Below are 115343 nucleotides of genomic sequence, written 5' to 3'. Positions count from 1 at the left end.
GATGGGATCGACAACATGGAAGCGTTAGAGCAACTCTTATCGGAACACCAGCAAGACGAAATGTACGAAAAAGCACTCACCGATAGTGAATTTTCTAATTTTTGTGAAGCCATACGGCTTTTACCTGTGCAGTGCCGTAAAGTGTTTGTATTAAAAAAAGTGTATGGTTATTCGCAGCGAGAAATTGCTGCTCAATTAAACCTTAGTGAAAGTACCGTGGAAAAACATATAGCAACAGGCATGAAACGTTGTACGCAATTTATGCGTCAATCTACAAAAAGTGTTTATGGGCAACCAAATACTTCTTCGCAGCTAAATGCAGGAGGGAGGAATGAGTAATGTTCATCATATAAACGAACGAAACACTAGCGACGATGCGCGCCTTGATAAAGCAAGTGAGTGGCTGGCTAAACTTGATCGTGGACTGTCTAAGCTCGAAGAACAAGCGTTAAAGCAATGGTTGTCACAATCTTATAAAAATGTAGAGGTGTTACTTGAAGTAGCACAGCTGTGGGACAAAATGGACGACCTCAGCCGCTTGTCAGATCTGTTTCCACAAACACCAGTAAAACAAAAACGCCTCCCTGTGTGGTTAGGTGCAACAGCTGCATCTATTTTATTAGCTGTTGCACTTAGCTTTTTTCAAGAAGCGTTTAACTTTTCATTTTTTTACCCGGTTAATCAATCAGCTGTGGTTGCTAAACAGCTTAATTTTCAAACCGACGTAGGTGAAAGTAAGGACATACTGCTTTCTGATAAAAGTAAAATCACCTTAAACACAAATAGCTTTGTTCAAGTGAGGTATACCCAACACGCTCGCGTAATAAATTTACTGCGTGGCGAAATTCATATAGACGTAGCTCACGATAAAATGCGCCCTTTAAGTGTTATCGCTGGTGATAAAGTTATTCAGGCTGTTGGTACTGCATTTAATGTAGAAGTAGGTCAAAAGCAAATAGAACTGATTGTGACAGATGGCAAAGTCCTTGTTGCAGAGCAAAGTACCAAACCGTTACCAAATCTTTCCCAAGGGACTAATAAACAAGGTCAGTATTTATCAAATAGTTCAACTTCGGTGTCAAAGGGAGAAAAACTTGATTTAAGCTTCAAAGGCAAAATTGCTAAAGCGGCCGAAAAAGTTGATCCTATGGATGTAGCCGCTAGATTATCGTGGCGTAAAGGTAGCTTAATATTTAGAGGTGAATCACTTGCTGAAGCCATGGCTGAAATCAGCCGCTATACAAATATAGATTTCGAGCTTTCAGAGGATGACCGTCTCAAAAAAGTACAAGTAGCTGGCATGTTCAAAACGGGCGATATTAAAGGACTGCTAGAAGTATTAAACAATAATTTTAATATTGATTATGAAAGAGTTAGCCCAGATAAAATTCGTTTAAAATACGCAGCACCACACGTCTCAATATAGTAAAGTACACAATAATAAAAACCAGGACACACAATTATGACATCACCTCTCTCGCCGAGCAGTAATAGCTCGGCGCACACATTGGGCACATGCTCTCTTTTTTACGTAATTTTTATCTCTGCAGTGGCTGCTATTGGTGGCTTTTTATTTGGTTTTGACTCGGGTGTTATTAACGGCACAGTGTCGGCACTCGGTAATGCGTTTAACTCAAGCAGTGTGGCTACGGGCTTTAACGTAGCGTCTGTGTTACTTGGCTGTGCCCTAGGTGCACTTGCTGCGGGGCCGCTGGCTGATAAGTTTGGCCGGCGTGCAATTATGATCATCACCGCGATTATTTTTGCTATTAGCGCGTTTGGCTCAGGCATTAGCGAAAGCTCGGCCGAGTTTATTTTTTACCGCTTATTTGGTGGCTTAGGTATTGGTGCTGCATCGGTATTGGCGCCGGCTTATATTGCAGAAGTTGCACCACCTGCCCTTCGTGGTCGTTTAGCTACATTACAGCAACTCGCTATTGTATTGGGTTTATTTGCTGCGTTTTTAAGTAACTATTTAATTGCTGATGCAGCTGGTAGTGCGCAAAATATTTTAATGCTTGATATAGCCGCTTGGCGCTGGATGTTTTGGGCTGAGCTTGTGCCTGCAATACTGTTTTTAGTGGGGGTGTTGTTTATTCCAGAGTCGCCTCGTTATTTAGTGGCGCAAGGTAAAGTAGACGATGCAAAAACAGTATTTAGTAAAATTTCGAACGACAACGTTGCGGCGCAAATAAGCGATGTTAAAAGCTCCTTACGTAGCGATAAAAAGCCAAGTATTCGCGATTTATTTATTGATGGCAGTAAAAAAGTACACCCGATTGTATGGGCGGGTGTTGCGCTGAGTGTGTTTCAGCAATTTGTAGGTATTAACGTGGTATTTTATTACGGCTCTGAGCTTTGGCAAGCTGCTGGGTTTGATGAGTCGCAATCGTTATTTATAAATGTATTAGCGGGTACGACTAATATTGTATCGACCTTTATTGCTATTGCCCTTGTTGACAAAATTGGCCGTAAACCGCTGCTATTAGTAGGCAGTATTGGTATGTTTATCAGCTTAAGCGCGCTTACTTATATATTTGGCAGTGCAGGCCTTGATGAAGCAGGCAAGCTTGCACTTAGCGATAACATGGGTACGTTTGCGCTTATAATGGCTAACTTATTTGTGGTGTTTTTTGGATTAAGTTGGGGCCCCGTTGTGTGGGTGTTATTAGGCGAAATGTTTAATAACCGTATTCGTGGTGCAGCGCTTGCTGTTGCTGCAAGCGCACAGTGGATTGCTAACTTTGCCATTACCATGACCTTCCCTATTATGCTGGCTAATATTGGCCTTGCCGGAGCGTACGGCTTTTATGCTTTATCGGCACTTATTAGCATATTTTTTGTGGCTAAATACATTACAGAAACCCGTGGTAAAACACTTGAGTCTATGTAATTAGCCCTGAAAGCGGTGAACCCTTTTCACCGCTTTGTGTTTTTTAGGTAAGTGATTGATTTAACAGCAGCATTAAACCATCTAATAATTACTGCACTAAACATTGGCTTACCAATCGCGTTCAGTATTCCTTTTTACTATAAGGAATCGATTTAAATTCCTTTTTTGAATATAGAAAATTAGCTATTGTCCGCGTTTTCCCACTACGTATGTCTATCAAAATGAAAAATAAGTTAGTATCTGGTTTGGCCCTAACCCTCACTTTAGGTTCGTTTAACGCATTTGCTACCAATGGGTATTTTACTCATGGTTATGGCATGACCCACAAAGGCATGGCGGGTGCGGGTGTTGCGCTATCTGAAGAGTTAATGTCTGGCGCTAATAACCCTGCTACCTTTTTAGCTAATGGCACGCAATTATCTGTGGGCTTGGAGCTTTTTTCGCCTGATCGAAAATACTCAGCATCCGATGTAGATACCTTTTACCCTGACGCATTTTACCTGCAAGCAAAAACCCAAAAAAGTGATAACACTTTATTTGCTATTCCTGAGTTTGCTATTGGCCACCAGCTTAATGACAAAGTAAGTATTGGCTTATTAGTTTATGGTAATGGCGGTATGAACACCGACTACAGCGCCGATTCAGAGCCTGAAGGCACATTTTATGCTGGCACTACTGGTGTTGATTTAAAGCAAATGTTTATTAGCCCAACAATAAGCTACAAACTTAACGAGCAAATACGCCTTGGTGTATCGCCAATTTATGCAGTGCAGCAGTTTAAAGCTACAGGCCTTGGAAACTTTGCGCCTTTTTCTCAATCGCCCCAAGCCCTTACCAATAATGGCACCGACACCAGCACAGGCTTAGGTATTCAATTAGGTATTAGCCAAGATATAAACTCGTCATTAAGCTGGGGAGCAAGTTACCGCTCATCAGTATCTATGCAAGAGTTTGATAGCTATAAAGGTTTGTTTGCAGAGCAAGGTGGATTTGATTTACCTAGTTCGCTTCAAATTGGCGCAGCTTATAAAATTACGCCAAACAACCAGCTTGTATTTGATTGGCAAAAAATAAATTACAGTGAAGTAAACAGCATTGCTAACCCGATTGATAATTTAATGTCGGCTCCATTAGGTGCCGATGCGGGCGCAGGTTTTGGTTGGGACGATATGACCATTTATAAACTTGGCTATCAGTGGCAGCGTACAGCAAAACAAAAAATTCGCTTTGGTATTTCGTATACAGAGCAACCTATTCCTTCATCAAACGTTTTACTTAATATTTTAGCGCCAGGTGTGCAAGAATGGCATTTTACTACGGGGTTTAGCCATTCTATTAGTAACACGGTACAATTAAATGCAATGGCTTTTTACTCGCCAGCTAAAAAAGTATCGGGTGCTAACTACTTAGCGCCAAACCAACAAGTATCAATTGAAATGGAGCAATCAGGCCTAGGTGTGTCGGTTGTTTGGGGAATATAAAATGGTTACAGAGTTTACGCCAATAGCGGCAGCTATAGGGGGTGCTTTAATAGGAATAGCGTGCGCACTATTACTGGTTTTATACGGAAAAATAGCCGGTATATCTGGCATTGTTAAATCTGTTTTTAATAAGCAAACGGCTGAGTCGCGTTGGAAATTATACTTTATTGTAGGGCTATTATTAGCCGGTATTGCGGTGCGTATATTTGCGCCGTCTTTATTAGAAGGTGAGCTGAGCTTATCGCCTGTGCTTATAGTTGTAGCTGGGCTACTTGTCGGTATGGGCACCTCATTAGCTAATGGCTGTACAAGTGGCCATGGCGTATGTGGCATGTCGCGTTTTTCTACCCGTTCGTGGGTTTCAACATGTACATTTATGGCCGTGGCTATAATTACAGCAAACCTAGTAGGGTAAAAAAATGACAGCAGTAATTCATGTTATTTTAGGATTTATATTTGGTTTAGGGCTTATCATTAGTGGTATGACAAACCCCGACAAAGTACTTAACTTTTTAAATTTTCAAAATCAATGGGATGGCAGTTTAATTATTGTAATGGCTGTGGCTATGGGAATAATGATGCTGGCATGGTTTTGGGTTGCCAAAAAAGATAAACCACTGCTTGGTGAAACGTTTACTTTAAGTGATGTTAAAAACATTAGCCCTCGGCTAATCACTGGCTCTGTACTGTTTGGTTTGGGCTGGGGATTAAGCGGCATATGCCCAGGCCCGGGCCTTGTGCAACTTACTTCACTTAAAATGGAATTTTGGTTATTTTTTGCAGCCGTACTTGGCGGTATGTGGATAGCTAAAAAAGTATAAATTTAACTACGAAAGATATACGGCCTTAGTCCTTTATTAAAACTGGCAGGTATTAGCTTGCCAGTTTAACGCTATTTAAATAGCCTCAACTTACTTGCCTTGGCTAACTATTCATATAGGTACATAACTTGCTGCTTACTCTTTTAAGTTTATAAAAGAGAGGTAAGTAATGTCTGCTACTACTTTTTACAACCTAACAGAGCAACCTTGGGTTGTTATTGCTATTTGTTTAGTTTCTATAACTATAGCTTTGTTTTGTATCCGTTTTTTTATAATGTACTGGCTTAAAAAGTGGACCTCTCATACTAAATTTATATTCGATAGCTTACTTATCGCCTCTATCTCTAAACCGCTCACCCTTTGCACAATTATTGTGCTACTCACCATTATAGAGCAAGGGTTGTTAATACAAGGCGAGCCGGTTGCGAGCTATATTTCGTTTTCGACCATTAATATTATTTTGGGCTTAGTGGCTATTATTTTATTTTTTGACCGCTTTTTTGTGGGCACCATTAATTACTACAGCAAAGAGTCGGCGGTGATTTTTAATTCGCAAAGTATTATTAAAGGCATTATTAGGGTAAGCGTTTTATCGGTCGGGGCTTTAGTGCTGTTAGGCACCTTGGGTATTTCTATTACGCCTATAATTGCCTCGTTAGGTATTACGTCATTAGCGGTGGCACTTGCCCTGCAACCCACCCTTGAAAACTTTTTTTCGGGCGTGCAGCTTGTTATAGATAAACCCATACGGGTGGGGGATTTTATTGAGCTTGAGTCTAAGGAGCAAGGCTTTGTAGAGAAAATTGGTTGGCGCTCTACATGGGTTAAAATGCTGCCAAATAATATGATTATTATTCCTAATAGTCAGCTTTCTAAATCGCGTATTATTAATTACTTTTACCCCGAAAAAGAACTGAGTGTACCTGTTGATGTAAGCGTTCACTACAGCTCAGACCTAGAATTTGTAGAGCAAGTAACGCTAGAAGTTGCGCGCCAAGTACTAATTGACCATGAATGGGGGGTTGATGATTACAATACCTTTGTGGTGTATCACACCTTTGATAACTCAAGCATTAATTTTACCGTAATGCTGCGCGCAAAAGAGTACTTTAATCGGTTTTGGGTTAAATCTGCTTTTATTAAAGCGCTACATAAACGCTATAACCAAGAAGGTATTGTGATCCCCTTCCCTATTACAGCTATTAACACAACGCAAGAAGCCGCTAATTTTAATAGCGATAAAAAATAAGCGCGAGATAAGCTCGCGCTTAAATTGCTTTAAAATTTATAGGTTACTTGGCCTACTATTTCTCGTGGGCTGCCCGGGAAATGACCGTTACGCTCACTAAAGCCACTTACTGCGTATTCTTTATCAAATATATTATTAATATTTACGCTTAATAACACATCGTCAAAGCGAGTAGTCCAGCTCATATCAAATACAGTAAAGGGTTTAACTTTTTGGCCATCTTGGCTTATTTGCTCGCTTACGTAATTTGCGCCAAATGCTATAGACGAGTCGATGCTATCAAGCGCAAAACGCGACCATAAACCTGCTTGGTGGCGCGGCGCATTAGCAAAGCGAGAGCCATCACCGTAGGTGCTTGAAATAGTATCGCCGGTTACACCTTCAACAACTAGTGTATCGTTGTAGGCGTAGTTAGCGGTTAGCGTCCAGTGCTCGGTTAAATCGCCCACCAGCGTTGTTTCAAATCCGCGGCTTTCTACCTCACCAATATTTAAAAGTGCTGCAATGCCGTCACCCGCGCCCGTGTCGTCTGGGTTACTCATTACTACGTTTTCTTTATTAATTTGGTAAATAGCAAAGGTGCTCATAATTTTGCCATCTAGCCATTGGTTTTTAATACCAATTTCGGTTTGTTTACCGGTTTCTGGGGTTAAGTTGCCCTCGCCCTCTACATCTTCTTGATCGCCCGATGATGCTGGGTTAAAGCTTTCTGAGTAGTTTATGTATAACGAGGTATTTTCAACAGGTTGGTATGTAACGGCCACGCGCGGTGTTACATCGTTATCTGAGTAACTGTAACCGGTTTCTTTATTTAGCTCTTTAAAATAGTCGTAACGCAGGCCGGCAATCACGGTCCATTGCTCGTTAATGCTTACAACATCTTGTACGTAAACGCCAAAACGGTCGGTTTCAACACCATCGCGGTTCATGTCGGTAAGGTTATAAGTACTTGGGTCGGTTTCGCCGTAATTTAAGTCAAATATGTTTAAGTTAGCCACGCCGTCCGCTTCATAACGGGCGCGTAAGTAATCGTACTCGGTATCGACTATGTGGTAGTCGCCACCAAATAATACTTGGTGTGCTAATTGGCCTTGCTCAAAGCTATAAACAAAGTCGGTGGTCAAGCTTGTTTCTTCGTTGGCGCGGTATTGCTTTCGGTATTCGCGTTTAATGGTTTCGTCATCAATGTTTGCTTCACCATCGCCGTTTACATCTACCCAGCTTTGCGACTCATGGTAGGCTTGGTCGCGTTCGTTATCCATGTAACGCAGTGTGCTACTTACAGAAAAATCATCATTAAAGTAATGCTTGAGCTCGGCTTGCAGCACTAACGCTTCCATGTCTTGATAGTCAAATGCTTCATTTGCGTTGTAACTAGGGTCAACTAAAAAGTTGCCGTTGTCATCTACCGGTACACCACGTAAACGGTTACCGCCTAAGTCTTGCTTAATGTAATCAACAGTGGTGGTTAGTGTGGTTGAATCGGTTAAATCAAATAATAAACCAGCGGTAAACTCACTGTTTTTTGAATCTGCATTATTACGAAAGCTGTCTTGCTCTTCGTAATAACCACCTACTCTGTATGCCATGGTGTCGGTTAAACCGCCGGTCATATCAAGTGAGGCGCCATGTGTGTTGTAATTGCCAAGCGTTAGTTTTAGCTCTTTAGTTTGCGTATAACTTGGCTTTTTAGTCACGTAGTTGATCATACCGCCTGGCTCACCGCCACCATATAACGCAGAGGCTGGGCCTTTTAATACTTCTACACGCGCTACATTAAATAATTGCGGTACACCAAAGCCCGAGTACGGGTCGCCGCGTACGCCATCGTAAAATACATTGGCATCATCTCTAAATCCACGAAAAGTAACGCCCGAATAACTGTACTCACTTACCCCGGCTATTGAGCGGTATAAATCGGTGATATCGCGCGCGGCTTGGTCAATAATAAGCTGCTCGGTTAATACCTGCGCAGATTGCGGTAATTTAATAAGATCTAAATCCGTTTTAGTCCCAATTTTACTTTCGGTTTCTAGGTAAAACTGCTGAGCACGGCCTGTTACTTCTATTGTTTCAATTTCGTTATTTTGCTCGGCAAATGCCACATTAGAAAAAGCAGAAAAAGACGCAGCAATACTAAGCGCCAAGTATTTTTGGTTAAACATGTTGATCCTGAAAAGATGTGTATAAAACGCCGCGAATGATAACGACTATCATTACTATATGCAATGCAATTAATTTCATATTCATCCTTATTTTTCGAATTAATCGCAACTAAAATAGGTACTTAAAGACTTTTATGCTCACGTTTTATACATATTCCCTTTGCGCAGTGTTGAACCAAATAAGGAACTCAGATAGTGTGTGTTTTTCGTACGCTTTATAATAGCAATTCGCATTAATACTTAATCATTTTGTGGGGCTAAACGTGTTGCTACTTGCGTTAAAAAATGCTTATTTACGACTGCATGGATGCAAAAGGTAGAGCAATGCAAGAGCAATTGCCGAGAACGACTAAATAGCGAATTTTTTACCTAGCTATCAACACGTTTTTCTAGCATCAAAATAAACCACTTAATTAAGCGAATTGGTATCAGCCTTTTTAAGAGGAGCAAACCATGTTAAACCGACTATTTTTAGGGGTTATTTTACTCTCGGCCACGGCCGTGGCGAGTGCGAATGACAGCTTAGTACGTTTTCAAAGTAATTATTCTGTTCAAGAAACGGCTAACCGTTTTGAAAAAATAGCCAGTAACAAAGGGATAACCATTTTTGCGCGGGTAGATCATCAAAAAAACGCTCAAAATGTTGATATGGAATTGGCCCCAAGTGAAGTGATTATTTTTGGTAATCCAAAGGTAGGCACACCGTTAATGCAGTGCCAGCAAAGTATGGCGATAGACTTACCGCAAAAAGTACATATATCTCAAGACAACAATGGCCAGGTTTGGCTAACCTATAACAGCCCCACTTATTTGCAAGAACGCCACAATATAAAAGGCTGCGAAGAAGTACTTAATAAAATAGCTGTGGTACTTAATAAGCTTTCTATGGCAACAGTGGCCAAATAATTAAAGTTATACCAAACCGCAATAATACTTAATTAAGCGAATTGGTATTAATATTAAATAACTGAAAGACAAGCAATAAAAACCCGTTAGCGAACGGGTTTTTTATAAAGTAAATAACACTTTTTATCGCGTGTATTAAGACTCAATAGCCAAAAGCTCTACTTCAAAAATAAGCAGTGATGCAGGTGGAATACTGCCCACTCGCTTTTCGCCGTAGGCTAATTGGTGCGGTACATAAAATATGTATTTATCGCCTGGGCTCATAAGTTGTAAGCCTTCGGTCCAGCCTTTAATAACTTGATTTAAACCAAAGCTTATTGGCGTTTTACGCTCTACTGAGCTGTCAAATACGGTGCCATCTATTAACGTGCCGTGGTAATGCACGTTTACTTTACTAGTAGGGTTAGGTGTATTTTCGCTTTCACCTTTGTGCAGCACTTTATACTGTAAGCCTGAGGCGGTTTCTATTACGCCTTCTACTTTTGCGTTAGCGACAAGGTAGTCGGCTTCAATTTGCGCGTTAATGCCAGCTTGTTGCTTTGCTTTTTTACTATTTTGAAAAATTAAAAAACAAAATATAGCGATGATTACCGCTAAAATTATATTGATCATTTAGTGTTTTTCCTCATCTTCATCGGCTTCTTTATCTTCTTCGCTATCGCCATTAACTATGTCGGCTATATCTTTTAAGCGTGCTAAAGCAATACCGTTAACAGAATCCTCTGGGTATTCGCCGTCAATAATATCGCCGGCATCAATATCCATTAATAAGTTAAGTGCTTGGTCTACAGTTTCTACTGCGTAAATATTAAATTTACCGCGCTCAACCGCTTCAAGTATTTCATCATCAAGTACTAAGTTAACTTGGTTAGATTTAGGAATAATAACGCCTTGCTCGCCTGTTAAGCCGCGCATTTTACACAGCTTAAAAAAGCCTTCTATTTTTTCGTTTACACCGCCAATGGCTTGCACATCACCGTGTTGGTTAATAGAGCCAGTAAGGGCAATAGACTGGCTAATAGGCAAACTGGTAATAGCCGATATAAGCGCACATAACTCAGCAAGTGAGGCGCTATCGCCATCTATATACCCGTAACTTTGCTCTATAGCTATGTTAGCACTTAGCGTTAAGCTAAAGTGCTGGGCATATTTGTTGCCTAAATAACCGGTAAGTAGCATTACACCTTTTGAGTGAATTGCTTTACCTAGCTCGGCTTCACGCTCAACATCTATTACACCATCGGCGCCGGCGTATACGGTGGCGGTAATACGCGCGGGTGTACCAAACGACGTATCTCCAATGTGCAGCACTGTTAAGCCGTTTACTTTACCAATGGCTTGACCTTGTGTGGCTATAAGCGTGTGGCCTTCTTTTATATCGCTTAGCATGTTTTCGCTTATTTGGCCGGTGCGGTACTGCTTACCTTCAATGGCTTCATCAATATGATGCGCATCAATCAGTGTTTGCTTATCTTGCTTGGCGTAAAAGCTGGCCTCAGCCACCAGTTCAAGCACATCGGCAAAGCGCGCCGATAATTTATTATGGTGCTCTGCTTGGCGGTAGCTAAATTTAAGTAACCGCACCATGGCGGCCTCTGTGGTAGTGCACTTTAACGTTTGCTGGCAGTACTCACTCACTTTAGTAATAAATTGGTACTGAAGCTTATCGCTACTTGGTAAATAGTAATCAAAGTCCGCAAGTACTCTAAACAGCTCTGCAAACTCTTCATCGTACTCACCTATGGTGTAATACAAATCGCGCGAGCCTAATAAAATAATTTTTACATCAAGAGGAATTAATTGCGGGCGCAGCGTAAAACTGCTGCCTACAGAGCTGTCTTGATACGGTAGGTCGTTTTTAATTTGGTGCGTTTTAAGCGAAAGCTTTAAACCATCCCACACTTGCGGGTTGGCCATTACTTTTTCGGCATCCATAATTAAGTAACCGCCATTTGCACGGTGCAATGCACCAGGCTGTATAGAGCGATAACTAGTTATAAGTGAGCCTTGCGATGTTGAATACTCAATTTTGCCAAATATATTGCCAAAGGTTGGGTTTGGCTCATACACCACAGGTGCGGCATCGTCTTCTTTAAATTCAACTAAAATATTAGGCGCAAAAAAGTCTGTAAGCATGCCTTTACGGTCAAAGTCTTCTTTGCTTTCTTCGCTTTCATCTTCATCGTCTAGCCACTCAAGTACTGCATCAATTATTTCTACGCGAATATCTTTTAAGTAGCGCAGCACTCCAATATGGGCAGCGTATTTATGCTCTAAGTCTTTTAATAATGGCTTTGTAGCTTGCTCGGCTGTGGCCTTTTTTAGATTACGCTGTTTTTCTTTTGATTCGCGTTTCCAGCGAGGCAGCTCAATCAGCGCTTCAATTAAGGCATCTTCTAGTTTTTCTATTTTTTCAAAAAACTCATCACGAAGCTCTTCATCTAGGGCGGCAAATTCGTTATCGCTTAACTGTCTGCCTTCAACTAAAGGCGCAAAACCTACGGCGTTTTTCTCTTCTATTAGCGCTACGCTTTGCTCAAGCGCCATTTCTTCTACTGCGGTAATAGCGCTGTCGTAAGCGTCGTTAAATTCGCTCTCGATTGTCTTTTTTTTGCGTTGATAAGCAGGATTATCAAACGCTGCCGGAAAGGTGTCGAGTACTTCATCTAAAAATGAGTCTATGTCGTCACTTAATTGCTTGCTTTGCCCTGCTTGCATAAATAGCGCAATTGGCTCGCGGTGGTCGTCGTAATTATTAACATACAACCACTCATTAGGTGTGGGGCGATCTTTTGCGTGCTGTTTAAGTTTGTCTTTTACGAGTGTAAATCGGCCATGCGCGGCCTCACCCATTACATAAACATTGTAGCCAGGCAGCTCCATCCCAAGTGAAAAGTCGAGCGCACTTTGGGCGCGTTGTTGGCCTATAAAGGTAAGTTGCTCTGGGTATGGATTGCTCATACACGTGCTAACGTGATTAGTAGAAATGCTCGGTGCGAGCTGTGAAACAGATAATGGCAGCAGTTTTTTCGTCATTCTAACTTCTTTTTGTACCAACATACTCGCTGGCTTTGGGCGTATTAAGTGGCCTACAAGCCACTTAATACATATATTTAGGGTTGTAATGCCTTACGGCTAAAATAAATACCATCACATTCAATGCACGGTGTAATTTGTGTAGCGTGATAAATATCAAAACTATGGGTGCAATTCTTACATACTAATGTGCCCATGGCTATCCATTCGCCTGCGTGATACATCCCATTGTGCTTAAAATCTTGGCTAAGGGACTGCCATTCAAGCTGGGTTTTGTCCTCTATGTGTGAAAGCTCATACCATAACGACTCTTTAAGCTCTTGCCATGCAAGCGAATTATAGTGCGATTCGTTTTCTTGAACGTGTTCTATGTCGCGCTGCAAATAACTCTTATAGAGTCCGTATTTTTCTTTGCCTAGGTCTTTAAGTGCTTGCTCAGATTCAACAAATCGGGTCATTGCATCTTTTACTTCGTGATCTTTTACATCTTTTAACCAATTAGTTAAATCGCTAAGCCATGTTTTATAATCTGCCATTTTATACTCCATCAAAATCAAGGGCGTGTTGGCCTTTAACATAGATAAGTATAGGTTAACCTGCACTGAAAGTGAGATTTTAACAAAACCGTGCTTATACGCTGTGATTAGGCTTTTATTTGGGGTATCCTATCGGCAATTTTTTATTAGTTTGCAAGAAGTCTGGAATCATAGATGCAAGAGCAATATAACCCGCAAGACATAGAGTCAAAAGTCCAAAGTTACTGGGAAGAAAACCAGGTATTTAAAGTCACCGAAGATGAGAGCAAAGAAAAGTATTACTGCCTTTCTATGTTCCCGTATCCAAGTGGCCGACTGCATATGGGTCATGTGCGTAATTACACCATTGGTGATGTTGTTTCTCGTTTCCAGCGCCTGCAAGGCAAAAACGTAATGCAACCAATGGGTTGGGATGCGTTTGGTTTACCTGCAGAAAACGCTGCTATCAAAAACAAAACAGCGCCAGCTAAGTGGACATACGAAAACATTGATTACATGCGTAACCAACTTAAGCAATTAGGCTTTGGTTACGACTGGGATCGTGAAATAGCCACGTGTCACCCAGAATACTACAAATGGGAACAATGGTTTTTCACTAAGCTGTACGAAAAAGGCTTAGTGTACAAAAAAATGTCAACGGTTAACTGGGATCCAGTTGATCAAACTGTACTTGCCAACGAACAAGTTATAGATGGCCGCGGATGGCGCTCTGGTGCAGTGGTTGAGCAAAAAGAAATTCCACAGTGGTTTATTAAAATTACTGACTACGCACAAGAGCTTTTAGATGACTTAGACAAGTTAGAAGACTGGCCTGAGCAAGTTAAAACCATGCAGCGTAACTGGATTGGTCGCTCTGAAGGGTTAGACATTGAGTTTACGCGTACCGACAACAACGAAAAATTTAGCGTATACACTACACGTCCAGATACATTTATGGGTGTAACTTACCTAGCCGTTGCCGGTGGCCACCCTATTGCGCAAGAAGCCGCTAAAAACAGCGATGCAATTGCAATGTTTGTTGAAGAATGCAAAAACACCAAAGTTGCCGAAGCAGACATGGCCACGATGGAGAAAAAAGGCATTGCAACAGGCTTTTACGCGACTCACCCATTAACGGGCGAGCAAGTTCCAATTTGGGTTGCTAACTTTGTATTAATGCATTACGGCTCAGGCGCGGTGATGGCAGTACCTGCTCACGACCAACGTGACTATGAATTTGCCACAGCATACGGCCTAGACATAAAACAAGTAATTGCACCAGTTGAAGGCTCAGAGCTTAAAGTAAATTTAAAAGAAGAAGCATTCACTGAAAAAGGCGTGTTAGTTAATTCTGGCGAATTTGATGGCCTTGATTTTGAAGGCGCATTTAACGCTATTGCCGACAAACTAGAAGCACTGGGTGTGGGTGAGCGTAAAGTTAACTTCCGCTTACGTGATTGGGGTGTTAGCCGCCAGCGTTACTGGGGTTCACCAATCCCAATGCTGAGCGACGAAAACGGTAACGAATTAGCCGCCACCGAAGAAATGCTGCCAGTACGTTTACCAGAAGATGTAGTTATGAATGGCGTTACTTCGCCAATCAAAGCAGACCCAGAATGGGCAAAAGCAACGGTAAACGGCGTACCAGCAACACACGAAACAGATACCTTTGACACCTTTATGGAGTCGTCTTGGTACTACGCACGTTACTGTAGCCCGCGTCACGACGAAGGCATGCTAGACCCAGCAGCAGCTAACTATTGGTTACCAGTAAACCAATACATAGGTGGTATTGAGCACGCTATTTTACACTTATTGTATTCGCGTTTTTTCCATAAGTTATTACGTGATTTTGGCTTAGTAAATTCAGACGAGCCATTCGATCGCTTACTTTGTCAGGGCATGGTACTTGCCGAAACGTTCTACCGTAAAGATGAAAAAGGCGGTGACGTATGGATTTCGCCAAGCGATGTAAATACCGAAACTGACGAAAAAGGCCGCGTAACTAAAGCATGGCACAAAGAAGATGGTCAACCTGTGTTCTCATCGGGCATGAGTAAAATGTCTAAGTCTAAAAACAACGGTATAGACCCACAAGAAGTAATTGCCCAATACGGTGCAGATACTGTGCGTTTATTTATGATGTTTACCGCACCACCAGAGCAAACGCTTGAATGGTCAGACTCAGGCGTAGAAGGCGCGCACCGCTTCTTAAAACGTATTTGGAAATACGCAGTAGATGTAAAAACAGTTGGCTACCAAGCACTTGATAAATCAGCGCTTAGTAACCCACAAAAAGTACTGCGTCGTGAGCTACACAAAGCCATTGCAAAAGTGAGCGATGATATTGAACGTCGTCAAACGTTTAACACTGCAATTGCTGCCATTATGGAGCTCTCTAATAAGTTATTAAAAGCACCATTAAACGATACACAAGATGTTGCTATTGCTAACGAAGCATTAGAAGCCCTACTTATTATGCTTGCGCCAATTACACCGCATTTATCGCACCAGTTATGGCAAGAGCTTGGTAAAGAGGGTGACATTTTAGATGCAGCATGGCCTAAAGTTGACGAGTCTGCCCTTGTTGAAGATGAAAAATTAATCATCGTACAAGTAAACGGCAAACTACGCGCTAAGCTAACCGTAGCCGCCGATGCAACACAAGAGCAGGTAGAAGCACTTGCGTTTGCAGAGTCTAACGTAACTAAATTTACTGATGGCGCAACCATTCGTAAAATTATTTACGTACCGGGTAAACTACTTAACGTGGTAGCTAACTAAATGGTTAGCTTTAACACCCTTAAAAACACATTAGCCTTAGTGCTAATGTGTTTTGTGTTATCTGGCTGTGGCTTTCATTTAAAGAAAGCCTCTAGCCTGCCTGATAACCTTAAAACGCTTACGCTTAAAGGTGATGATGAAAAATCATCGTTATTTTTAAACCTTAAAAAAGAGCTTAAAGCCAGTAACGTAGAACTGACGCCTTCGGCTAAAAATGTTGCCCAGCTTTACTTACGCAAAGAAAGCATTGAGCGCCAAACCTTATCGTTGTTTCAAAATGGTCAGGTGGCTGAATACGAGCTTGCCTACGGGGTTAGCTATGTTGTTAAACGCCCAGGCGAAAAAGCCATAGAAAAACGCTTTGAGCTTTATCGTAACTATCAAGACGACCCCGATCACGCACTTGCAAAAGCAAAAGAGCTTGAGCTGCTTATTAGCGAAATTCGTAAGCAAGCCAGTAGTCGTATTGTTAGAGAGCTGTCGCAACTATAATGCGCTGTTATGCTAATCAGTTACCGAGTGAATTAAATAAAGGTTTAAAACCCTTTTATTTAGTGTTTGGTGAAGAACCGTTTCAAGAAGCGCAATGTGTGCAGCAAATACGCGACACGGCAAAAGCCCAAGGCTTTGATGAGGTAATTAAATTTACCCTAATGCAAGGGTTTGATTGGCAAGAAATTATAGCTCAATATCAAAGCATGTCTTTGTTTAGTGCGCGCACTATAATTGAGCTTGATTTAAACCAACAAAAACCTGGCACCCCAGGTAGTAATACCTTTAAAAAAATAGTCGAGTTAATCAACCCTGATACCATTTTAATTGTAAAAGGGGCTAAAGCCAGCCAAGACGTACAACGTGGCGCCTGGTTTAAAGCGCTCGATAAACACGGTGTATTTGTACCGTGCTACCCGCTTGCAGGGAATCATTTAAAACGCTGGTTAGATGAACAAGTAGCGCGCCTTTCTCTAAATATGCAAAACGAAGCAAAACTGAGCTTAATTAACGCTACCGAAGGCAATTTGTTAGCGTGTTTTCAGGAGCTCGAAAAGCTCTCGCTACTGCATGGTAATGCCTTAATAACCCAGCAACTTGTGATGCAAGGGCTATTAAATCAAGCCAAGTTTGATATTTTTGATTTAAGTGATGCCCTATTAAATGGCCACGCCAAGCAAGCAATTAAGGTACTTAATAAACTGGCCAGCGATAACACCGAAGTGGTGAGTATTTTATGGGCTATAAATAAAGAACTCACCAGTTTGCTCACTATTCAGCAAGGGCTTTTAAATGGCGAGCCTATCGCACAGTTATTTAAAAAAAATGGTATTTGGAAAAACCAGCAAGGCCCAGTGCAAAATGCAATTAACCGCTTAAATATTAATACCCTTGAGCAAATAAGCAGTGAGCTTGCACTGTTTGATTCAAGCTACAAACAAGGTAATTTAATTGCGCCTTACCAAGCGCTTGCCCATATTTGCATTAAGTTTTGCCAGCCGCTTGATATTCCAATGCCTTGCCACGCACTTAACTAAAGATTTTTAACATGATTGCAATTTTTGGCGGCACCTTCGACCCCGTGCATTTAGGCCACCTAAATATGGCCTCACAGTGTGTAAATACATTTAACTTATCCACGTTGTACTTTATGCCCTGTGCACTTCCCGCGCACAAAGCTGCGCCAGGTATAAGTACAGCGCACCGTATTAATATGCTCAATGCCGCTATTGCCCCTTACCCTCATTTTGCACTTGATTTAAGAGAGCTTAATCGTACTGGGCCTTCTTACTCATTGTTGAGTTTACAAGAGCTAAGAGCTGAGCACCCAGATACGCCAATTCTTTTTTTAATGGGCATGGACTCGTTTAATAACCTCAACAAATGGTATGAATGGCAAGCAATTACACAGCTATGCCATATAGTGGTTTATCATCGCCCGGGGCAAACATGTAACCCAAATAAGGCGCTTAACAGCTATATTAGTAATGCCCACACTGAAGCGCTACAGCAACTTGCCACACACAACTTTGGTAAGCTTTATTTTTTACCTGGTGAAACCCTTGATGCTGCCTCAAGCACTATTCGAGAGCAATTAAAAAAAACCAATAAAAATAATGAACTATTACCCGAACCTGTCAGTCACTACATTAAGCAACACCAGCTTTATCAAAGTGATGATTAAAACCCCCTAGCATGTTAAAATGCACGCTATTAAAATTAAAATTGAGACAATACCTTGGATTCGAAACAACTACTTGCCTTTGCACTAGACAAAATTGACGATATGAAAGCACGCGACGTGGTACAACTAGACGTACGTGACAGCTCAGACATTACCGATTACATGGTTGTGTGTTCGGGTACTTCTAAGCGTCATGTGCAATCAATTGCCGATAACGTAGCAAAAGAAGCTCGCCACGCTGGCGAAGAACCTTTAGGTTACGAAGGTCAAGACGAAGGCGAATGGGTACTGGTAGATTTAGGTGATGTAGTTGTACACGTGATGCAAGATCACGCACGTAGCTATTACGATCTAGAAAAACTGTGGGGCTAAGCGCCACTATTTTTTAATTGAGCTTGGAAGTATTACGTGAAAATACAAATGATTGCCGTTGGCACAAAAATGCCAGCGTGGGTAGAAACCGGATTTGCAGAGTACCAACGCCGTTTTCCTAAAGATATGGCGCTTGAGTTAATAGAAATTCCGGCCGGTAAACGCGGTAAAAATGCCGATATTAAACGCATTTTACACACCGAAGGTGAAAAAACCTTAGCCGCTATTCCAAAAGGCAATCGCATTGTTACCCTTGAAGTAACAGGTAAACCACTTGATACTCACCAGCTTGCTAAAAATATGGAAAAGTGGCAGCTCGATGGCCGAGACGTTAGTTTGCTTATTGGCGGCCCTGAAGGGTTAGCCCCTGAGTGCATTGCCGCCTCTGAGCAAAAATGGTCGTTATCTAACTTAACGTTACCGCACCCTTTGGTGCGTATTATTGTTGCCGAAAGCCTATACAGAGGCTGGAGCTTAAATAACAACCATCCTTATCATCGCGAGTAACGCCTTGTTATGATTAAGCAAAGACCCACAATACGCGACCATTCCGCTGAGGCAAACTTATTTGCACGGCGCGCATTTGTGGGTTTTATTTTTGTTTTGGGCTTAGTGGCAATTTTGCTTTCTAATCTTTATACCATTCAGGTAGAAGAACACACCGACTATCAAACCCGCTCTAACGATAACCGTATTAAAGTCATTCCTATTGCGCCAAACCGTGGCCTCATTTACGACCGCAACGGTGTACTGCTTGCTGAAAACAAACCCGTTTATAACCTCGAGGTTATTCCTGAAGAGGTCGATGATTTAGCTAAATCGCTTGAGCAAGTTAGCAAAATAATTACGATTACCGAGCAGCAAAAAAAAGACTTTATTGATGACATAAAGCATACGCGTCGTTTTAAGTCGCAAGTACTAAAAGCCCGCTTAGATGAAACCGAAGTGGCCAAATTTGCGGTTAATCAGCATAAATTTCCGGGCTTTAGCATTGAGGCGCGCCTAGCACGCTTTTACCCATATGGCGATACGCTAACCCATGCACTAGGCTACGTTGCCAAACTAAACCGTAAAGAACTTAATAAGTTAGAACAAGAAGACCAAGCCACAAATTACCGCGCTACGCACGATATTGGTAAGCTTGGCATAGAAAAATATTACGAGCAGCTTTTGCATGGCCAAGTCGGCTCTCAACGCGTTGAAGTAAATAACCGCGGCCGTGTTATTCGCACATTAAGTATGACCCCCCCGCAGCCGGGCAGTGATTTAGTGCTTACCTTAGATATCGGTTTACAACAAATAGCCCAACATGCGCTTAAAGATATGCGCGGCGCGGTTGTAGTAATGGATGCCAAAGATGGCGGCGTATTAGCACTTTATTCAAACCCAAGTTACGACCCTAATTTATTTGTCCATGGTATTAGCAGTAAAGATTATAAAGCACTGCTAAACCCCGACCGCCCTCTAATTAACCGTGCCACTCAAGGGCGCTATGCGCCAGCTTCCACAGTAAAACCGCATATGGCTATACTGGCACTTGAAGAAAACATTGTCAGTGAAAGCACCTCGGTGTGGGACCCTGGTTTTTTTCAAATACCGAATGTTGAACATAAATGGCGCGATTGGAAACGTTGGGGCCACGGCCACGTAGATGTTTACAAAGCGATTGAAGAGTCGTGCGATACTTACTTTTACGATGCGGCATACCGCTTAGGCATAACAAAAATTAGTAATTTTATGGCCCGCTTTGGCTTTGGTGACTTATCGGGAATAGACATACACGAAGAAACCACAGCCATACTGCCCTCAAAAGAGTGGAAAGAAGGCCGCTTTAAAGAGTCGTGGTGGCGTGGCGATACTATTTCAGTGGGGATTGGCCAAGGGTATTGGACTGCCACCCCTATTCAAATTGCTAACGCGACTAACATATTGGTTAATAAAGGCATAAACCACCCGCCGCATTTAGCACAAGTGGCTAAAAAAGAAGACCAAGTGACGCAAATTAATAACGAAGAAAAACCGCCAGTGGTACTTAATAACCCTGATAACTGGCGTATCGCGCTCGATGCCATGCACAATACCGTAAAAAAAGTAACAGGAACGGCACACCGTGCTTTTAAAGGCGCTAATTATGACCCTGCGGGTAAAACAGGCACAGCGCAAGTAGTGAGTATTGCCCAAGGTGAGCGTTACGATGCAAAATCACTTAAGGAGCGCCAACGCGATAACGCGATTTATATTGGTTTTGCTCCGTATGACGACCCTAAAATTGTGGTTTCAATTGTGGTAGAAAACACCGGTGGTGGCAGCTCTGTGGGTGCCCCTATTGCACGTGAGCTAATGGATTACTATTTTGCAGCAAACCCAATAGAAGTTGCTAGGAATACAGCGCAATGACCGTATTAAACACCCAGCGCTCGATATGGATGCGCATGCATTTAGACTTACCGTTACTAATTGCCTTATTACTTATGATGGCAGGCAGTATCACCATAGTATATAGCGCAAGCGGCCAAGACTCGGCCATGATGATCCGCCATATCACCCGTATGGGCGGCGCTATTATAGGCATGATAGTGCTTGCACAGTTCTCCCCCGCGACTCTTAAACGCTTAGTGATCCCCCTTTACTGTGTTGGGTTACTCATGTTGGTGGGCGTATTGCTATTTGGCGTGAGCTCAAAAGGCGCTCAGCGCTGGTTAAATTTAGGCATTACTCGCTTTCAGCCCTCAGAACTTATGAAGCTAGCGGTCCCTATGATGGTGGCTTGGTATATTGGCCGTAACCAACTTCCGCCACGTCCATTACACCTAATTATTGGCTTTGTCATCGTGATGCTGCCTACCTTATTAATTAAAGAACAGCCCGATTTAGGCACCTCAATTTTGATTGCCAGCTCAGGAATATTTGTGTTGTTTTTATCCGGTTTAAGCTGGCGTTTAATTGGCTTTTTAAGCTCGGTTGTCGCACTGGCTGCATGGCCATTTTGGCACTACGGTATGCACGACTACCAAAAGCAGCGCGTATTAACGTTTTTAGACCCAGAGAGCGATCCGCTTGGCTCGGGGTATCATATTATTCAATCCAAAATAGCCATCGGTTCTGGTGGTATAGAAGGTAAAGGCTGGTTGCAAGGCACGCAATCACAACTCGAATTTTTACCAGAGCGCCATACCGACTTTATATTTTCGGTATTAAGTGAGGAGTTTGGCTTATTTGGTGTGTGTGTTTTATTAAGCCTGTACTTATTTATTATCGGCCGTGGTTTATACATTGCGGTAAACGCGCAAGATGCGTTTGGTAAATTATTGGCCGGCGCCCTTACCCTCACCTTTTTTGTTTATATTTTTGTAAATATAGGCATGGTATCGGGCTTGTTGCCTGTTGTAGGTGTACCTTTACCCCTTATTAGTTATGGCGGCACCTCTATGGTGACGTTAATGGCCGGATTTGGCATTATTATGTCAATTGCAACAGATAAAAGGATGCTTTTAAAATAATGAATAAGCCTACCCAGCTGTTATTTATTTCAGCCTTAATATTTATGTTAAGCGCATGTAGTAGCGGCTCTAATAGTCGTTATCATATGGAGCACGATGCCGCACCTTTACGCGCGCCAACCGCACTTGAAATGCAAGATGCCGTTGTGGTGGATGTTAAAAAAAGTGCCAGTGCAAGTCGTCCCTACGAGGTATTAGGCAAGCGTTATACGCCAATGCTTGATGAAAAAGGGTATACAGAAGAAGGGATCGCTTCGTGGTACGGCCGTAAGTTTCATGGCTACCATACCTCAAACGGTGAAATTTACGATATGTTTGCCATGAGCGCGGCCCATAAAACCTTACCCCTGCCAAGCTTTGTACGCGTTACTAATACTGCCAACAATAAATCGGTAATTGTACGTGTAAACGACCGTGGGCCGTTTCATGATGACAGAATAATAGATCTTTCGTATGCTGCTGCTTATAAATTAGGCTATTACACTCACGGTACAGCCAAGGTTAAGCTAGAGGCGATTACGCTCGACAGCATTCCTGCACGTAAAACATATATACAGGTAGCTGCGGGTAGTACGCTTAGCAATATTGAAGCATTAGCTTCTACATTACGCCTGCAGTATCAAGTACCTACTAATATAGTAAAAGCAGACAACATATATCGTTTGCATTTGGGCCCGATTAAAGATGCCCAGCATGCACAAGACGTATTAAAAAAATTAAAACAAAACCAATTTCAAAACGCGTTCTTGCTTTACACTCAGTAAGACAAATACCTAAACCACGCCAAAATGTAGGATTCAGCGTTGTATTGGGGCTTAAAATCTAGGTGTTATTTTTTAAATGGCGATCCCTTTTAAAAAATAACAACACAGAAAATCAGCCTCAGTGAAACGCCCTGATGCGTGGTTTAAAAACGATTTATACTGCGTTATTGATTTGAACAATAGAGTGACTATTATTGACAATCAATGCCTTGTCTAAGTTGTTTTTAATTCCAACGACGCTCGCATCTCGGGGTAGTTTGGGTATAAGATGGACTAACGCGAATTTTTAACTTTAACCATTAATGAGTATGATGAAATCAATTAAACATAAAATCCTCAAAGGTGTATGCGGCTTAGTTTGCACAGCCGCCGTATTTTCAGCCAGCGCCCAAATTATTCCGGCTCCACCTCAAATTAATGCAAAAGGTTATTTTTTAGTAGACTTTACAACAGGTAAAGTTATTGCTGAAGGTGAAGCTGATACAAAGCTAGCCCCTGCAAGCTTAACTAAAATGATGACCAGTTATGTAATTGGTACAGAAATAAACGCCGGTAACATTGCACCAACCGATATGGTTACAGTGAGCGAAAAAGCCTGGGCTAAAAACTTCCCTGAATCGTCAAAAATGTTTATTGAAGTAGGCAAGCAAATAAGTGTTGATGAGCTTAATCACGGTATTATTATTCAATCTGGTAATGATGCGTGTGTAGCCATGGCTGAGCACATTGCAGGTAGTGAAAGCGCATTTGCTGATTTAATGAATGCCCATGCCGCAAAATTAGGCATGAGCAACAGCCACTTTATTAATAGCCACGGTTTAGATACAGACGAGCATTACACTACCCCACGTGATATGGCGACCCTAGGCGCTGCACTTATTCGTGATGTACCTGATGAGTACGCACTTTATAAGCAAAAATCGTTTACTTACAACGGCATTAAACAATATAACCGTAACTCTTTGTTATGGGATGAAAGCCTAGATGTTGATGGCATTAAAACGGGTCACACATCAGAGGCAGGTTATAGTTTAGTAACGTCTGCAACTAAAAACGACATGCGTTTAATTGCGGTTGTTATGGGCACATCAAGCGAGCGCGCACGTAAAGTAGAAAGCAAAAAACTACTTAACTACGGATTTCGCTTTTTTGAAACAATTACACCTTACAAAGCAGGCGACAGCTTTGCAGAACAACGTATTTGGATGGGTAATAAAGAAAATGTATCGTTAGGCATTTTAGAAGATACCCCAATTACCATTCCACGTGGTCAACATAAAAACCTTAAAGCTAACTTTGAGCTAGACAACACGCTTGAAGCACCATTAGCGAAAGGCACTAAAGTAGGTACGTTATTCTTACAACTAGAGGGCGAAGACATTGCACAATACCCACTAGTAACACTTGAAGAAGTGGAAGAAGGCAGCTTCTTTAGCAAAATTTACGACTACTTACGTTTACAAATTATGTAAACGTAAAAATAACCCGACAGTCGTTGGGTTGTTAAACGAAGCGCCTCAGTTATGAGGCGTTTTTTTTTGCTTGAAAAATGCTAGAATGCGCCCCATATAAGCAGGATCACCCTAAACCTGCCAGTCACGCTTAGCGTTATACCAATTCGGTTAATTAAGTAATCTATTTTGAGGCTGGAAAAACGTGTTGATAACTTGGCTAATAAATCGCTATTTAGTTGTTCTAAATGAGCATTTTTTAACGCAGGTAGCAACATGTTTAGCCCCGCAAAATGATTAAGTCTTATTGCGGATTGATATTATCTCACGTAGCCAACATTTTTTGTTTGAGGAGTCACCGTCGTGGTTCAACCTGTTAAAAATACTAAATTTGATGAGTACCTTGAGTACCCATGTCCGTTCACATTTAAAGTTATGGGTTTAGCAAACGTTAACCTTACGGAACAAATTTTAGCTAAATTACAACCTATTGCACCTGGTGACTACGCACCAAAAGTAAAGCCAAGCAGTAAAGGCAATTATGAGTCGGTAACGTTTGTTGCCACAGTGACAAGCGGTAAACACATAGAAGAAATTTACAACGTGATCAGCAACATTGATGACGTACGCCATATGCTTTAAGCCATAGTTGAGACTTGTTGTGAACGAAAACACTTTAATCGTACGCCAACTAGGCCGTCAGCGTTACATGCCAATTTGGCAAAAAATGCAAGCCTATACCGACACCCGTGACGACAGCTCGCCAGATGAAATTTGGCTTGTAGAGCACGAGAGTGTATTTACACAAGGCCAAGCTGGGAAAGATGAGCATTTACTCGCCCCTGGTGACATAGAAGTCATTAAGGTAGACCGTGGCGGGCAAGTTACTTACCATGGCCCCGGCCAACAAATGATGTATGTATTATTTAACTTGCGCCGCTTAAAAATTGGTGTGCGCGAGCTTGTTACATGGCTTGAAGAGTGCATTATTGATACCCTTAATGAGTATGATATTAAAGCCTACGCAAAAGCCGATGCACCCGGTGTGTACGTAAACGACAGTAAAATTGCATCATTAGGATTACGTGTTCGTCGTGGTTGCTCGTTTCATGGATTAGCATTAAATGTTAACATGGACTTAAGCCCGTTTTTACGCATCAACCCGTGTGGTTATGCCGGCATGAACATGGTGCAAACGAAAGAATTAAACGGCCCTCAAAACTTAGCACAAGCAGGTGCAGGGCTGGTAAAACACATGATAAAGAAGCTTAATGCAACACAGGTTAAGCATACTGAAGGGTTTGAAAACGAATGAATAAACCAGTCAAAATGGAACCAGGTGTAAAACTACGCGACGCAGAAAAAATGGCGTTGATCCCCGTTAAAGTTTTACCTACAGAAAAAACTGAAATGTTGCGCAAGCCAGAGTGGCTTAAAATTCGCTTACCAAAATCTACCGAGCGTATCGACGGTATAAAACAAGCTATGCGCAAGCACGGCTTACACTCAGTATGTGAAGAGGCCTCGTGCCCTAACCTTTCTGAGTGTTTTAACCACGGTACTGCTACCTTTATGATTTTAGGTGCTATTTGTACTCGTCGTTGCCCATTTTGTGATGTTGCCCATGGTCGCCCATTAAAACCTGATGCAGCAGAGCCTGAAAAGCTTGCACTGACAATTAAAGACATGAAGCTTAGCTACGTGGTTATTACCTCGGTTGACCGTGATGATTTACGTGATGGCGGCGCACAGCATTTTGCCGATTGTATTCGCGAAATCCGTAAGCACAACCCAACTATTACTATTGAGATTTTAGTGCCAGATTTTCGTGGTCGTATGGACCGCGCACTGGAGATTTTAATTGAAACGCCACCTGATGTGTTTAATCACAATCTAGAAACTGCCCCGCGTTTGTACAAGCTTGCGCGCCCAGGTGCCGATTACAAATGGTCGTTAGAATTACTTCGTCGCTTTAAAGAAGCGCACCCAGAGGTAAAAACTAAGTCAGGCTTAATGGTTGGCCTAGGTGAAGAAATTAGTGAAATAGAAGAAGTATTACGTGACCTACGTGCGCATAACGTTGACATGCTTACCGTTGGCCAATACTTACAGCCTTCTAAGCATCACTTGCCGGTTAAACGTTACGTGCCACCAGCGGAATTTGACGCACTGAAAGAATACGCTGATGAAATTGGCTTTACGCATGCTGCCTCTGGCCCATTTGTTCGTTCAAGCTATCACGCTGACCAACAAGCTGCAGGTAAAGAAGTAAAATAATTACTTTTTAAAACGCATTAAAAAAGCCCTTAGCAATTAAATTGCTAAGGGCTTTTTTGTCGGTTTAATTTTTACCACTGCGTTTAAGTATATAATAAAACACAGGTGTAAGTATTAAGCCAAATACCGTTACGCCTATCATGCCAGAAAATACCGCAACGCCCATAGCTTGGCGCATTTCAGAGCCTGCTCCCGATGAGAACACCATAGGTACAACCCCCATAATAAATGCTATTGAGGTCATTAATATTGGGCGTAATCGTAACCGGCTCGCCTCTTTAATAGCATTAAATGCATCCATACCGGTATCTTGCAGCTCTTTTGCAAACTCAACAATTAAAATAGCGTTTTTAGTGGCAAGTCCAAACAACACGATTAGGCCAATTTGGGTGAAAATATTATTATCACCACCATAAATAGCCACACCAATCAGCGCACTTAGCAATGTCATAGGCACAATTAAAATAATAGCGACAGGCAAACGTAAGCTTTCGTACTGCGCTGCTAAAACCAAAAATACAAGCAACACAATAAGTGGAAATACATACATTGAAGTATCGCCCGCTAAAATTTGCTGATAGGTTATGTCTGTCCACTCATACGCAATACCCATTGGCAGTGTTTCATCGAGTATTTTTTCTATTGCGGCTTTAGCTTGGTCAGAGCTATACCCTGGTGCGGGTACGCCGTTAACCTCAGCCGTAACATAGCCGTTATAATGCATTACTCTATCTGGCCCTAAACTATGCTCAATACTAAGCACTGCGCCAAGGGGGATCATATCGCCATTTTTATTGCGCACTTTTAATTGCTTAATTTGCTCTACATCTTCCCTGTAGGGTGCATCTGCCTGCACATTTACCTGATACGTGCGACCAAATAAATTAAAGTCGTTCACATAAACTGTGCCCAAATAGCCTTGCATCGCTTCAAATAAGGTGTTTATTTCAAGCCCTAAGCTTAGCGCCTTTTTACGGTCTACCTTTACATCTAGCTGCGGTACGTCGGTTGTAAAACTGGTAAACGCATTAGCAAGGGCGGGATCGGCTTTAGCCTTAGCAATGACTTCATTTGTTACTTGCTGCAAGGTGTCAAACCCTAATGAGCCTCTATCTTCAAGCTGCAGCCTAAAGCCACCAATGGTGCCCATTCCCCTTACTGGAGGAGGCGGAAATATAGCAACATTAGCGCCTTTTATTTGACTAAGTTGTTTATTTAAATCTTCCGCTATTTCAGCTGCCGACATGCGCGGGCCCTGCCGCTTTGAAAACGGCTCTAACGGTGTAAACATCATCCCCGAACTTGGGTTTATAGATAAACCATTAATGCTTAAACCTGCAAAGGCTACAGCGTCACTAACGCCTGGGTGCGCCCTGATTATCTCTGACATTTGGCGAACCACTGCTTCAGAGCGATCTAGCGATGCTGCATTAGGTAATTGCGCAAAAGCGACGAGATACATTTTATCCTGCGGCGGAACATACCCTGTTGGCGTATTTTCAAACTGCTGCCACGTTAAGGCCAGTAAACCAACGTATAGCACACCAATTATGCCGCCCTTATGCAATATTCGGCCAACGGCTCCTGTGTATTTACCCGAGGCTTTATCGAACATTTTGTTAAAAGGCGCAAATAACCAGCGGCCAAATAATTTATTAATGGCACGACTTAACCAATCGTTGTCTTGCCCATGAGGTTTGAGTAATAACGCAGCCAGCGCGGGGCTTAGCGTAAGCGAGTTAATGGCAGAAAGCACTGTTGAAATAGTAATTGTAAGAGCAAATTGACGATAAAATTGCCCTGTTAAACCGCTCATAAACGCAGTAGGAATAAACACCGCAGCAAGCACTAAAGTAGTGGCAATAATAGGCCCTGTTACTTCTTTCATTGCTTGAGTGGTTGCATCAATAGGACTTAATCCCTCACTGATATTTCTTTCAACGTTTTCGACCACAACAATGGCATCATCAACAACAATACCGATTGCTAACACCAAGCCAAATAACGACAACGCATTAAGTGAAAATCCCATTAAATGCATAAAAGCAAAGGTGCCCACTAATGAAATTGGCACTGCCACCAGCGGAATAATAGATGCTCGCCATGTTTGTAAAAACAGCACGATGACCAACACAACTAATAAAACCGCTTCAAATAATGTATCGACTACGGCTTCAATAGAGCCCCTTACAAATACGGTAGGGTCATACACTATTTCATAGCTCATACCCTCTGGAAATAGCGCCGATAGTTCAGCCATTTTAGCGCGCACATCGTCAGAAATTTGTAATGCATTAGAGCCTGGCGCTTGAAAAACAGGCACAGCGGCAATGGATTCATTATTAAGAAGTGGCCTAAGGGTATAACTATCTGCACCTAGCTCTACTCTAGCAACATCTTTTAGCAGTGTAATTTCGCCGTTATCGCCCGTTTTTACGATTATTTCTTCAAATTCATCTTGCTCTATTAAGCGCCCTTCTACATTGATAAGCCATTGAAACTCACTGGTGCCTATGGGTTGTGCGCCTAGGCTTCCTGCCGCAGCTTGCTGATTTTGCGAGCGAATAGCATTGACTACATCACTTGGATTTAAATTGAGCGCCGCTAATTTGTTAGGCTCTAGCCACACACGCATACTGTAATCGCCTGCGCCAAATACACGTACTTGGCCCACGCCATTAATACGCTTTAGCTCATCTTTTATAAATTGATCGCTATAATTAGACAGGTACAAACTGTCGTATCGCCCTGAAGGCGAAGTTATATGTACCGCGAGGGTAAGGTTAGGTGATGACTTTTCGGTGACCACACCTAGCCTTTGTACTTCCTCTGGTAGGCGAGGTATTGCTCTATTTACCCTATTTTGTACCAAGGTAGTTGCTTCGTCAGGATCGCTCCCTATCGCAAAGGTGACTGTTAATGTCATGGTGCCTGCAGAGTTTGCAAGCGATGACTGGTACAGCATGTTTTCTACGCCGTTTATCTCTTGTTCAAGCACTGTGGCCACGGTTTCGGCTATTACCTTAGGATTTGCACCTGGGTAGTTAGCTGTAACAACAACCGTTGGGGGTACTACATCTGGGTATTCTGTAATAGGTAACTGCCATATGGCTATGGCACCCCCTATAAAAATAAGAATAGATAAAACCGCTGCAAAAATAGGTCGATGAATAAAAAACTGAGAAAAATTCATTATTACATGCCTATTTCAAGTGTTGGCTCGGCATTGGCTAAGCGGTTTTGATTATCAACCTTTTGCTGCCAAGCTTGTAACTCGTTTAAAGTACTTTGCTTTGCCATATTAATTAATTCTGGCGTAATGAGTACGCCAGAGCGCACGCGCTGCAAGCCATTAACCACTATGCGTTCGCCGCTTTTTAAACCTTGTTTAATAACTCGTAGCTCACCCACTTTGTCGCCTAAAGTAATGGCGCGGTATTGCACTTTATTTTGCTCATCAACCGTTAAAACGTATTTATTATTTAAATCGGTACCAATGGCTTTCTCAGCAATTAAAATACCTTGCTCAGTATTGCCCCCGGCTAACTTTAAATGGGCGAATAACCCAGGTAAAAGCGCGCCGTCTTGATTATTAAATACAGCCCGCACGCGTAATGTACCGGTTTGGGTATTTACTTGGTTATCAACAAAATCAAGCTTGCCCCAGTGTTGGTAATCTTGCTCATTCGCTAAACGCATCGCCACAGGTAACGCGGTAGATTGATTGTTATCAAGGTGCGCTTGTTGATAGTTAAGCCATGTTGCTTCATCAATATCAAAATAGGCATAAACCTGCTCTGTAGAGACAATAGAGGTCATTACAGTTTGCCCTGCACTGACATAGTTGCCCTCGGTAATTAACGCACGAGACACTCGCCCAGAAATAGGCGCTTCTACGCGTGTAAAGGTTTTGTTTAGCTGTGCAAGCTCAAGGGATGCATTACTTTGTGCTACGTAAGCATTTGCCTGGTCAACCTCTGCACCTCGGGTCTCTAATAACTCTTTAGATATTGATTTACTTTTAAATAGCTCTTTAGCTCGATTAAAATCTTGCTTTGCTAGTTTTAAGCGGCTTTTTGCTTCATCCAGTTGCGCTGTTAGGCGGTTTACTTGTGCATTAAATTCGCGGCTATCAATTAAAAATAAGGTGTCGCCTTTATTTACCAGCTCACCCTCTTCAAATACCGCCGCTTCAATATAACCAGATACGCGAGGACGCAAAGACACTATTTGCGGCGACTCTAGCCGCCCTGTAAAGCTGTCCCACTCGGTTATTCGCTGACTTATTACTTCGGCCACTTCTACGGCCACCCCTTGCGTAGAATCATCATTACTTTGAATAGAACTTGGCTTATCGCTGCATGCACCCAGTATTATCGCCAATAGCGCAATAATAAACGTGTATGTAAATTTATATATAGCTGACATGGTTAACTCTCTTGCTGTACGAGTTGTGTTAAAATCTGCTTATATTATGAACGCGGCAAAAGCATAAAAATAATTATATTATTGTATAAAACACATCACTAAAAATGATGTAAAATAATCTTACATTTAAAATTTATAACGGTGCTATATGCGTCCTCAAGAGCTTAATTTACTAATGATTTTTGATGCCATCATGACTGAAGGCAGTATCACTCGTGCAGCAGAGCAATTATCGCTGACACAACCTGCGGTATCTAATGCACTTGCACGTATGCGCGCAGCGTGGGGAGAAGAGTTATTTATAAAAGATGGCCGAAATATTCAACCTACAGCATTTGCTAACAATTTATGGGGACAAATACAGGGGCCACTTGGATCATTAGAGCATGCTATAAACCAAAGTGAATTTAACCCAGCGACAGCGCAGCGCACTTTTCGGATTTCTGCCGCTGATATATTTGTAGAAATGATATGGGGGCCTCTTCGTAAAATTATTGAGCAGCAGGCCCCAGGCATCAATATCCATGCAATCCCTAATCGGGCGGTAGAGGCTGCCAATGTACTTAAAGACGCCGAAGCCGAACTGGCAATTAATCGCTACACCCTGTCTGAAAACGTTATTAGAGCCGAGCATTTATTAAAGCCTAAATATGTTGTACTTATGCGCCCTGACCACCCGCTTGCTAATGCCCCTTTAAGTATTACTGACTTTGCTAATACAGATCATTTATTAGTATCAATTACGGGCGATATTTTAGGGCCATCTGATCAAGCACTAAGAGTATTAGGGTTAAAACGCCGAGTAGCGATGACGGTAAATAACGCGGCAAATGTACCTAATATTCTTAAAAATACCGATCTTATTTGTGTCATTCCCTCAATAGCGCTTGAGCAGGAAATATTTACCAATAAGCTCGTGGTTTTAAAAAGCCCTATTGATACGCCACCAACGCCTGTCTCTGTTATTTGGCATAAGCGCCAAGACAACGATGCCGGTTTGCAGTGGATACGCCGTCACATAGTGGCTATTATTCAACAACGTGTAAGTAGCCACGATAAAAAACTAGGCAAATATTTACTGCGCTAAAACGCCTTTTTTAATCACAAAATCAGCAAATCTTACTTGCTCTTCTTCAGCGCGAAGGCTATCGGTTTCGACTATTGAACGATAGATCCCCCATTTAGGACGGGCAAAGTCATCATCGCTAAAGCCACGCCACATATCTATGTTTTGCTCGCTAATGCTAAATAGCACCTCGTTGTCACTTAAGCGGGTTAGGGTCATTTCAAATTGCCCCGCTTCACTAAAAGTGGCTTGTACAAATACCGCTATCCATTCATCAGTAATGAGTGACCAGTCGGTTTCGATAAGGTTTTTATCAAGCCCTGTGCTGTTACCGTTTTCATCAAAGCCTGCGCTATAACGTACTTGCAGCTGATTACCTGTACTGTTTTTTTGTGCACCAGAGAGCGTAATAATAGGTTGGTCGTCGTTGCCATTGGTATTGTCGTTGCTGTCGTTACGGGCTTTTATTTGGAAAAAGTGACTGAATTTACTACTCAGCTCAAGCTCGCTAGAGACTTTAAACTTCCAACTGTATTGTACGGTTTCGTCTTTAAAGGCAAGTGTTGCGGCGGGCGATTTATCAAAGGCTTTTATTTCGTTGCGCTGGCGGTCGGTTGCGCCCTTATCTTTATCTTGGTCTTCATCACGATGTGCTAAAAACACAAAGTGATTACCTACAGTTGAGTCAGTATCTTCAATAATATGCACAACATTTTGATGATTACCGCTATACATATCAGGCGATTCAATTGCACCTTCACTAAACGCATTTTCTATTAATGTATAAGCACTTAGCCCTGTGTTTTCGCCATCGGCATTGAGGGTTGTTTCTTGCGTTACTATAAAATCATCACGGCCTGCAGTGCCTATAATGGTTATAGACACTGTCGCTTCGGTGCCATCTGCCGATGTGACGGTTATTTCATCAAGTAAGGTTTCACCTTCGTTTAATGCACTCACAGTGGCATGCTCGCCGTTAAGTGTATATGACCAATTACCATCCTCAGTTAAGCTAAATAAACCATAAGTTGTGATGTTATTGCTTTGCGTTTTAAATACTGCCTCATTGGCTTGTGCATCCGATATAGATAGCTCACCTGTAATTGCTATATCGCGGGTATTTTCAATACTCACAGCTGTTTGACCGCTAATTACTGCGGCGTTTTGCGCTACAACCGATGCATTTACAGGCTCACTTTTTGACCCTGAGCTGCCGCACCCTACAGCTAAAATACCCAAAGAACAAACAGAAGAAATAGTTAAAACACGCAAGCCAAACTTTGACATAAACAACCAGCCCAGGTTAATGGTAAGTAAATAAAGTAAAATATAACTTACCAATTATTTGTTTTAATAACTAGATCTTTATTACCAGTATGGCTTTATAATTGTTAGCTGAGCTATTTGTGAAAAACAACTTTAAATAAAAGGGTAAAAATAAAATTAGGTTAAAGCCAAGTTACTTGAGATAATCCTCAGCGAACCCCTTATTTAGGTTATATATGAAATTATTAGTTCGTAATTTGTCTCGCGCTACCACAGAGCAAGACCTTCGCACGTTGTTTGCAGCACACGGTAAAGTAACTACCTGTAACTTGGTGCTAGATAAAGACACTGGTTTATCAAAAGGTTTTGCCTTTGTAGAAATGCCAAACGACATAGAAAGTAGAAGCGCTATTAAAGCACTTAATCAATTGAGCGTTGATAAAAGCAAAATTCGCGTAAAATACGCAGATGAGTAATTAGTTACTTGCTATATGATTAAAACCAGCTATTTGCTGGTTTTTTACGTTTTAAGGTACGCTTAGAACAGATTAATATTAGCGCGACGCTTTAAAATATTAAGCGCCTAGGGTGCCGCTTTTTTTATACTAATTGTACCTAACACTACAAAGGATGCAGCTAAAGCAAAAAACATCGCTTGGTGTGCGAGCAAAGCTGCTGCAAAAAATGCTACGCCGCTGCCTATAAACAGGTATCCGCTTTTTTTAGATTGGCTCATTGTGTGTGCTCCATTTATTGTTGTCGATTATTTATACACCCTACACCGGCAATTTTCAATTTTTGAAAAATAGAACTGGCAAGATGATAAATATTCGACTCACATCAGTGCTTCCTTTATATTAAAAGCCAATTTTTAAAACTATCCAGAAAACTATGGCCTCTACTCTTTTTAAAAGCGCTAGCCTAAGCCTGCTAGTCGCTCTCTTTGGTTGTTCTGAACCTGCAAGCGAGCATTCTTCTTTAGAAAATACGCCCGGCGTAAGCCTAAATAACGTTAAACAGCATATAAAAACGCTAGCCTCTGATGACTTTCAAGGTCGCGGCCCACTTACTCATGGTGAAGTAAAAACAGTGGGTTACTTGAGCGAGCAATACGAAGCTATGGGTTTAACTGGGGCGTATAATGGCAAGTTTTTACAGCCGGTAAAAATGGCAATGGTCACGGCCAATCAAAATATGCAATTGCAGGTGGGCGACTTAAAGTTTAAAGCAGGTAACGATTTTACCGCCCGTACAGAGCAATTACAGCCAGTAATAGATGTACGAAACTCTGACATTGTATTTGTGGGTTACGGTATTAATGCCCCCGAATACAACTGGAACGATTACGAAAACATTAATGTTGAAGGTAAAACCGTTATTGTATTGGTAAACGACCCTGGCTTTGCTACACAAAACGATGCGTTATTTACAGGTAATGCTATGACCTACTACGGCCGCTGGACTTACAAATACGAAGAAGCCGCACGCCAAGGTGCCAAAGCAGTATTTATTGTGCACGAAACTGCCCCTGCGGCTTACCCTTGGGGCGTGGTTGAAAGCTCAAACACAGGGACTAAATACACCCTGATGGACAATAACCTAAACGCTTCTAAGCTCCCAGTTATGGGCTGGCTAACACTTAATACTACTGAGCAAATTTTTAATGCCGCACAGCTTAACTATCAAAATTTAAAACAAAAGGCTTTAAGTGATGACTTTAAAGCCACAGCGCTTAATTTAACAGCCAACCTTTCATTTAAAAACGAAGTATCGCATGCCAAATCACATAACGTAGTTGCGCAAATTACAGGAAGCGACGCCCCTAATGAGTACGTGGTAATAGGTGCTCATTGGGATCATTTTGGTACCAAGCAAACCGACAGCGGCCCTAAAATTTATAACGGCGCAGTGGATAATGCCTCTGGCACAGCGGCCACACTTGAAATTGCCCGCATTATGAATCAAATCCACCAGCAAACACCGTTTAAACGCTCTATTTTATTTGCTAATTTTACCGCAGAAGAAACTGGCCTCATTGGCTCGCAAGAGTTTGCAACCGGTGGCGTTGTGCCCACTAAACAAATGGTCGGGCTATTAAATATTGACGGAATGAACGTGCTAGATGGCACCGATTACATTTTGCAATACGGTAACGATTTATCCACCCTAGAAAACTACCTAGCAAACGCGGCAAAAGCGCAAGGTCGCGTTGTTAAAATGGACCCTCGCCCGCAAAACGGTTTGTTTTTTAGATCAGATCATTTTTCTTTAGCTAAGCAAGGTGTGCCTAGTTTATTATTTATGAGCCTTGGCGATACCGACCCTGATTACATTGCGCATAAATACCATAAAGAAGCCGACGATTACTCGCCGCAGTGGTCATTAGGTGGCGTAAAGCAAGACATAGAGCTTATTGTTGATATAGCCACACAGCTTGCTAACAATGGCGATTGGCCTACATGGACGAGTGACTCAGACTTTAAAGCAAAGCGCGAGCAAGATAAGCCGCATTAGCAGGTAAAGTTTAAAGCTAAATAATAATCATACCAATCGCATTAAAATCCTCCTACTTGGAGGATTTTAATTTTGAGCGCGCCCGCATTAGTAAGGTTTCGGCTTTGGCCCCTAAATACACATAAATAGCCAAGGCTATTAAAAGCCCTACCACCGCAAGCATCATCGCAATGGCCGGTAATAAGTATTCAGCCTGCCCCAACGCTGCCTTAAACATGGTTAATAGCGCCTCAATAGATATTGCAATTAGCACGGTAGATATAAACCGGGTAATTGTGCGACGTGTAGAAGAGTGCCTAAATATATCCTTATGCATTAAAATCTCTTCTTCGAGAATGGTCTTTCCCAAATCAAACACGGCCAACGCTAATGTAATATATATAATAATGCTAAAGGGCTCGAGGGGATCAGACGCTGAGTCAAAGTGGGTTAATAATGCATATATATCGTTAAATACTATGCTCAGTAAAAAGAGTACCAAAGTAAATAAACACGCCACAATCACCCCATAACCCGCTTTAAAATAAGGCGAAATACCGGCACGCGCGCTGTCTCCCATTACAAACTCAATTAACTGGGTTAAACATACGTCTAACACTAAATAATGCTGCTGGTTAATAGGCTTTTTTAGCTCTTTAATAGCCGAAATACATAAATGATTAGTTGCGATAGAAATATACGGATCGGTAAAGCACACCGAGTCGGTTTGTTTAGATTGTAAAAAGTAAGGGCGTTCACTTAAATCTTGCTGATTGCCTTGCTCGGCTAATTTGTTATAGGCACGCTTAAAGCAAACATTATTGCCTTGCTGAAGCCCAGATTCGTTTAAACAGTATTGCAGCTCTAAAAAGGGATATTGCTTTACTAAAAAACGCGTATCTCGATTTTTGTTAAGCCCATCTTCAATACTCATTAAAATAGAGTCAAGCAAGCTATGTATTACTTGCTCATATTCATGGTAGCGCTCAACACTACTTATATAACTCATTCGCGCCATAATTATGTACTCACTCAGTTGCTATAGCGTTAACTAAGCAAGTTTAAAACCAAGTGTAAAAAGTGTTTTTATTCATAAGGTTAAGGTTTTAACTTGCGCTCATTTGCACCTATTTGGTGAAAAAGCCGTTATGCTTGCGCCATGCACAAAAAAAGCAGCTAAGTAAATGTTACTTAACTGCTTTGTGAGTATGACCTGATAAATTTTAAGCGCGTAAAACTACGCCATAAAATTATTGTACTTTAGAAAACTCTTGCTGTGAAAGCTCACCATTTTTATCTGTATCGAGCTTATCAAACAACCGTGCTAACTGTGCGTTGGCTTGTGCTTCTGTTTTGCTAATTATGCCATCACCATTGGCATCAAAACTGTTAAAGTCGACCGCGGCAAACGCCGCTGATGAAGAGGCAAGGGCGAGAAGTGCGATAAATTTTTTCATAATCATTTCCTTAGGCTAAGTGCTTGGCAAAGGGGAAGAAATCCTTTTCTGAGATCCATAAAGGGAGAATCGGTTATTTGTATTCAAAAAAATCGTTTTCGGTTAGACCATTTTGCGAACTTACTGGTAGATGCTGCTTAGCGGCTTGTTCGTCACTTGGTTGATTAAACTCAGAGCTATTATTTTTAGATGGCTCTAGTTCGGCGTTTGCTAATACCATTGAAGATGAAACCACAGTGGCGACGACTAAAAGTGTTTTTAGCTTTTTCATAATATAATCCTTCAATAATATGCATTACCTGTATAAATTTGCACTGAGGTGGTTACAATTCACTTCCTTGTTATTCTTTTTAATAGGCTCCCTTGCCTATTTAGGTTGTCTTTGGCAACTCAGAATCATGCTTACACCACAGCGCATTAATCGTCTACGCTTGTAAAACCTCTGCTTTAAAAAGTTTACCGTTTGTGTTGGTATCAAACTTTGCAAATGTGCCAGAAAATACCAGCGCTATTGCAAGCAAAGTTGGGTATCGCTTTTACATAACGATTCCTTCGCTATGCATTTATAATAAAATGCCCTGTGTATTACACTGTCCTTGTTATTCTTTATGGTAAGCTCCCTTGCCTACTTAGGTTGTCTTTGGCAACTCAGAATTAACGTGCCACTGGGCGTGAACTACTCAAAGCACTCACTTATGCTTTGTCGAACTCACTCTTAGATAGCTCGTTGTTTTTGTCAGTATCAAGTTTTGTAAACTGACTCATTAATTCAGCATCAGCAGATGCTTCTAACGGGCTTAATGTGCCACTGCCATCTTTATCGAGCGTGTCAAAATCTGTTACTGCAAAAGCCGCTGATGAAGAGGCTAAAGCCATTAATACCAATGTTGATTGTGCCTTTTTCATAATGAAATCCTTCATAGGGTTAGGGGAGTAGCCAATTGGCGTTACCCACGTTTTGCTTAATACAGCTTAACTATTACAACTTCAGTGCCATTTTTTATTTTTACTTAATAAACAATTAGTTATACGATAAGTATAAGAAAAAGTTAAGTTTCGAGGGATATTTTTGTTGCTTTTTAGCAACAGTCAGATTAGCCACTTAAAATAAACCATTAGAATCAACAGCTTATGATTTATAAAAAAGCCACACATGAGCTAAAAGCTAACTAAAAACATAATGTGGGGAGGTTTAAGAATAAACTAAAGCTGAACAACTTAATTAAAACAATTAAACGTCATAAAACCTAAAACATAACCAATTGAAATATATTGATATTTAAAAAATACTTAGCGTTTATTTTTTAAAAGCATGGCAAGCCTGTAAAAACAGGCATTTGTTGCCAAATGGCGAATTTAGTAAAAGGCAGGGATTAAAAAGGGAGCGCATTGCATTTAGTTGGGCATAACAAATTGGCGTTTTTAAAGTATAAAAACAATTTAACTACTTCCAGCCTTGACGCCATTTTTGTGTGTCTTTTAAATCTCGCCAGCTTATTGAGTACTGATTTTTAGAAAATACCGACTCGGTAATGCATTCAATTACATTACCCTCTTCATCGTATTCTACTTCTACAATGATAAAGTGTTTTTCTTTGTTGATAGCTGGAGTGGCAGTCCACTTACTGTTTAGTAATTTTTTAGGGTTTAAGTTATTCATTAAATAATCTAGTGTGCTTAATTAACACTAATACGACATAACCCGTTGTTTAGCTCAACATAAAGTTAGGCCGTATTAATGTTACTTAATCAACTTACTGGTTACTCAGCGATTAACTTACCTTTATACATTTTCATTTGGCAATGAAAGTCGTACTCACCTGCTTTAAGTGCAGGCAAAGTGATTTTATTATCTCCCATTGCAAGGCTTTCACTTACATCAAGCTGCGGGAACACCATAGTTTCGGCGCACGGTGCACTGTCTTTTCTATCAAATGTAAGCGTTACTTTTTTATTGGCCGCCACCTTTATATGACTTGGTTGATAAACGCCGTTATCTACCACTATGGTTTGCGTATTATCATTACTGTGTATTTGCTTTGGCTTATAAAGCCAAAACCAGTAAATAATGGCCGCTATTAATACTGCACCAAGTAAATTTATCATTAACATTATCGACTCCTTAGCGCTTATTGGGTTTATAAAAACGTAAGCGATTAGCATTGGTGACTACTGTCAGTGATGAAAGCGCCATAGCTGCGCCCGCCACTACTGGGTTTAGTAGTACACCAATAAACGGATACAACACACCGGCTGCAATAGGAATGCCCGCAACATTATAAATAAAGGCACCAAACAAGTTTTGTTTAATGTTTTTAATTGTTGCGCTGCTAATGGCAATAGCATCGGCAAGGCCATGCAGTGAGCCACGCATTAAGGTAATATCGGCGCTTTCTATGGCTACATCTGTACCTGTGCCAATTGCAAAACCGACATCTGCTTTAGCAAGCGCGGGGGCATCATTGATCCCATCACCCGTCATGCCTACAATCTCGCCTTGCTGTTGACGTTTAGTAACTTCGTTTACTTTATCCTCTGGCAACACTTCTGCGATAAAATCATCAATACCGACTTTTTTAGCCACAGCGTGTGCGGTCGCTTTATTATCGCCAGTGAGCATTACTAGATGAATACCTTCATTTTGCAGGCGCTTAATTGCCTGTACTGAGTCTTCTTTTAGCGGGTCCGCTACCGCAATTATGGCCATAAATTGATTATTACAGGCAAAGTACATCGGGGTTTTTGCATCATTTGCAAAGGTGTCTGCTTGCTCTGTGGCGTCATCAACTGCAATCGCGTATTTATCCATAAGCGCTTTATTACCAAATAACAGTGTTTGTTCATTCACCGTTCCACTCACACCTTTACCGGTAATGGCATCAAAGTCGGTAACTTTACTCAAGGTTACGTTTTGCTTTTTAGCGTACTGTGTAATCGCCTCCGCAAGTGGGTGCTCAGAGCTACTCTCTAGGCTTGCAACTAATTGCATTACGTTATTTTCATCTGCGTTATTAAACGTTACAACATCTGTTACCTGTGGTGCACCTTGGGTGATGGTGCCGGTTTTATCTAAAATCATGGTAGTAATTTTAGAGGTAGTTTGCAGTGACTCGCCATTGCGAATTAATATGCCAAACTCGGCGGCTTTACCTATCCCCACCATTACCGACATAGGCGTTGCTAAACCCAGCGCACACGGGCATGCAATAATCAGCACGGTGGTTAACGCTACCACTGCATAAGCAATTGAAGGGGCTGGGCCAAAATTCAACCATGCAAGGGCTGCTAGTATCGCAATTATCATTACTGTGGGCACAAAAATGCCCGATATAACATCGGCTAATCGCCCTATTGAAGGCTTAGAGTTTTGCGCGCGTTTCACCATATTAATGATATTGGCAAGGGTTGTTTCTTGGCCTATATGTGTGGCTTCAAATAATAATGTACCACTTTTATTAATGCTACCAGCAACCACTTTATCGCCAGCTTGTTTACTCACTGGCATAGGCTCACCCGTGAGCATAGATTCATCTAATCTGCTGCTACCTTCGAGCACATCACCATCTACCGGGATTTTTTCGCCTGGGCGTACCCTTACATGGTCGCCCTTTTGCACATCACTAATGTCTATATCTTGCTCTGCGCCATCACGTATTACACGGGCTGTTTTTGCTTGTAAGCCAATTAAACGCTTAATAGCCTGCGAAGTACGTCCACGCGCTTTCACTTCAAAAGCCAAGCCTAAACTAATTAAACCAATTATCATTGAAGAAGCTTCAAAATAAACGTGCCTTGCAACCTCAGGTAGTAAGCTAGGCGCAAGTACAACAAACATTGAATATAACCACGCAGTGCCCGTTCCCAAAGCAATAAGCGTATCCATGTTAGCACCATGATTTTTAAATGACTGCCAAGCACCTTTATAAAATTGCTTACCTGCTACAGCCATAACGACAAACGTGATAATACTGACCACACCCCATGCAATTCGCTGGTTAGTGGTTGTCACGCTCATATCAAAAATAAGCCCATAAATCATAAGCGGTACGCCCACACCTAAAGCCAGCATCATGTTGCGCATTAGCTTTTTGTAATGTGCCTCGTCTGACTTGGCTTTTTCATCAAGCGCATCTTGCTCTGATGTGTTATCCATAGGTTTTGCGCCATAACCTATATTTTCAACGGCGCTAATTAATGTGCTTTGCTGCGCGCTGCCCTCTACTCGTACAGTGCGATCTGCAAAGTTCATTTCGACATTGTTTGCGCCTTGCACACTATTGAGGGCTTTTTCTATTTTGGCTACACAACTGCCACAATTAGCACCTTCAATAATAAAGTTTTGCTCTGTTGTTTTACTGCTACTCATTGCACATCTCCGCTTTCGTTTGGCTCAACAAGTGGGTCAACAAACGTCTCTATTAAGCTACACACATCACTTGCAACAGCGCCGTCTGCCGATGTTTCCCACTGTTTTAACGCCGCTTGCATACGCACTCTTAATTTAAGGGTTTCTTGAAACAAGGCTTCGGTTTCTGCTAAACGTTTTGCAATAATTTGCCGTGTAAGTGGGCATGGGCAATGCCCTTGTTCTGACTCGCCAATGATATGCTGTACATCTTTTAGGGAAAACCCAAGCTTTCGGGCGCTTATAATAAACTGTAAACGTTGGCGGTCTGCTTTTGTATATTGTTGATAACCATTACTTTGGCTACGTATGGGCGTTAAAAGGCCTATTCGTGTGTAATGACGAACTGTATCAGGCGTTACACCCATTAACGTCGCTAATTGCTTAACATACATAATTTAGCCCCCTTAGATTTTAGAGCTCAATTGTAAACCTATGTGTAACACACAGGTCAATAGAGGGGAGCATTAAAGCATAATTTAAATTTACTGGAGCTGATAAAATAAAAGCGCGCTAATGAGCGCGCTTAAAAAGAAGCAGAGAGATTAATTTTCTTGTTGGCGAGAGGCTTTTAGCTCTTCACTTAGCTCACCGGCTATTTGCTGAATTTTTGGCATTGCATCTTGCACTAAGCTTTGCGACATTTGCATAGACTCTTGCATTACTACAGGCATTTTTTGAAGAATTTTTTGCCCTGTTTCAGTTTTATAAAACGCCAACATGTCGGCAATTTCTTGCTCGTTAAAATGTTTATCGTAAACGTTAACCATCATCGGCTGCATTTTTTTCCAGCTCATTTCGGTTTTAAGTACGTTGGTCATATCTGCGTAGTATTTATCAAAAATAGCTTGCTCAGAGGGCTTAACACCCATTTGTGCAGACATGTTTTTCATCATGCCTTCAACTTGCCCGTACATAGAGTCAACCATAGCATCCATGTTCATCACGTTTATCAGCTCATCTATTTTTTGCTGCTTAGTTGCCTCGTCAGCCAATACGCTGCCAGAAAATATAAGTAACGAAAGTAATAGTGCCTTAGCCATTGTCATATCCTTAAATATAAAAAGTAAGACCATACTCACATGATTAATATCAATCCGCAATAATACTTACTCATTTTGCGGGGCTAAACGGGTCGCTACTTACGTTAAAAAATGCTCATTCAGAACAACTAAATAGCTACTTTTTTACTAAATTATCAACACGTTTTACCAGCCTCAGAATAAATCACTTAATTATGTGAACGGGTATAAAATAGTTTGTAAATGTGTAAACCCATACTAAAAAGGCCAAATAAAACATGTTTATTTGGCCTTTTTATCAGTGCACTGGGGCTAATCGTCTTCTACGTTATCGAGCCCTTTTGTGCCTTCTTTTGCTTTAAGCTTATGATGAATCGCTGATTTTATTAACATATACCCACTAATAGGGGCAGTGATTAATAAAAACACGGTAATTAAAATCTCTTTTACGCTTATGGTGTGCACCGACGTTGCAAAAAACACCATTGCAGCAATTAATATGCTGGCCATACCCAGTGTTGTTGCTTTAGTAGGGCCGTGTAAGCGCATGTAAAAATCAGGTAATTTAATTAAGCCCAGCGACCCTATTAAAATAAATAGCCCACCAAAAAGTAGTAATATTGATACAACCCACTCGCTTATCATTTTAATATCCTATTCAATTAAGTCGCCGCGTAGTAAATACTTACAAACTGCAACAGTACTTATAAAGCCAAGCATCGCGATTAATAACGCTGCTTCAAAGTACAAACCAGTGCCCATACTAATACTGTATAAAATAATTAACGCGATAACATTAATGTACATAGTATCTAGGGCTAAAACTCTATCAGGCACTGAGGGGCCAATAATTAATCGCCATAGGTTTAACAGTAACGATAAACCAATCATGGCAAATACAATAAGTAATACAGTATCTAACATTGAAATATCTCCTTTAGTGGAGCTTCGTAGCGCTGTTTAATTTGTTTAATAAGTGCCTCTTCATCTTTTAAATCAAGCACATGTATAAGTAAATAACGCTGTTTAGGCTTTTCGCCTTCGTCTAGTGACTCAGGAATAGGATATACCTCGGCACTTACTGTACCAGGTGTAAGAGATACACAACTGGCAAGAATAGTAATGGGCATATCGTGTATTAAATCTATAGGCACTTTAACAAAAGCAGGACGTAACTTTTTAGCTGGACCAATGATTAATAAGGCTACCTGTAAATTAGCAACCACTATATCGTAAAGTACAATGAGTAATTGTTTTAGTGCCAAACCTGGTTTTAGTATTAAAGGTTGCGGATCACGTAATGAAACACTTAATAGCGGAATAAATATCGCAAAAAACGTAGCTAATACTATATGCCCTGCGGATACACTATTATTAAGCAACAACCAAATTAAAAATAAAAACAAACTACGAAACGGCGTTGGCAACCAACGATAACGGGCTTGTAACCTCATTACTCACCTCCCTTCATAACTGCATTAATGCCACCACTTATGTCATGCAATTGCGTAGCAGCACTAACCATGTATTCACTTATAGGTCCGCCAAAAACAACTAACAAAGGTGAGCACGCAAGTAGCCCTACAATTATCATCACCTGTAATGGGTGAGCATTTTCGCCCTCGGCGCTTTCTGTTTTATTGCCTTTTCTTTCCCAAAACATACTTGTACCAGCACGAGAAAGTGCAACTAATAAAACAAAACTAGCAATTAAATAGACAGGCCAAAATAGTAAGGCTTGCTCGCTATTTAAGGTTGTTTTGAGGATCCAAACTTTTCCCACAAACCCCGATAGCGGCGGCATACCTACTACGGTTAATGCAGCAATTACAAAGCATGCTCCTAATAAGTAAGGTTGGTTTACGGCTCGTCCGGCAACCAGTCTATCCCCTACTTTGCCCCTTTGTGTGGCAATTAAATCAGCTAATAAAAATAGTGCAGCGCTGACTAATGTGGAGTGTACTAAATAATAAAGCAGTGCAGCTGTTGCAGTGACGTTTTGCAGTGCAATTAGAGCGACTAACGTGCCCACTGATACAACAACTAAATTTGCCGTTAACTTACGTAAATCTTGCGCAGCCATTACGCCAATTGCACCAACCACTATAGTCGCAATGGCTAAGCCCCATAACCAGGATTGCGCCATATGTTCAAGCTCACCGGCTTGCTCACCAAAAATAACGGTATAAACGCGCAGCATGGCGTATACACCCACCTTGGTCATAATAGCAAATAAAGCCGCAACCACAGGCTTTGCACTGGCATAAGTATTAGGTAGCCACAAGTGCAAAGGGAGCAATGCGGCTTTTAAAGCAAATACAACTAACAGCAGTAAGCCGCCGGCCTTCGCCAAATAGACATCATCGCCCGTTAACAGGGCTACTTTTTGCGTCATATCAGCGATGTTTAATGTACCCAGTACGCCGTATAAAATACCTAAACCAATTAAAAATACGCTCGAGCCAACCAAATTTAATATGACGTATTGGAGCGCTGCACGGGTATTTTGTTTATCTCCGGCATGCATAAGTAGTGAGTATGAGGCAATCAACAACACCTCAAAAAATACAAATACATTAAATAAGTCACCCGTTAAAAATGCCCCATTAACGCCTAATATTAAAAAATGAACTAATGGATGAAAAAAGTTTCCTTTTGCATCATCGCCGGCACAGCCATATAAAATGACTCCCATTCCTAAAAAGGATGTAAGTGCAACCAATAAAGTAGAAAGCATATCGGCAACAAGCACTATGCCAAAAGGAGCAGACCAATTACCAATAGCGTATACGTTGATACCACTGTTATATATATGGATTAACAGCAATGCACTGACAATAAATGTGATCACCGCCATAATTGATGAGGCAATACGGCGAATACGTAAACTTTTACCACAGGGCGGCAAAAGTAATATTACCGCTGCCAACATAGGTAATAAAATAGGCAAAGAGGTTAAATGTTGAATCATTTTTGCTCCTTGCTATCGGCTGCGCTTTTGATGATTTGCCCATCAACATGATCGCTCCCTAAATCGGCTCTACCACGTATAGCCAAAATAACCACAAAGGCAGTCATTGCAAACCCTATCACTATTGCAGTAAGTACTAGTGCTTGAGGTAAAGGGTCGGCATATTCAGCCCCTGTACCAAGCACAACCGCTTTATTTATGGTTAAGCGACCCGCAGAAAACAAAAATAAGTTAACGGCATAGGAAATCATAGTAAGGCCAAGCACTACCGGAAACGTACGGGCCCTTAGCAGTAAAAACACACCACAACTAACTAATACACCAACGCAAGATGCGTACAATAGCTCCATTAAATATTTACCTCTTTTTTCTGGGTATCTGCTGTCATGTTGCCAAGGCTTGCTAATATCATTAACGTGGCTCCCACCACTGTTAAATAAACGCCTAAATCAAACACAATTGCGCTTGCAAGTTCTGTTTTGCCAATAAATGGGATATCGAAATAATCAAACCACGTAGTTAAAAACGGCCGTTCAAAGAACCAGCTACCGACTCCAGTAAACAAGGCAATACCGATACCTGATGCAATAATTTTCCGGTAGTTGACTGCAAAGCGCTCGCTTATCCAAGCTGAGCCATGAGCCATATACTGCAATATAAAGGCAATTGATGTTACTAACCCTGCAATAAAGCCGCCGCCAGGTAAGTTATGACCACGTAAGAAAATATAAGCCGATACTAATAATGCAAGCGGTAATAAGCTATGCGAAATACTGGCAAGTAGTATAGGGTGGCGCTCGCGTGCCCATGGGCGCCCTTCACCATCACTTGCTGGCATGAACAATGGAATACGAGAAAGCACTTTAAATATACCCAACGCTGCAATACCCAATACGGTTATTTCGCCTAGGGTGTCAAAGCCCCTAAAATCAACCAAAATAACGTTTACTACATTGGTACCGCCACCTCCTGTTTTGGCATTGGCTATGAAAAAATCTGATATGGATTCGAGTGGGCGTGTAAGTAATGCATAACATATACTTGCCACCACAACACCTAATGTTGAGGCTATCCCTAAATCTCTGAGTACTCGTAACGAACTAGACTCTTTAGGCGTATGTTGTGGTAAGAAAAACAACGCCAACATTAATAAAATAACGGTTGCTACTTCTACCGTTAATTGCGTAAGCGCTAAGTCGGGCGCAGAAAAACGCGTAAACGCCACCGACACCATAAGTCCTACAATAGAAATCATTAGTAACGCAACTACGCGTGAGCGATGCCAAATAACGGTAGCAAAAGCACCTATAATCAGTAGGCCTGCACCTATTGCGTTATGCACATCAACCGGAATACGCGGCATACTGCCCGCTAATTGTTGCATTTCAAATAATGGCCAACCGGCACATAACAATACCACCGCCAGCATTACAAAAATGTAGCGTTGTAATGAGCCGTTTTCGATAGTGTTTACCCTGCTTTGGCACCAATTAATAACTTTAAGCACAATTAGCTCAAAGGTTTTTTTAGTATTAAGTGGCGGTAATGATGCTTGAAATTGAAATAGGTATTTACGATTTATATAAATAAACAAACCACCCACTACCGCCATGGCGCTCATTAATAGCGGTAAGTTAAAACCATGCCATATAGCCAGTTCGTACTCTGGTACCTTTTGACCAAGTACAGCCAAAGACGCAGCAGATAAAATGCCATCGACTGAAAAATGCGGGAACAAACCAACCAGCACACACAGCACAACCAATACTTCAATAGGGAGTCGCATGTAACGCGGAGCCTCATGCGGCTGGCGTGGTAAATCAATTGGTTCGCCATTAAAAAATACATCGTGAATAAAACGCGACGAATAAGCCACCGATAACGCCCCTGCAATAGTGGCTAACACCGGGATTAACCACGACATAGAGCCAAGCACTTGCTGATGTAAGGTTTCGGCAAAAAACATTTCTTTAGATAAAAAGCCGTTAAGCAATGGCACACCCGCCATTGAAGCAGCCGCAACCATGGCAAGTGTGGCCGTATACGGTAAATACCGCCACATACCATTAAGCTTACGCATATCACGAGTGCCGGTTTCATGGTCAATTATACCTGCTGCCATAAATAGCGAGGCTTTAAACGTGGCATGATTAATAATATGGAATATTGCCGCCACAGTAGAGAGCTCAGTATCTAGGCCCAATAACAGGGTAATTAACCCTAAATGGCTAATGGTTGAGTACGCTAACAGGCCTTTTAAATCGTGTTTAAATAAGGCGATATAAGCGCCAAATAAAAGCGTTGTTAAACCGGTTAAACCAACCAGTAAAAACCAAGTATCTGTACCCGAAAGTACTGGGTGAAAACGCGCTAATAAAAATATACCTGCTTTTACCATAGTCGCAGAGTGTAAATACGCGCTAACAGGGGTTGGGGCTGCCATAGCGTGAGGTAGCCAAAAATGAAACGGAAACTGCGCCGATTTAGTAAATGCACCTAGCAAAACTAATACCAGTGCTGTTTCGTATAAATCATGTGATTGAACAATTGCCTTGCTAGCTAAAATTACATCTAGGTCGTAACTGCCAACTATATCGGCCACTAACATTAAACCTGCTAGCAATGCTAAGCCACCGGCACCGGTAACAGCTAGCGCCATGCGAGCGCCCTTTCGTGCTTCTGTTTTATGCCACCAATAGCTAATTAATAAAAACGAGCTAATGCTGGTCAGTTCCCAAAACAGCCAAAGCTGAATAACATTGTTAGACATAACAATGCCCAGCATTGCGGTCATAAACAGCAATAAGTAACTATACAGCTTAGCTAAGGAGTCGTTTTTACTCAGATAATAACGTGCGTAGGTAATTACCAGTATGCCTATGCCTAAAATCATAAACATAAACAGTAGGCTCAAGCCATCAAGACGAAATGATAAGTCCAGCCCAGCAGCGGGGATCCACGTTACAGCATAACGAATCGTTTCACCTGCTAAAATAGCGGGGGTGTGGTATAGCGTAATACCTAATGCTGCTAAAGGAGCAAGTACAGTGACAGCTGCAGCTTGCGTACGGGATAGTTTGCCGGTGCATGAAGAAATAACACTGCCAATTAAGGATAACAAAGGTATCCAGAGCAAAGTCATAATGTAGGGCCTTTTATAATCATAAGTTTATCCTTACGTTTTATACATCACGAAAAGATGCTTTTACTGTCTGTTTTTAAACGACATTAATACGTACAGTTATACTTATAAACGGCCATTTTGTCTATAGATAGCAAGCCTAATCGATTTAAATTTAATCAAGCTGAGCGGTTTTAGTAGCATTGATTTGATCAACCCACAAAGCCCTGTACCGCTTTGATAAACCTAGTTGTTGATACTGCATTATTGACCATTGCTTAGCTGGCTTATATGCCACGCCGCCTTGCTGGCAACTTAAGCTTTTGTGCCATCCATTTGGCGCAGCCTCACCTTGCGAAATATATAAATTTGGGGCCACGTATCCTTGGCGTTTACACAACCAGCGCTGTTTAGAAATAGGCAGCGTATATTCATCTTCAAAACCACTAAAGTGCATTAGCTCATGCAAAAATACATTATAGTTTGCTTGGGTACTTAGCTGCATTTTTTTACCTGTTACATTGGCGCTGCCGCTCGTACCCATAATTACAGTGTAGTCATAGCCGTTAGTAAACTGCGCTTTTAAGTGCGCGTTTTGCCATAGGCAATTAGCTATGCCCGAGGTGGTAGCGCAGTCAATTGCGCCCCCAGCGTAAACCGGTTTACTTAAGCAATACGCCCCGCTTTGCGGCTCAGGTTTTTTATTATACTGCGCGGCAAAACTTGATAACTTAAACAAGGCTTCTCTATTTACACCTAATAGCAGCACATTGTAACTACAGCTATTGTTAATCGGCGGGCGTGAATTTAACGCTGCAAAACCAAGTTGATGTAAAAAGGAAGGCGAAACTTGCTCATAGTCACTCCCTTTGTGCAGCGCTAAATGATTAAATGCCGCGCCTTTAGGCAGTAAGTTTTGAGCTAACAATAGTTGAAGGTCATTCCAGCGCTCTTGCTTTAAAAGAGCATGCGCGAGTTGTTGGCGCTTGTTATGCCCAATATGCTCAATACTTTGTAACCAAAATAACTTTGCCTGCTCGTTTTTGCTTGCATTGATAAGCGTCAAAGAATAATTGTACTGGGCTGATGGGATATTTTTACGCGCTAAAAAGCCTAAGGTCAGCTCGGGAAGATGTGCAATATTATTTGAAAAGTAACGGGGGAATTGCCAATAACTTTGCAGCGGATTAGCCTGAGCGTGAAGTACATGCCAAAAGCTAATGCAGCTTAACTGGTTGCTAGAGCCTGCAATAAGCAGGCTAAATAGCAAACCAATCAGATAACACAGGTATTTAACTAGCGTCTGCACCAGCCATAAGCTCAAGCTCTAAACGTGCATATTTGTATTCAATAAACTCATGCACATTAGTGGATAATGCCAACCTAAAGTAATCAGCAGCTAAAAACTGCTCACCGGCTGCTTGGTGCATTTTGGCTAAATAAAAGTACGCCTCGCACAAGCGCTGTGCGTATTCTTGCTCTGACTTAACGCCCTCGCTAATACCCGATAAAAACGTATGCTCACTCATATCGCCGGTATAAAGCGAAATTAACTGATACGCCCATTGCGATTCATCAAGGGCTGCAGCATTTGTTTTAAGAGCCGCTAATGCTTGTTGTTTATCCTCTTGCGACTGTGCAAGGTAAAGCCATAACACACGATAAGGATCGTTGGGTGAACGCGCTAAAAACTCATCAAAGTCACTTTGCGCCAGGTTTGCTCTTTCACCATAATACAGTGCGATGCCACGGTTTAAATAAGCGTATTCATGCTCTTCATTAAGCTCAAGGGCTGAGTCAAAAAACTCATACGCTTTTTCGTATTGCTGCATTAAAGTATGCTGAATACCTAAAAAGTTATACACCTCAGCTAAATCAGGCTTTAATTTTATAGCGCGGTTAAAATCAATGCGCGATAACGTGGTCATTCCTAAGCTATCAAATAATACACCACGGTCATAATAAAGCTTAGCTTGTTGCTCGGTACTTAAATCGGCTCTATTTAATAGCTCAGAGTAACGTGCAATCGCAATTTCACTTCTAAAGTCAGATGCAAGGGGTGCAGTAAAAGGCACATTAACAATCGGCGTAGGTTTTGATTCAGTCGTGGTTTGGCAAGCGCTTAAAGACAAAATAGCAAAAGATGCCAAAGCTAAATGTTTGAGTATCATTAAAATCCTTAATACCAAGATATATCGCAATAAAAATAAGACAGACCTTGTCTAATAAGGTTTCATTAAAGCATAAAAAAAGGGGCTAAACAGCCCCTTTTTTATTATCCCGCGTATATTAACGGGTTAAAGTTTAGCAATTATGCGTCTTTCGACTCATCAGCTGCAGGTGCTGCTGATTCCATTGCTTCTTTAATGCTTAGACGTACACGGCCTTGGCGGTCTACTTCTAGTACTTTAACTTTAACTTCTTGACCTTCACTTAAGTGGTCTGTTACGTTGTTAACACGCTCTGTGCTGATTTGAGAAATATGCACTAGGCCATCTTTACCAGGAAGAATGTTTACAAACGCACCAAAGTCAACAATACGTACAACTTTACCAGTGTAGATAGTACCTACTTCTAGTTCTGCTGTTAATTGCTCAATACGGGTAATTGCGTTTTGCGCGCTTTCACCGTCTGTTGCAGCAATCTTAATTGTACCGTCGTCTTCAATTTCAATTGTTGTACCTGTCTCTTCAGTAAGTTGACGGATTGTAGCGCCACCTTTACCAATTACTTCAGCAATCTTCTTAGCAGGAATTTGCATAGTGTAGATGCGAGGAGCAAACATTGATAATTCTTCAGAAGGAGCAGAAATCGCTTCATCCATCACACCTAAAATGTGTAAACGTGCAGCTTTTGCTTGTTTAAGCGCAATTTGCATGATTTCTTGTGTGATACCTTCGATTTTGATATCCATTTGAAGTGCAGTAATACCTGCAGCAGTACCGGCAACTTTAAAGTCCATGTCACCTAAGTGATCTTCATCACCTAAAATGTCAGAAAGAACTACGAATTTATCGTCTTCTTTAACTAGACCCATCGCAATACCAGCAACAGATGCTTTAATTGGTACACCCGCGTTCATAAGTGCTAGAGAAGTACCACAAACAGACGCCATTGAAGAAGAACCGTTTGATTCAGTAATTTCAGATACTACACGGATTGAGTAAGGGAACTCAGTCAGAGTAGGCATTACAGCTGAAATACCACGCTTAGCAAGGTTACCATGGCCGATTTCACGACGCTTAGGAGAACCAACAAAACCAGTTTCACCTACACAGAATGGAGGGAAGTTATAGTTAAGCATAAAGTGGTTTTTGTGTGTGCCCGTTAAATCATCGATTAACTGTGAATCACGTTCTGTACCAAGTGTCGCTGTAACTAATGCTTGAGTTTCACCACGAGTAAAGATTGCAGAACCGTGAGTACGTGGTAATACACCTGTCATTACGTCTAATGCACGGATCATGTCTGGTTCGCGACCATCGATACGTTTTTCACCAGCAGTGATGCGGCCACGTACAATTTTCTTCTCTAAAGAACCAAATACTTTACCTACTTCTTGCTTATCAAGTGTTTCATCTTCAGCAAGCTCGCTTGTAAGCGCTTCAATTACAGCGTCTTTTGCTGCAGTTAATGCTTCTTTACGCGCTACTTTATCGGTAATACGGTAAGCTTCACCTACTTTATCAGCAGCAAGTTCAGCTACTTTTTCTTCAAGCGATACGTTTTTCTCAGGTGCAGACCAATCCCATGCAGGCTTGCCCGCTTCTGCTTTAAATTCGTTAATTGCGTTGATAATAGCTTGAGATTGCTCATGGCCGTATACAACCGCACCTAGCATTACGTCTTCAGCTAGTACGTCAGCTTCTGATTCAACCATTAGTACTGCGTTATCAGTACCTGCAACTACTAAATCAAGTTGGCTTTCTTCAAGCTCTTTTAGTGTTGGGTTAAGTACGTACTCACCGTTGATGTAACCAACGCGTGACGCACCAATTGGGCCGCTAAATGGGATGCCTGAGATAGCAAGTGCTGCTGATGTACCAATCATCGCAACCATATCTGGTTGGATTTCAGGGTTTACAGAAACAACAGTTGCAATAACTTGTACTTCGTTTACGAAACCATTTGGGAAAAGTGGACGAATTGGACGGTCAATAAGACGTGCAATAAGTGTTTCGCCATCGTTAGGACGACCTTCACGCTTTAAGAAACCACCCGGGATACGACCAGCAGCGTACATACGCTCTTGGTAGTTAACTGTTAGTGGGAAAAAGTCTTGACCAGGTTGAGCTTCACGCTTACCAACTACAGTAACTAATACTGACGTGTCGCCGATGCTTGCTAATACTGCGCCGTCTGCTTGACGTGCGATTGCACCTGTTTCTAGGGTAACTGTGTGTTGACCTAGTTGAAATTCTTTAATAATTGCTTGCACTTAAAATATTCCTTAAATGTTTTTATATTTCATTAATAAGTGTCATTAAAAGGGCCAATTACAGTACATAATTGTATTCAGTTGGAAATCAATTAAGTACTACAATTGGCAAAATTTTTAATGACTGTAGATAACCTATTTATCTACGCGCATAGTATATACCAAAGCGACGTAAAATTGCGAGCCTACCCAAAGATAAAACGTAATCGCTTTTGCCACATTATTTTTTAATTGTTTTATAGAAAGGCGTTTAATTAAGCGTGTAATTTTTAGCTATGAAAAACCTTTAGATAGCTAGGTGAATAATTCGCTATTAAATTGTTCTTAAAGATAATTTTAACGCAGTGGTTGCAAGCGTTGCCTACCCTTAATTGTTAAGTGCTAGCACAAGGTTGGTGTTATTTATATTAAAGGGAGATTAAGTTAACGATGGAGTGTGAAGCGTTAAATTTAGGCACAAAAAAAGGAGCTATAAAGCTCCTTTTCTCGTAATCAAGTTCTTAGCGACGTAGGCCAAGCTCTTGGATTAACGCAGTATAACGCGAGATATCTTTACCTTTAAGGTAATCAAGCAATTTACGGCGAGTACTTACTTTACGAAGCAGACCACGACGTGAGTGGAAGTCATGCTTGTGGTCAGCAAAGTGACCTTGAAGCTTGTTGATATCAAAAGTAAGTAGAGCTACTTGTACTTCAGGTGAACCAGTGTCGCCTTCAGCACGTGCAAATTTAGCAATGATATCGATTTTTTCTTGATTGCTTAGTGACATAATAACTCCAAAAGTTAAATTTAATAGGTGCTTTAGCCGATCACTAATTCAGCCAAAACGATTAAGCGGGCGTATTCTACCAACTATGAGAATAACTACAAGTTAAAGTTTACTCGGGTTGCTGATTAGACAAGCCACGCTTTGATTTTAAATGCCCGTCAGGGTTGCGCTCACCGGTGCCAATAAACACACCATCAGCAAGAACTTTAATTGCCCCTTCGGGTAAATCAGTGCCTAGTACGACTGCTTGGCCATGGCTAAACGAAACACCCTGCTCTTTGCTAATTTCTACAACGGGTAAATCAACCAATGCACTATCCATTGGCAATAGTAATTCATCAAGGTATGTAGAAGGGGCAACCTCTTCTTCTTTAGCCTTGGCTAATAAGGTTTCAAGGTGCTCAAGCGATACCATTTTATCTTTAGGGTAATGGCCAACCGCTGAGCGATGCAGCATAATAACATGTGCGCCACAGCCTAGGTTTTCGCCTAAATCATCAACAATGGTACGAATGTAGGTCCCTTTAGATACATGGGCGGTCATTTGTACTTCGTTGTTTGCTTCATCAAACTCATCAAGCGTTAAGCTAAACACGTTTATTTTTCGGCATTTACGCGGTACTTCAATGCCTTCACGCGCGTATTTATATAAAGGCTTACCTTCATATTTAAGCGCTGAGTACATTGATGGATACTGATCTGACTCGCCTAAAAACTTTTCAACTTCTGCAGCTAACTGTTCAGTGGTAACGTTTACATCACGGGTTTCAACCACTTCGCCATCTGAATCAGAGGTAGTTGTGCGCTCACCTAGCTTTGCTCTTACCACATAAGTTTTATCTGTATCGAGCAAAAATTGGGTAAACTTGGTCGCTTCACCAAAGCAAATAGGCAGCATGCCAGTGGCCAGTGGGTCTAGCGCACCGGTATGGCCAGCTTTTTGGGCAAAATAAATACCTTTAGCTTGCTGTAGGGCTTTGTTCGATGAAATGCCTTGAGGTTTGTTTAACAACAAAATACCATCAATCGGACGGCCTTTACTGCGTCTTGCCATTAGTCTTTAGTGCCTTCTTCGCTATCAGTTTCATCATCAACATGTTTAGCGTTATCTTCGCGAATAACCGAGTCCACTAAGTTAGAGATACGCATCCCTTCCATTAGTGAGTTATCTACTACAAATTTAAGCTCAGGCATTATACGAGCACGGATACGCTTACCCAGTAACGAGCGGATATAGCCCGTTGCTTCGTTAAGTATTTTTGCGCTTTCTTTTGCTTTGTTTTCATCTTCGGTATTAAACACCGTAATAAAAACTTTTGCGTAAGATAAATCGCGCGATACTTCTACCGCAGACACTGTCACCATGCCTAAGCGCGGATCTTTAATTTCGCGTTGTAAAATTACAGCAATTTCTTTTTGAATTTGCTGAGCAACACGATCAGTGCGAGAAAATTCTCTCATGATTGTTTTCCTAAAATCATAACTTACTGAATTAAAATAATAAGTTAATTAAATAATGGATACAGAAATGGGGGCAAAGCCCCCATTTACAATCTTAGTTTACGAGCAATTAAAGTGTACGTTGTACTTCAACTGTTTCGAATACTTCGATTTGGTCACCAACGCGAACATCGTTGTAGTTCTTAACGCCGATACCACATTCCATGCCGTTACGAACATCTTGAACGTCATCTTTAAAGCGACGTAGTGACTCAAGCTCACCTTCGTAAATAACCACGTTATCACGTAGTACACGAATTGGTGCGCTGCGTTTAATAGTACCTTCAGTAACCATACAACCAGCAATTGCGCCAATTTTTGGAGACTTAAACACGTCACGCACTTCAGCAAGACCAATAATCTCTTGCTTAAACTCAGGAGCAAGCATACCAGACATGGCTTGCTTAACTTCTTCGATTAGCGCGTAGATTACGCTGTAGTAGCGAAGGTCTAAGTTTTCAGTATCAATCACTTTACGTGCAGATGCATCAGCACGAACGTTGAAGCCAACTACGATTGCGTTAGATGCAGCAGCAAGTGTTGCATCAGTTTCGGTGATACCACCTACGCCAGAACCAACAATCTTCACTTTTACTTCATCAGTAGAAAGCTTAGTTAATGAGTCTGAAATTGCTTCGATTGAACCTTGAACGTCTGCTTTAAGTACCACGTTAACTTCTGATACATCGCCTTCAGCCATGTTAGTAAACATGTTTTCAAGCTTCGCTTTTTGCTGACGAGCCAATTTAACGTCGCGGAATTTACCTTGACGGTATAAAGCAACTTCACGCGCTTTACGCTCATCTTTAACAACAGTCGCTTCATCACCTGCAGCCGGAATACCAGATAGACCTAAAATCTCAACAGGAATAGAAGGACCCGCTGATTTAATGTCTTTACCGTTTTCGTCTTTCATTGCACGAACACGGCCGTATTCAAGACCACACAGTACGATATCACCTTGGTTAAGGGTACCTGATTGAACTAAGATAGAAGCAACCGGACCACGTCCTTTATCAAGACGAGATTCAATTACAACACCTGCTGCCATGCCTTCTGATGGAGCACGAAGCTCTAAAAGCTCAGATTGCATAAGAACAGCTTCAAGTAAGTCATCAATACCTAAGCCTGTTTTAGCTGAGATATGAACGTACTGCGTATCGCCGCCCCAATCTTCTGGGATAACGTCTAGCTGAGCTAGCTCGTTTTTAACGCGATCTGGATCTGCGCCTTCTTTATCCATTTTGTTTACAGCAATAATTAAAGGAACGCCAGCTGCGCGAGCATGCTGTACCGCTTCTTTAGTTTGTGGCATTACACCATCGTCTGCTGCAACCACTAGGATTACGATATCTGTCGCTTTAGCACCACGTGCACGCATTGATGTAAACGCGGCGTGACCTGGTGTATCTAAGAAAGTGATCATGTTGCCGTTAGTTTCAACGTGGTATGCACCAATGTGCTGTGTAATACCACCGGCTTCGCCTGATGCAACTTTAGCTGAACGAATGTAATCAAGCGTTGATGTTTTACCATGGTCAACGTGACCCATTACAGTTACTACTGGCGCACGCGGCTCAGACTTACCATCTTCATGACGGTCATTTAGTACTGTTTGCTCTAATTCGTTTTCTTTAACGATGATAACTTTGTGACCCATTTCTTCAGCAACAAGTTGTGCTGTTTCTTGGTCAATCACTTGGTTAATGGTAACCATGTCACCCATTTTCATCATTGTTTTAACAACTTCAGCGCCTTTAACAGCCATGCGCGATGCAAGCTCAGCTACTGTAATTGTTTCGCTAATACGCACTTCATTTTTAACATCGGCAGTTGGTTTTTGGAAACCATGTTGCAACGATGTAGGTGCTTTTAGCTTGCCTTTACGGCCTTTAGCGCCTGCAAATTTATCTTTTGCTGGGGCTTTTTTCTTTTTCTTCGCGCGGCGTGAACCTTGCTCATCACGTGCATCGGCAACATCTTCTGCCTCACGTGCATAAGTAGAAGTCGTAAGATGGTGATCCGCGGTTTCTTCGCGTTTCTTACGTTCTTCTTCTTCTTTTTTCCAGCGAGCTTCATTTTCTTCAGCTAGCTTTCTTGCCTCTTCTGCTTGACGTTTCGCTTCTTCTTCAGCTTTCTTCAATGCGGCCTCTTCTGCTTCTTTCTGCAGACGCTCAGCTTCGATGCGATCTTTCTCAGACTTAGCACTTTGCTCTGGGGTCATCTGCTGTTGTTTAGCTTTACGCTCTGCATCTGCTTTGCGTTTAGCTTCTTCTTTGGCTTTACGATCAGCGTCTTCTTTTGCTTTACGTTCTGCCTCTTGTTTCGCTTTTAATTCAGCGGCTTCTTGTGCAACTTTTTGCTGCTCTTCGATACGCGCTTTTTCTTCAGCGGCTAGACGTTGCTGTTCTTGCTCTTGCTCCATTGCGCTCTTTTTCACGTAAGTACGTGTTTTGCGAACTTCAACTTGAACAGCTTTTGCCTTACCCGTAGAGCCCGTTACACTTAATGTGCTTTTGCTCTTACGTTGTAAAGTCATACGTGCTGGGCCATCTGAACCAGTACCACCGTGCGATTTGCTTAAGTGATCAAGTAACTGTGCTTTTTCAGCTTCAGTTACATTATCACTTGCTTTTTTAGTGATACCCGCTTGTGAAAATTGCTGAAGCAATTTATCAACAGTTGTACCTATATCGCCGGCTAGTTTTTCAACATTTACTTCTGCCATAGTGTGTAATACCTCCGTTAATAAATTACTCGTCTGCGAACCAACAAATATTACGTGCAGCCATAATTAGCTCACCTGCTTTTTCAGGTGTTAGCTCTGTAATATCTACCAATTCATCAATACCTTGCTCAGCTAAGTCTTCAAGTGTAATTACACCCTTGCTTGCCATAACAAATGCTAGATGACGCTCTAAGCCTTCAAGCGCAAGTAAGTCTTCAGCAGGCTCTACACCTTCTAAGCTTTCTTCCGTTTTAAGCGCTTTAGTGGTTAATGCATCTTTTGCACGTGAGCGCAGTAAATCAACCGTTTCTTCATCTAGTCCGTCGATTTCTAAAAACTCAGAAGCTGGCACATACGCTACTTCTTCAAGTGTTGAGAAACCTTCGTTGATGAGTAATGATGCAAATTCATCATCAATATCTAAGTTTTCAGTAAATAAGTTAATTAACTTATCTGACTCTGCTTCGTTTTTAGCGCGCATGTCTTCAACAGTCATTACGTTTAGTTCCCAGCCAGTTAATTGGCTTGCTAAACGAACATTTTGACCATTGCGACCAATTGCTTGTGCTAGGTTATCAGCTTCTACAGCGATATCCATTGAATGAGTGTCTTCATCCATTACGATTGAAGCTACTTCAGCCGGTGCCATTGCGTTAATAACAAACTGCGCTGGGTTGTCATCGTAAAGTACGATATCAACACGCTCGCCACCAAGTTCTGATGATACAGCTTGAACACGTGCACCACGCATACCAACACACGCACCTACTGGGTCAATACGCTTGTCGTTAGATTTAACGGCGATTTTAGCGCGTGAACCCGGATCGCGTGCTGCAGCACGAAGCTCAATCATTTCTTCGCCAATCTCTGGCACCTCAATGCGGAATAATTCCATCAGCATTTCTGGTTTTGAACGCGTTACAAATAACTGTGCGCCGCGTGCTTCAGGTTTAACTTCGTAAAGAAGACCACGGATACGATCTCCTGGGCGGAAGTTTTCACGTGGCAGCATATCGTCACGGTAAATAACCGCTTCTGCGTTGTTACCTAAATCAAGTACGATTGCATCACGTGTTGCTTTTTTAACGACACCTGTTACTAGCTCGCCTTCTTGGTCTTTATAAGCTTCTACAACTAAAGCGCGCTCAGCTTCACGTACTTTTTGTACAATAACTTGCTTTGCCATTTGTGTAGTTATGCGGTCGAATTTGATAGATTCAATCTGTTCTTCAACATAATCACCCAGTTGCAAGTCAGGTTCTTCAACTTGAGCTGCTTCTAATGTGATTTCGCTGTAAGGGTTTTCTAAAGAACCATCTTCTTGAACTTCTGCAATCTGCCAACGACGGAACGTGTCGTAATCACCGGTTTTACGGTCGATTGATACACGTACTTCAATTTCGCCATCGTGTTTTTTCTTTGTCGCTGTTGCTAGAGCGAACTCTAACGCTTCAAAAATCTTTTCTTTTGGAACCGCTTTCTCATTGGAAACGGCTTCAGCAACCAATAATATCTCTTTTGCCATGGGTAATGCCTCGCTTGCCCTATTCCTTCGCACTCGAATTAAAACTTTGCGATGATGTTCGCACGTTCGATATTGCTAAGCATGATTAAGTGCTCTTCGCCATCGCTTTTAAGTGTGATCATATCACTGCTAACTGCTACTAAGTCGCCTTTAAAATTACGGCGACCGTCTTGTGGAAGCTTAGTACGCACGCGTACTTCCTCTCCTTGCGCCTTCTCGTAGTGATCTTGTTTGAATAATGGACGATCAACACCAGGAGACGATACTTCCAAATCATATTCGTTTGTAATTGGGTCTTCGACGTCTAAAATCGCACTAATTTGGCGACTCGCATCCGCACAATTATCAACAGATATTCCATCCTCATGGTCAATATAAACCCTTAAGGTAGAATGGCGGCCTGCTTGTACAAACTCAAGACCATGTAATTCAAAGCCTAACATTTCTACTGCAGGCGTAAGCATGGTTAATAAATCTTGCTCAAGTTTTGTCACGAAAATCCTCCATACAAACAAAAAAAGGGCTTATAGCCCTAAAATACTGAGTTTAAGTTTTGATTTAATGACAAGGCCATAAATCAATGGTGCAGATACAACAACGCCCCGAACCAAGCGGGGCGTCACACCAATAAAGCATAAAACTGTGTGGCCTCAGGCCAAGCTTGGCTGCGGGTCATTACACTGACCAAATTAAACTACATTAGCTTAAACGCAAAACGCGCATTACTTAGAATGCGCGATATAGAATTAGTAAGGATATACCTACTATAAAAATTGGTTGCGGGAGCCGGATTTGAACCGACGACCTTCGGGTTATGAGCCCGACGAGCTACCAGGCTGCTCCATCCCGCGCCAATAGATATTAAACCTAAAATTCAATATCGCTGTTAGTGGTTAATAAACCGCTAAACAATGGCGGCTATTATAAGGATATACGGGGTAATTAGCAACCATAATAACTAATAAGTTTGATAAAATCGGTGAACCCCCATTTTAAGCTTCACCAGTATGTACTATGATTATGCAGACGTTAAAATGGTAATCGTAACGTCACTAATATGTACGTAAAAAGCCGTATATTCATAAATAAAATATCTAAAATTCATAAAACTGATACAATTTTGTGCTTTTTACGTTTAGATTACGTGCGATATTTGAGCAACGCACTATACTAAAAGCTCACCGATGTGGATAAAAATAAAAATTACAAAATTTAATGAGATTGCTAATGAATACTTATCAGCCACAGTTAATTAAAAGTTTGCATATAGTTAAGCCAAACTTTCATGCGTTTACCGCGCGCTTTCATGCAAAGCTTGAAGAGTTAAATATAACAATGCAGTATCCAAGTGCCGCTTATTTTAACGAAAAAAGTTATATTTTATATTGTGTTTTAGAACGTATAGTTAGGCATTTAGATAACCCATCTTCTGTTGCCCCATTTTTAACCTTTCACTTGCAATACTTAAAAAAGATGGGCGTTACGCCAAAAGAAATATCGCTACTGTGCGATGCCTTTTACGATACCTTAAACGAGCACTTAGGGCGTTTATTCACCGCACAAACACAATTTGCTTGGCAAAAAGCGCTTCGTTATTTTGAAAGTTTTGCTAATACAACTTTGTTTAACAAAACAAATGTTATTTCGCTTGAGCAAAAAATCACTCAACTTCGCACAAGTAAGCTTTAAGTAATACAAGCTTTAGCTTTTATGCACGTATGAGCAAACTACCTAGATCCACGTTGTCGCTTTCTACGTACAACTAAATTTAGGTGGTTTATGGCTCATTATAAAGTGTTGCGCCTAATTTTAGGTGATCAACTCAATGCCTCGCATTCGTGGTTTAAAGAAAAAGAGCCTGATACGCTTTATTTAATTGCCGAGTTAAAACAAGAAACCAATTACGTTAAGCACCATGTGCAAAAGTTATGTGCTTTTTTTTATGCGATGGAGCGTTTTGCTACAGCTTTACAAAGCGCGGATTACAGCACACTGCACCTTACCCTAGATGATACCCACCAAGACAAAACCTTGCCTGATTTACTCACGCGCATAGCCAAACAGTATCGTTGCAGTGAAATACATTATCAATACCCTGATGAATTTCGCCTCAAAGCACAGTTAAGTAAATTTAAAAAAGAGTCTGATCTTCTTGTTAAAGCCTATGACACCGAGCATTTTATGCTGCCATTTGAGCGTATTAACGATCGGTTTGAAAAAAACAAACATGTGACTATGGAGCACTTTTATCGTGCTATGCGCAAGCAATACACTATTCTTATGGATGGGAGTAGCCCGCAAGGAGGTCAATGGAACTTTGATAGTAATAACAGAAATAAATTTAAAAAAGCAGATTTAAACGCTATTCCCCCGCCAAAATTATTTAATAACGATGTAAGCTCTATCATTCGCAGACTTAAAAAACATAACGTAAATTACTTTGGTGAAATAAATCCTCAGCAGCTGCCATGGCCGCTCACTCGCAAACAAGCCAAAACGTGTTTAGAGTATTTTTGTACCCACCTGCTAAAAAATTTCGGCCAGTTTCAAGATGCAATGACCGACCAAGTTAAAAATAACGCCAGCTTGTACCATAGCCGCTTATCATTTGCTTTAAACGCCAAGTTAATCCACCCGCTGTACGTTATTAGGCGTGTAATTGACGAATTTAATGCTCACCCCGACACAATTTCGATTTCTCAAGTAGAGGGCTTTGTTAGGCAAATTCTAGGTTGGCGTGAATATGTTCGCTGTATATATTGGGCAAACATGCCCGACTATGCACAAAAAAACCAATTACAGGCCAACCAGTCGTTACCGGGGTACTTTTGGCAGGGTAATGTAAAAATGAACTGTTTAAGCCATGCATTAACGCAGAGCTTAGACACCGCATACGCTCATCATATTCAACGATTAATGATCATTGGTAATTTTTGCTTATTAACAGGCATCGACCCTAATGAAGTCGACCAATGGTATTTAGGGGTTTATATTGATGCCATTGAATGGGTTGAAATGCCTAACACCCGTGGCATGAGCCAATTTGCAGATGATGCTATTATCGCCACTAAACCCTATGCAGCCAGTGGTAATTACATCAATAAAATGAGCGATTACTGTAAAAACTGTCATTATGATGTTAAGCAAAAAGTAGGTGAGAAGGCGTGTCCTTACAACAGCTTATATTGGCAATTTATGGATAAACACCGCGCATTACTTGAAAAAAACCCACGCATTGGCATGGTTTATAGAAACTGGGATAAACAAACACCCCAACTTCAACAGCAGACCTTAGCCCAAGCAAATTATTATTTAACGCATATAAACGAGTTATAAAAACGAAAAAGCCGCCTCAGTTGAGGCGGCTACAATCAGGGAAAATGTTTATTAGCGATTATTTACCTTCGATTAGGTTTCCACCGCCAATTTCAATTTTACGAGGTTTAAGTGCTTCTGGGATTTCGCGCTCCAGGTCAATGCTAAGCAGACCGTTGGCTAAATCGGCACCGAGTACTTTTACATGATCCCCAAGTTGAAACTTACGCTCAAAGTTACGTTCCGCAATACCTTGATGAATAAACTTGCGCTCTTCATTTTCATCTTTGTTTGGTTTAGTGCCTGCAACTTTTAAAGTGTTGTTCTCTGACTCAATGGTCAGTTCATTTTCACTAAAACCAGCAACGGCCATAGTGATTCTGTATTTGTCTTTATCTAGTGCTTCGATATTGTAAGGAGGAAAGCTAGGCTGCTTGTCTGTACGAGCTGCCGCATCCATTAAAGATGCTAAATGATCAAAGCCGATGAATGAACGATAAAGTGGTGATAAGTCTACTGTACGCATAATAATATCCTCATATTCAAGCGATATAATGTTGTTACTTTTCGTTTGAACAAGTACAACACAATTAAATTAATAATATAAATTTCAATAACTTCTGTATTTTTTGGGACCCATCAGGCGTCCTCACTAAACTATTTATGGGCAGTAAAATAGTTTTCAAGTAATTAAATTAAAAAAAGTGAAAAAAAATAAAAAAGGGCACAAAAAAGTGCCCTCTTCGTATATTCATCAAATTACTCAATACACGTTACTTAATAAAAGTACCGCGAATTGGGTAGTCGTTTTCGCGTGAAAATTTAATACCGCCTAGCACCTGCTTAAGGCTTGGGCGAACAAATGGACTATTTGATTTATCAAGCATCTGTACTTGGTTATCTTCGTTTAAAACAATAATACAAGGCTCAGCAAAAGGGTGATCTGTTTCAGCATCACTGCGCGGTTCACTAATGTATAAGCCTAAATCAGCCATTTGCTCAATGGTTAAATTGTAATAAAGAGGGAAATTTACGTCTATTTTTTCAAGATGCTTTTTAAGCTGCTCTTCGCTATCGCCACTTACTGCTACAACTTCTACACCTGCGCTGGCAAAATCGTCATGCATTGTTGCAAGCTCGTTGAGTTGCTCGGTACATTTAGGGCAGTGCTGGCCTCTGTACACCACTATCATTTTCCAAGGTTTGTCGCTTACGCGGTCAACTAAATTCACGTCATTGTTATCTAAATCGCTTACCACTAAAGGCTGCATTACACTCGCTGGCTGTAAATTAACGTTACTCATTGTGATCTCCTTTTACTATTAAACTTAGGGTGTAGTAATAGAGCTTAGGGTATCTTTGTTTATTTCAACCATGAAAATGTAACTGAGAACGAAATGGCAGGCGACTCGCTTTTATTAAGTAGCCTTGTTTAATGTGATTAGGAGAATTATAAGCTGTAAGCAGAATAATAAAATGTTAGATAAAACAGGCATCTTGCTCTTTTTAAGTAGCATTAGCACAGTATAAACACCAAGAAGATGTGAGTAAGAAGCGTAAAGCTAACTCCAGCCTTTTATTTTTCTGTAAATAGTCGAGGCGCTTACGCCTAAATAGGCCGCAGCAAGTGGAATGTTATCATCGCATACGGCTATTGCCGACTCTATTGCCCTTTTTTCAACCTGCCACAGGGGCTCTATGTCGTGTACGCCCATAAGCGAGTTAGTTTGTATTTGCTCTGCAGATTGAGACGAGCTGCTGTTTTTGATTGGAATAGCAGAATTAACACCAAATGAGCTTGGCAACATATCTAACTCAACTACGTCACCCTCGTTGATAACAACGATATTTTCGATAACATTTTGCAGCTCACGGATATTACCGGGCCAATCGTAGTTGCAAAAAAGGTTTTCAACTTCTTTTGAAAAGCGATGGAATAACTTAGCGTTACTTTCACTTTTTTGCTTTAAAATATGCTTTGCAAGCAACATTATATCGCCAGCTCGCTCGCGTAGCGGAGGTAACTTTACAGGAATAACATTAAGCCTATAGTATAAATCTTCTCTAAAACGCCCTTCGGCAACTTCAACTACAGGGCTTCTATTTGTTGCACACACTAGCCTTACATTACTGTGTAAAACCTCGCTACTACCTACCCGATTAAACGCACCCGTTTGTAAAAAACGCAATAACTTAGCTTGTAGGTTGAGCTCCATTTCACACAGTTCATCTAAAAATAAAGTACCACCGTTTGCAACTTCTACAGCCCCTTTCCTGTCACTTAGCGCTCCGCTAAAGGCCCCTTTTACATGGCCAAAAAACTCTGACTCAAATAACTCTCCTGGAATAGCAGCACAGTTAATTGCAATAAATGGCCCTTCACTTCGTGGGCTAGTGTCGTGCAAAGTTTGCGCGCACACCTCTTTACCTGTGCCACTCTCACCTGTAATAAAAACACATGCTTTACTTCGCGCTGCACTATCTAAAAGCCTAAACACCGTTTGCATTGCTAACGATTCACCAATAAACCCGGAAGTGTTTTGCGCTTTTTGTTCTTGAATTTTAACTGCAGGAGGTGCTTTTTGCGAAAGCGCGCTATCTACGGCGCTCACTAAGCGCTGGCCTGAAAACGGTTTTTCTAAAAAATCAAAACCACCTAAACGCATTGCCTCTACTGCAACATCAATAGAGCTATTTGAGGTGATCATGACTACGTTAGCGGGCTTTTCTTGCTTTTTAACAAACTGCAGCACTTCTAAGCCACTAATATCGGGTAAACAAACATCTTGGACAATGACATCAGGCATCATCTCTTTTATACCTACCAAGGCAGAGTAGCCATCGGTAAAGTGTTTACATTCGTGCCCTGCTTGCTCTAATTGACTCGCATAAAGAGCCCCGCTTGCAATGCTGTCTTCTACTATGTAAACCAGTGATTTTTTTTGAGAATCGTTCATGGCAGAGCCTTTTAAGTAATATTATTAGCAATAACTTGGTATGCAGCGTGGGTTTTTTCTAGATTATGTTGAACGATCTGAGCAGCGTGAATATTTTCATCAATGGTAACGGGGGGGTAATCATGTAATTGACTGGCAAGGGCTGCCAAAGTTAATGCGCCATATAGCGCCGCAGAATTTTTAAGTACGTGCATTATATCTTTAATATTATCTTCATCTTGCTCATCAATTGCATTTTTAAGACGAACTCGCATTTCTTCTAATTCATTAATAAATAAGTTTACCAGCCTAACTAAAGTAAGTGAGCCAACATCTTGCTCTAATTGCGCTAGCACATGAGCTTGAGTGATGGTGTTATCAATATATTCTTCAGGTATTGGCATATTAGGCCTTTATTTATTATTGTGATACAAAGCTTTTATACTTTTAGAGTAAGTCGTTTTTCGCATTTTGCAAATCTAAACATTAAGTTAAGTGTACATTTTTACCCATGTCGCCGTATTATTAGCTAAACTACTTGGTCTTCCGAGTAAGTAACCTTGTGCTACATCACACCCTAGCTGCTCTAATATTTGTAATTGCTCGCGCTGTTCAATCCCCTCAGCAATGGTTTCTAACCCGAGTCTTTGCGCCATAGCAATAATTGCACTACACAGAGTAAAGTCTTCATTGTTCGTTGTAATGCCACTTATAAAGCTGCGATCTATTTTTAGCCCATCAATATTAAACTGCCTTAAAAGGCCTAAAGAGGCATAGCCCGTTCCAAAATCGTCTAGCCAAATTTTTACCCCTTCTTTATGAAAATGCTCAAATGTTTTAGCAATACGCTGCGGACTTTTTATTAATGCTGTTTCTGTTAATTCTACTTTTATGGCTGCGGGGTCTATTTGATACTTGTCAAGTAAGCTCATTACTTTGGAAAACACATCCCCTTCAATAATTTGTACCGGCGAAATATTCAATGAAATAGTTATATCATTCATACCTATTTTTCTCATTTGGCTTAAATCGCTTAGGGTTTGCTTAAAAATCCAATCACCTAAATCTAAAATCATACCTGACTGTTCTACATGCGGAATAAATTCATCTGGGCCAACAACACCATAGCGTGAAGATTCGCAGCGCACTAATGATTCAAAGCCAACTAATTGCCCACTTGTTAAAGATACAAGCGGCTGGTACACCATATTAAAACAATGGTTTTTCATTGCATGAGCCATAATTTGCTCAAGTTCATGCCAGCGTGCAATGTTGACCGTATTGATAGGCTCTAAACTTTTAAAAGCATTCATAAATTTCTCCACAAATAAGGGCTCACCGTAAGCTTGTTCCATAAATTGCAAATTACAGACCAAAACGAGCCGTCAAAAACAAAAAATAAACACATAAAATTCAATTAGTTAAAGTCGGGTTGTTAGTCTAAATTTATTGATATATATATTTGCATTTTGCAAATCACACTGACACGCAAGCTGATTTAAAGTGGGAGCGGGAGTAAGCGATGGTTTGGGTATAAAGTGGCTTTAAAAATAAAAAGGCTGACCTAATTGCTTAGAGTCAGCCGAAATAAATACTAAAGGAGAAGTATTGTTTAGTTGTTTAAACCTTGTGTGCCTGATTGGGCAGATTGCTCATCTATGTTTTGAGCGTAGTTTAATGTGTTGCTTTCAATAGTGGCATTATCTAAATCACTATTGCTAAATTTATTGGTGAACATCTCGGTATTACCTTTATTAACAGGTTCAATAGTAACGGTGCCTCGCAGTGCTGTTGCACCAACAATAACAGCTGCAACAATAATAATAGACAGCACCATTAACTCTGGAGTAAGAACAAAAGACATTTTTTTTGGTTGCTGTTTAACTTTAGTATTAGTTTGCATAATGGACACCCTTAAAATTTATTTAACTACTTAGCAAATTTATATCAATGATAACTTCGCTCTACTTGGTGTTTATATTGCGAAAGCCATGCCAAGATAAATTTAATGATGATAAAAAATTTAAGTCTTTATAAATCAATGGGTAAATGAATTACTTGGATAGGGATAATAAAAAATAGCTGAGCGGATATTTGCATTATGAGATTTCAATTTCATTTTGATTTGCAAAATGCAAACCAATTTAAAAATAACCATTAAGAACCAACCTACACAAACCAATCAATTAAAAAGGATTAGTATTTAAGCATTATTTACAGTTTTGCATAATACATTAAGGCTTTTTAGGCAGTAAAAGTAATTGACTACGCATTACTCAATCGCCATCGCTTTTTTTTGAGAAAACAGTCAATTTTAGCCTTTTGAGGTTAAATTTTTGCTAAACCCACTATTTATGTTTGTTTACTTGACAAATTAAAAATTTAATCGCAAATACCTTAAGGCCACCAGTAACTATTAACCTAAAAGCACGGTTGCATTGCTTGTTACTTTAATAACGACCAAATTTCGTTAATGCGCTCTAACTTAGAGTGTTTAGCATCATTAAGTTTTGGTAAGTATTGATTTAAGAGCAAATTGAGTTTTTCGCTAATAATTGGTTTAGCTAAATAGTCATTCATTCCTGCTTTAATAAAACGCTCTTTATCTCCATGAATCGCATTCGCTGTTAACGCTATAATAGGGGTGACAATAGCTAATTCTCTGATTTTTTTAGTGGCAGAAATACCGTCTAAAATTGGCATTTGAATATCCATAAATATTAAATCTATTGTTTGCGTTTTAACTTTTTCAATCGCCTCTTGCCCATTACTGGCTATTTTAACTAAGCACCCTTGCTGCTCTAAAAATTGCTGAATCACAATTTGGTTATTTTTATTGTCTTCAACCACGAGTACGTGCGTACCTTTAAATGGCTGAGCATTAATAGTGGCTGTGTTTAATGTGGTTTCTTTTTTATTAGTAAAAATAATATCAAGATGAAAAAGCTCTTCCTCAAACGCAGCAATCGCTCTGGGTAAATGCGAAGGCTTAAAAGGCCCATTAAACATCAACATACCAGAGCTCGGCGCCTCTGTTTTTTGGTTTTTACCCAGTAGGTCTATGAGTAATAAACACGGTGTATTTAGGCTCTTGTAACTTTTTAAAAATTGTTGCGCTGCGTCTAAATCGGCTTTGCTAGTGGTAACAATAGCGTCGGGCGTATCGATACTGTCTAGCTTTTCGATGTTTTCAAGGCGTGAAAAATCTATCGAATGGCGAGTAAGCATATGCTCTATCGCTGTGTTTAATGGCAAGTTTTTACTTATTACACACACATAGGGCTTTTTGGCTCTGGCAGAAAAGCCTTCTCTTTGCACCTGCTCGCTTGTATCTATTAATAAAGGGTAATTCACAATAAACTCACTCCCTTTACCAAACTGCGAGTTAACAGTAATGCTGCCCCCTGCAGCATCACATATTTGCTTACATATGGCTAAACCTAAGCCACTGCCGCCATATTCCCGAGTGATAGAGTTATCCGATTGTATAAACGGCTTAAACATACTCTCGAGCTTGTTTTGCGCAATCCCTATTCCTGTATCTTTAAAGCTAAGCTGCAACGTAAATTTATTATTTTCAAACTCAACACACTGTGCTGTCACTATGAGTGAACCCTTTTGAGTAAACTTAATGGCATTTGAGAGTAAATTTATTGCAATTTGCCTTATACGACCATGATCGCCCACCACCTGCGCAGGAACATCAGGGTGCAGATCAAAAATAAGTTCGAGGCCTTTTTGCACGGCGCTTTCACTTACAATATCAATAGCCTCTTCTAAGCAAATATCGAGGCTAAATGGCTGATTATCTATTGAGATTGCTTGCGCTTCAAAGCGTGAGTAGGTCAGCACGTCATCTAAAATACTCAATAATGCATCTGAACTTGTTTTAATCATTTGGGTGTAACGTTTTTGATCTGTTGTAAGCCCAGTGTCGTGTAAGATATCTGCACAGCCAATCACTGCATTTAAAGGTGTGCGTATTTCATGGCTTATATTGGCCATAAAGCGACTTTTAGACTCAGCCAACGATTCAGCTTGGTGCTTAGCATCTAAGAGTATTTGTTCTGCTATCACACGTTCTTGAATATCAACCACGGTCGCCGCTATAGACGTTAAGTGTGTGCCATTAAATGAGGTAATGGGTGTGAGGGTCATTTCAACCCAATTTGGCTCATTAAGCGCGTTGGTTAACCTAATATCCAAACGTTTAACTTCTCGGTTGCCACTACTGTAGCCTGTAAGTGCTGTGTTTAGCTTTTCCACATCCTCGCTCATTACAAAATTAGCAATGGGTAAGCCAAGGTGTTTATTTATGTCTGTTTGGAAAAAATCTTGCCATGCTTTGTTCATAAACAATAACCCGCCCTGCGCATCTAACCTCAATACAATATCAGGGATGTTATCGACCACAGAGTGGTAGTTATATTCTATTTCTGCCATGGCTTGTTCAGCTTTTACACGCTGGGTAATGTTGGTTTCTATGGCTATAAAATGCTTAACGTTACCGTCATCATCTTTTACGGGGGTGGCATCAATAGCAACCCAGTATTCGTTTTTATTTTTATCATAATTAACGGTTTCTATTTGAAAAGGCTCGGCATTTTTAATCGCTTTAGCCATTAACTGGCGCGACTCTAGGCTGGTTTTAGGCCCTTGCAACAGTTTACCGGGGCTAAGCCCGATGACTTCTTCACATTTATAACTAGTAAGCGTTTCAAAGCTTTTATTAACCCATTCTATTTTGCCAAATCGGTCGGTAATTATAACTAAATTATTGGTGTGGCTTGCCACTAAAGAAAGTCGCTTAGCGTACTCTTGTTGCTGGGTGAGTAAGTATTGGTAGTCTTTATGTCGTTGAATGTCGTGTAACGAGCCAATAAACCCGCCGCTATCGTCGCAAGCCAAGCGCATTTCAAACCAGTTAGTAAGACCGTCATTATTTTTTACTTGCAGCTCTATACTGGCACTAAAAACGCCTTCAAAAATAGACTCAATATACGCTGACAGCTTTAACGAGTCTTTGGTCTCTAACAGCGATGTGATTTTTTTACCTATTAGCATGGCCGGCGTAAAACCCAACTTATTAAGCCATGCTTCGTTCACGTAGCTAAACACTAAATGTTTATCACATTCAAATACACACTCATCAAGTAAGGCAAGTAACTTAGTTTGCCTGCGGGTATTTGCAGAAAGCTGCTCTATTAGCGCGTAATGAACTTGTACTTGTAGCTCGTCTTTTTCTTCCATATGCGCCTCATTCATTTACTAATTCTGTGTGGCTGCACACCTTGGCATAAAGCGGAAAAACCTCTTCACAGTAAAATGATTGCTCAAACGGCGTTCTGCTTGATGTGCAGTCATTAAGTACCGTCACATTAAAGCCAAGCTCTACAGCAGAGCGCGCCGTAGAGTCAATGCAAATAGAGGTCACCGTGCCTGCTAAAACAATGTTAGTGATGCCATTTTTATTAAGCACATTTGCAAGCTCTGTATGAGTAAACGCATTTAACCCGCGTTTACCGGGGATTTGCATAATACATTTGCCATATTTATCAAATTCTTTAATGCCTTGAGCACCATAAGAGTCGGCTTTAAAAGCCCCTACTTCGGCAATCACTTTTAAAATACCAATTGGGTTTTTAAGCTCGCTATAATCTTGTGTAAAGTGAATAGGCGTACTGAGCACTAATGCAAATTTATCTATGTATTTGTCTAGCAGCGCTAACGTGTTATTTACCACGCCGGTTACTCTTGATGACTCTTCAACCACTTGGTATAAAATGCCATCAGGCGAAAAGTAATCATTTTGAAAACCAATGAGCAGCAAAGCTGTTTTTGATAAATCGTTCATAACGTCCTCCTAAACGGGCCTTTAGGCAGCTTGCCAAGGCTTAATAAACTCTTCTAATACAGCTTTTGTTACCGGTTTTTGAAGATAGTGCGTCACCCCTTTTTCGAACAACTTAGCAATTTGTTGCTCCTCAGTAATGCCCGTTAAAATAACTTTTGGCGTGTTATCGTTTGGGGTGTTTTGTTTAATGAGCTGCTGAGCCACATCACTGCCAAACATACCTGGCATACGCTCATCTAACAGCAGTAAATCGAAAGGTTCTTGCTGGGCAATAAGTAAGGCACTTGAGCCATTTTCTGCACAGGTTACTGCGCAGCCAAGCATTTCAAGCATGACTTTGGTCGCAACTTGGCTTGGCAAGCTGTCATCAGCAACCAATACAGATAATTTGCTGTGGGTATTTAAATTATTAACCGCATTTACTAAGTCAGTATCAAAAAACGGCCACGCCAATACAGGTTGAGAAATAGCGTGATGGCTTTGCAGCTCACTGAGCGCATCAAATGCGCAAATTTTTATACTCTGAGACGCCCCATTATTTAAAAAGTTACTCGCAAGTTGCTCTGCAGATAGGTGACGCGCATCTTCAATTTTTAAAGCGTTGGTGTGGTTGCTGTCGGCGAGTTTTAAACCATAGTTTTTCGCACTAAAGTTAACTAGGTAATGAATGCTTTGCTCTAAGTCGTCTTTACTATTGGCTGCGCTAATAAACTCTTTGTTTGTATCTACCGATGAAATTGGCTCACGGGTTGCTAGTAAACCGTGTATATCAATGGTGTGCATTTGAGGATTCGAATCTACCCAGTAATTTAAATTAATGCCCTGTAAATTGGCCTCTACTGTTAGCAAAAAATGGCTTTTAGCGGCTTTTAGCGAAGGCAAAATAAACGCTTCACACTGGATAATCATTTGTTCAGGAGACACCTGTAAACAAATATAATTACACTGTAATTTGTTGATGAGTGTAATTGCCACATTTGTGTTGTCTGCTTTGCAAAAGCGGGCAATTACCCCTTGAATAATTTCTAAAACATGGCTGTTATTACTCATCATCGTTCCTAATAAGAATGGCTCTGTAGTTAAATATCAATTTACATGCCACTTGCAGCGTCTTTACTAATACGATGAATTCATTAGATTTAAAAATTACACATCCTTTGCATAAATGCGCTTTTGCAAATTGCAATTCAAAATGCATGGCAAATGAGTAATTAAGCGAGTTAACAGTAAAACAGAATTAACCAATCGATTTTTTGCGCTTTAAATTATTAATTAATCGTTTAATATGAACCCAACTAAATTGAGGAGAGTATTATGCTTACAGTAATTTTTGGCCGCGAAGGCTGCCCATTTTGTGTACGTGCTAAAGATGTTGCCGAGCAACTATCAAATGAGCGTGATGATTTTAAGTTTCGTTACATCGATATTATCAAAGAAGGCATTAGCAAAGCGGATTTAGAAAAGTCTGCAGGAAAACCATGCCCAACTGTGCCGCAAATTTTTGTAGATCAAACTCACATTGGTGGATTTACTGAATTTGAAGCTTATGCAAAAGAAAATCTAGGCCTATATAAATAACGCTTTGTATATAGCTTGTTAACCAGTTTAAAAAATCAAATATTTAAACTGGTTAAATTTCGACCAACATCAACCACATACAAATTAGTTGTAATTTATACAAGCAATTGCCTCGTATTTCCTATACAATGCGCGCCTCTTTAAATTCGTTGAGGCGTATTAATGTCAGAACCAGTCACGTTTGAATCTCTAAATCTTTCTCCTGCAATTTTAAAGGCAGTTGAAGAGTTGGGTTACAAGACACCATCTGAAATCCAAGCTCAATGTATACCGTTATTGCTAGAAAGAAAGGACGTACTGGGACTAGCACAAACGGGTACAGGTAAAACTGCAGCATTTGCACTGCCGTTACTAAACAATATTGACCCGTCTGTGAAACAGCCACAGATCCTTGTACTCACACCAACACGTGAGCTTGCGATCCAAGTTGCTGAGGCATTTGAACAATATGCAAAAGGTACTCGTGGTGTTGAAGTATTAGCACTGTACGGTGGCCAAAGCTACAGCATTCAATTAAGCGCACTTCGTCGTGGCGCACAAATTATTGTTGCTACTCCGGGTCGATTAATCGATCACATAAACCGTGGCACTATCAAGTTTGATGCTTTACAAGCACTTGTACTTGATGAAGCCGATGAAATGTTACGTATGGGCTTTATCGATGATGTTGAAAACATCATGGAAAAAACACCGCGCGAAAAGCAAACATGTCTTTTCTCTGCGACCATGCCTAAGCAAATTCAAAACATCAGCAGCAAATATATGAATAACCCTGAACAGGTTCATATATCTGCGCGTAACTCAACTGTATCATCTGTTGAGCAAGTGTTTTGGAATGCACACGTACATAAAAACAAAGCCATTGTTCGTTTCTTAGAAGCAGAGCAATACGAAGGTGCTATTGTTTTCGTACGTACACGTAACGACACAGTGCAACTTGCTGAGTTACTAGAACGCGAAGGTTTCTCTGCTGCGCCACTTAATGGTGACATGAACCAGCAAGCACGTGAACGCACGGTAGATCGCTTAAAAAGCGGTATGCTAAACGTTGTTATTGCAACAGACGTAGCAGCACGTGGTCTTGATGTAGACCGTTTAAGCTTAGTTATCAACTACGACATTCCGCAAGACTCAGAAGCCTACGTTCACCGTATCGGCCGTACAGGTCGAGCTGGACGTACTGGTAAAGCAATTTTATTTGTTAAGCATAACGAACGTTACTTGCTTAAAAATATCATTCGCCATACTAAGTCTGAAATTGCACAAGTTGAGCTACCTACAGCTAAAGTAGTTGAAGAAAAACGTATTAATGCGTTAAAAGAAAAGCTTACGCTTGCTCTTGAAAACAAAGACATTACGTTCTTCAATGAAGTTGCTGCTAGCATGGCACAAAAACTAGACTTATCTTTAGAAGACCTAGCGGGTGCATTACTGTGTTTAGCACAGCAACAGTCGCCAATTAAAGTTGAAGAAGTTAAGATTCAACCTCGCAACGAGCGTAATACACGTAACGAGCGTGGCGATCGTAATGACCGTCGTCGTAACGAACGTGGTGACCGCCCTGAGCGTAAACCTCGCGAGCGTAACAGCCGCGATGCAGGCCCTATGGATACTTACCGTATCGAAGTGGGTCGTGAGCACGGTGTACAGGTTAAAAACATTGTTGGCGCGATTGCTAACGAAGCTGATATCTCAAGCAAGTTTATTGGTGACATTCGTCTACACGACAGTCACAGTACGGTACAATTACCGCAAAACATGCCTAAAGATGTACTTGATCACTTCCAAAAAGTGTTTATTTGTAAACGCCCAATGGGTATGACACTAACACAAGATCAAGGCCCAGCTGAGCCACGTGGTGAACGCGCTGAGCGCCCAAGTGGTGATAAAAAGCGTAGCTTTAACAAAGACAACCAACGCGGTGATAAGCGTGGCGGTCCTCGTAAAGAACGTCGCCCTGTGAGCTTCACATCTAACTAAGCTTTATAGCTTACGTTATAAAAAACCTTGCCACGAAAGTGCCAAGGTTTTTTTGTTTTAAAGCCACTGCTTTTGTAAAAAATAAAAGCTCTGTAAACTAAGAAAAATTATAATTCACGGACGAATTCACATTGAAAAAGTATTATGACAACTTGCTCTTTGCAGCAATAATAAGCTTTCCAATACTGAGCATTGCCATGCTTATGTTAATGGATTTTACTGATCCGCCATTTATCGAAAATAAAATTTATGAGGCTATTTTTTATATAGCGCTTCCTATTTTTTGCGGGGCATCATTTATCTATCTCCATGTACTTGTAATCAAAAAATATAGACGTTGCAGTGACTATAGAGAGCACCTTAAAGATAGCTTTTCAGATACAAAAATGAAGTTATCATTAATCTTTATCTACCCATTACTACCTTTGTTAATCTATGCGACTCTCTATTTTTTACTCTCTGCCCCCATTGAGTTATGGGCTTACTACACGCAAGGCGATTATTGGTATAAGGAATATATCCTCACTGATGTACAAGAATGTGGGTCTGATTATGAAGATAGTTGTACTCGTTTATACTTCAAAGACCCTACAACTAACAAAACGCACGACTTTAGATGGTACGACGATAAGTCTACAATAATGAATAACAAAAACGATTATGTGTATATTGTTGGTGAGGCGAGTTTATTTGGCTATACAGTGAGAGAATTAGAAAGGTAATTAACACTACTTTTTACATTGCTGCATTTTTATATAAAAAACCTCACTCCAGTGAGTGAGGTTCATAAATTAAGGTTTAAGTTAAGGTAACGCCGGATAAACGTAACTAGCATCTAACCCTAACGGAATACCGAGTGCCCAATACCCTAGCAAGAAAATACTCCAGCCAATCATAAACGCGATTGAGTAAGGGATCATAAGCGCGATGAGCGTGCCTATACCGGTATCTTTTACGTACTTTTGGCAGTACACCACAACCAATGGGAAATACGGCATGAGTGGCGTAATTATGTTTGAGCTAGAGTCTCCGATTCTGTAAGCCGCTTGGGTTAAATCGGGTGATATACCTAGTTGCATTAACATTGGTACAAAAATAGGCCCCAGTAATGCCCATTTTGCAGAGCTTGAGCCTACGAACAAGTTTACAAAGCCGGTTAAAAATATAATACCTACAACCGTTACGGCGCTGGGCAACTCCATTGCTTTTAAAAGCTGCGCCCCTTCAATGGCCATCAATGCCCCTAAGTTAGACTTAGAAAACGCAGCAATAAACAACGCACAAAAGAACGCCATTACAATGTAATAAGCCATGCCACTCATCGCGGTACTCATCGCATCTATCATATCTTTTGAGGTTTTAAAGGTACCAACGATAAAACCATACACGGCACCGGGTATCCAAAATAATAAAAAGATTAAAGGCACGATAGATTGCATCAGGGGCGATCTAAAATTAGTTAGTGAGCCATCAGCACTGCGCATTGCTGAATCGGCAGGAGCGGATACAAACGCAAGTAAAGCAAGTCCTGCAATCATTACGCTACTGGCTATAAAAAAAGCGCGTTTTTCATCACTTTTAGCTTCATCAAACGCGGGTAAGTTTTGGGTGTCTTCATTAAGTGCTGTGTTTTTTAACCGAGGCTCTATTATTTTATCAGTGATATACCAGCCTAATAACACAATAAATAAACTCGAGGCAGAAGTGAACGCCCAGTTATTAAGCGGGTTAATCGACATATCGGGGTTAATAATTTGCGCTGCACTTTGGGTAAAGCTTTGCAGTAATGGGTCTATTCCTGATGGGATAAAGTTAGCGCCAAATCCACCACTCACACCAGCAAATGCGGCTGCAATACCTGCTAATGGGTGTCGCCCTGCGGCAAAGAAAATAACACCCGCTAATGGGATCACTAATACGTAGCCAGCATCGGTTGCTGTATGGCTTACAATAGCTACCAAAATGACTGAAGGGGTTAGCAGTTGCCTTGGGGTAACTTTAAGCATTAGCTTAAGGCCCGTATTGATATAACCCGAGTGCTCAGCCACTCCCACACCTAACATGGCAACCAGTACCACCCCTAGCGGTGCAAAGCCTGTAAAGGTTTTTACCATAGAAGATAAAAACGAGGCGAGTGAGTCGCCCTCTAATAGGTTATTTACAACAATGGCTTGGCCTGTCCGTGGGTCTAACGCGTCAAAGCTCACCCCCGACAGTAGCCACGAGCACAACCAAATAAGTAACATAGCGAATAAGAAAATAATCGCTGGATCGGGAAGTTTGTTACCAACTCGCTCCACAAAGTTTAAAAAACGCGCGATTAACCCTGTAGGTACCGCAGCTTGATTATTATTGTTCATTTAAAGCTCCCAAAATAGGTTTAAGTAACAATATACTATTAATGTGTAACAGTAAATTAACTAATAAATCTATTATGGGCACAAATAGAGCATAAAAAAACGCGGCTCCATTATCGTCGCCGCGTTTTTATAATTGTGAACTAAACATTGGTTAAGCGAGGGCTTTCACTTCTTCCCAAAGCCTAACAACCAAGGTTTTATCTTCTTCGTTTAGCTCGCCATTGCGGTATGCTTTTACTAAGCTTTGCTCCACGGTTTCGTTGAGCTCATCAATAGAAATTGTCAGCTCTTCTACTTCTGCATAGCCTACTGCAAGGTCGTAATGTCCGCGCAAGTAACCACCAGCGAACAGCTCATCATCTGTTGCTTTAATTACTAAATCATCAAAGTATTGCTGCGCAGCATCAATATAATTCACTAAACTCATTGTGTTACTTCTCCTGGTTTTCATAACCGACAGCATACATAATATGGTCGTTATAGCCGGTGGTTACTTTAATGTAACCTGTTAATTCATCATCTAAAGCGCTGTCGCCGGTGTCACAAATAAGTGGACGCCCGTTCAACGCGTGTAATTTGGTTTTAGTTGCCACCACAATAATGTTTTCTTTGCCAATGGTGCGAATAAGCTCAGGGCTTAGCTGCTGATTCCCTCGACCAAAAATATGGCCTTGCCCGCCTATTAATGTAATAACTAATTGAGTCGCTTGCCCGTGCGTGTACTCAAGTAGCTGTTTAGCAGTTAAGTCTTGCGCAACTAGGGTTTGATCTTTAATTAAATCTACGCCTAATAAAGTATTATCTAGCCCCATTTCTTGCATTATTGCTTCAACAGTTGAGCCACTACCCATAATGTAATAGGTGTCTTCATCCATTTCGCTCACCACATGCGCTGCAATGTCGGCAAGTACTAATTCGTCTGTTTCTTTACCACCATTTTTAACCGCTTGTACATAACGTACTTCGCTTGGTATTTGCATTTCACCGTAGCGCTTAGCTTTTACGGTGCCTTGCCTAAACGCCTCTTCGTCAATATCCATTACATCGGCATCTGCAAGTGTAACTAGATCGCCTTTTACTAGCATTTCTACTACGCGCCCTGCTGCTTTAGGTGTAATTGCATATACGCCAGAGTGAATTTTACAGCCAGCAGGTATACCCAGCACAGGTACGGTATCTTCTATGGCATGACAAATATTGCGCGCAGTACCATCGCCACCAGCAAACAGGACTAAATCTACGCCCAAATTTTTAAGTAGTTTAGCGCTAGCCTCTGTATCATCGGCGCTTGTTACGGTATTGGCGGTATAAATTACTTCAACATTAAAGCCTAGTGCGCGGGCTGCTTTTTCGCCCATATCGCCATTTACAGTATAAATTGTTAACTGCTCTTTATAGGGTACAAGCACTTCTAGGGCTGCCTGTGTGCGGCTGTTAGCTTTGGCTTGCGCACCCAGCTCAATTGCCTTTGCAGCAGTGTTTTCGCCATCACTACCTTTTAAAGCAACGCTGCCACCAAGTCCTGCAACAGGGTTAATAATTAAGCCTAACTTAAACTGCATTTTGTAACTCCTGAGGGTGGTGCCAATTAAATTGTTGAGCGGTTAACGGCCACGGTGTTTTATAAAAATCACTTAACGCTTTTAATAATGCATGGGTACGTGCGTTAACTCCCTGCTCTAATAACATTAATACTTGCTGGTGTACTCGCGCCTGAAAGTCAAACCGGCAAGTTTGCTCGCCGTTCAAGTTATCTACCGACACATTAAAATCAAAGCCAGCAGCGGTGCTGAGCAGCCACTCTATGGCTTGTGGTTTTATTTCTACGTTTTCAAATTCAGCTTGCTGGTGTTTATCTCGCCCATCTGGGCAGTACCAATACCCATAATCTTCAAGCTCTCTGCGTTTATTGCCAGCCACTAACCAATGCGCTATTTCATGTAGGGCACTGGCGTAAAAGCCGTGTGCAAATACAATTTGATTAAAACCATGGGTATTATTGGCAGGTAGATAAACAGGCTCATCATCGCCTTTTACTAAGCGAGTGTTATGGCTTTGATAAAAAACACTATCGAAAATAGATATAAGATCGGCTATGTGATGCATAAAAACTGATTAATTCGTCTCGGTTACAGCGCAAAATTAGCGCACTAAAAACGAGACGAATTGTACGGGCTTTTACCTTTAAAGTAAAAGTGATGAGCGAGTTATACCTCTACTCCCGCCTCATCGCACTGCACTATATCGGTTTCTGTAAGTGCTTGGGTTATCCACTTTTGCAAAACAGGGCAACGCATCACAAAATCACAATACTGCTGCGCCGCTGGCGATAAGGTAATCTGATACGTTTTTAAACGAAGTACAATGGGGGCGTACATCGCATCGGCAATACTAAAGTCGCCAAAAAACCATTCATTTGGAAACATATCTTGCTGCTGAGCAAATATCTCATCAATACGTTGAATATCTTTTAGTGCAGCACTTGATAGCGTTACTTTACGTGTGGCTCTTATATTCATCGGCATTTCGTTTCTCAGTGCCATAAAGCCGGCATGCATTTCAGCGCTTAATGCGCGCGCTGTAGCTCGCTGTGTAATATATTTAGGCCACCCTGCTCCCGATAAATGGGCATCGTTAATATATTCACAAATTGCGAGCGAGTCCCACACCTGCAAATCGCCATCAATTAACGCCGGCACTTTTTGAACGTGGAAGTGTTGTTTTAGTTCGTCGTAAAAGTCACTGGTGTCGAGCACAAGCTGGGTTTCGTCAAACGGGACATCAAATTTACTCATTAAATACCATGCGCGTAATGACCAGCTAGAATAGTTTTTATTACCGATAAATAATTGCATTTTGTATATACCAAAGTGAATAGGCTTCCCTACTTTACTAGGTGATTAAACAACCAACAACACTTTGTTTTTTATTCTTAATGCTAAATTTAAAGCCTCTAAAATAAACAGTATTACTATCAATTAGCTAACTGCGCATTTAAATGTTTTTTTAATAAACGGGTATTGCGGGTGTTGGCTTTAAAAAAAGCATCAAATATATCGCCAAAAAATGGAACTAAGCCGCCTACAAAATCAATCAGCATATTAATGATCATCTTCGTTTTTATGCGTTTACTTACGCCCAAACGCTGCGCCTCTACCAGTACATAGCTTGATAAAATAAGCCCTGCGGCATCACCTATAACGGGTATTAAACCAATCACAGCCTCTAAGCCAATATTAAATTTAGTAAAAGGGATACCAATGCTGCTGTCTGTAAGCTTACTAAAGCGCTCTAGCCTTGCTATAGCAGCTTGGGTTTCAAGGTGTGTGTTATCGTGCTTATTATCGTTCATGATTACTCTCCTCCTTAAAACAGTATATAGCGCAAACTTGAACAACCCCTGAAAGGCTTAAAAGCAAATTACAGGCACAAAAAAACGCGGTACTCCGCGCTTTTTTAAAATATTAACGGTTAAACAGAGCCATTAATTGGTCCATGTTCGTGGTTAACATGTGGGTTTTGCCCGCGCTGGCGCAGTAAATGGTCCATTAAGGTAATGGCCATCATTGCCTCAGCAATAGGAATTGCACGAATACCAACACACGGATCGTGGCGCCCTTTGGTGATCATCTCTACTGCTTCGTTTTCAGTATTAATACTTTTACCTGGAATAGTGATACTTGATGTAGGCTTAAGCGCAATAGAGGCAATAATATCTTGCCCTGTAGAAATACCAGCAAGTACGCCACCCGCGTGGTTTGAGGTAAAGCCTTCTGGGGTTAACTCATCACGATGCTCTGAGCCTTTTTGCTCTACCACATCAAAGCCATCGCCAATTTCTACACCTTTAACGGCATTAATGCTCATTAGTGAATGCGCAATTTCAGCATCTAGCCTATCAAATACAGGCTCGCCTAATCCTACCGGTACGTTGCTAGCCACTACTTTTACTTTAGCGCCCACTGAGTCACCTTGCTTTTTAAGGTCTCGCATGTACTCATCAAGCGCTTCTAGCTTACTTGCATCAGGGAAAAAGAATAGGTTGTTTTCAACTTCATCCCAATCGTAGCTTTCAGCTTTTATTGGCCCAAGTTGGCTTAAACATGCTTTTACTTCAATACCATGAAACTGCTTTAAGTATTTTTTAGCAATTGCGCCTGCCGCTACACGAATTGCGGTTTCACGCGCAGAAGAACGACCACCGCCGCGATAATCGCGCAGGCCGTATTTGTGCCAGTAAGTGTAATCGCCATGACCTGGGCGAAACACATCTTTAATTTTACCGTAGTCTTTTGAGCGCTGATCGGTATTTTCGATAAGTAAACCAATGCTTGTGCCTGTGGTTTTACCTTCAAAAACGCCTGAAAGAATTTTTATCTGATCGTCTTCTCGGCGCTGCGTTGTATAGCGGCTTTGCCCTGGTTTACGACGGTCTAAATCAATTTGTAAGTCAGCCTCTGTGATCTCAAGGCCTGCGGGAGTACCATCTACAACACCGCCTAGGGCAACGCCGTGGCTCTCACCAAAGGTGGACACTTTAAACAACTGCCCTATGCTATTACCTGCCATTAACTTTCCTCATTCCTAATGACTACAAAAGTTGCCGAGCATACGCTCGGCCTAAAATTTATTTTGCAAAATACGTATCAAGCTGCGCTTTGCTTATTACAAATACACCTAAGCCGCCTTGCTCAAACTCAACCCACTCAAATGGTGCGCCCGGATACAAAGCATCCATATGTACCATAGAGTTACCAACTTCTACAAATAACAAACCGTTATCAGTTAGATGATTGCTAGCATGCTCTAAAATAGTACGTGTAACGTCTAAGCCATCATGCCCAGATGCTAAACCAAGCTCAGGCTCATGATGAAATTCTCGTGGTAAATCAGCCATGTCCTCAGCATCAACATACGGTGGGTTGGCTACTATTAGGTCATACTTTTGCCCTGGTACACCACTAAATACATCTGACTGAATAGGCAGTACGCGGTCACTTAGCATATAGTCGTTTATGTTTATATCTGCTACTTCAAGCGCTTCATACGAAATATCAACCGCATCTACTTGCGCCGTTTCAAACGCCTGAGCAAGCGCAATAGCAATACAAGCAGAGCCTGTGCATAAATCTAAAATACGGTTAACGCTTTGCGGCTGCTCAAGCCACGGTGAAAACTTATTAGCAATAAGTTCAGAAAACGGCGAGCGCGGAATAAGCACACGCTCATCAACATAAAATGGCATGCCCGCAAACCAAGCAATGTTTGTTAAATAAGGAACCGGCGTGCAGTCATTTATACGCTCTGCGATTAACCCTGCTAGGCGGTTTTTTTCTGTGCTTGTTAACCGCGCATGCATTAACTCTTTGGGGGCATCAATAGGTAAACTTAGCGCAGGAAGTAATAAGCTAACTGCTTCATCCCACGCGTTATCTGTGCCATGTCCAAAAAATATTCCACTACTTGCAAATTGGCTTGTAGTCCAGCGTAACCAGTCATGTAACGTTGACAGTTCTGCAACAGCTTCATCAAGTGTTGCTTCTTCTATTTGTAAATCACTCATATTTTTTACCTGTTTTAGCTAACTGACTGTTTTGAGTCTTTGCGACGATTGCATTGCCTAACTGTGCTGAGCAAATTACAATTGCCCCTCACCTTTATATTGTACCGCCTTTTGCGCTGCGTTTTTACGTTTTTTTGTTTAGGTAAAATTTATGAAAAAAGACATCTCATCACAATCGTCCCTAAGCAATGACGACATTGACCTTTTTCGCCAAACAATTACAGGCGCTAAGGTGTTTAAACAAGATACCCATAGGTTTGATACAAAACCTAAGGTGTCACAAGCGAAGCAATTTGCCCAGCAAAAAAAGCAGGTTGAGTCTGAATTTTTCTTCTCTGACGAATATATTCCCGATATAGACACAAATAGCACCATTAATTACGTGCAAAATGGCCACGACTCTTTTTTAGCAAAACAGTTGCGACGCGGCGACTTTGCGCCCGATTTAACACTCGACCTGCACGGGCTTAATAAAGAACGTGCAAAAGATGAACTTGCGGGGCTTATTCACGAGTGCAAAAAACAGCATTATTACTGCGCGTGCATAGTGCATGGCATTGGCGAGCGTGTTTTAAAACACAAAGTACCGCAGTATTTGGTGCAGCACCCCGATGTAATTGCCATGCACCAAGCACCGCTAGAGTATGGCGGGCGCGGTGCCGTGCTGATTTTAATTGATTTACCACAAAGCGATGAGTTTAGACGCTAATTAAAGGAAGAATACGTGCAAATTTTTTCGATTATTTTTCCCTTAATTTTTATTGTCGCACTGGGTTACACCTGTTGTTATTTTAAATTTTTTAATCAGCAGCATATTGCCGGCTTAAGTAAATTTACTTTTTATGTGAGCTTACCCGCCTTTTTAATGCTCAATATGTCGCAAATAAATTTGCATCAAAGTATTAGCCTCGAAGCATTTTTAAGCTTTTATATTCCTGTATTAGCGGTATTTGCTTTGGGCATACTTATTGATAGGTACTATTTAACTAAACAAGCCAATGCTGGAAATTATCAACAGCATAGTGTGTTTGGTCTTGCCGGTAGTTATTCAAATATGGTGTTAGTGGGTATACCCATTGTTATTGCTTCACTTGGCAAAGACATGATTGCTATCGCCTTTATGATCATCACATTTCATAGCACGCTGCTTTTTGCGTTAACTTATTTAATAGGCGCGAAAGGAAATACAGCTGACTTCTCGTGGGCAAAATTTGCTAAAAACATGGTCCTTAACCCTATTGTGTTAAGTATTGGCTGTGGATTACTTTTAAATGTGTCGGGAATTACATTATTTACAAATTTAGCCAATGTCTTAGAGCTACTCGCCAGCCCTGCTATTGCATGTGCTTTATTTGTGTTAGGCGCTAATTTGGTGTTTTATAAGGTTGCAGCAAATTGGCAGCCGGCCCTTATTTCTTCACTGTTAAAAATACTGATTTTGCCTGCTGCTGTGTGTGTAGCAGCTACGTGGGTGTTTGTACTAGATACGCAAATTCGTAACGTACTGGTATTGCTGAGCGCCTCGCCTGTTGGCGTTAATGCGTATTTAATTGCAAGCCAATTAAATACGCATCAAGTTACGCTCGCCGGTGCAGTGGTGCTTTCAACGGTGCTTAGTGTTGTAAGCTTTTCGTTTTGGCTTGCTGTGCTTTTATAAAATCGCTTATTTAAGTGCGGCCACTACCGAAATTTCGACCAATAGCGCATCGCGCGCCATTTTAGCCTCAACACAGGCGCGTGCTGGTGCATAACCTTCTGGCACCCATGCATCCCATACTGCATTCATATCGGCAAAATATTCCATGCTCTTAACGTAAATAGTTGCGCTTAGCATATGCTTTTTAGAACTCCCCGCCTGCTCAAGTAAGGCCTCTACTTTGTCGAGCATAGTTTGCGTTTGCTCTGTAATGTTTTGCTCTGCATCGCTGCATACTTGTCCGCATAAATAAACGGTTCCATTATGTTTAACTATACGGCTCATGCGCGCACCCGTTTCAAGGCGTTCTATACTCATTGTTATCTCTTTTCTCTATATGTTTGCAGGCGCGTTAATATTTACATATTCACTGCGCTGTGAGGTTTCATCATACTGAATTACAGCAACCGCTGCGGTGTTAAAAATAGGCATATTACCCGGGCTGAGCTGATCAACTATATAGCTCACTATGGGCATATGGGCGACCACTAACCAGGTATTACACTGAGGATGCATAGCAATAAGTGTTTCTAAATAATCAGCTGCTATTTGTGGCTTTCCCTCGGGGATTATGTCGCTACAGGTTTCACTAAATTTAAATACATTGTTTTTTTCAACTTCTTTAGCCGTTTGCTGCGCGCGCGAGTAAGGACTTACCAATAACGCATCAACAGAAAAGTGTTTGTGTAGCCATAAGCCCATTTTTTCTGCTTCTGCATGGCCTTTCGGTGTTAGGTTTCTTGCTGCGTCGTTAGCTTGCATCGGTGTCGCTTCGCCGTGGCGCATAATTAAGATTGTTTTCATAAAAAATCAACCGATTAATGAATATAAAACAGTAGCCAGTTTGCCCATTTGTCCGCTATATTAACTATTATTCCAAAGAATAATTCTCTCATGATATTCAGGTAAATCTTTTCGCTATTTTTTCGCTGTCCTGAAGCTATCATCTGTTGTTAACAAGTAAACGTCTAGTTTCAGGAGCATCATTTGAATATCAGCCGCAATGATAACAGAGCATACCGCGCCATTACACTCGACAATGGGCTAAAAGTATTATTAGTGCAAGATAAAGATTCAACTAAAGCCGCTGCTTCTATGGCGGTTAACGCTGGCCATTTTGATGACCCCCTTGACAGGCAAGGCCTTGCACACTTTTTAGAGCATATGCTTTTTTTAGGTACCGACCAATACCCTGATTCTGGAAGCTTTAATAATTTTGTGTCTCAATCGGGCGGTAATACCAACGCCTGGACCGGCACTGAGCACACCTGCTATTACTTTGATATTAATAATCAAGCCATTGAAAAAGCACTTGCGCAATTTAGCCGTTTTTTTATTGCCCCATTATTAAACCCAGCGGAAACCGAAAAAGAACGTAATGCCATAGAAGCTGAGTTTAAATTAAAAATAAAAGATGATGGGCGTCGTATTTATCAGGCTCATAAAGAAACCGTAAACCCAGCCCACCCCTTTGCTAAATTTTCGGTGGGTAATTTACATACTCTCGCCGATAGAGAGCGCTGCATTAGTGACGAGTTAAGAGATTTTTTTAATAAGCACTATCAAGCGCAGTGGATGACACTGGTAATTTGTGCCAACGAACCGCTTGATACACTCGCGCAGTGGACGCATCGTTATTTTAGTGGCATTAACGGCCATAAAGGTGCGCTTAAAGCCCCTATTGAGGAGCCATTATATCGCGCGCAAGATATTGGCAAAGTACTGCACATTGAACCACACAAGCACATGCAAAAACTCATTATTAGTTTTGCTATGCCAAATATCGATGACTTTTATCGCCACAAAACCGTCAGCTTTGTAGCCCATTTACTAGGCTACGAAGGCGCAGGCTCGTTGTACTCTATTTTAAAAGAACAAGGGTGGATTAACGCACTTTCTGCCGGCGGCGGTATAAATGGCAGTAACTTTAAAGATTTTAACATTAGCATGGCGCTTACCGATGAAGGCATTGAATACTTTGAAGACATAATAGAAATTGTGTTTGAGTATATTTGTCTAATCAACGATAACACCGACAAACTACCGCGCCTGTATCAAGATAAAAAAAACCTGTTACAAATTGCGTTTGATAACCAAGAAAAATCGCGCTTAATTGATTGGGTAAGTAACCTAAGCATTAATATGCAGCACTACGACGAAGCTAACTATGTGCAAGGCGATTACTTAATGGAGGGCTTTAATAAAGCCACTCACGAAATGGCGATGCAATGGCTTACCCCACATAATATGCGCTTAGTACTTATTCATCCAGGCGTAGAGGCAGAGCACACCACCGCGTGGTACAACACCCCTTACAAAGTTGAGCCAATTTCGCCGCATTGGCTGGAGTCGCTTGCGCATATAAATAAACCGCTGAGCACTATGCTGCTGCCCACAGCAAACCCCTATTTAACAAAAGAAGTGGTGCTATACGAAGTCGAAAAACCTCAAACCAAGCCTTTACTATTAGTTAAAGAGCCAGGGTTTGACTTTTGGTTTAAACAAGACAACACCTTTAGAGTGGCCAAAGGTCATTTTTATTTAGCAATGGACTCTCACTTTGCAGTAAAAGATGTAAAGCACATGGCATTAACGCGCCTTTTTAGTGACTTATTTATGGACAGTGTTGGCGAGCAGTTTTACCCCGCAGAATTGGCAGGTTTAAGTTATCATTTAACCTCTCACCAAGGCGGGCTTACGTTGCATACCGCTGGGCTATCGACTAGTCAGCTAGAGTTGGTGGAGCAATTACTTGATGCGCTATTTAATGTTGATATTTGCGCACGCCGCTTTGCCGAATACAAAAAGCAATTGGTAAGGCACTGGCGCAACAGCAACCAAAATAAACCTGTGAGTGAATTATTTAGCGTGTTAGGTGCCAAAATAATGCCATGGAACCCACAACCCGACGAGTTAGCCACTGCACTTAAAAATACATGTTTTCAGCAATTTAACGAATTTAGAGCCGACTTTTTTAAAGCCTTACATGTTGAGTCGTTTTTACACGGTAATTGGCAACAAACAGACGCGAAGGTATTTCATAAAAAAGTGGCAGAGCATTTAAAAAACGCCACGGCTATTGAAGATTTAACACGCCCGCTGTACGAGATAGACCAAGTGACTCGCTGCGAACTTGAACTGCCATGCAGTGATAACGCCATGGTCATTTACTACCAAGCACAAAGTGCAGAAGTGGATGAAAAAGTTAAATTAATGGCACTTAATCATATAATTAACCAAGACTATTTTAACGCGCTGAGAACCACACAACAGCTAGGTTACTTAGTTGGCTCTGGTTATGCGCCATTTAACACCCGCGCCGGTATTGCTTTTTATATTCAATCACCAAAATTTGAAGCTCAGACTCTACTGCACAGGCATAATCATTTTGTAAGCCAGTTTATTGCTAACCTAGACTCCCTGGATGAAACAACATGGCAGCAGCATAAACAAGGTTTGACAACTCATATTGCTGAAAAAGATAAAAACTTACGGTTACGCTCACAGCGCTTTTGGCTTGCAATAGGCAATAAAGATCATGACTTTCATATGCAAAAACGCCTGCTAGAGGCACTGCACGCCCTCAGCCTAGAAGAAATGAAAAGCTATGCCATAGCTACTTTTTCAAAAGATAGGCCAAGGTATGAGTTATTAAGTAGCGCAAAAGTAAATAAATCGCAAAAAATGCCGCTTTGCTCGCAATCTCTTTGACTCTGCAAGTGGCATGATTTAAATTATCATTTGTTAATTAGTAGTAATAAAACAAATGATAAAAATAACAACAATAAAATGTGGTTTTTACTGGTTGCTGCTAAGCCTAGCACCCGCAGCGGTTGCCTTTGAACACGCCTTTAATATAAATACCAACACCGTTTTAATTATTGCCAGTGCCCTACTTGTGCTGGCTTTGCCATACCTATTATTTGTAATTTATAAATTAAAGCGCTCTCGGTTACAGCACAGCCTCTCAGAAAAGCGCTTAAAAAGCACGGTTGAAGGCAGTGGCGATACGCTTTGGGATTGGAATATAAAAACTGGCGAAGTTATTCGTATTAACGATAAATACATGATGGATTCAACAACGTTAATGGGTTTTCCGCCAAATAAAAGCTTGATCCACCCACACGATATTGCCTCAGTAGAGCATTTATTAAAAAAACACTTTGCTCAAAAGTCCGCTTTTTTTGAAGCCACTTACCGTATTAAAGACACCTTTGGCCACTGGCACTGGGTATTAGACCGCGGAAAAATAATAGAAAAAGATGCCAACTTAGCGCCACTGAGAATGACCGGCACAGTGCGCGATATTTCAGTGTTAAAATCAACACAAGAGCGCCTCAATTTATTTGCTAAGTGTGTAGAATCACTCACTGATGCACTTGCTATATATGATAAAAACTTTAACTTAGTTGATATTAACCCCAGCTTTTTAACGCTTTTTGGTGGCGTTAGAGAGCAATATCTCAAAAAGCCTTTTAACTTACCTGGTTACGATAAAAGCTACACAGAAAACATTAAAAATATAGTACGAGAGCGTGAGCGAATTCAACAAGAGGTAAAACTGCGCAATAGTGAGCGAGTGTTACTGCCAATAGAGATTTCTATTGATGAGATAAAAAACGATCAACACCAAATAACAAACTATGTAGTGGTTTATTCAGATTTAACCGAACGTAAAAATGCACAATCGCAACTGCATAATTTATCAAATAGAGACCGTACGACCAGCTTACCTAACAGAAATTTATTTTTTACCGACCTACAAAAGCTAGTAAAACAAAATACCCACCATGCCCTTTTGGTATTTGATTTAGATAACTTTAAAAAGATTAATGATTCATTAGGCCACCAGCTAGGCGACAGCCTATTAGCAAAACTGGCTATGCGATTAAATAAATTAACTCGAGAGAATGATGTTTTTTACCGCCTAGGGGGTGATGAATTTGCCTTAGTTATGGCAGATACTAATGATATTCATGTTATTACTCGCATGGCAAAGCAATTTTTAGCTGCAATTGCGACCCCATTTAAAATGGCAGGCCACGAGCTCGCTATTACCTCAAGCGTAGGCATAGTGTTATTCCCTGAAGATGGCAGTACGCCAGAGCTACTATTAAAAAACGCTGATACCGCAATGTATCATGCTAAAAAGAAAGGCAATAGTTACCTGTTTTTTAACGACACCATGAACCGCCAAGCGGTTAAACGCTTACAAATAGAAAACCTAATGCGCTTTGGTCTAAAAGAAAACCATTTTGAAGTGTATTACCAACCAAAAATGAATATTCGCACTGGTAAACTTACCGGAATGGAAGCATTAGTGCGCTTTATAACCCCTAAAAAAGGCGTTATTAGCCCCGGTGTTTTTATTCCTATTGCAGAGGAAACCGGGCAAATAATAGAAATTGGTGAAGTGGTTTTAAACAAAGCGTGTTGCGATGTAAAACAATGGCTAGACGATGGGCTATTTAGCGGCCGCGTTGCAGTTAACTTATCGGCTAAGCAGTTTAGCTTGCCAGATTTAACGACCCGTATTGACGTGATATTACAAAAAAACGAGCTACCTTCTTACTTTTTAGAGCTGGAAATTACCGAAGGCACGGTAATGGACGACCCACAAGAAGCCATTGCAATTATGCGATCGCTAAGTGCGCGTGGTATTCATTTAGCCATGGACGATTTTGGTACAGGTTATTCATCTTTAGCGTACTTAAAACAATTTCCGCTGAATACCTTAAAAGTAGATAAAGCATTTATTGATGACATGAAAACCGAACGTGGCCGCAACATGGTTGACTCTATCGTGACGATTGCGCAAAACCTCGATTTACATGTGGTTGCTGAAGGTGTGGAGCAAGCAAGCCAAATTGACATACTTAAAACGCTAAATTGTGAAACCGTACAGGGCTACTTCTATTCAAAACCGCTTTCAAAAGATGAATTTACGGCCTTTTTAAAACAGCAACAAAGCAACTCTACGCCAAGCCTTATTAGTGCTAATAAACATTTAGCGCAAATAAGGTAATGTTACGGGCGCCATATACACGCACCAGCTCCTACGTTGCGTATAAAAGCACGCCTGTAATGCAAACCAAATAAGCACCATGCGCCAGGGCCGATTAGTGCCCCTAATAAAATCCACCGTTTAATTGGCATACCTTTTTTAAGCGCTTGAACGTAAATGGCCAAAGCACATAGAGCGTTAATAAAAACGAAAAGCAAACATCACCCCAACTGAGCTCAAAACAACGCTGCGCATTTTAACGGCAAATAACACACTTTTAAAGCAGCAGGCTTGATAAGCCAATGAGTCGCCATTTTAGCTATCAGCGCATATAAATTAAGTATTGATGCAGATTACTATTCCCTAGTTTAAAAATTTAGCCATAAAAAAAGCCGGCATAGCGCCAGCTTTATTGTATAGCTTGGGTTACTTTTCAGCGCGGCCCATAAATTTGTGCTCAACCGTATTAATACGGATACGGTCGCCCGTAGATATATGCTCAGGCACCGAAATGGTTAAACCCGTGCTCAGGCGTGCAGGCTTAGAGCGTGCACTGGCAGAAGCGCCTTTGATTGAAGGGTCTGTTTCTTCAACAACCAGCTCTACGCTTGATGGCAAATCTAAACCTACAGGCGAGCCATCAATCACAATAACGTGTACGCCTTGCGTTTCTTCGTTAACGAACTGAATTTCTTCTGCTATCGCCTCTTTGTTTAAGTTATACGGCGTGTAGTCTTCATTATCCATAAACACGTATTCATCGCCATCAATGTAAGAAAGCATTGCTTCGCGGCGAGTTAAATCTGCTAAGGTTAGCATGTCGCTGTCTTTGAAGGTTTCGTCTACTTTCGCACCTGTTACTACATCGTATAAGCGCATACGGTACAAACTACCGCCTGCACGGCCTTGTGGTACTGAACGTACAATATCTTTAACTACCAACACGCGATTATTATACTCAATCGCGGTTCCTTTTTTAACTTCACTCGCCTTTGGCATGGGGGTTTTCCTATTATTTTTTTGATTGCCAGAAACATACCACGAACTGGGTATTGTTCAACTAAAAATACGTTAATTTGGGGCTGCATTCGATATAGACTTGCAAATTTTTAATTTAAAACTAAATACCTATAATCAAAAGCGAAAAAAACTGCTATGGTATCTCTACCGAGTATGACTTCAAGGATTGGATCATGGACCAAAACACAGTACATGAGTATTTAGTAAAGAAGCCCTTGGTGCAAGTGACAAAACCATTTGCTCAAGAGGTTGATGTTTATAAAGTAAATCATAAAATGTTTGCCACCCTTGCCTTAGGTAATGATGGAGACGTTAATGATGATGGAGATCCTATTTGGTGGCTTAATTTAAAGTGCGATCCCGATGAAGCACTTAAATTGCGTGATATTTTTCCTGCGGTGATCCCTGGCTATCATATGAACAAGCGGCTTTGGAATACGGTGATATTAGATGGCTCTATTCCACAAGGCGAAATTGAAAGAATGATCGATAATTCGTTCAAATTAGTTGTTGAGAATATGCCAGAAAAAGACCGTAAAGCAATTGAAGCACATCTATAGAAACCACCATCACGGGCTAGCTTGCTAGCCCTATTTGCTACAATTTTAATGTGTATATCAAATCATCATAACGTGTATTATTAATAGTGTGCGCTTGCGTATTAATGTTAGTTAACGTTAATCCACACTTTTGTAATACCTTTTCAGACCCTATATTCCCCTTTGTAACCACGGCTTTAAACTGTGTAATACCGCATTGTTGCCATGCCCACTCAATCACGGCACGCAATGACTCACTGGCAAAGCCTTGATTAAAATACGCGGGTAAAAACAAATAGCCTAGCTCAGCTTGCTCAAGTTCGTATGTAAACCCCGTTACACCCATGGGCTCATTTGAATGCTTATCAAATACCACAAGGCAAAGTGGATGAGTAGAAGTGCTATCCCAACTTTTTAAACGTTGTTCAAACCGGCTGCGTACAAACGCTTCGCTGGGCATATCGTAGCAATAACGGATCACGGTAGGATTTTGATGTAACTGCAAAAATAATGGCCAATCACTGCTTTGAAGCGGGCGCATTGCCAATCGTGCTGTAAACAACTGCATAATGGTTTACCTCTTATCTGCTTAGCTGCAAATTAAGCTAACATACTTCATAGCAAGCCACTTAATTATAAGACTTATTTGAGGGTAAAAACCTGTCGATAACTAAATAAAAACTGACAATTTAGGTTTTATAAATGCACGTTTTTAACACAGGTAGCGACACGTTTAGCCCCGCAGAATGATTAAGTATTATTGCGGGTTGGTATTATTGCGCCCTAGAATTCTATATTTACAAATAGCAGATATAAAAAAACCGCATATAATGCGGTTTTTTTAATCAAGCTGTTTACGAGTCTTGCTTTGGTGAGTCAACGCTCTCTTCTTGAGGTTGCTCATCAGCAGGTTCTGCTTCTATTGCTTGTTCAGCAACAGGTGCTGGGCTTGGCTCATCTGCAACAGGCTGCGTTTGATAAAACTTAGCGCCTGATTCAGCCATACTTACTAACGTGTCGCATGGGGCAAAATTTGCATTGCTATTAGCTAATGTAGACATTTCAGAGCTAACCTTGCTGGCGCCCAATTTATCCATATAGCTAAACGGTCCACCTAAAAACGGTGGGAAGCCAATACCAAATATAGCGCCAATGTCGCCATCACGTGGGCTGGCAATAATGCCATCGTCTAAACAACGCACGGCTTCGTTAAGCATTTGTGATACACAACGCTTAGCAATTTCGCTTTTATTTAAACGCGGTGCAGGGGTTACACCTAATAGCTCATACACTGACTCGTCAACTTTTTTGCTCTTTTTATCGTACTCATAAAAACCACGACCCGTTTTACGGCCTAGGCGTTTTGAATCAATCATACGAGAAAATGCATCTGGCGCTTTAAAACGCTCGCCTAATTCTTTTTCAAGAATTGGGGCTATTTTAGAGCCTATATCAATCCCTACTTCATCAAGTAAAGCAAGCGGCCCAACTGGGAAACCAAACTCTACAAGGGCTGCATCAATTTTTTCAATTGGCTCACCTGCAAGCATTAAATTAGCTGCTTCATTTACATAAGGCGCTAAAATACGGTTTACGTAAAAACCTGCCATGTCTTTTACCACAATAGGCGTTTTACCTTGCTTACGTGCAAAGTTAACTACGCGCGCAATAGTCTCTTGAGAAGTCCCTTCGTGCGGAATAATCTCCACGAGTGGCATTTTTTCAACTGGCGAGAAGTAATGCAGGCCTATCACGTTTTCAGGGCGCTGTGCCTGTGCTGCAATTTGTGAAATAGGCAGTGATGACGTGTTACTTGCAAAAATAGTATTGCTTTGGCATTGCTGCTCTATATCGGCAACCATACCTTGCTTTAAGGCTAAATCTTCAAATACAGCTTCTACTACTAAATCAATGTGTTTAAAGCCACTGTAGTTTGTAGTGCCGGTAATACGGTTCATTGTTAACTGCATATCAGCTTTAGACATAATACGGCGTTTAAGGCGCTTATCTAAAATTTTGTAGGTGTAGTTCATGGCATTACTAATGCCCTGCTCTGCTACATCTTTAATACGTACAGGTACTTTGGCTTTTACTGCGCTTACATGCGCAATACCGGCACCCATTAGGCCGCCACCTAAAACAGCGGTTTTACTAATTGCTGGCGCATCGTCGTTGCGCCACTCTTTTTTCATTTCAGTAGTTGCAAAGAAAATACCGCGAAGCGCTTTAGATTCATCACTCATTACAAGTGTTGCAAAGCTTTCAGCTTCTGTTTTGTATGCTTTTAATTTATCCAGCTCTACACTTGCACGCACAGCTTTAATAATCGCAAGCGGTGCAGGATAATGTCCGCCGGTTTTTTTAAGGACGTTTTCTTTGGCTTTTTTAAAGATAAAGTTGCGGCCAAACGGGTTTGACTCTAATAATTTGCTTACTTTATCAAGCTTTGGCTCTTTATCTGCAGGCTTTTTCTTAGCGGCAAATTCTTTAGCGACTTTTAGTAATACGCTTTGTGGTACTACATCATCTAATACGCCTGCTTTTTTAGCTTGCTTAGGGCGAATCTGCTTGCCTGTTAGCATCCATTCAAGTGCTTTTTGAATGCCTACAATTTTAGTTAAACGCTGCGTACCACCGCCACCTGGTAATAAACCAAGTTGTACTTCTGGCAGGCCTACTTTAGTCATATCGCTATCTGTGCCTACGCGGTAATCACACGCTAAAGCAAACTCTAAACCACCACCAAGCGCAGCACCATGTATTGCACTTACTGTTGTATAAGGTAGTTTTGTCATATCAAAAAAGGCTTGATGACAAAGTTCACTAATTGCTAACGCATCTTCACGCTTTTGCACGCTATCAAGCATTTTTACATCAGCGCCCGCGATAAAGTTATCGCTTTTACCACTTATAAATACCATCCCCTTTACTGACTCTTGTTTTGCTTGTTCAAGTAAAGCTTTTAAGTCATCAGCGAATGAGTCGCGCAGGGTGTTCATTTTCTCACCCGGCACATCAATGGTTACTACGGCAATTTTGTTTTCATCTACCGTTAAATTAAATACTGAATCTGTCATTACGCGCTCTCCAATACAAAGGCTGCACCTAAACCACCAGCAGCACACGCTGTTGTTAATGCTAAACCGCCACCACGACGTTTAAGCTCGTGTAAGCTTTGCGTAATTAAGCGAGCACCGGTTGCTGCAAATGGGTGACCATATGCCAGTGAGCCGCCATTAACGTTAAACTTATCCATGTTAATTTCGCCAATTGCTTTGCTACGACCAAGTTGCTCTTGCGCAAACTTATCTGATGCAAACATTTTCATATTGGCAAGTGTTTGCGATGCAAAAGCTTCGTGCATTTCAATTAAATCTAAATCAGCAAGTGTAATTCCTGCTCTATCAAGTGCGATAGGCGTTGAATGCGCTGGGCCCATTAGCATGTCTTTTTCTACACCAATTGCCGAAAACGCAAAGCTACGTACATAACCTAAAATTTCGTAGCCTAGTGCTTTTGCTTTGCTTTCGCTCATCATCAGAACGGCAGCTGCACCATCGGTTAATGGTGTTGCATTTGCAGCAGTAACCGAGCCATGTTGGCGGTCAAATACCGGCTTAAGCTTAGCGTAGCCTTCAACTGTAGAATTTTTACGAATGTTATTATCTTCTTCAATAAAGCTTTTATATGGCGGTAAGTGCGCCGTCATTACTTCATCTTTTAACTTGCCATCGGCCCATGCTTGGGTTGCAAGTGAATGCGAGCGATGCGCTAGTGCATCTTGATCTTCACGGCTTATGTTATGTGTTTTAGCCATTTGCTCAGCAGTTTGCCCCATTGAAAGGCCTGTTGAGTATTCAGCAACCGCAGGCGGTACTGGTAATAAATCTTTTAAACGCAGTTTTGAGAATATTTGTAAACGCTGGCCTAAGGTACGTGCTTTGTTTAAATCAACTAAGCTACCTGCCAATTTTTTACTTACGCCAATAGGTAATACTGAAGATGAATCGGCGCCACCGGCAATACCTACATTTACAGAGCCTGCCATAATAGATTCAGCTACATTAGCAATGGCCTGAAAGCTGGTAGCACACGCACGCGATACTGAATACGCGTCTACGCCTACTGGCATACCCGTACCTAAAACAATTTCACGTGCAATATTTGGCGCTTCTGGCATTTGTACTACTTGACCAAATACAAGTTGATCGATTTCTGACTTGTCGAAATTTAATCGTTCAAGCATTTCGTTAACCACCAACTTACCCATATCAAGGGCTGGTACATGGTGAAACGCTGTTGCTTGTTTTGCAAAAGGAGTACGTAAGCCGCTAACGATGGCAATACGGTCGCCTTTTGGTGTTTTTAGTATGTTTTGCTCAGACATTTATGCTCTCCCGCTGACAGGTCTGACCTGTTTGTTTTCCTCGATTCTAAACAACCCGTGTGCTAAAGCCAATAGATAAACACAAATTTATACAAAAGCACTAAAGGTAGATATATACATAGTGCTTAATATTGACTACCACAATAGGCTTTTTTACGCGTTTTTACAAAGTTTTGTGGTACGCTAAAAACCGTTAAAAAATAACGAACTATTTTTAAAAATACAGTCTAACTCTTGAGTTACTCACTTATAAACCTTATAACTAGGTCAGTATTAATCACCTAAAATAAATTAGGTACAAACCCAGCTGACGAGGAAGTCTATTTATTATGGCAGCTAACGCATTCAAACAATTAAAAACGTACTTAGATACACAAATTATTGGCCAGCCAGAGCTTACTCAAGCACTCCTTATTGCCATTTTAGCGGATGGCCATCTATTAGTAGAAGGCCCACCAGGGCTTGCAAAAACCCGTGCTGTTAACGCCCTTGCTAAAGGTATTGAAGGCTCGTTCCAGCGCGTACAGTTTACGCCCGACTTATTACCTGCCGATGTAACCGGCACCGATATTTACCGCCAACAAACCAGCGAGTTTGTGTTTGAGAAAGGCCCTTTATTTCATAACCTTATTTTAGCCGATGAAATAAACCGTGCCCCAGCAAAAGTACAATCAGCACTACTAGAAGCCATGGCAGAGCGCCAAGTAACGGTAGGCAAAAACACCTACCCGCTAAGCGATTTGTTTATGGTAATGGCTACCCAAAACCCGCTGGAGCAAGAAGGGACTTACCCGCTGCCAGAGGCACAATTAGACCGTTTTTTATTACATTTAAGCATTGATTACCCAGGTGCAGAGCACGAGCTAGACATACTGCGATTAACCCGTGGTGAAGCACTTAATGAACAACAAGCGGTTATGCAACAAATTACCCAAAGCGATTTATTTGCCGCTCGCCAAGCTATTTTAGGCTTGTATTTAGCCGAGCCGCTTGAACAATATTTAGTACAGCTTATTATTGCCACTCGTGAAGGAGCTAAGTTTGATGAGCAACTTGGCCGTTGGATTGAGTTTGGCGCAAGCCCGCGTGCCACCATTGCACTTGATAAATGTGCCCGTGCCCACGCTTGGTTACATGGCCGCGATTTTGTAGCACCCGACGACATTCAAGCCGTTGTACATAATGTACTGCGCCATCGTATTATTTTAAGCTACGAAGCACAGGCTGATGGCATTACTAAAGATCAGGTTATAAGCCGCATTGTTAAACTTGTAGCCGTACCCTAAGTTATGCAAACACAATTAGACTCAAAGGCGTGGCTAAAAGAAAGCCACAGCCACGGTGTAAATTTAGCGCTAAAAGAACTGCTGTATTACAAAGCTAAAGCACAGTTATTAGAGCTGGCACCTAAAGTTAAAATTAAAAACAGTTTAACTGGGCAATACCTTGCGCCCCATAAAGGCCGAGGTATGGAGTTTGCCGAAGTGCGTCATTACCAGCAAGGTGATGACATTCGCTCTATTGATTGGCGAGTAACAGCGCGTACCGGCGAAACCCATACAAAGCTTTTTCAAGAAGAAAAAGAGCGCCCAGTTTTTGTATTTACTGATTTTTCAAACTCTATGCTATTTGGCTCAAAGCTGCTGCTTAAGTCGGTACAGGCTGCGCACATTAGCGCGCTAGTTGCGTGGTCGGCGTGTCAACGCGGAGATAGAATTGGCGGTATTGTGTTTAATCAACACTCGCATTTAGAACTAAAGCCCAGCGCCCGCGAAAAAGCGGTATTAAAGCTGTGTCATAATCTATGCGACAGCCACCAGCAAGCACTTAACAATATAGATAAACAAGCAACCAATAACTTTAGCGATAATTTAAAACGGCTTAACCACTTAGCTAAACCTGGCAGCTTAGTGTATTTAGTCTCTGACTTTAATGCCTTAGATGATGCAAGCTTTAAACAATTAGAAATATTAAGCCGCCACTGTGAGCTGATAGGCTGTCATATAAGTGATCCGTTTGAACATACGCTCCCCGCGTTTAAAAACGCTGTCACTGTTAATGCCAACGGCCAAGATTTTGCGCTACCGCTTATGGATAAAAGCTTTAGAGAACGCTTTGCAAAAAACGCCGAGCAAGCATTTAGCACACGTCTAAATCGCTTAACTAAATCGGGTCTTAACTTAATATCATTCAATGCAGCGAGCCCGCTTGAGCTGCAATTAGTGAGAAAATAACCATGCAAACCAATCCACTCGATGGCCTGCACGATATAATAGCGCCAAGCCAAGTTAGTTGGTGGCCACTCGCCCCTGCTTGGTGGGTTATTATTACCCTGCTGTTCATAGCAATCTGTGCAGCTGCTTTTTGGTTTTACAAAAATTATAAATTTAAAAAGCCTAAGCGCTACGCAATCGATTTAAGCCACAACGAGCAAAGCGCGCAAACACTTCATATTATTTTAAAGCGCTTAGTAATAGAGTATTACGATAAACGCCTAGCAACGCAATCAACAGCTAACTGGTGTAACACACTTAATACCTTAACCGGTTTAAGCTTTACCGAGCATGAGCTTTTAAGCCTGTATAATGCGCAGCAAACCAATGACGCGCTTAACGAAAAATTACGCCAAGGCATAAAGCAATTTAAACTAAAGGAGCCAGTACATGTTTGAATTTAGCTGGCCATGGTTGTTTTTATTACTACCTCTGCCCTTATTACTTTTATTATTAAAACCTGCTGCCAGTAACGCACATACCCGGTTACGTATTCCAAGCTTTGCCAAACATAACTTAGCCAGCCAAAGCCTTGAAAAAAGCGCACGTAAATTAACTATTTTTGAATGGCTACTTTGGCTATTACTGGTCACTGCTGCAGCCAACCCGACATGGTTAGACGACCCCATTTCATTACCAAACGAAGGGCGCGATATAATGCTTGCGGTCGATTTATCTGGCTCAATGACCGAACAAGACATGGCTTACAACGGCCAATATGTTGATCGCCTCACTATGGTAAAGGCGGTATTGAGTGACTTTATAGAGCAGCGCCAAGGTGACAGGTTAGGCCTGATATTATTTGGCGACACCGCATTTTTACAAACGCCACTGACTCGCGATGTTAAAACCGTAAGTAAAATGCTCAGCGAGTCTCAAATTGGCTTAGTTGGGCGTGCCACTGCTATTGGCGATGCGCTAGGTTTATCGGTAAAGCGTTTTGCCAACAAAGATAAAAGTAACCGTATTGTGGTGCTATTAACCGATGGCCAAAACACAGCAGGTAATTTAAAACCTGAAGATGCCCTACTCCTTGCCCGCGAGGAAGGCATAAAAGTATATACCATAGGTGTTGGCTCAGATAACCCCCGTGGATTTAGCCTATTTAATATGGGTGGTATGAGTGGGGGCAGCTTAGATGAAAGCTTGTTAAAAGACATTGCCGAACAAACCGGTGGGTTATATTTTAGAGCCAAAGATGTTGCTGGCCTTCAGCAAATTTACGCAGAGCTTGATAAGTTAGAGCCAATTAGCGCAGATGAGCAAACATTTCGACCGCAAAGCTCATTGTTTTACTACCCACTACTTATTGCTATTTTACTCATTAGTTTAAAAGTAATGTTAAGCACCTTACGTGCATTAAAGGAGCCTAACTAATGGACTTTACATTTATTCGTCCCGCTGTTTTGTGGCTTTTAATACCTGCACTTGCGTTGTTTTTTATAGCCTTTATTAAGCATAAAAAACAAAGCGCAGATAACCTAATTGCCCCTCATTTGGCGCCGTTTATTATGAACGAGTCAAACACTAAAGCCAGCCAACCACTTTGGCTGGTCGCTGTATTTTGCTGTTTAGCTATTATTTTTAGTGCAGGCCCTAGTTTTGAAGAAAAACAGGTCCCTGTATTTCAAAGTAAAAGTGCCCGTGTGATTGTAATGGATATGTCGTACTCAATGTACAGTACCGATATAGCACCAAATCGTTTAATGCAATCACGCTTTAAAGCACTCGATATGATTGAGCTATTTAAAGAAGGCGACACCGCTTTAGTTGCCTATGCCGGTAGTGCATTTACTATCTCGCCACTTACAAACGATGCCACTACGCTTACTAATTTAATTCCGAGTTTAAGCCCCGACATTATGCCCGACAAAGGCTCTAATGTTTTAGCTGGCCTTGATATGGCAAAAGAGCTTTTAACGCAAGCAGGCTATATTGATGGCGATATAATATTAGTCACCGATGGCATAGACCAAGAAGAGCAAAGCGATATTACTAGCTTTACCAGTAATTCTTCTTATCGGCTAAATATTTATGGCGTAGGCACAGAGCAAGGCGCTCCTATTAAATTACCTGAAGGCGGTTTTTTAAAAGACAGCTACGGTCAAATAGTCATCCCCACCATTAACATAAGCCGCTTAAAAAGCCTAGCGACCCGCAGTGGTGGAAAGTTTGCCCTTTACCAACCAAGCAGCAGTGACATAGCCACTTTTGCACCAAGTGCCAACAGTGAGTTATTAAAAGATGAAAAACAAAGCCATGCCCTGTGGCGCATAGACGCAGGTATATATGGGTTACTTATTTTACTGCCCTTAGGCCTTTATTTATTTAGAAGTGCAGCATTTGTAGGGGCCTTTTTAGTACTCAGCGTTTTGCCAACCCAACAGGCAAGTGCATTAGAGCTCCCCTCTTTTTTAAAAAACACTGATCAGCAAGCGCTTGATGCTTATAAAAATAAAGATTTTGAACGGGCCGCCAATGCCGACTCAAGCAGCTTAAAAGGGTCTGCATTGTACCAACAAGGTAATTTTGATGCCGCACTAGAAGCCTTTAGTAATGATAAATCAGCCACTGGTTTTTATAACTATGCCAACGCGCTTGCCAAATCAGGACAGCTAGAACAAGCCATAGATGCTTACAAACAAGCACAAACGTTACAACCTAACTTTAGCGAAGCCGCTGATAACCAAGCTTTGGTTGAGCAATTGCTCGAGCAACAGCAGCAACAGCAAGAGGGTGATTCGCAAGATAATCAGCAACAATCTGATCAAAGTGAGCAACAAAACAATCAGCAATCAGATCAAAGCCAACAAAGTGAAAATAGCGATTCTCAATCAGAGCAAAGTCAAGGCGAGCAATCACAAGAGCAGCAAGGTGAGCCAAGTGATGAGTCTGACACTGAGCAAGACCAACAAAGTGCTGAGTCGGGTTCACAATCAGATAAACAAAATGAGCCAGAACTACAAACTCAGCCACAAACTAACCAAGAGCAAAAACAGCCTGAGCAAACAAACGAAGAACAAGCTGAAAATGCTCAGCCGCAAACAGCGCAGCAGCAAACGTTAACAGATGAGCAAAAGCAAAACGCTCAACAACAAGCCGCGCAAGCACAAACGCGTGAGCTCACCAACGAAGAGAAAGAAAAAGCCCAGCAGCTTAACCAGTTATTAAGAAAAGTACCGGACGATCCGGCAATTTTATTACGGAATAAAATGCAATTAGAAGCCCAAAAAAGACAATATCAACGTCGCCCTACAGGAGTAGAAAAATCATGGTAATGCGATTATTTTGCTGTTTATTGCTATTAAGTGCGATGCCATCATGGGCCGCCACCAAATTAGAGGCAAGTGTAGATAAAAACCCAGTCCTTGCTGGCGAATTTTTTATGCTTAACATTTCAGTGGACGACACAATAAAAAGCGAGCAACCCGACACTTCGGTGTTACTTAAAGACTTTGTAGTTGGGCCAACAAGTTTAAGCACGCGTACCAACATTATAAATGGCAGCATTAACAAGCAAACAACCTGGTCTGTTAAGTTAATGACCCGTAATGAAGGTGAATACACCATTCCGGCTTTTAACGTGGCCGGTTTAAGCTCGCAGCCAATAAAATTAAAAGTGGCAAAGCGCGCTGCCGATGCTGATAAAAATAACGATATTTTTTTAAAAACATCGCTCTCAAGTGACTCGTTGTTTGTTCAAGAAGCTGGCGTATATACGATTAAACTCTACCTAGCAAAAGAGCTGCTTGATGGCAGCCTAAGTACGCCCAGTATGCAAGATGCACAGCTTACTCAATTAGGTAAACAAACCGAAAGCTATGAGCTTGTAGATGGTAAACGTTATTTAGTGATCACCCGAGAATACTTACTACAGCCGCAAAAAAGTGGTGTATACACCATTGTTGGTCCTACGTTTCAAGGCCGTGTACAGCAAAATTACCGCCAATTAGAAGTGTCGGCTTTAGGGGATGATCAGCAACTTGAGATAAAACCTATTCCGGCAAACTATAAAGGCGCATGGCTACCCAGTGAGTTAGTTAATATTGATGAGCAGTGGCAGCCTGATGAAAATACAGTAGAAGTTGGCACGCCTATTACACGCACTATTACCTTAACCGCGTTAGGGGTTACTAAAGAGCAACTGCCCGAAATTGATATGAAAACCATTGCGGGAATTCGCAGTTACCCCGATGATGTAGAAACAAACAATGCCGTAAGAAACGGACGGGTTGTATCTCAGCAAACAGCGTCATTTGCGTTATTACCACAAAAAGCGGGCTCCTACACCCTCCCAGAAATAACACTGCCTTGGTATAACACCAAAATGAACCGCATTAGCTACGCTACATTGCCTGAGCGCACTATAACGGTAACTCCTAGCGCCAATGCTATAAACCCAGGTGCTATTGCAAACGACAACCTTAATACAGGTGAGCCAACTTTGCCTGCTAATAAAGTAAGTAATACACAGCAGCCCAATACAACAATAGCCGCGCCGCAAAATGTTATTCCGCTTTGGTTAATTATTATTGCCGTGCTTGGGTATATTTTTTGGATAATCACTGCAATTTTTTATTGGTTAAGCCGTTCTACTAATAATGAGCAAAAAAATAACAGTGTATCTGTAAATAAAGCCCAAACGCTTTCATTAAACGCGCTTAAAAGTGCAGCTAAATCAAATAATCTCAATGCATTTTATAGCGAACTAAATGAGGTAGCGATTAAGCTTACGGGCAAAAAGGTGGCTGCGATAGATACGTTAATACACAACATCAATAATGATGAACTGGCGACGCAGGTTAACCGTTTACAGTCAGCTCTTTATGCAAATAGCAGTGCAGATGTCGATCTTAATGCTATTATTAACATAATTGAGCAGCACCAAGTTCAACGTACAAAGTCGCAACAAGCTGTATTAAAAGACCTTTATTAACTAGTTTGATAAATTTAGGTCTTTTCATGCATTAAATAATAAATTTTAATTAAAAAAGTACTTATGCTTGGAAAGAAAAAATCAAATAATCAGGTCTTAGTTGATATGGCAGAGAAACAAAAGCGCTATGAAGCCTTGGTCCATGTATATAATAAGGAGCTTTATCGCTTTGCTTATTGGTTATGCCGTGACCCACATATTGCAGATGACCTAGTACAAGAAACGTTTTTACGTGCTTGGCGCTCGCTTGACTCATTATTGGATCAAAAAGCCGCCAAGCCGTGGCTGCTGACTATTTTGCGCAGAGAAAATGCACGTCGCTTTGAGCGCAAGCAGTTTGACTACAGCGATGTAGAAAACGATACACTTGTCGATGAAACCAGCCATTCGTTAGATGATGAAATGGAGCAAACGGTTATCCAACGCCAAATTGCGCTGCTATCTGATGAATACAGAGAACCCTTACTTCTGCAAGTTGTTATGGGGTGCTCTGGTGAAGAAATAGCAGAGATTCTCGATTTAAATAAAAACACGGTTATGACTCGTTTATACCGTGCCAGAAACCAACTTAAAGAGACTTTAAGCCGTGATGATGAACAACTTAAAGGGGCATCAAAATAATGGATGAACTTGAGTTTCGTCGACGCACTATTGCGCAGCCAAACGATTTAGATAAGGAGCTTTTAGAGTTTGCTAAAGAGAGCTCTGAGCGACAAAACTTTATAAGCGATATGAAAGACTTTGATAAACAAATTCAAGATGCGTTAGATGTGCCTGTGCCTGACAACCTTGCTGAGCGTATTCTTTTAAACACCTCGTTAAAAGAAAAAGCAATGCAAGAAGAGCAAGCAACTGGGGATAACGTTGTAGATGCACGCTCACGTTTTAAGTTTGACCGTGTTCACTTAGCCCTAGCCGCGTCTTTTTTTGTAGCTATTGGCGCATTCTTTTTTAGCACAGAGCAACACATTGCCCATGAAGCAGGCGAACATGCTTTAACCCATGTTTACCATGAAATTACCGCCCTTGAAAAAACCAATGCTATTAGCCTACAAAGCGTTAACGATAAGCTTGCACTGCTAGGCGCTCATATAGAAGAGCTGCCAGGTAAAATTACTTATGCGATGTTTTGCGACTTTAAAGGTGAAAAAGGTCTGCACTTAATTTTTGAGTCGGACTTTGGCCCCATGACGGTCTTTATTGTTCCTTCTGAGAATAAGTCGTTTGGGTTTGGCGAAGATGATTTTCATGATGCGCGCTTTGCAGGTCATATTAATCGAGGCGACAAAGCCGATACTATTTTAGTGGCTAATACCGGCGCGCCAATTAATGTGTACAACGAACGGGTTACCAATGCCATTCGCTGGCTGTAACTAGCGCTTAACGACTAAAAACCGCTGAGTAACACTGAGCGGTTTTTTTGTGCCTATTCAGCGCTCACTTTTCATCCAAAACAATTGATTTTAAATGTAATTATTAATTTTTACTGAAAAGTTAATTATACTCACCGCTCAGTTTAACTTAGGGAATTACATGAAGAACATCATCGTTATATTTTCATTACTTGCACTACTGTGTACAGCAAGTTTTGATGCACACGCACGCAAAAAGTTTGGTAGTAGTAAACGCGGTACAACCCCAGCAACACAACAAACCACACAAAAGCAAAAAGCCGATACCACAGCACCTGCAGCCAAGACAAAAAGCAGTAAAAAAGGCATTATGGCCGGCGTATTAGGCGGATTGTTAGCCGGCGGTTTAATTGCCGCTATGCTAGGAGATAACTTTGAGGGCATGCAGCTATTAGAAATTATTTTATTAGCAGGCGTTGCCTTTATTTTGTTTAAACTTATTACGGGGTTTATGCGCGTTCGCCACTCCCCGCAATTAGCCGGTACACACGCTACGGGGCACTCTGCTTTTAAGCAAACTGCCGCAGAGCAACCTACCAGCAGTGGTTTTACCCAGCAAAGCGCACACACTGAGCAAGTGCCTTTCAATTTACCCCCTAATTTTGACGTAAATGGCTTTTTACAAGGCGCACGTAGCCACTATCACACTATGCAAACTGCTTGGAATAATGCTGATTACGCCACGATGGCTGAGTATTTAAGCCCATCGTTAGCTCAAGAGTTTAAAACTGAGCGCGAAGCGATTGAACGGGTAGCGACTGAGGTGATGTTTATTGATGCCGAGCTTGTGCGCGCTGAAACAACAGCAAATTCGTGGCAAGTAAGTGTGCAATTTAAAGGCAAATACCGCGACTTAGACGATAAAAAAGAAGAGCCTATTTTAGAGATTTGGCACCTTGAGCGTGCTACCACCTCAGATGCTCCATGGCTGATTGTAGGCGTAGAAGACTTAATCGATAACGAATAGTGCTGTAATTATAGTTATACCAATTCGCTTAATTAAGTGATCTACTTTGAGGGAGGATAAACGTGTTGATAGTTCGGCAAAAAATTCGCTATTTAGGTGTTCTAAATGAGAGCTTTTTAACGCAGGTAGCGACACGTTTAGCCCCGCAAAATAATTAAGTATCATTGCAGATTGGTATTAGCTAATTGGTATAAATAACAGCTAAAAAAACCGCCCAGCCTAAAGTTTAGGCTGGGCGGTTTTTTATTACTGCTAAGTAAAAGCGTTATTTACAAACGTCAGCAACGGCGTTTGCGAAATACTCAATGTTAGTATCACTAATACCCGCTACATTTACGCGGCTAGAACCAACAATGTAAATACCGTATTCTTTTTGTAGGCGCGCAATTTGCTCTTTATTAATACCTAAGAAAGAAAACATACCGTGTTGACGTTCAATAAACGAAAAGTCTTGCTCTATCTCTTTTGCTGCTAAGCTTTCTTTAATTAAGCTACGTAAACCATTAATACGATTACGCATTTCATCAAGCTCACTGTGCCACATTTGTGTAAGCTCTGTGCTGCTTAAAATAGTGTTTACAATGTCAGCACCGTGCGCTGGAGGCATAGAGTAAATACTACGAACAACACTTAATAGCACTGAATTTGAAATATCAGCGGTTGCAGTGTCTTTTGCAATAATTGAACACGCACCAATACGCTCACGATATAAACCAAAGTTTTTAGAACATGATGAACAAATAATTAGCTCTTCTACTGCATCAGCTAAAATACGTAGTCCACGTGCATCTTCTTCAAGTGACGAGCCAAAGCCTTGGTAAGCAATATCAATAAGTGGTGTAAAACCAACTTCTTTTGCAAGCTGAGCAACTGTGTTCCACTGTGTCTCGTTTAAGTCCATACCACTTGGGTTATGACAACAAGCATGAAGTAGCACAATATCCCCTTTTGGTACTTGCTTAAGGGTGTTTATCATGTCGTCGAACAATAAATCTTTGTTTTCGTAATCGTAGTACGGGTATTCTTTAACATTTAAACCAGCAGCTTCAAACAAGCTAATGTGGTTTGCCCATGTTGGCGTAGTTACCCACACTGTTGCGTCTTTATTGCAACGCTTAACAAATTCAGCCGCAACGCGAAGTGCACCTGTACCACCTGGTGCTTGAGCAGTACGTACGCGGTTTGCTAAAAGTGCTTGGTGCTCACCTAGTAATAGGTTTTCCATTTTTTGACAGTAGTCTAAGTTACCCGCTAAACCAATGTAAGATTTGCTTGTTTCGTTTTCTAAACGAAATGCTTCAGCTTTTTTTACCGCTTTTAATACCGGTGTGTTGCCTTGCTCATCTTTATAGACACCTACACCTAAATCAATCTTGTTAGGGTTTGTATCTTGTTTATAGGCTGCCATAAGGCCAAGAATAGGATCTGTTGGTAATGGTTTTAATTCTGAGAACATTAGCTATCTCTTATCATTAATTAGGGGTTGGCTGTTGTAGTAAGCTTAACATAAAAGCTTACCTTCTTGGCTAGTGATATTTACACTAGAAAGTGAGGAATTTTAATGCAGCACGCAACTAATACAGCCAGTGTACGGCTATCAAAAAAGTCGTTACTAAATGCCTCTGCATCTATAATACCGACGCATTCATGTTGCTCATTAAATAAGGGTAAACAGGTTTCAGCTTTCACTTTAGGGTCGCACGTATAATACTCGCCACCTTGTGCTAAATAGTTTTCTACGTTGTTAATTACACGCCCGCGCTTAGACAATGCAACTTGTACATTATTGCTGCCTGCTGCAAATGCTTCAGTAAGAGGAAACAGTGGACGGCTTGGCGCACCTTGATACGCCAGCTTTAATAATTGCGGACCCTGAGCAGTGTCAACCGCTTGATAAATACCATACCAATCGACCTGTGTTTGCTGCTCTATGTAATTAACTATATTTTGTAGGTTTGCTAGTTTTTGCTCGTTTTGAGAAGTCGCGCTCACGTGATCAGTAAGTTTAAATGGCTCATCTTGTAAATAACCAAACAAACTACACGCACCGCCTTCACCGAGTTCAGGAATTTGATATTCCCAACGTACAGACGGCAGCGCGCTTGCAGCAATATACTGTTCTAGCTGCTCTAGCTCTTTGGCAACTAATTCTGGGTCTATATTTAATTGCGCAATATCAAGGTAAGAAGAAATCATTTGGCCATCCATACATCTAAAATTTTCTAGATAATAACATGGAAATTTTTTCTGAGCTATAGCAACTTGTAACACATTTCGACTTGGTTACCACTTGCGTTATACGTGACTTTTTCTGCCACTTCTTCGAGTAACGATAAGCCACGGCCAAACTCTGCGTTGAGTTCGGTACGTGTAGAAGAGTCACTTGAGAACCCCCTACCCGAGTCACAAATAATAAAGTACAAGCACAAGGTATCTGGGCAATAACGCATATCAATAATAATCATCGCCTCTTTCATTTTACTCAGTGCATGCTCTCTTAATTCATAGTATTTAAAAAAGCCATCGTCTTGTTTTTTTATGTCTGAATCAAGGCCTAACACGCCGTGATCAAGTGCATTGTTATACGCCTCAGAGAGCAATAAAAATATATTTGAGCGATGCGACCTAAGCCCCTCAACACTGCTTAATACATTAACAACATCATACACAGGGTCTGTGCATTTAATTTGCTGCGCGTTCAAGCTAAGTGAAAAGTTAAATGCCAAATTAGAATACGCCTCTTTGGCCTCAGGCTCTGGGGTTAGCGGCAAACAATTAAGCAGCACTAAGCTTAAGTCGTCTAATTGCTCACTGCCATTGGCAAAGGTATTTACATTATCTATAACACGCTGACTGCTGATCATCGGCTTGCTTTTAAGTGCTGCTAAAAAGCGCTGCTCACCGTAAAAAATATCGGCGTCGTTGTTAGTTTCTATTATGCCATCGGTTGAAAGCACCAAGCGGGTGTTTTTATCAACTTCTAAATTAATTAGTTCATATTCAAATTCATCGCTGTCTAAAATCCCCAGCGCCATGTGTTGCGACTCAAGCGTTTGCTTTACTTCACCATCGGTATTTATTAAGTACGCATCTGGTAAGCCACCAAGCCAGGCTGAAATACTTTTGCCCGAGGCACTGAGTTCAATAATAGTCGCCGCGCAAAACATGTGCTCTGGCAGTAAATTATGCAGTAATATATTTATCTCAGAGGCGATATCGTTAACAGCCATGCCTTTTTGCACCATAGTGTAAAACACCCGTGATGCAGGTAATGCTCCAATCGCGGCCGCTAACCCATGCCCGGTAAAATCACCCAACATGCAATATAAATTGCCTATTGGGCTTTGCGCGACTAAAAACATGTCACCGTTAAACATAGAAGCAGGAGAAAGGCTAAAGTCTAAATGGTCCTTAAACTTATCTTGGTTTTCGAGCGAGTTATTAAAAATGTGCTCAATTATTTCGTGCTCGCGCTCTATTTGATTGCGATGATACTCAAGTAAGGTGTTTTGTTGATGGGCTTTTTTACTTAATTCGCGCGTACGGCTGTGCGCTTTAATTTTTGCGTTTAAAATTACTTTTTCAAACGGCTTTTGAATAAAGTCATCCCCGCCTACTTCTAAACAACGCTCAAAGCTGCTTTGATCTTCAAGCGAAGTAATAAAAATAATGGGTAGATAAACGTCGTTGTATCGCTGCTTTATCAGCTTTGCAGCTTCAAAGCCATCCATTACCGGCATAAGTACATCGAGTAGAACAATATCAATCGCTTCTTTTTCTAACACCTCGAGTGCTTCTAGGCCGTTAAACGCAATTGATATTTTATAGTTTTCTTCGAGCAGCATTTTTTCGAGCAGGATGCGATTAAGCGCCTGATCGTCAACAATAAGTACGTGGGTCATTAGTTAATATCAAACTTCTTATCAAAACGTGATATTTGCAGTATTTTTTTAAGCTGAGGCTGACAATTACTGATCTCTATTGTTTGTACCTGGCTTTCAATGGTTTTTTTCATGTTAAGCAACATACCAAGAGCAGAGCTATCCATGTAGTCGGTCTCTCTTAAATCGATAATCACTTTATTTGTTTTAGGCTCTATTTGGGCATAGGCTTGGCGAAATGATTGCACTAAATTAAAGTCAAATTTGCCTTTAATTTGTATCGTTAAAGTGCTTTCATCAACCGATAAACTCTTTGTTAAACTCATTATAAACTCCAATAATATTTCCTTTGACCTAAATATAACCTGTTAAAAGTATTTAGCAAAAATAAAAACACTCGCCAGCAAATTTGTTATTATTTAATACATCAATAAAAACGTTTATTTAGGTAAATTATGAGTGATAACCGCTTAGTATATTCAACCGATATGGGCCGAATTAACCAGCCAAAGGTTGAGCAAGAACCCACTGCAAAACTATTTAAAGATGGCTTTATCCGCATAGAGCGCCAAACTAAGGGGCGAAAAGGTAAAGGTGTGATGTTGGTTGTGGGTATAGATCCAAAAGCGCACGATCTAAAAAAGCTAGCTAAAACCATAAAAAGTAAAATGGGCCAAGGTGGCGCGGTAAAAGAAGGCATTATTGAAGTTCAAGGCGATGATCGCGAAAAACTAAAAGGGATTTTAGAAACCCTTAAATTTAAAGTAAAAATTGCGGGTGGCTAAACCCGCAACTTTTTATTTGCTACTAACAATGTTAGGCGTATCGTTTAAGTTTTTGTATAACGCTGGCAGTTCGCTCTCAGCAATCGGTTTGCTGTAATAAAACCCTTGCACAATATAACAATTATTATTTTGCAAAAACTCTACTTGTTCAATCGTTTCAACCCCTTCTGCAACTACGTCTAATTTAAGCTTTTGCGCCATGGCTATAATAGCGGCGGTAATTTCCATGTCATTAGAATCTGCAGGGATATCTTTTACAAACGAGCGGTCAATTTTTAATATGTCGACCGGGAATCGTTTTAAGTAACTTAGCGACGAATAGCCAGTACCAAAATCATCAATCGATATTGAAATACCCAGTGCTTTTAGTTCGTGTAACTGCGTAATGGCAGCTTCAACATTGCCCATTAGCATACTTTCGGTAAGCTCCAAGTGTAACCGCTTAGCACTTACCCCTGTTTGTTTAATAATACTGCTGAGCATGGGCACTAAATTAGCGTCTTTAAACTGACGTGCCGATAAATTAATAGATACGTTGTTATCTCGTCCATCTTGCGCTAAACGCACGGCAAACTCGCACGATTGCTGTAATACCCACTCACCGAGTTCTACAATGAGCCCTGTTGCCTCAGCAATAGGAATAAACTTGGTCGGCGATATCAGCCCTTCTACTGGGTGGAACCAGCGTAGTAGCGCTTCATAGCCTACAACGTGCTGAGTTAATGAATTTATTTGCGGCTGATAATAAACCTCAAACTGTTTTTCTTTAATTGCATGGCGTAATTCGTTTTCAATGAACAGCCTTTCATTGGCAGCCGCGTTAAGCTCTTGGCTATAAAAGTGGTAAGTATTACGCCCTTTTGCTTTTGCCTCATACATTGCTAAATCAGCATGTTTTAAAAGCTGATCTTCTTCTAGGCTATCGTAAGGGGCCATTGTAATACCAATACTAGCGCTGACTATTACTTCGTTATTGCCAAGCTTTATAGGCACATTAAGTGTTTTTTGAATAGTATTTGCGACATCACTGGCATGCTCTTGGCTTTCAATACCACTGAGTAATACAGCAAATTCGTCGCCCCCTAGGCGGGCAATTGTATCTTCGGCGCGTAAGCGTGCTTTAAGGCGGTTAGCAACTTCAATTAGTAACTGATCGCCTGCATCATGGCCTAACGTATCGTTAATGCGCTTAAATTCATCTAAATCAAAGTAAAAAAGTGCAAACGCATAATGGCCGCGCTCAGCCAAAGCCATTGATTTACGCAGCTGCATTCTAAAAAAGGTTCGGTTTGCTAAGCCCGTTAACGTGTCAAAGTACGCAAGCTGCTCCATTTTGCGCTGGCTTTCTTTAACAAACGAAATATCTTGTGCGGAGGCTACATAACTGGTGATCTCACCGCCGTCTTCGCGAATAGGAGAAACACTTAACGATACCCAAATAGGCTGTTTATCATTGCCCTGAATCAAGGTATCACCACGCCAGTAGTTTCTACTGCGAAGGTCGATATTGATATCTTCAACCAAAATGGCCATCTCAGATGCGATAATATTCAACAGCGGCGCGCGGTTAAAATGGCTCTCTGGGTAGCCTGTCATCTCAAGCATTTTGGGATTAACGTATTCTATAACAAAGTTTTCATCGGTGATCACCACACCGGTTCCTGAGAAGGCAACGGCTTTAGAGAGCCTATTAGCGGCTTTCTCGGCAATTTCTTTTTCTGTAATTCGCTGGTTTAACCCATCTATAAGCTTACGAATTTCTACGGTCATATCTCTAAATGAGCCGTTTAGCGTGCCTATTTCGTCTTTGTTCTCTGGCGGGAATTCGGTTAGTAATTGCCCTTTACCAAAGCCAGTAACTGCATGTACTAATGTGTGAATTCTGCGAAGCACTAGCTGATACAGCGCTTGGTGTAACAATAAGGCAACCAAGACCGCATAAAGCACAAACAAGCCAAAAAACTTCAGTTTTAAATCTTGCAGAGCAGAGAGCGTTGATGAGCGTTTTTTATAAACCCCAATGTACCAGTCTAGTTTATCAATTTTACGAATATTAATAATGTGTGCTTCATCGTTTTGTACAAACGAATTAGCATACTCTGGTAATTTCATGGTAATTGCTTCATTTATAATGGCTTGCAATTGCGGATTAACAAATTCGTTTGTTGTTATTGTTTTATCTTTGCTGCCATAACTTGCTTGTAGCGCTGGGTTAAGACTCGGGTGCGCAAGCAGTTGGCCTTTTTTATCAAATACCAGTAAATGTTTTTCTTTATCGCCCACAGGTAAAAATGAAATCAGCGTGTTTAAATCTATATCGCTGCCGGTCACCCCTAAAAATTCATTATCAACATACAAAGGGACAAGCAAACTAATAACCCATTTATGCCATACTTTATCGTAATAAACCTTAGACCAAACAGGTTCTCTGCTGGGGTTTAAATCGCTTTGTACATACTTAAATGTTGCACCATTTGAGCCTCTGAGTTCAGCCGGTGCGTTTAACGCCCAGTTGGGAGGCGAGACACGGATGAAATCGTCTTTGGTGATCATATAAAAATTAAAAAAGTCGTGAATTAAGGTTGGTGAAATGACTTTCCATAACGACTCTGAGTTATTAAATAAACGCTTATAAAAAGGAGAATAATGCTGCTGAGGAAGAAATGCGGCTGAAAGGCCGTCGCTCGATGCACTGCGTATAGTGCCGTCGCTATTAAATTGTAACTGGGTTTTGTTAGATAAATTGATTGCTGAACTATCACTAAATAGCTGCTCTGACACAACATTATTAGCCTGTTTGGCAACGGCTGATTTTGTTTTGATTAGTGCGTCAAATTGCCTGATAAGTAATTCGGTGGAGCTTTTAAGTACTTCATGCTCTTCGAAAACTAATTGTTTTTCTTCAGATTTAAGCATCAGCGCGGCGGCGCAAACACCGGCAATTAAACAAATTGCAGATATAAGCAACGACAGCTTTACACTTAAAGAATTTAGTCCAAAACGCGATGGAGGGCGTCTATACACCACAGGCCAACCTTACTATTTTAGTTGTTGTTATTTTTAGCTAATACCTGAAATATACCAGATCCCTATTCATATTTATAAACTATTTGTAAATTTTATCTAAATGTTAGCTAGGAGCTGATAATTATTCATTATGTCTATTTAAACTGGCTTGCTTGTTGACTTTGCTAGTAACACCTCATACATTAACAGCATGAAAAATATCTTATCTTGCACTTTATTTTCTTTTTTTAGCTTCTTTATATAAAAGAGGCTGAACTGTTTGTGAGATAAAATCAATCGAATAGCAAAGCCTCCCACTTGGGAGGCTTTTTTGTTTTAGTTGCACTAAGCAACTTATTTTTGGAATGAGGAAACCAAAATGACCAACGATGTTTTAAACGCGCTCAGACACGATATTAACGAAATAGACTCTGATCTATTGGTGTTATTAGCTAAGCGCCGCCGTATTAGCCACGGTGTTGTTGAGTATAAAATTGCGAATAACAAACCGATTCGTGATGAAGCGCGCGAACTAGCCTTACTCGAAAAGCTGATTGGTTATGGCAAGTCGCTTGGTCTAGATGCGTATTATGTAAATAACGTTTTTCAAACCATTTTGGAAGACTCTGTGCTGCATCAACAGGCCATGCTGCAAAAAAACTTAAACCCCGATGCATTAAGCGAAACACATCGCGTTACTTACTTAGGCGGGCAAGGCACGTACAGTCAACTAGCATGTCATAAATACTTTAGCCGCCGCCCTGGCAAGTTAGTCGAAATTGGCTGTACCTCGTTTGATGAAATTACGGGCAAAGTAGAAAATGGCCAAGCAGATTTTGGTTTGCTGCCTATAGAAAACACCAGCTCGGGCAGTATTAACGAAGTATTTGATTTATTACAACATGCTCAAGTATCAATTGTAGGTGAAGTTACACACAGTGTAGAGCACTGCTTACTTGCTACCCCAGATACTGAATTAAGCCAATTAACTAAAATTTATGCCCATCCTCAGCCATTTGCTCAATGTAGTCGCTTTTTACAAGGCCTCGGTGATTTACAACATGAAACCTGTGATTCAACCTCAAGTGCTCTACAATCAGCTTTAAATACGCCAAATAGTGCGGCCATTGGCTCAGCGCAGGCAGGTAAAAACGTTGGTCTTGAAGTGATTAAATCAAACCTTGCGAATCAAAGTGAAAACCACAGCCGCTTTATCGTGGTGGCGCGCAAACCTCTGCAGGTATCTAAACAAATACCGACTAAAACCAGCC

Annotated in this window: 106 protein-coding genes and 1 tRNA gene (2 of these 107 cut by a window edge); 45 read left to right on the top strand and 62 right to left on the bottom strand. The window is 41.1% G+C overall.

The features are described from left to right. From CWC04_RS03075 to CWC04_RS03045, 7 genes are all read left to right on the top strand, one after another. Nucleotides 1-339 carry the 3' portion of an RNA polymerase sigma factor gene (locus CWC04_RS03075; RefSeq protein ID WP_004585933.1) on the top strand. 234 nt of this gene lie to the left of the window's left edge, so the window shows 339 of its 573 coding nt (coding positions 235-573); its start codon lies beyond the left edge, outside the window; its stop codon occupies nt 337-339. Then, nucleotides 332-1426: a FecR family protein gene (locus tag CWC04_RS03070; protein WP_004585932.1), complete on the top strand. Its 1095-nt coding sequence runs from the start codon at nt 332-334 to the stop codon at nt 1424-1426. The genes CWC04_RS03075 and CWC04_RS03070 overlap by 8 nt, the downstream gene beginning before the upstream one ends. Before the next feature lie 36 nt (nt 1427-1462). Continuing rightward, nucleotides 1463-2893, top strand: a complete 1431-nt coding sequence (locus tag CWC04_RS03065) for a sugar porter family MFS transporter (protein ID WP_138684571.1) — start codon at nt 1463-1465, stop codon at nt 2891-2893. 221 nt (nt 2894-3114) lie between these two features. Further along, a complete protein-coding gene (locus CWC04_RS03060) occupies nt 3115-4374 on the top strand; it encodes an OmpP1/FadL family transporter (RefSeq protein WP_024033748.1) in 1260 nt (419 codons plus the stop codon). Nucleotide 4375: 1 nt separating this feature from the next. Next, nucleotides 4376-4789 (top strand): YeeE/YedE family protein, encoded by a 414-nt coding sequence (locus CWC04_RS03055; RefSeq protein WP_054982225.1) that lies wholly within the window; start codon nt 4376-4378, stop codon nt 4787-4789. Nucleotides 4790-4793: 4 nt separating this feature from the next. After that, nucleotides 4794-5195 carry a DUF6691 family protein gene (locus CWC04_RS03050; protein WP_029772173.1) on the top strand — a complete coding sequence of 134 codons (402 nt, stop codon included), beginning with the start codon at nt 4794-4796 and terminating at the stop codon, nt 5193-5195. 169 nt (nt 5196-5364) lie between these two features. Then, entirely contained in the window at nt 5365-6444 is a 1080-nt protein-coding gene (locus CWC04_RS03045) for a mechanosensitive ion channel family protein (protein WP_138684570.1), read from the top strand. Between the two features lie 29 nt (nt 6445-6473). Here the strand turns inward: CWC04_RS03045 and CWC04_RS03040 are convergent, their stop codons facing one another. Then, nucleotides 6474-8609, bottom strand: coding sequence for a TonB-dependent siderophore receptor (locus CWC04_RS03040; RefSeq protein ID WP_138684569.1), 2136 nt, complete (start codon nt 8607-8609; stop codon nt 6474-6476). Nucleotides 8610-9062: 453 nt separating this feature from the next. On the opposite strand from CWC04_RS03040, the gene CWC04_RS03035 reads away from it, so the two are divergent. Continuing rightward, on the top strand, nt 9063-9515 hold the full coding sequence (locus CWC04_RS03035) for a DUF302 domain-containing protein (RefSeq protein ID WP_138684568.1): 453 nt from the start codon (nt 9063-9065) through the stop codon (nt 9513-9515). 135 nt (nt 9516-9650) lie between these two features. On the opposite strand, the gene bamJ is transcribed toward CWC04_RS03035, so the two are convergent. The 3 genes from bamJ to CWC04_RS03020 form a co-directional block, all read right to left on the bottom strand. Then, nucleotides 9651-10127 (bottom strand): BamJ family beta-barrel-assembly machinery protein, encoded by a 477-nt coding sequence (gene bamJ, locus CWC04_RS03030; RefSeq protein WP_029772177.1) that lies wholly within the window; start codon nt 10125-10127, stop codon nt 9651-9653. Further along, nucleotides 10128-12551, bottom strand: coding sequence for a Lon protease family protein (locus tag CWC04_RS03025; RefSeq protein ID WP_249326023.1), 2424 nt, complete (start codon nt 12549-12551; stop codon nt 10128-10130). A gap of 77 nt (nt 12552-12628) precedes the next feature. Next, on the bottom strand, nt 12629-13087 hold the full coding sequence (locus CWC04_RS03020) for a zinc ribbon-containing protein (protein WP_004585924.1): 459 nt from the start codon (nt 13085-13087) through the stop codon (nt 12629-12631). A gap of 174 nt (nt 13088-13261) precedes the next feature. Between CWC04_RS03020 and leuS the strand changes: the two genes are divergently transcribed. The 13 genes from leuS (at nt 13262) to lipA (ending at nt 26390) form a co-directional block, all read left to right on the top strand. After that, nucleotides 13262-15850 carry a leucine--tRNA ligase gene (gene leuS, locus CWC04_RS03015; protein WP_138684566.1) on the top strand — a complete coding sequence of 863 codons (2589 nt, stop codon included), beginning with the start codon at nt 13262-13264 and terminating at the stop codon, nt 15848-15850. Further along, a complete protein-coding gene (locus CWC04_RS03010) occupies nt 15851-16342 on the top strand; it encodes an LPS-assembly lipoprotein LptE (RefSeq protein ID WP_138684565.1) in 492 nt (163 codons plus the stop codon). After that, nucleotides 16342-17379 (top strand): DNA polymerase III subunit delta, encoded by a 1038-nt coding sequence (gene holA, locus CWC04_RS03005; RefSeq protein WP_004585921.1) that lies wholly within the window; start codon nt 16342-16344, stop codon nt 17377-17379. Before CWC04_RS03010 ends, holA begins: the two co-directional genes overlap by 1 nt. Nucleotides 17380-17390: 11 nt before the next feature. Beyond that, the gene (gene nadD, locus CWC04_RS03000) at nt 17391-18026 is read left to right on the top strand and encodes a nicotinate-nucleotide adenylyltransferase (RefSeq protein ID WP_138684564.1); all 636 of its coding nucleotides are present in this window, start codon (nt 17391-17393) and stop codon (nt 18024-18026) included. Nucleotides 18027-18080: 54 nt separating this feature from the next. Further along, entirely contained in the window at nt 18081-18398 is a 318-nt protein-coding gene (gene rsfS / locus CWC04_RS02995; RefSeq protein WP_024033760.1) for a ribosome silencing factor, read from the top strand. Nucleotides 18399-18434: 36 nt separating this feature from the next. Further along, entirely contained in the window at nt 18435-18905 is a 471-nt protein-coding gene (gene rlmH, locus CWC04_RS02990) for a 23S rRNA (pseudouridine(1915)-N(3))-methyltransferase RlmH (protein WP_004585918.1), read from the top strand. A 9-nt stretch (nt 18906-18914) separates the two neighbouring features. Further along, nucleotides 18915-20795 carry a penicillin-binding protein 2 gene (gene mrdA / locus CWC04_RS02985; protein WP_138684563.1) on the top strand — a complete coding sequence of 627 codons (1881 nt, stop codon included), beginning with the start codon at nt 18915-18917 and terminating at the stop codon, nt 20793-20795. Further along, complete coding sequence (rodA, locus tag CWC04_RS02980) at nt 20792-21898, top strand: rod shape-determining protein RodA (protein WP_004585916.1); 1107 nt, start codon at nt 20792-20794, stop codon at nt 21896-21898. The genes mrdA and rodA overlap by 4 nt, the downstream gene beginning before the upstream one ends. Beyond that, the gene (locus tag CWC04_RS02975) at nt 21898-22662 is read left to right on the top strand and encodes a septal ring lytic transglycosylase RlpA family protein (protein ID WP_054982217.1); all 765 of its coding nucleotides are present in this window, start codon (nt 21898-21900) and stop codon (nt 22660-22662) included. The genes rodA and CWC04_RS02975 overlap by 1 nt, the downstream gene beginning before the upstream one ends. Nucleotides 22663-22973: 311 nt before the next feature. Then, a complete protein-coding gene (locus CWC04_RS02970; RefSeq protein ID WP_004585914.1) occupies nt 22974-24134 on the top strand; it encodes a serine hydrolase in 1161 nt (386 codons plus the stop codon). A 342-nt stretch (nt 24135-24476) separates the two neighbouring features. Continuing rightward, nucleotides 24477-24755 (top strand): DUF493 family protein YbeD, encoded by a 279-nt coding sequence (gene ybeD / locus CWC04_RS02965; RefSeq protein WP_024033764.1) that lies wholly within the window; start codon nt 24477-24479, stop codon nt 24753-24755. Nucleotides 24756-24774: 19 nt separating this feature from the next. Continuing rightward, entirely contained in the window at nt 24775-25428 is a 654-nt protein-coding gene (gene lipB / locus CWC04_RS02960) for a lipoyl(octanoyl) transferase LipB (RefSeq protein ID WP_138684562.1), read from the top strand. Continuing rightward, nucleotides 25425-26390, top strand: a complete 966-nt coding sequence (gene lipA / locus CWC04_RS02955) for a lipoyl synthase (protein WP_004585911.1) — start codon at nt 25425-25427, stop codon at nt 26388-26390. Before lipB ends, lipA begins: the two co-directional genes overlap by 4 nt. Nucleotides 26391-26454: 64 nt before the next feature. Here the strand turns inward: lipA and CWC04_RS02950 are convergent, their stop codons facing one another. Both CWC04_RS02950 and CWC04_RS02945 read right to left on the bottom strand, forming a co-directional pair. Next, nucleotides 26455-29583 (bottom strand): efflux RND transporter permease subunit, encoded by a 3129-nt coding sequence (locus CWC04_RS02950; protein ID WP_138684561.1) that lies wholly within the window; start codon nt 29581-29583, stop codon nt 26455-26457. A gap of 2 nt (nt 29584-29585) precedes the next feature. Beyond that, on the bottom strand, nt 29586-30818 hold the full coding sequence (locus CWC04_RS02945; protein WP_138684560.1) for an efflux RND transporter periplasmic adaptor subunit: 1233 nt from the start codon (nt 30816-30818) through the stop codon (nt 29586-29588). A 148-nt stretch (nt 30819-30966) separates the two neighbouring features. Between CWC04_RS02945 and CWC04_RS02940 the strand changes: the two genes are divergently transcribed. After that, nucleotides 30967-31905 (top strand): LysR family transcriptional regulator, encoded by a 939-nt coding sequence (locus tag CWC04_RS02940; RefSeq protein WP_024033768.1) that lies wholly within the window; start codon nt 30967-30969, stop codon nt 31903-31905. Here the strand turns inward: CWC04_RS02940 and CWC04_RS02935 are convergent. After that, on the bottom strand, nt 31894-33171 hold the full coding sequence (locus tag CWC04_RS02935; protein WP_138684559.1) for a VCBS domain-containing protein: 1278 nt from the start codon (nt 33169-33171) through the stop codon (nt 31894-31896). The two genes, CWC04_RS02940 and CWC04_RS02935, sit on opposite strands and share 12 nt — an antisense overlap. A gap of 215 nt (nt 33172-33386) precedes the next feature. Between CWC04_RS02935 and CWC04_RS02930 the strand changes: the two genes are divergently transcribed. Next, nucleotides 33387-33626, top strand: coding sequence for an RNA recognition motif domain-containing protein (locus CWC04_RS02930; RefSeq protein ID WP_024033770.1), 240 nt, complete (start codon nt 33387-33389; stop codon nt 33624-33626). 107 nt (nt 33627-33733) lie between these two features. Here the strand turns inward: CWC04_RS02930 and CWC04_RS19645 are convergent, their stop codons facing one another. Next, complete coding sequence (locus CWC04_RS19645; RefSeq protein ID WP_171038552.1) at nt 33734-33886, bottom strand: hypothetical protein; 153 nt, start codon at nt 33884-33886, stop codon at nt 33734-33736. A 155-nt stretch (nt 33887-34041) separates the two neighbouring features. Here CWC04_RS19645 and CWC04_RS02925 point away from each other — a divergent pair, with 155 nt between their 5' ends. Then, nucleotides 34042-35664 carry a M28 family metallopeptidase gene (locus CWC04_RS02925; RefSeq protein ID WP_138684558.1) on the top strand — a complete coding sequence of 541 codons (1623 nt, stop codon included), beginning with the start codon at nt 34042-34044 and terminating at the stop codon, nt 35662-35664. A 52-nt stretch (nt 35665-35716) separates the two neighbouring features. On the opposite strand, the gene CWC04_RS02920 is transcribed toward CWC04_RS02925, so the two are convergent. The 25 genes from CWC04_RS02920 to CWC04_RS02800 all read right to left on the bottom strand — a co-directional run bounded on the left by CWC04_RS02920 (nt 35717) and on the right by CWC04_RS02800 (nt 60431). Further along, nucleotides 35717-36661, bottom strand: a complete 945-nt coding sequence (locus CWC04_RS02920) for an EAL-associated domain-containing protein (RefSeq protein ID WP_138684557.1) — start codon at nt 36659-36661, stop codon at nt 35717-35719. Between the two features lie 232 nt (nt 36662-36893). Beyond that, nucleotides 36894-37100: an EF-hand domain-containing protein gene (locus CWC04_RS02915; protein ID WP_138684556.1), complete on the bottom strand. Its 207-nt coding sequence runs from the start codon at nt 37098-37100 to the stop codon at nt 36894-36896. Between the two features lie 73 nt (nt 37101-37173). Further along, nucleotides 37174-37371, bottom strand: coding sequence for a hypothetical protein (locus CWC04_RS02910; protein ID WP_138684555.1), 198 nt, complete (start codon nt 37369-37371; stop codon nt 37174-37176). A gap of 422 nt (nt 37372-37793) precedes the next feature. Next, a complete protein-coding gene (locus tag CWC04_RS02905; RefSeq protein ID WP_004585903.1) occupies nt 37794-38006 on the bottom strand; it encodes an EF-hand domain-containing protein in 213 nt (70 codons plus the stop codon). 538 nt (nt 38007-38544) lie between these two features. After that, nucleotides 38545-38760, bottom strand: a complete 216-nt coding sequence (locus CWC04_RS02900) for a TIGR02450 family Trp-rich protein (RefSeq protein WP_138684554.1) — start codon at nt 38758-38760, stop codon at nt 38545-38547. A 101-nt stretch (nt 38761-38861) separates the two neighbouring features. Then, a complete protein-coding gene (locus CWC04_RS02895) occupies nt 38862-39212 on the bottom strand; it encodes a cupredoxin domain-containing protein (RefSeq protein ID WP_138684553.1) in 351 nt (116 codons plus the stop codon). A 10-nt stretch (nt 39213-39222) separates the two neighbouring features. Then, a complete protein-coding gene (locus CWC04_RS02890) occupies nt 39223-41466 on the bottom strand; it encodes a heavy metal translocating P-type ATPase (protein ID WP_138684552.1) in 2244 nt (747 codons plus the stop codon). Beyond that, nucleotides 41463-41900 carry a MerR family transcriptional regulator gene (locus CWC04_RS02885; protein ID WP_138684551.1) on the bottom strand — a complete coding sequence of 146 codons (438 nt, stop codon included), beginning with the start codon at nt 41898-41900 and terminating at the stop codon, nt 41463-41465. The genes CWC04_RS02890 and CWC04_RS02885 overlap by 4 nt, the downstream gene beginning before the upstream one ends. 150 nt (nt 41901-42050) lie before the next feature. Further along, a complete protein-coding gene (locus tag CWC04_RS02880; RefSeq protein ID WP_054982209.1) occupies nt 42051-42548 on the bottom strand; it encodes a DUF2059 domain-containing protein in 498 nt (165 codons plus the stop codon). 291 nt (nt 42549-42839) lie between these two features. Further along, the gene (locus tag CWC04_RS02875; protein WP_004585897.1) at nt 42840-43172 is read right to left on the bottom strand and encodes a Na+/H+ antiporter subunit G; all 333 of its coding nucleotides are present in this window, start codon (nt 43170-43172) and stop codon (nt 42840-42842) included. A gap of 9 nt (nt 43173-43181) precedes the next feature. After that, on the bottom strand, nt 43182-43451 hold the full coding sequence (locus CWC04_RS02870; protein WP_004585896.1) for a K+/H+ antiporter subunit F: 270 nt from the start codon (nt 43449-43451) through the stop codon (nt 43182-43184). Next, a complete protein-coding gene (locus tag CWC04_RS02865; RefSeq protein WP_029772199.1) occupies nt 43445-43981 on the bottom strand; it encodes a Na+/H+ antiporter subunit E in 537 nt (178 codons plus the stop codon). The genes CWC04_RS02870 and CWC04_RS02865 overlap by 7 nt, the downstream gene beginning before the upstream one ends. Continuing rightward, nucleotides 43981-45498 (bottom strand): monovalent cation/H+ antiporter subunit D, encoded by a 1518-nt coding sequence (locus tag CWC04_RS02860; protein ID WP_138684550.1) that lies wholly within the window; start codon nt 45496-45498, stop codon nt 43981-43983. Before CWC04_RS02860 ends, CWC04_RS02865 begins: the two co-directional genes overlap by 1 nt. Continuing rightward, on the bottom strand, nt 45495-45848 hold the full coding sequence (locus CWC04_RS02855; RefSeq protein WP_004585893.1) for a Na+/H+ antiporter subunit C: 354 nt from the start codon (nt 45846-45848) through the stop codon (nt 45495-45497). The genes CWC04_RS02860 and CWC04_RS02855 overlap by 4 nt, the downstream gene beginning before the upstream one ends. Beyond that, complete coding sequence (locus CWC04_RS02850; RefSeq protein WP_138684549.1) at nt 45848-48640, bottom strand: monovalent cation/H+ antiporter subunit A; 2793 nt, start codon at nt 48638-48640, stop codon at nt 45848-45850. Before CWC04_RS02850 ends, CWC04_RS02855 begins: the two co-directional genes overlap by 1 nt. 154 nt (nt 48641-48794) lie before the next feature. Continuing rightward, complete coding sequence (locus CWC04_RS02845) at nt 48795-49928, bottom strand: hypothetical protein (RefSeq protein ID WP_138684548.1); 1134 nt, start codon at nt 49926-49928, stop codon at nt 48795-48797. Further along, complete coding sequence (nlpI, locus tag CWC04_RS02840; protein WP_029773956.1) at nt 49912-50790, bottom strand: lipoprotein NlpI; 879 nt, start codon at nt 50788-50790, stop codon at nt 49912-49914. The genes CWC04_RS02845 and nlpI overlap by 17 nt, the downstream gene beginning before the upstream one ends. A 140-nt stretch (nt 50791-50930) precedes the next feature. Next, complete coding sequence (gene pnp, locus CWC04_RS02835) at nt 50931-53057, bottom strand: polyribonucleotide nucleotidyltransferase (RefSeq protein ID WP_138684547.1); 2127 nt, start codon at nt 53055-53057, stop codon at nt 50931-50933. A gap of 500 nt (nt 53058-53557) precedes the next feature. Next, nucleotides 53558-53827 (bottom strand): 30S ribosomal protein S15, encoded by a 270-nt coding sequence (gene rpsO / locus CWC04_RS02830; protein ID WP_004585888.1) that lies wholly within the window; start codon nt 53825-53827, stop codon nt 53558-53560. Between the two features lie 109 nt (nt 53828-53936). After that, a complete protein-coding gene (gene truB, locus CWC04_RS02825; protein WP_138684546.1) occupies nt 53937-54881 on the bottom strand; it encodes a tRNA pseudouridine(55) synthase TruB in 945 nt (314 codons plus the stop codon). Next, entirely contained in the window at nt 54881-55288 is a 408-nt protein-coding gene (gene rbfA / locus CWC04_RS02820) for a 30S ribosome-binding factor RbfA (protein WP_004585886.1), read from the bottom strand. The genes truB and rbfA overlap by 1 nt, the downstream gene beginning before the upstream one ends. 109 nt (nt 55289-55397) lie before the next feature. Beyond that, nucleotides 55398-58055, bottom strand: a complete 2658-nt coding sequence (gene infB, locus CWC04_RS02815) for a translation initiation factor IF-2 (RefSeq protein ID WP_138684545.1) — start codon at nt 58053-58055, stop codon at nt 55398-55400. Nucleotides 58056-58080: 25 nt separating this feature from the next. Continuing rightward, nucleotides 58081-59580, bottom strand: coding sequence for a transcription termination factor NusA (gene nusA, locus CWC04_RS02810; protein WP_004585884.1), 1500 nt, complete (start codon nt 59578-59580; stop codon nt 58081-58083). A gap of 38 nt (nt 59581-59618) precedes the next feature. Next, complete coding sequence (gene rimP / locus CWC04_RS02805) at nt 59619-60074, bottom strand: ribosome maturation factor RimP (RefSeq protein WP_004585883.1); 456 nt, start codon at nt 60072-60074, stop codon at nt 59619-59621. A 280-nt stretch (nt 60075-60354) separates the two neighbouring features. Beyond that, nucleotides 60355-60431 (bottom strand) — tRNA-Met (locus CWC04_RS02800). Nucleotides 60432-60807: 376 nt separating this feature from the next. Here CWC04_RS02800 and CWC04_RS02795 point away from each other — a divergent pair. Together CWC04_RS02795 and CWC04_RS02790 are read left to right on the top strand one after the other, a co-directional pair. Beyond that, entirely contained in the window at nt 60808-61269 is a 462-nt protein-coding gene (locus CWC04_RS02795) for a globin (protein ID WP_138684544.1), read from the top strand. A gap of 90 nt (nt 61270-61359) precedes the next feature. Further along, the gene (locus CWC04_RS02790; protein WP_138684543.1) at nt 61360-62916 is read left to right on the top strand and encodes a cryptochrome/photolyase family protein; all 1557 of its coding nucleotides are present in this window, start codon (nt 61360-61362) and stop codon (nt 62914-62916) included. Between the two features lie 58 nt (nt 62917-62974). On the opposite strand, the gene CWC04_RS02785 is transcribed toward CWC04_RS02790, so the two are convergent. The 9 genes from CWC04_RS02785 to CWC04_RS02745 all read right to left on the bottom strand — a co-directional run bounded on the left by CWC04_RS02785 (nt 62975) and on the right by CWC04_RS02745 (nt 72738). After that, on the bottom strand, nt 62975-63421 hold the full coding sequence (locus CWC04_RS02785; RefSeq protein WP_004585880.1) for an Hsp20 family protein: 447 nt from the start codon (nt 63419-63421) through the stop codon (nt 62975-62977). A 247-nt stretch (nt 63422-63668) separates the two neighbouring features. Then, nucleotides 63669-64199 (bottom strand): peroxiredoxin-like family protein, encoded by a 531-nt coding sequence (locus CWC04_RS02780; protein WP_138684542.1) that lies wholly within the window; start codon nt 64197-64199, stop codon nt 63669-63671. A 258-nt stretch (nt 64200-64457) separates the two neighbouring features. Beyond that, a complete protein-coding gene (locus tag CWC04_RS02775) occupies nt 64458-65852 on the bottom strand; it encodes a sigma-54-dependent transcriptional regulator (RefSeq protein ID WP_054982202.1) in 1395 nt (464 codons plus the stop codon). An 11-nt stretch (nt 65853-65863) separates the two neighbouring features. Then, on the bottom strand, nt 65864-66235 hold the full coding sequence (locus tag CWC04_RS02770; protein ID WP_024033793.1) for an Hpt domain-containing protein: 372 nt from the start codon (nt 66233-66235) through the stop codon (nt 65864-65866). Between the two features lie 87 nt (nt 66236-66322). After that, nucleotides 66323-67144 (bottom strand): putative bifunctional diguanylate cyclase/phosphodiesterase, encoded by an 822-nt coding sequence (locus CWC04_RS02765; RefSeq protein ID WP_235207553.1) that lies wholly within the window; start codon nt 67142-67144, stop codon nt 66323-66325. Between the two features lie 299 nt (nt 67145-67443). After that, on the bottom strand, nt 67444-67734 hold the full coding sequence (locus CWC04_RS02760) for a hypothetical protein (protein WP_024033795.1): 291 nt from the start codon (nt 67732-67734) through the stop codon (nt 67444-67446). A 542-nt stretch (nt 67735-68276) separates the two neighbouring features. After that, a complete protein-coding gene (locus CWC04_RS02755; RefSeq protein ID WP_138684541.1) occupies nt 68277-71096 on the bottom strand; it encodes a PAS domain-containing hybrid sensor histidine kinase/response regulator in 2820 nt (939 codons plus the stop codon). Next, the gene (locus CWC04_RS02750; RefSeq protein WP_138684540.1) at nt 71089-71685 is read right to left on the bottom strand and encodes a cysteine hydrolase family protein; all 597 of its coding nucleotides are present in this window, start codon (nt 71683-71685) and stop codon (nt 71089-71091) included. Before CWC04_RS02750 ends, CWC04_RS02755 begins: the two co-directional genes overlap by 8 nt. A 21-nt stretch (nt 71686-71706) precedes the next feature. Next, nucleotides 71707-72738 carry a response regulator gene (locus CWC04_RS02745; protein WP_241232296.1) on the bottom strand — a complete coding sequence of 344 codons (1032 nt, stop codon included), beginning with the start codon at nt 72736-72738 and terminating at the stop codon, nt 71707-71709. A 261-nt stretch (nt 72739-72999) separates the two neighbouring features. Between CWC04_RS02745 and CWC04_RS02740 the strand changes: the two genes are divergently transcribed. From CWC04_RS02740 to CWC04_RS02730, 3 genes are all read left to right on the top strand, one after another. After that, nucleotides 73000-73263, top strand: coding sequence for a GrxA family glutaredoxin (locus tag CWC04_RS02740; RefSeq protein ID WP_004587283.1), 264 nt, complete (start codon nt 73000-73002; stop codon nt 73261-73263). A 162-nt stretch (nt 73264-73425) separates the two neighbouring features. Beyond that, entirely contained in the window at nt 73426-75243 is a 1818-nt protein-coding gene (locus tag CWC04_RS02735) for a DEAD/DEAH box helicase (RefSeq protein ID WP_004587284.1), read from the top strand. 131 nt (nt 75244-75374) lie between these two features. After that, on the top strand, nt 75375-75965 hold the full coding sequence (locus CWC04_RS02730) for a membrane protein (protein WP_024031896.1): 591 nt from the start codon (nt 75375-75377) through the stop codon (nt 75963-75965). An 81-nt stretch (nt 75966-76046) separates the two neighbouring features. Here CWC04_RS02730 and CWC04_RS02725 read toward each other — a convergent pair whose 3' ends face one another. The 8 genes from CWC04_RS02725 to prmB all read right to left on the bottom strand — a co-directional run bounded on the left by CWC04_RS02725 (nt 76047) and on the right by prmB (nt 83166). Then, nucleotides 76047-77603, bottom strand: coding sequence for an AbgT family transporter (locus tag CWC04_RS02725; protein WP_138684539.1), 1557 nt, complete (start codon nt 77601-77603; stop codon nt 76047-76049). Between the two features lie 151 nt (nt 77604-77754). Further along, nucleotides 77755-78030: a YfcL family protein gene (locus tag CWC04_RS02720; RefSeq protein ID WP_004587288.1), complete on the bottom strand. Its 276-nt coding sequence runs from the start codon at nt 78028-78030 to the stop codon at nt 77755-77757. Between the two features lie 4 nt (nt 78031-78034). Beyond that, nucleotides 78035-79165, bottom strand: coding sequence for an ATP-NAD kinase family protein (locus CWC04_RS02715; protein ID WP_126006393.1), 1131 nt, complete (start codon nt 79163-79165; stop codon nt 78035-78037). Further along, nucleotides 79155-79709 (bottom strand): elongation factor P hydroxylase, encoded by a 555-nt coding sequence (locus CWC04_RS02710; protein WP_055253038.1) that lies wholly within the window; start codon nt 79707-79709, stop codon nt 79155-79157. The genes CWC04_RS02715 and CWC04_RS02710 overlap by 11 nt, the downstream gene beginning before the upstream one ends. Before the next feature lie 101 nt (nt 79710-79810). Then, nucleotides 79811-80458 carry a glutathione S-transferase family protein gene (locus CWC04_RS02705; RefSeq protein WP_138684538.1) on the bottom strand — a complete coding sequence of 216 codons (648 nt, stop codon included), beginning with the start codon at nt 80456-80458 and terminating at the stop codon, nt 79811-79813. 119 nt (nt 80459-80577) lie between these two features. Then, nucleotides 80578-80955, bottom strand: coding sequence for a DUF4112 domain-containing protein (locus CWC04_RS02700; protein WP_024031891.1), 378 nt, complete (start codon nt 80953-80955; stop codon nt 80578-80580). 119 nt (nt 80956-81074) lie between these two features. Continuing rightward, nucleotides 81075-82172: a chorismate synthase gene (aroC, locus tag CWC04_RS02695; RefSeq protein ID WP_024031890.1), complete on the bottom strand. Its 1098-nt coding sequence runs from the start codon at nt 82170-82172 to the stop codon at nt 81075-81077. Nucleotides 82173-82230: 58 nt separating this feature from the next. After that, entirely contained in the window at nt 82231-83166 is a 936-nt protein-coding gene (gene prmB, locus CWC04_RS02690; protein ID WP_138684537.1) for a 50S ribosomal protein L3 N(5)-glutamine methyltransferase, read from the bottom strand. Nucleotides 83167-83317: 151 nt separating this feature from the next. Here prmB and smrB point away from each other — a divergent pair, with 151 nt between their 5' ends. Together smrB and CWC04_RS02680 are read left to right on the top strand one after the other, a co-directional pair. Further along, nucleotides 83318-83875 (top strand): endonuclease SmrB, encoded by a 558-nt coding sequence (smrB, locus tag CWC04_RS02685; protein ID WP_024031888.1) that lies wholly within the window; start codon nt 83318-83320, stop codon nt 83873-83875. A 15-nt stretch (nt 83876-83890) separates the two neighbouring features. Beyond that, nucleotides 83891-84823 (top strand): AEC family transporter, encoded by a 933-nt coding sequence (locus CWC04_RS02680; protein ID WP_138684536.1) that lies wholly within the window; start codon nt 83891-83893, stop codon nt 84821-84823. A 6-nt stretch (nt 84824-84829) separates the two neighbouring features. On the opposite strand, the gene CWC04_RS02675 is transcribed toward CWC04_RS02680, so the two are convergent. Both CWC04_RS02675 and sixA read right to left on the bottom strand, forming a co-directional pair. Continuing rightward, entirely contained in the window at nt 84830-85180 is a 351-nt protein-coding gene (locus tag CWC04_RS02675) for a RidA family protein (protein WP_004587297.1), read from the bottom strand. Nucleotides 85181-85195: 15 nt separating this feature from the next. After that, the gene (sixA, locus tag CWC04_RS02670) at nt 85196-85666 is read right to left on the bottom strand and encodes a phosphohistidine phosphatase SixA (protein WP_004587298.1); all 471 of its coding nucleotides are present in this window, start codon (nt 85664-85666) and stop codon (nt 85196-85198) included. 183 nt (nt 85667-85849) lie between these two features. Between sixA and CWC04_RS02665 the strand changes: the two genes are divergently transcribed. Beyond that, nucleotides 85850-88573 (top strand): insulinase family protein, encoded by a 2724-nt coding sequence (locus CWC04_RS02665; protein ID WP_138684535.1) that lies wholly within the window; start codon nt 85850-85852, stop codon nt 88571-88573. Nucleotides 88574-88628: 55 nt separating this feature from the next. Further along, nucleotides 88629-90887: a sensor domain-containing protein gene (locus CWC04_RS02660; protein WP_138684534.1), complete on the top strand. Its 2259-nt coding sequence runs from the start codon at nt 88629-88631 to the stop codon at nt 90885-90887. A 2-nt stretch (nt 90888-90889) separates the two neighbouring features. Here the strand turns inward: CWC04_RS02660 and CWC04_RS19810 are convergent, their stop codons facing one another. Together CWC04_RS19810 and efpL are read right to left on the bottom strand one after the other, a co-directional pair. Further along, complete coding sequence (locus CWC04_RS19810; RefSeq protein ID WP_374274991.1) at nt 90890-91069, bottom strand: hypothetical protein; 180 nt, start codon at nt 91067-91069, stop codon at nt 90890-90892. 223 nt (nt 91070-91292) lie between these two features. Then, nucleotides 91293-91865, bottom strand: coding sequence for an elongation factor P-like protein EfpL (gene efpL, locus CWC04_RS02655; protein ID WP_126006383.1), 573 nt, complete (start codon nt 91863-91865; stop codon nt 91293-91295). A gap of 194 nt (nt 91866-92059) precedes the next feature. Between efpL and CWC04_RS02650 the strand changes: the two genes are divergently transcribed. After that, nucleotides 92060-92446 carry an MmcQ/YjbR family DNA-binding protein gene (locus CWC04_RS02650; protein ID WP_004587303.1) on the top strand — a complete coding sequence of 129 codons (387 nt, stop codon included), beginning with the start codon at nt 92060-92062 and terminating at the stop codon, nt 92444-92446. Nucleotides 92447-92483: 37 nt separating this feature from the next. Here CWC04_RS02650 and CWC04_RS02645 read toward each other — a convergent pair whose 3' ends face one another. From CWC04_RS02645 to fadI, 3 genes are all read right to left on the bottom strand, one after another. Next, a complete protein-coding gene (locus tag CWC04_RS02645) occupies nt 92484-92993 on the bottom strand; it encodes a GNAT family N-acetyltransferase (RefSeq protein WP_138684533.1) in 510 nt (169 codons plus the stop codon). A 286-nt stretch (nt 92994-93279) separates the two neighbouring features. Beyond that, on the bottom strand, nt 93280-95502 hold the full coding sequence (fadJ, locus tag CWC04_RS02640) for a fatty acid oxidation complex subunit alpha FadJ (RefSeq protein WP_138684532.1): 2223 nt from the start codon (nt 95500-95502) through the stop codon (nt 93280-93282). Further along, entirely contained in the window at nt 95502-96812 is a 1311-nt protein-coding gene (fadI, locus tag CWC04_RS02635; RefSeq protein ID WP_024031879.1) for an acetyl-CoA C-acyltransferase FadI, read from the bottom strand. Before fadI ends, fadJ begins: the two co-directional genes overlap by 1 nt. A 329-nt stretch (nt 96813-97141) precedes the next feature. Here fadI and CWC04_RS02630 point away from each other — a divergent pair, with 329 nt between their 5' ends. The 9 genes from CWC04_RS02630 (at nt 97142) to CWC04_RS02590 (ending at nt 106400) form a co-directional block, all read left to right on the top strand. Then, the gene (locus CWC04_RS02630; RefSeq protein ID WP_138684531.1) at nt 97142-98098 is read left to right on the top strand and encodes an AAA family ATPase; all 957 of its coding nucleotides are present in this window, start codon (nt 97142-97144) and stop codon (nt 98096-98098) included. 3 nt (nt 98099-98101) lie between these two features. After that, nucleotides 98102-99046 (top strand): DUF58 domain-containing protein, encoded by a 945-nt coding sequence (locus tag CWC04_RS02625; protein ID WP_004587308.1) that lies wholly within the window; start codon nt 98102-98104, stop codon nt 99044-99046. Between the two features lie 2 nt (nt 99047-99048). Continuing rightward, nucleotides 99049-99483 carry a DUF4381 domain-containing protein gene (locus CWC04_RS02620; RefSeq protein ID WP_055253030.1) on the top strand — a complete coding sequence of 145 codons (435 nt, stop codon included), beginning with the start codon at nt 99049-99051 and terminating at the stop codon, nt 99481-99483. Beyond that, nucleotides 99476-100462 (top strand): vWA domain-containing protein, encoded by a 987-nt coding sequence (locus tag CWC04_RS02615; protein ID WP_024031872.1) that lies wholly within the window; start codon nt 99476-99478, stop codon nt 100460-100462. The genes CWC04_RS02620 and CWC04_RS02615 overlap by 8 nt, the downstream gene beginning before the upstream one ends. Further along, nucleotides 100462-102363, top strand: coding sequence for a vWA domain-containing protein (locus CWC04_RS02610; RefSeq protein WP_138684530.1), 1902 nt, complete (start codon nt 100462-100464; stop codon nt 102361-102363). Before CWC04_RS02615 ends, CWC04_RS02610 begins: the two co-directional genes overlap by 1 nt. Next, the gene (locus CWC04_RS02605) at nt 102357-104021 is read left to right on the top strand and encodes a BatD family protein (RefSeq protein ID WP_138684529.1); all 1665 of its coding nucleotides are present in this window, start codon (nt 102357-102359) and stop codon (nt 104019-104021) included. Before CWC04_RS02610 ends, CWC04_RS02605 begins: the two co-directional genes overlap by 7 nt. A gap of 63 nt (nt 104022-104084) precedes the next feature. Then, the gene (locus CWC04_RS02600; RefSeq protein ID WP_138684528.1) at nt 104085-104642 is read left to right on the top strand and encodes a sigma-70 family RNA polymerase sigma factor; all 558 of its coding nucleotides are present in this window, start codon (nt 104085-104087) and stop codon (nt 104640-104642) included. Beyond that, entirely contained in the window at nt 104642-105394 is a 753-nt protein-coding gene (locus CWC04_RS02595) for a DUF3379 family protein (protein WP_024031868.1), read from the top strand. Before CWC04_RS02600 ends, CWC04_RS02595 begins: the two co-directional genes overlap by 1 nt. Before the next feature lie 160 nt (nt 105395-105554). Further along, nucleotides 105555-106400, top strand: a complete 846-nt coding sequence (locus CWC04_RS02590; protein ID WP_138684527.1) for a Tim44 domain-containing protein — start codon at nt 105555-105557, stop codon at nt 106398-106400. A gap of 265 nt (nt 106401-106665) precedes the next feature. Here CWC04_RS02590 and CWC04_RS02580 read toward each other — a convergent pair whose 3' ends face one another. The 4 genes from CWC04_RS02580 to CWC04_RS02565 form a co-directional block, all read right to left on the bottom strand. Beyond that, the gene (locus CWC04_RS02580) at nt 106666-107856 is read right to left on the bottom strand and encodes an amino acid aminotransferase (protein WP_004587316.1); all 1191 of its coding nucleotides are present in this window, start codon (nt 107854-107856) and stop codon (nt 106666-106668) included. Nucleotides 107857-107936: 80 nt separating this feature from the next. Then, complete coding sequence (locus CWC04_RS02575) at nt 107937-108596, bottom strand: GAF domain-containing protein (protein ID WP_138684526.1); 660 nt, start codon at nt 108594-108596, stop codon at nt 107937-107939. 56 nt (nt 108597-108652) lie between these two features. Continuing rightward, nucleotides 108653-110302 (bottom strand): fused response regulator/phosphatase, encoded by a 1650-nt coding sequence (locus tag CWC04_RS02570; RefSeq protein ID WP_138684525.1) that lies wholly within the window; start codon nt 110300-110302, stop codon nt 108653-108655. Continuing rightward, complete coding sequence (locus tag CWC04_RS02565) at nt 110302-110607, bottom strand: STAS domain-containing protein (RefSeq protein WP_004587319.1); 306 nt, start codon at nt 110605-110607, stop codon at nt 110302-110304. The genes CWC04_RS02570 and CWC04_RS02565 overlap by 1 nt, the downstream gene beginning before the upstream one ends. A 129-nt stretch (nt 110608-110736) precedes the next feature. On the opposite strand from CWC04_RS02565, the gene CWC04_RS02560 reads away from it, so the two are divergent. Further along, complete coding sequence (locus tag CWC04_RS02560) at nt 110737-111066, top strand: SUI1 family translation initiation factor (RefSeq protein ID WP_138684524.1); 330 nt, start codon at nt 110737-110739, stop codon at nt 111064-111066. A 12-nt stretch (nt 111067-111078) separates the two neighbouring features. Here CWC04_RS02560 and CWC04_RS02555 read toward each other — a convergent pair whose 3' ends face one another. Next, nucleotides 111079-114093, bottom strand: a complete 3015-nt coding sequence (locus tag CWC04_RS02555) for a bifunctional diguanylate cyclase/phosphodiesterase (RefSeq protein WP_024031863.1) — start codon at nt 114091-114093, stop codon at nt 111079-111081. A gap of 358 nt (nt 114094-114451) precedes the next feature. Between CWC04_RS02555 and CWC04_RS02550 the strand changes: the two genes are divergently transcribed. Continuing rightward, nucleotides 114452-115343 carry the 5' portion of a chorismate mutase gene (locus CWC04_RS02550; RefSeq protein ID WP_055253024.1) on the top strand. The gene runs 266 nt beyond the window's last position, so the window shows 892 of its 1158 coding nt (coding positions 1-892); the start codon lies at nt 114452-114454; its stop codon lies off the right edge, out of view.

This window comes from Pseudoalteromonas sp. S2893 (genome assembly GCF_005887105.1).
GTDB lineage: Bacteria > Pseudomonadota > Gammaproteobacteria > Enterobacterales > Alteromonadaceae > Pseudoalteromonas > Pseudoalteromonas atlantica.
The sequence above is the reverse complement of the archived record's forward strand: the minus strand, read 5'-3'. Positions and strand labels throughout refer to the sequence as shown.

Excerpts from the sequence above, each read along its gene's own strand:
- CWC04_RS02745 (WP_241232296.1), bottom strand. The coding sequence starts at position 72,738 with ATGATGAGTAATAACAGCCATGTTTTAGAAATTATTCAAGGGGTAATT.
- efpL (WP_126006383.1), bottom strand. The coding sequence starts at position 91,865 with ATGCCAAAGGCGAGTGAAGTTAAAAAAGGAACCGCGATTGAGTATAAT.
- CWC04_RS02715 (WP_126006393.1), bottom strand. The coding sequence starts at position 79,165 with ATGCAGTTTAAGTTAGGCTTAATTATTAACCCTGTTGCAGGACTTGGT.
- CWC04_RS02675 (WP_004587297.1), bottom strand. The coding sequence starts at position 85,180 with ATGAGTATAGAACGCCTTGAAACGGGTGCGCGCATGAGCCGTATAGTT.
- CWC04_RS02620 (WP_055253030.1), top strand. The coding sequence starts at position 99,049 with ATGCAAACCAATCCACTCGATGGCCTGCACGATATAATAGCGCCAAGC.
- CWC04_RS02575 (WP_138684526.1), bottom strand. The coding sequence starts at position 108,596 with ATGATTTCTTCTTACCTTGATATTGCGCAATTAAATATAGACCCAGAA.
- lipA (WP_004585911.1), top strand. The coding sequence starts at position 25,425 with ATGAATAAACCAGTCAAAATGGAACCAGGTGTAAAACTACGCGACGCA.
- nlpI (WP_029773956.1), bottom strand. The coding sequence starts at position 50,790 with ATGATACTCAAACATTTAGCTTTGGCATCTTTTGCTATTTTGTCTTTA.
- CWC04_RS02920 (WP_138684557.1), bottom strand. The coding sequence starts at position 36,661 with ATGGCGCGAATGAGTTATATAAGTAGTGTTGAGCGCTACCATGAATAT.
- CWC04_RS02910 (WP_138684555.1), bottom strand. The coding sequence starts at position 37,371 with ATGAAAAAGCTAAAAACACTTTTAGTCGTCGCCACTGTGGTTTCATCT.
- fadJ (WP_138684532.1), bottom strand. The coding sequence starts at position 95,502 with ATGACAGATTCAGTATTTAATTTAACGGTAGATGAAAACAAAATTGCC.
- sixA (WP_004587298.1), bottom strand. The coding sequence starts at position 85,666 with ATGAAAACAATCTTAATTATGCGCCACGGCGAAGCGACACCGATGCAA.
- CWC04_RS02760 (WP_024033795.1), bottom strand. The coding sequence starts at position 67,734 with ATGCAAACTAATACTAAAGTTAAACAGCAACCAAAAAAAATGTCTTTT.
- CWC04_RS02940 (WP_024033768.1), top strand. The coding sequence starts at position 30,967 with ATGCGTCCTCAAGAGCTTAATTTACTAATGATTTTTGATGCCATCATG.
- CWC04_RS02565 (WP_004587319.1), bottom strand. The coding sequence starts at position 110,607 with ATGAGTTTAACAAAGAGTTTATCGGTTGATGAAAGCACTTTAACGATA.
- CWC04_RS03010 (WP_138684565.1), top strand. The coding sequence starts at position 15,851 with ATGGTTAGCTTTAACACCCTTAAAAACACATTAGCCTTAGTGCTAATG.
- CWC04_RS02650 (WP_004587303.1), top strand. The coding sequence starts at position 92,060 with ATGGACCAAAACACAGTACATGAGTATTTAGTAAAGAAGCCCTTGGTG.
- holA (WP_004585921.1), top strand. The coding sequence starts at position 16,342 with ATGCGCTGTTATGCTAATCAGTTACCGAGTGAATTAAATAAAGGTTTA.
- CWC04_RS02860 (WP_138684550.1), bottom strand. The coding sequence starts at position 45,498 with ATGATTCAACATTTAACCTCTTTGCCTATTTTATTACCTATGTTGGCA.
- CWC04_RS02700 (WP_024031891.1), bottom strand. The coding sequence starts at position 80,955 with ATGAACGATAATAAGCACGATAACACACACCTTGAAACCCAAGCTGCT.
- CWC04_RS02560 (WP_138684524.1), top strand. The coding sequence starts at position 110,737 with ATGAGTGATAACCGCTTAGTATATTCAACCGATATGGGCCGAATTAAC.
- CWC04_RS02630 (WP_138684531.1), top strand. The coding sequence starts at position 97,142 with ATGGCAGCTAACGCATTCAAACAATTAAAAACGTACTTAGATACACAA.
- truB (WP_138684546.1), bottom strand. The coding sequence starts at position 54,881 with ATGGCAAGACGCAGTAAAGGCCGTCCGATTGATGGTATTTTGTTGTTA.
- CWC04_RS02855 (WP_004585893.1), bottom strand. The coding sequence starts at position 45,848 with ATGGAGCTATTGTACGCATCTTGCGTTGGTGTATTAGTTAGTTGTGGT.
- CWC04_RS02795 (WP_138684544.1), top strand. The coding sequence starts at position 60,808 with ATGAATACTTATCAGCCACAGTTAATTAAAAGTTTGCATATAGTTAAG.
- mrdA (WP_138684563.1), top strand. The coding sequence starts at position 18,915 with ATGATTAAGCAAAGACCCACAATACGCGACCATTCCGCTGAGGCAAAC.
- CWC04_RS03025 (WP_249326023.1), bottom strand. The coding sequence starts at position 12,551 with ATGACGAAAAAACTGCTGCCATTATCTGTTTCACAGCTCGCACCGAGC.
- CWC04_RS02780 (WP_138684542.1), bottom strand. The coding sequence starts at position 64,199 with ATGAGTAACGTTAATTTACAGCCAGCGAGTGTAATGCAGCCTTTAGTG.
- CWC04_RS02880 (WP_054982209.1), bottom strand. The coding sequence starts at position 42,548 with ATGGCTAAGGCACTATTACTTTCGTTACTTATATTTTCTGGCAGCGTA.
- CWC04_RS02755 (WP_138684541.1), bottom strand. The coding sequence starts at position 71,096 with ATGAATGAGGCGCATATGGAAGAAAAAGACGAGCTACAAGTACAAGTT.
- CWC04_RS02790 (WP_138684543.1), top strand. The coding sequence starts at position 61,360 with ATGGCTCATTATAAAGTGTTGCGCCTAATTTTAGGTGATCAACTCAAT.
- smrB (WP_024031888.1), top strand. The coding sequence starts at position 83,318 with ATGAAAAAAGACATCTCATCACAATCGTCCCTAAGCAATGACGACATT.
- CWC04_RS02935 (WP_138684559.1), bottom strand. The coding sequence starts at position 33,171 with ATGTCAAAGTTTGGCTTGCGTGTTTTAACTATTTCTTCTGTTTGTTCT.
- CWC04_RS02595 (WP_024031868.1), top strand. The coding sequence starts at position 104,642 with ATGGATGAACTTGAGTTTCGTCGACGCACTATTGCGCAGCCAAACGAT.
- CWC04_RS02605 (WP_138684529.1), top strand. The coding sequence starts at position 102,357 with ATGGTAATGCGATTATTTTGCTGTTTATTGCTATTAAGTGCGATGCCA.
- CWC04_RS02770 (WP_024033793.1), bottom strand. The coding sequence starts at position 66,235 with ATGCCAATACCTGAAGAATATATTGATAACACCATCACTCAAGCTCAT.
- fadI (WP_024031879.1), bottom strand. The coding sequence starts at position 96,812 with ATGTCTGAGCAAAACATACTAAAAACACCAAAAGGCGACCGTATTGCC.
- CWC04_RS02710 (WP_055253038.1), bottom strand. The coding sequence starts at position 79,709 with ATGCATCACATAGCCGATCTTATATCTATTTTCGATAGTGTTTTTTAT.
- CWC04_RS02945 (WP_138684560.1), bottom strand. The coding sequence starts at position 30,818 with ATGTCAGCTATATATAAATTTACATACACGTTTATTATTGCGCTATTG.
- rodA (WP_004585916.1), top strand. The coding sequence starts at position 20,792 with ATGACCGTATTAAACACCCAGCGCTCGATATGGATGCGCATGCATTTA.
- CWC04_RS02900 (WP_138684554.1), bottom strand. The coding sequence starts at position 38,760 with ATGAATAACTTAAACCCTAAAAAATTACTAAACAGTAAGTGGACTGCC.
- CWC04_RS02660 (WP_138684534.1), top strand. The coding sequence starts at position 88,629 with ATGATAAAAATAACAACAATAAAATGTGGTTTTTACTGGTTGCTGCTA.
- CWC04_RS02725 (WP_138684539.1), bottom strand. The coding sequence starts at position 77,603 with ATGAACAATAATAATCAAGCTGCGGTACCTACAGGGTTAATCGCGCGT.
- CWC04_RS02875 (WP_004585897.1), bottom strand. The coding sequence starts at position 43,172 with ATGATAAGCGAGTGGGTTGTATCAATATTACTACTTTTTGGTGGGCTA.
- CWC04_RS02610 (WP_138684530.1), top strand. The coding sequence starts at position 100,462 with ATGGACTTTACATTTATTCGTCCCGCTGTTTTGTGGCTTTTAATACCT.
- leuS (WP_138684566.1), top strand. The coding sequence starts at position 13,262 with ATGCAAGAGCAATATAACCCGCAAGACATAGAGTCAAAAGTCCAAAGT.
- prmB (WP_138684537.1), bottom strand. The coding sequence starts at position 83,166 with ATGAGTGATTTACAAATAGAAGAAGCAACACTTGATGAAGCTGTTGCA.
- CWC04_RS02870 (WP_004585896.1), bottom strand. The coding sequence starts at position 43,451 with ATGTTAGATACTGTATTACTTATTGTATTTGCCATGATTGGTTTATCG.
- CWC04_RS02705 (WP_138684538.1), bottom strand. The coding sequence starts at position 80,458 with ATGCAATTATTTATCGGTAATAAAAACTATTCTAGCTGGTCATTACGC.
- CWC04_RS03070 (WP_004585932.1), top strand. The coding sequence starts at position 332 with ATGAGTAATGTTCATCATATAAACGAACGAAACACTAGCGACGATGCG.
- rpsO (WP_004585888.1), bottom strand. The coding sequence starts at position 53,827 with ATGTCACTAAGCAATCAAGAAAAAATCGATATCATTGCTAAATTTGCA.
- CWC04_RS03050 (WP_029772173.1), top strand. The coding sequence starts at position 4,794 with ATGACAGCAGTAATTCATGTTATTTTAGGATTTATATTTGGTTTAGGG.
- CWC04_RS02850 (WP_138684549.1), bottom strand. The coding sequence starts at position 48,640 with ATGACTTTGCTCTGGATACCTTTGTTATCCTTAATTGGCAGTGTTATT.
- CWC04_RS02735 (WP_004587284.1), top strand. The coding sequence starts at position 73,426 with ATGTCAGAACCAGTCACGTTTGAATCTCTAAATCTTTCTCCTGCAATT.
- CWC04_RS02600 (WP_138684528.1), top strand. The coding sequence starts at position 104,085 with ATGCTTGGAAAGAAAAAATCAAATAATCAGGTCTTAGTTGATATGGCA.
- CWC04_RS02950 (WP_138684561.1), bottom strand. The coding sequence starts at position 29,583 with ATGAATTTTTCTCAGTTTTTTATTCATCGACCTATTTTTGCAGCGGTT.
- CWC04_RS02785 (WP_004585880.1), bottom strand. The coding sequence starts at position 63,421 with ATGCGTACAGTAGACTTATCACCACTTTATCGTTCATTCATCGGCTTT.
- CWC04_RS19645 (WP_171038552.1), bottom strand. The coding sequence starts at position 33,886 with ATGAGCCAATCTAAAAAAAGCGGATACCTGTTTATAGGCAGCGGCGTA.
- CWC04_RS03060 (WP_024033748.1), top strand. The coding sequence starts at position 3,115 with ATGAAAAATAAGTTAGTATCTGGTTTGGCCCTAACCCTCACTTTAGGT.
- CWC04_RS02625 (WP_004587308.1), top strand. The coding sequence starts at position 98,102 with ATGCAAACACAATTAGACTCAAAGGCGTGGCTAAAAGAAAGCCACAGC.
- CWC04_RS03045 (WP_138684570.1), top strand. The coding sequence starts at position 5,365 with ATGTCTGCTACTACTTTTTACAACCTAACAGAGCAACCTTGGGTTGTT.
- CWC04_RS02775 (WP_054982202.1), bottom strand. The coding sequence starts at position 65,852 with ATGAACGATTCTCAAAAAAAATCACTGGTTTACATAGTAGAAGACAGC.
- CWC04_RS03065 (WP_138684571.1), top strand. The coding sequence starts at position 1,463 with ATGACATCACCTCTCTCGCCGAGCAGTAATAGCTCGGCGCACACATTG.
- CWC04_RS02895 (WP_138684553.1), bottom strand. The coding sequence starts at position 39,212 with ATGTTAATGATAAATTTACTTGGTGCAGTATTAATAGCGGCCATTATT.
- nadD (WP_138684564.1), top strand. The coding sequence starts at position 17,391 with ATGATTGCAATTTTTGGCGGCACCTTCGACCCCGTGCATTTAGGCCAC.
- CWC04_RS03035 (WP_138684568.1), top strand. The coding sequence starts at position 9,063 with ATGTTAAACCGACTATTTTTAGGGGTTATTTTACTCTCGGCCACGGCC.
- CWC04_RS02720 (WP_004587288.1), bottom strand. The coding sequence starts at position 78,030 with ATGAGTTTAGTGAATTATATTGATGCTGCGCAGCAATACTTTGATGAT.
- CWC04_RS03055 (WP_054982225.1), top strand. The coding sequence starts at position 4,376 with ATGGTTACAGAGTTTACGCCAATAGCGGCAGCTATAGGGGGTGCTTTA.
- CWC04_RS02890 (WP_138684552.1), bottom strand. The coding sequence starts at position 41,466 with ATGAGTAGCAGTAAAACAACAGAGCAAAACTTTATTATTGAAGGTGCT.
- CWC04_RS02740 (WP_004587283.1), top strand. The coding sequence starts at position 73,000 with ATGCTTACAGTAATTTTTGGCCGCGAAGGCTGCCCATTTTGTGTACGT.
- CWC04_RS02970 (WP_004585914.1), top strand. The coding sequence starts at position 22,974 with ATGAAATCAATTAAACATAAAATCCTCAAAGGTGTATGCGGCTTAGTT.
- CWC04_RS02975 (WP_054982217.1), top strand. The coding sequence starts at position 21,898 with ATGAATAAGCCTACCCAGCTGTTATTTATTTCAGCCTTAATATTTATG.
- bamJ (WP_029772177.1), bottom strand. The coding sequence starts at position 10,127 with ATGATCAATATAATTTTAGCGGTAATCATCGCTATATTTTGTTTTTTA.
- CWC04_RS02615 (WP_024031872.1), top strand. The coding sequence starts at position 99,476 with ATGTTTGAATTTAGCTGGCCATGGTTGTTTTTATTACTACCTCTGCCC.
- rbfA (WP_004585886.1), bottom strand. The coding sequence starts at position 55,288 with ATGAGAGAATTTTCTCGCACTGATCGTGTTGCTCAGCAAATTCAAAAA.
- CWC04_RS03040 (WP_138684569.1), bottom strand. The coding sequence starts at position 8,609 with ATGTTTAACCAAAAATACTTGGCGCTTAGTATTGCTGCGTCTTTTTCT.
- aroC (WP_024031890.1), bottom strand. The coding sequence starts at position 82,172 with ATGGCAGGTAATAGCATAGGGCAGTTGTTTAAAGTGTCCACCTTTGGT.
- nusA (WP_004585884.1), bottom strand. The coding sequence starts at position 59,580 with ATGGCAAAAGAGATATTATTGGTTGCTGAAGCCGTTTCCAATGAGAAA.
- infB (WP_138684545.1), bottom strand. The coding sequence starts at position 58,055 with ATGGCAGAAGTAAATGTTGAAAAACTAGCCGGCGATATAGGTACAACT.
- CWC04_RS02925 (WP_138684558.1), top strand. The coding sequence starts at position 34,042 with ATGGCCTCTACTCTTTTTAAAAGCGCTAGCCTAAGCCTGCTAGTCGCT.
- CWC04_RS03020 (WP_004585924.1), bottom strand. The coding sequence starts at position 13,087 with ATGGCAGATTATAAAACATGGCTTAGCGATTTAACTAATTGGTTAAAA.
- CWC04_RS02570 (WP_138684525.1), bottom strand. The coding sequence starts at position 110,302 with ATGACCCACGTACTTATTGTTGACGATCAGGCGCTTAATCGCATCCTG.
- CWC04_RS02765 (WP_235207553.1), bottom strand. The coding sequence starts at position 67,144 with ATGAATGCTTTTAAAAGTTTAGAGCCTATCAATACGGTCAACATTGCA.
- CWC04_RS02930 (WP_024033770.1), top strand. The coding sequence starts at position 33,387 with ATGAAATTATTAGTTCGTAATTTGTCTCGCGCTACCACAGAGCAAGAC.
- CWC04_RS02865 (WP_029772199.1), bottom strand. The coding sequence starts at position 43,981 with ATGAGGTTACAAGCCCGTTATCGTTGGTTGCCAACGCCGTTTCGTAGT.
- CWC04_RS02885 (WP_138684551.1), bottom strand. The coding sequence starts at position 41,900 with ATGTATGTTAAGCAATTAGCGACGTTAATGGGTGTAACGCCTGATACA.
- CWC04_RS02580 (WP_004587316.1), bottom strand. The coding sequence starts at position 107,856 with ATGTTCTCAGAATTAAAACCATTACCAACAGATCCTATTCTTGGCCTT.
- CWC04_RS02750 (WP_138684540.1), bottom strand. The coding sequence starts at position 71,685 with ATGAACGATTTATCAAAAACAGCTTTGCTGCTCATTGGTTTTCAAAAT.
- CWC04_RS02915 (WP_138684556.1), bottom strand. The coding sequence starts at position 37,100 with ATGAAAAAATTTATCGCACTTCTCGCCCTTGCCTCTTCATCAGCGGCG.
- CWC04_RS02590 (WP_138684527.1), top strand. The coding sequence starts at position 105,555 with ATGAAGAACATCATCGTTATATTTTCATTACTTGCACTACTGTGTACA.
- CWC04_RS02645 (WP_138684533.1), bottom strand. The coding sequence starts at position 92,993 with ATGCAGTTGTTTACAGCACGATTGGCAATGCGCCCGCTTCAAAGCAGT.
- CWC04_RS02905 (WP_004585903.1), bottom strand. The coding sequence starts at position 38,006 with ATGAAAAAGGCACAATCAACATTGGTATTAATGGCTTTAGCCTCTTCA.